General features: G+C 63.5%; 105 protein-coding genes and 1 pseudogene (2 of these 106 cut by a window edge). 47 read left to right on the top strand and 59 right to left on the bottom strand.

The window, feature by feature from the left end; all coding sequences use genetic code 11:
• Window positions 1-673: the 3' portion of a Crp/Fnr family transcriptional regulator gene (locus QX124_RS01130; RefSeq protein ID WP_315756082.1), read on the top strand. Its footprint begins 47 nt before the window's first position; only the last 673 of its 720 coding nucleotides appear in the window; its start codon lies off the left edge, out of view; the stop codon is at window positions 671-673.
• Here the strand turns inward: QX124_RS01130 and QX124_RS01125 are convergent, their stop codons facing one another.
• Complete coding sequence (locus tag QX124_RS01125; RefSeq protein ID WP_409997646.1) at window positions 674-877, bottom strand: DUF1858 domain-containing protein; 204 nt, start codon at window positions 875-877, stop codon at window positions 674-676.
• Window positions 878-949: 72 nt separating this feature from the next.
• Window positions 950-2,302, bottom strand: a complete 1,353-nt coding sequence (gene hemN / locus QX124_RS01120) for an oxygen-independent coproporphyrinogen III oxidase (RefSeq protein ID WP_315736361.1) — start codon at window positions 2,300-2,302, stop codon at window positions 950-952.
• A gap of 215 nt (window positions 2,303-2,517) precedes the next feature.
• Here hemN and QX124_RS01115 point away from each other — a divergent pair, with 215 nt between their 5' ends.
• From QX124_RS01115 to QX124_RS01100, 4 genes are all read left to right on the top strand, one after another.
• Window positions 2,518-2,727: a hypothetical protein gene (locus QX124_RS01115; RefSeq protein ID WP_315736360.1), complete on the top strand. Its 210-nt coding sequence runs from the start codon at window positions 2,518-2,520 to the stop codon at window positions 2,725-2,727.
• Between the two features lie 343 nt (window positions 2,728-3,070).
• Window positions 3,071-4,165 (top strand): copper-containing nitrite reductase, encoded by a 1,095-nt coding sequence (nirK, locus tag QX124_RS01110; protein ID WP_315736359.1) that lies wholly within the window; start codon window positions 3,071-3,073, stop codon window positions 4,163-4,165.
• 52 nt (window positions 4,166-4,217) lie between these two features.
• A complete protein-coding gene (locus QX124_RS01105; protein WP_315795805.1) occupies window positions 4,218-5,099 on the top strand; it encodes a formylglycine-generating enzyme family protein in 882 nt (293 codons plus the stop codon).
• Window positions 5,100-5,298: 199 nt separating this feature from the next.
• Window positions 5,299-7,020: a hypothetical protein gene (locus QX124_RS01100; protein WP_315795803.1), complete on the top strand. Its 1,722-nt coding sequence runs from the start codon at window positions 5,299-5,301 to the stop codon at window positions 7,018-7,020.
• An 8-nt stretch (window positions 7,021-7,028) separates the two neighbouring features.
• Here the strand turns inward: QX124_RS01100 and QX124_RS01095 are convergent, their stop codons facing one another.
• Together QX124_RS01095 and QX124_RS01090 are read right to left on the bottom strand one after the other, a co-directional pair.
• Window positions 7,029-7,679 (bottom strand): CoA transferase subunit B, encoded by a 651-nt coding sequence (locus QX124_RS01095; RefSeq protein ID WP_315736356.1) that lies wholly within the window; start codon window positions 7,677-7,679, stop codon window positions 7,029-7,031.
• The gene (locus QX124_RS01090) at window positions 7,679-8,407 is read right to left on the bottom strand and encodes a CoA transferase subunit A (protein WP_315736355.1); all 729 of its coding nucleotides are present in this window, start codon (window positions 8,405-8,407) and stop codon (window positions 7,679-7,681) included. The genes QX124_RS01095 and QX124_RS01090 overlap by 1 nt, the downstream gene beginning before the upstream one ends.
• Window positions 8,408-8,705: 298 nt before the next feature.
• Here QX124_RS01090 and QX124_RS01085 point away from each other — a divergent pair, with 298 nt between their 5' ends.
• From QX124_RS01085 to QX124_RS01065, 5 genes are all read left to right on the top strand, one after another.
• The gene (locus QX124_RS01085; RefSeq protein WP_409997645.1) at window positions 8,706-10,667 is read left to right on the top strand and encodes an AsmA family protein; all 1,962 of its coding nucleotides are present in this window, start codon (window positions 8,706-8,708) and stop codon (window positions 10,665-10,667) included.
• Between the two features lie 142 nt (window positions 10,668-10,809).
• The gene (locus tag QX124_RS01080; protein WP_315795801.1) at window positions 10,810-12,192 is read left to right on the top strand and encodes an ABC transporter substrate-binding protein; all 1,383 of its coding nucleotides are present in this window, start codon (window positions 10,810-10,812) and stop codon (window positions 12,190-12,192) included.
• A 101-nt stretch (window positions 12,193-12,293) separates the two neighbouring features.
• Window positions 12,294-13,169: a sugar ABC transporter permease gene (locus tag QX124_RS01075; RefSeq protein ID WP_315736354.1), complete on the top strand. Its 876-nt coding sequence runs from the start codon at window positions 12,294-12,296 to the stop codon at window positions 13,167-13,169.
• Entirely contained in the window at window positions 13,166-14,017 is an 852-nt protein-coding gene (locus tag QX124_RS01070) for a carbohydrate ABC transporter permease (protein ID WP_172109925.1), read from the top strand. Before QX124_RS01075 ends, QX124_RS01070 begins: the two co-directional genes overlap by 4 nt.
• 7 nt (window positions 14,018-14,024) lie before the next feature.
• On the top strand, window positions 14,025-15,014 hold the full coding sequence (locus QX124_RS01065) for an alpha/beta hydrolase family protein (RefSeq protein ID WP_315795798.1): 990 nt from the start codon (window positions 14,025-14,027) through the stop codon (window positions 15,012-15,014).
• Between the two features lie 27 nt (window positions 15,015-15,041).
• Here QX124_RS01065 and QX124_RS01060 read toward each other — a convergent pair whose 3' ends face one another.
• The 5 genes from QX124_RS01060 to QX124_RS01040 form a co-directional block, all read right to left on the bottom strand.
• A complete protein-coding gene (locus QX124_RS01060; RefSeq protein WP_315795796.1) occupies window positions 15,042-15,854 on the bottom strand; it encodes an ABC transporter permease in 813 nt (270 codons plus the stop codon).
• Window positions 15,855-16,025: 171 nt separating this feature from the next.
• Window positions 16,026-16,940: an ABC transporter permease gene (locus tag QX124_RS01055; RefSeq protein WP_315795794.1), complete on the bottom strand. Its 915-nt coding sequence runs from the start codon at window positions 16,938-16,940 to the stop codon at window positions 16,026-16,028.
• Window positions 16,937-18,109, bottom strand: coding sequence for an ABC transporter ATP-binding protein (locus QX124_RS01050; protein WP_315795792.1), 1,173 nt, complete (start codon window positions 18,107-18,109; stop codon window positions 16,937-16,939). The genes QX124_RS01055 and QX124_RS01050 overlap by 4 nt, the downstream gene beginning before the upstream one ends.
• A gap of 50 nt (window positions 18,110-18,159) precedes the next feature.
• Window positions 18,160-19,710 carry a glycerol-3-phosphate dehydrogenase gene (locus tag QX124_RS01045; RefSeq protein WP_315777742.1) on the bottom strand — a complete coding sequence of 517 codons (1,551 nt, stop codon included), beginning with the start codon at window positions 19,708-19,710 and terminating at the stop codon, window positions 18,160-18,162.
• A 131-nt stretch (window positions 19,711-19,841) separates the two neighbouring features.
• Window positions 19,842-22,547: an EAL domain-containing protein gene (locus QX124_RS01040; protein WP_315795791.1), complete on the bottom strand. Its 2,706-nt coding sequence runs from the start codon at window positions 22,545-22,547 to the stop codon at window positions 19,842-19,844.
• A 212-nt stretch (window positions 22,548-22,759) separates the two neighbouring features.
• Here QX124_RS01040 and QX124_RS01035 point away from each other — a divergent pair, with 212 nt between their 5' ends.
• Window positions 22,760-23,863: an NAD(P)/FAD-dependent oxidoreductase gene (locus QX124_RS01035; protein ID WP_315795790.1), complete on the top strand. Its 1,104-nt coding sequence runs from the start codon at window positions 22,760-22,762 to the stop codon at window positions 23,861-23,863.
• Window positions 23,864-24,064: 201 nt separating this feature from the next.
• Here QX124_RS01035 and QX124_RS01030 read toward each other — a convergent pair whose 3' ends face one another.
• The gene (locus QX124_RS01030) at window positions 24,065-24,250 is read right to left on the bottom strand and encodes a YdcH family protein (RefSeq protein WP_315736346.1); all 186 of its coding nucleotides are present in this window, start codon (window positions 24,248-24,250) and stop codon (window positions 24,065-24,067) included.
• Window positions 24,251-24,540: 290 nt separating this feature from the next.
• Here QX124_RS01030 and QX124_RS01025 point away from each other — a divergent pair, with 290 nt between their 5' ends.
• The 3 genes from QX124_RS01025 (at window position 24,541) to QX124_RS01015 (ending at window position 25,435) form a co-directional block, all read left to right on the top strand.
• The gene (locus QX124_RS01025; RefSeq protein ID WP_009028242.1) at window positions 24,541-24,747 is read left to right on the top strand and encodes a YdcH family protein; all 207 of its coding nucleotides are present in this window, start codon (window positions 24,541-24,543) and stop codon (window positions 24,745-24,747) included.
• A 142-nt stretch (window positions 24,748-24,889) separates the two neighbouring features.
• Entirely contained in the window at window positions 24,890-25,102 is a 213-nt protein-coding gene (locus tag QX124_RS01020; protein WP_315736345.1) for a hypothetical protein, read from the top strand.
• An 81-nt stretch (window positions 25,103-25,183) separates the two neighbouring features.
• Window positions 25,184-25,435 carry a hypothetical protein gene (locus QX124_RS01015; RefSeq protein ID WP_315736344.1) on the top strand — a complete coding sequence of 84 codons (252 nt, stop codon included), beginning with the start codon at window positions 25,184-25,186 and terminating at the stop codon, window positions 25,433-25,435.
• 78 nt (window positions 25,436-25,513) lie between these two features.
• Here QX124_RS01015 and QX124_RS01010 read toward each other — a convergent pair whose 3' ends face one another.
• Complete coding sequence (locus tag QX124_RS01010; protein ID WP_315795788.1) at window positions 25,514-26,245, bottom strand: GGDEF domain-containing protein; 732 nt, start codon at window positions 26,243-26,245, stop codon at window positions 25,514-25,516.
• Window positions 26,246-26,332: 87 nt separating this feature from the next.
• Between QX124_RS01010 and purE the strand changes: the two genes are divergently transcribed.
• From purE to rpsU, 3 genes are all read left to right on the top strand, one after another.
• Window positions 26,333-26,821: a 5-(carboxyamino)imidazole ribonucleotide mutase gene (gene purE, locus QX124_RS01005; protein ID WP_315756071.1), complete on the top strand. Its 489-nt coding sequence runs from the start codon at window positions 26,333-26,335 to the stop codon at window positions 26,819-26,821.
• Entirely contained in the window at window positions 26,818-27,927 is a 1,110-nt protein-coding gene (locus QX124_RS01000) for a 5-(carboxyamino)imidazole ribonucleotide synthase (protein ID WP_315756070.1), read from the top strand. Before purE ends, QX124_RS01000 begins: the two co-directional genes overlap by 4 nt.
• A 166-nt stretch (window positions 27,928-28,093) precedes the next feature.
• Window positions 28,094-28,396 carry a 30S ribosomal protein S21 gene (gene rpsU, locus QX124_RS00995; protein ID WP_011924350.1) on the top strand — a complete coding sequence of 101 codons (303 nt, stop codon included), beginning with the start codon at window positions 28,094-28,096 and terminating at the stop codon, window positions 28,394-28,396.
• Window positions 28,397-28,619: 223 nt separating this feature from the next.
• Here rpsU and QX124_RS00990 read toward each other — a convergent pair whose 3' ends face one another.
• From QX124_RS00990 to QX124_RS00935, 12 genes are all read right to left on the bottom strand, one after another.
• Complete coding sequence (locus QX124_RS00990) at window positions 28,620-29,528, bottom strand: hypothetical protein (protein ID WP_315795785.1); 909 nt, start codon at window positions 29,526-29,528, stop codon at window positions 28,620-28,622.
• 238 nt (window positions 29,529-29,766) lie between these two features.
• Complete coding sequence (locus QX124_RS00985) at window positions 29,767-30,051, bottom strand: cupin domain-containing protein (protein WP_315717559.1); 285 nt, start codon at window positions 30,049-30,051, stop codon at window positions 29,767-29,769.
• Window positions 30,052-30,066: 15 nt separating this feature from the next.
• Entirely contained in the window at window positions 30,067-31,164 is a 1,098-nt protein-coding gene (locus tag QX124_RS00980) for an ionic transporter y4hA (protein WP_315795783.1), read from the bottom strand.
• A gap of 115 nt (window positions 31,165-31,279) precedes the next feature.
• Window positions 31,280-32,617, bottom strand: coding sequence for a sodium:proton antiporter (locus QX124_RS00975; protein ID WP_315795781.1), 1,338 nt, complete (start codon window positions 32,615-32,617; stop codon window positions 31,280-31,282).
• Window positions 32,618-32,711: 94 nt separating this feature from the next.
• Window positions 32,712-33,512 (bottom strand): alpha/beta hydrolase, encoded by an 801-nt coding sequence (locus QX124_RS00970; protein ID WP_315779296.1) that lies wholly within the window; start codon window positions 33,510-33,512, stop codon window positions 32,712-32,714.
• Between the two features lie 18 nt (window positions 33,513-33,530).
• Window positions 33,531-34,928: an NAD(P)(+) transhydrogenase (Re/Si-specific) subunit beta gene (locus QX124_RS00965; RefSeq protein WP_315736336.1), complete on the bottom strand. Its 1,398-nt coding sequence runs from the start codon at window positions 34,926-34,928 to the stop codon at window positions 33,531-33,533.
• Window positions 34,929-34,973: 45 nt separating this feature from the next.
• On the bottom strand, window positions 34,974-35,291 hold the full coding sequence (locus tag QX124_RS00960; protein WP_284420324.1) for a proton-translocating transhydrogenase family protein: 318 nt from the start codon (window positions 35,289-35,291) through the stop codon (window positions 34,974-34,976).
• Between the two features lie 11 nt (window positions 35,292-35,302).
• On the bottom strand, window positions 35,303-36,430 hold the full coding sequence (locus QX124_RS00955) for a Re/Si-specific NAD(P)(+) transhydrogenase subunit alpha (RefSeq protein ID WP_315795778.1): 1,128 nt from the start codon (window positions 36,428-36,430) through the stop codon (window positions 35,303-35,305).
• A gap of 140 nt (window positions 36,431-36,570) precedes the next feature.
• Window positions 36,571-36,723 carry an aa3-type cytochrome c oxidase subunit IV gene (locus QX124_RS00950; protein WP_315736334.1) on the bottom strand — a complete coding sequence of 51 codons (153 nt, stop codon included), beginning with the start codon at window positions 36,721-36,723 and terminating at the stop codon, window positions 36,571-36,573.
• 105 nt (window positions 36,724-36,828) lie between these two features.
• Window positions 36,829-37,224 carry a type II toxin-antitoxin system death-on-curing family toxin gene (locus tag QX124_RS00945; protein WP_315736333.1) on the bottom strand — a complete coding sequence of 132 codons (396 nt, stop codon included), beginning with the start codon at window positions 37,222-37,224 and terminating at the stop codon, window positions 36,829-36,831.
• Window positions 37,221-37,445, bottom strand: a complete 225-nt coding sequence (locus QX124_RS00940; RefSeq protein ID WP_015664446.1) for a MazE family transcriptional regulator — start codon at window positions 37,443-37,445, stop codon at window positions 37,221-37,223. Before QX124_RS00940 ends, QX124_RS00945 begins: the two co-directional genes overlap by 4 nt.
• 81 nt (window positions 37,446-37,526) lie before the next feature.
• Entirely contained in the window at window positions 37,527-39,506 is a 1,980-nt protein-coding gene (locus QX124_RS00935) for a M3 family oligoendopeptidase (protein WP_315795776.1), read from the bottom strand.
• A gap of 120 nt (window positions 39,507-39,626) precedes the next feature.
• Here QX124_RS00935 and QX124_RS00930 point away from each other — a divergent pair, with 120 nt between their 5' ends.
• The 4 genes from QX124_RS00930 (at window position 39,627) to QX124_RS00915 (ending at window position 45,490) form a co-directional block, all read left to right on the top strand.
• A complete protein-coding gene (locus QX124_RS00930; RefSeq protein WP_315795775.1) occupies window positions 39,627-41,120 on the top strand; it encodes a sigma-54 dependent transcriptional regulator in 1,494 nt (497 codons plus the stop codon).
• A gap of 58 nt (window positions 41,121-41,178) precedes the next feature.
• Window positions 41,179-41,496 (top strand): hypothetical protein, encoded by a 318-nt coding sequence (locus QX124_RS00925; RefSeq protein ID WP_315795774.1) that lies wholly within the window; start codon window positions 41,179-41,181, stop codon window positions 41,494-41,496.
• Window positions 41,497-41,506: 10 nt separating this feature from the next.
• The gene (locus QX124_RS00920; protein ID WP_315796604.1) at window positions 41,507-43,564 is read left to right on the top strand and encodes a murein L,D-transpeptidase; all 2,058 of its coding nucleotides are present in this window, start codon (window positions 41,507-41,509) and stop codon (window positions 43,562-43,564) included.
• A gap of 270 nt (window positions 43,565-43,834) precedes the next feature.
• On the top strand, window positions 43,835-45,490 hold the full coding sequence (locus QX124_RS00915) for a DUF882 domain-containing protein (RefSeq protein ID WP_315795772.1): 1,656 nt from the start codon (window positions 43,835-43,837) through the stop codon (window positions 45,488-45,490).
• Window positions 45,491-45,646: 156 nt separating this feature from the next.
• On the opposite strand, the gene QX124_RS00910 is transcribed toward QX124_RS00915, so the two are convergent.
• Complete coding sequence (locus QX124_RS00910) at window positions 45,647-45,922, bottom strand: DUF2312 domain-containing protein (protein WP_008961835.1); 276 nt, start codon at window positions 45,920-45,922, stop codon at window positions 45,647-45,649.
• A 290-nt stretch (window positions 45,923-46,212) separates the two neighbouring features.
• Entirely contained in the window at window positions 46,213-46,509 is a 297-nt protein-coding gene (locus tag QX124_RS00905; protein ID WP_315736329.1) for a DUF1244 domain-containing protein, read from the bottom strand.
• Window positions 46,510-46,709: 200 nt separating this feature from the next.
• Here QX124_RS00905 and QX124_RS00900 point away from each other — a divergent pair, with 200 nt between their 5' ends.
• Together QX124_RS00900 and pyk are read left to right on the top strand one after the other, a co-directional pair.
• Window positions 46,710-47,306, top strand: coding sequence for a DUF1036 domain-containing protein (locus QX124_RS00900; protein WP_315736328.1), 597 nt, complete (start codon window positions 46,710-46,712; stop codon window positions 47,304-47,306).
• Window positions 47,303-48,739: a pyruvate kinase gene (gene pyk, locus QX124_RS00895; protein ID WP_315736327.1), complete on the top strand. Its 1,437-nt coding sequence runs from the start codon at window positions 47,303-47,305 to the stop codon at window positions 48,737-48,739. Before QX124_RS00900 ends, pyk begins: the two co-directional genes overlap by 4 nt.
• Before the next feature lie 6 nt (window positions 48,740-48,745).
• Here pyk and QX124_RS00890 read toward each other — a convergent pair whose 3' ends face one another.
• The 3 genes from QX124_RS00890 to QX124_RS00880 all read right to left on the bottom strand — a co-directional run bounded on the left by QX124_RS00890 (window position 48,746) and on the right by QX124_RS00880 (window position 52,550).
• Window positions 48,746-50,359, bottom strand: coding sequence for a glycosyltransferase family 87 protein (locus tag QX124_RS00890; protein WP_315795770.1), 1,614 nt, complete (start codon window positions 50,357-50,359; stop codon window positions 48,746-48,748).
• Window positions 50,360-50,490: 131 nt separating this feature from the next.
• Window positions 50,491-51,165, bottom strand: coding sequence for a helix-turn-helix domain-containing protein (locus QX124_RS00885; RefSeq protein WP_315795767.1), 675 nt, complete (start codon window positions 51,163-51,165; stop codon window positions 50,491-50,493).
• 158 nt (window positions 51,166-51,323) lie between these two features.
• Entirely contained in the window at window positions 51,324-52,550 is a 1,227-nt protein-coding gene (locus tag QX124_RS00880; RefSeq protein ID WP_315795765.1) for a glycosyltransferase family 87 protein, read from the bottom strand.
• 178 nt (window positions 52,551-52,728) lie between these two features.
• On the opposite strand from QX124_RS00880, the gene QX124_RS00875 reads away from it, so the two are divergent.
• A complete protein-coding gene (locus QX124_RS00875; protein ID WP_315795763.1) occupies window positions 52,729-53,934 on the top strand; it encodes an alpha/beta hydrolase family protein in 1,206 nt (401 codons plus the stop codon).
• Window positions 53,935-54,150: 216 nt separating this feature from the next.
• Here the strand turns inward: QX124_RS00875 and ftsH are convergent, their stop codons facing one another.
• The 17 genes from ftsH to QX124_RS00790 form a co-directional block, all read right to left on the bottom strand.
• Window positions 54,151-56,067, bottom strand: coding sequence for an ATP-dependent zinc metalloprotease FtsH (ftsH, locus tag QX124_RS00870; protein WP_315736322.1), 1,917 nt, complete (start codon window positions 56,065-56,067; stop codon window positions 54,151-54,153).
• 235 nt (window positions 56,068-56,302) lie between these two features.
• Window positions 56,303-57,376 carry a tRNA lysidine(34) synthetase TilS gene (gene tilS, locus QX124_RS00865; RefSeq protein ID WP_315795761.1) on the bottom strand — a complete coding sequence of 358 codons (1,074 nt, stop codon included), beginning with the start codon at window positions 57,374-57,376 and terminating at the stop codon, window positions 56,303-56,305.
• 62 nt (window positions 57,377-57,438) lie between these two features.
• Window positions 57,439-58,488 (bottom strand): tol-pal system protein YbgF, encoded by a 1,050-nt coding sequence (ybgF, locus tag QX124_RS00860; protein ID WP_315795759.1) that lies wholly within the window; start codon window positions 58,486-58,488, stop codon window positions 57,439-57,441.
• A gap of 202 nt (window positions 58,489-58,690) precedes the next feature.
• Window positions 58,691-59,185 (bottom strand): peptidoglycan-associated lipoprotein Pal, encoded by a 495-nt coding sequence (gene pal, locus QX124_RS00855; RefSeq protein ID WP_315736319.1) that lies wholly within the window; start codon window positions 59,183-59,185, stop codon window positions 58,691-58,693.
• A 279-nt stretch (window positions 59,186-59,464) separates the two neighbouring features.
• Window positions 59,465-60,187, bottom strand: a complete 723-nt coding sequence (locus QX124_RS00850; RefSeq protein ID WP_315736318.1) for an N-acyl amino acid synthase FeeM domain-containing protein — start codon at window positions 60,185-60,187, stop codon at window positions 59,465-59,467.
• A gap of 362 nt (window positions 60,188-60,549) precedes the next feature.
• Window positions 60,550-62,889 (bottom strand): putative bifunctional diguanylate cyclase/phosphodiesterase, encoded by a 2,340-nt coding sequence (locus QX124_RS00845; RefSeq protein WP_315736317.1) that lies wholly within the window; start codon window positions 62,887-62,889, stop codon window positions 60,550-60,552.
• Between the two features lie 248 nt (window positions 62,890-63,137).
• Complete coding sequence (tolB, locus tag QX124_RS00840; protein ID WP_315779397.1) at window positions 63,138-64,418, bottom strand: Tol-Pal system beta propeller repeat protein TolB; 1,281 nt, start codon at window positions 64,416-64,418, stop codon at window positions 63,138-63,140.
• Window positions 64,419-64,486: 68 nt separating this feature from the next.
• Entirely contained in the window at window positions 64,487-65,518 is a 1,032-nt protein-coding gene (locus QX124_RS00835; protein ID WP_315779318.1) for a protein TolA, read from the bottom strand.
• A complete protein-coding gene (locus tag QX124_RS00830; protein WP_315736315.1) occupies window positions 65,515-65,994 on the bottom strand; it encodes a biopolymer transporter ExbD in 480 nt (159 codons plus the stop codon). Before QX124_RS00830 ends, QX124_RS00835 begins: the two co-directional genes overlap by 4 nt.
• 39 nt (window positions 65,995-66,033) lie before the next feature.
• The gene (gene tolQ, locus QX124_RS00825) at window positions 66,034-66,717 is read right to left on the bottom strand and encodes a protein TolQ (RefSeq protein WP_315717584.1); all 684 of its coding nucleotides are present in this window, start codon (window positions 66,715-66,717) and stop codon (window positions 66,034-66,036) included.
• A gap of 457 nt (window positions 66,718-67,174) precedes the next feature.
• Window positions 67,175-67,660, bottom strand: a complete 486-nt coding sequence (locus QX124_RS00820) for a DUF2852 domain-containing protein (protein WP_315736314.1) — start codon at window positions 67,658-67,660, stop codon at window positions 67,175-67,177.
• Between the two features lie 129 nt (window positions 67,661-67,789).
• Window positions 67,790-68,515 carry a TetR/AcrR family transcriptional regulator gene (locus tag QX124_RS00815; protein WP_315779320.1) on the bottom strand — a complete coding sequence of 242 codons (726 nt, stop codon included), beginning with the start codon at window positions 68,513-68,515 and terminating at the stop codon, window positions 67,790-67,792.
• A 258-nt stretch (window positions 68,516-68,773) separates the two neighbouring features.
• Window positions 68,774-69,142 carry a hypothetical protein gene (locus QX124_RS00810; RefSeq protein ID WP_315772332.1) on the bottom strand — a complete coding sequence of 123 codons (369 nt, stop codon included), beginning with the start codon at window positions 69,140-69,142 and terminating at the stop codon, window positions 68,774-68,776.
• A 33-nt stretch (window positions 69,143-69,175) separates the two neighbouring features.
• On the bottom strand, window positions 69,176-69,592 hold the full coding sequence (locus QX124_RS00805; RefSeq protein ID WP_315779322.1) for a YciI family protein: 417 nt from the start codon (window positions 69,590-69,592) through the stop codon (window positions 69,176-69,178).
• Window positions 69,593-69,622: 30 nt separating this feature from the next.
• Window positions 69,623-70,036, bottom strand: coding sequence for a YciI family protein (locus tag QX124_RS00800; RefSeq protein ID WP_315795755.1), 414 nt, complete (start codon window positions 70,034-70,036; stop codon window positions 69,623-69,625).
• Between the two features lie 112 nt (window positions 70,037-70,148).
• Window positions 70,149-70,799: a glutathione S-transferase family protein gene (locus QX124_RS00795; RefSeq protein WP_315779324.1), complete on the bottom strand. Its 651-nt coding sequence runs from the start codon at window positions 70,797-70,799 to the stop codon at window positions 70,149-70,151.
• Between the two features lie 187 nt (window positions 70,800-70,986).
• The gene (locus QX124_RS00790) at window positions 70,987-71,538 is read right to left on the bottom strand and encodes a dihydrofolate reductase family protein (RefSeq protein WP_315779326.1); all 552 of its coding nucleotides are present in this window, start codon (window positions 71,536-71,538) and stop codon (window positions 70,987-70,989) included.
• A 106-nt stretch (window positions 71,539-71,644) separates the two neighbouring features.
• On the opposite strand from QX124_RS00790, the gene QX124_RS00785 reads away from it, so the two are divergent.
• On the top strand, window positions 71,645-72,163 hold the full coding sequence (locus QX124_RS00785) for a helix-turn-helix domain-containing protein (protein ID WP_315772322.1): 519 nt from the start codon (window positions 71,645-71,647) through the stop codon (window positions 72,161-72,163).
• A 46-nt stretch (window positions 72,164-72,209) separates the two neighbouring features.
• On the opposite strand, the gene QX124_RS00780 is transcribed toward QX124_RS00785, so the two are convergent.
• Window positions 72,210-73,418 carry a hypothetical protein gene (locus tag QX124_RS00780; protein WP_315795753.1) on the bottom strand — a complete coding sequence of 403 codons (1,209 nt, stop codon included), beginning with the start codon at window positions 73,416-73,418 and terminating at the stop codon, window positions 72,210-72,212.
• 947 nt (window positions 73,419-74,365) lie between these two features.
• On the opposite strand from QX124_RS00780, the gene QX124_RS00775 reads away from it, so the two are divergent.
• Entirely contained in the window at window positions 74,366-75,166 is an 801-nt protein-coding gene (locus QX124_RS00775; RefSeq protein WP_315756042.1) for an SDR family oxidoreductase, read from the top strand.
• A 3-nt stretch (window positions 75,167-75,169) separates the two neighbouring features.
• Window positions 75,170-75,616: a hypothetical protein gene (locus QX124_RS00770; protein WP_315736304.1), complete on the top strand. Its 447-nt coding sequence runs from the start codon at window positions 75,170-75,172 to the stop codon at window positions 75,614-75,616.
• A gap of 5 nt (window positions 75,617-75,621) precedes the next feature.
• Here the strand turns inward: QX124_RS00770 and QX124_RS00765 are convergent, their stop codons facing one another.
• The 5 genes from QX124_RS00765 to QX124_RS00745 all read right to left on the bottom strand — a co-directional run bounded on the left by QX124_RS00765 (window position 75,622) and on the right by QX124_RS00745 (window position 78,624).
• Window positions 75,622-76,041, bottom strand: coding sequence for a VOC family protein (locus tag QX124_RS00765; protein ID WP_315736303.1), 420 nt, complete (start codon window positions 76,039-76,041; stop codon window positions 75,622-75,624).
• Between the two features lie 30 nt (window positions 76,042-76,071).
• Window positions 76,072-76,443: a DoxX family protein gene (locus QX124_RS00760; RefSeq protein ID WP_315796603.1), complete on the bottom strand. Its 372-nt coding sequence runs from the start codon at window positions 76,441-76,443 to the stop codon at window positions 76,072-76,074.
• Between the two features lie 132 nt (window positions 76,444-76,575).
• Window positions 76,576-77,847 carry an RNA polymerase sigma factor gene (locus QX124_RS00755; protein WP_315777769.1) on the bottom strand — a complete coding sequence of 424 codons (1,272 nt, stop codon included), beginning with the start codon at window positions 77,845-77,847 and terminating at the stop codon, window positions 76,576-76,578.
• Window positions 77,844-78,212, bottom strand: a complete 369-nt coding sequence (locus QX124_RS00750) for a YciI family protein (protein ID WP_315717600.1) — start codon at window positions 78,210-78,212, stop codon at window positions 77,844-77,846. Before QX124_RS00750 ends, QX124_RS00755 begins: the two co-directional genes overlap by 4 nt.
• Before the next feature lie 100 nt (window positions 78,213-78,312).
• Complete coding sequence (locus tag QX124_RS00745; RefSeq protein ID WP_315772317.1) at window positions 78,313-78,624, bottom strand: hypothetical protein; 312 nt, start codon at window positions 78,622-78,624, stop codon at window positions 78,313-78,315.
• Window positions 78,625-78,713: 89 nt separating this feature from the next.
• On the opposite strand from QX124_RS00745, the gene QX124_RS00740 reads away from it, so the two are divergent.
• Window positions 78,714-79,679 (top strand): glyoxylate/hydroxypyruvate reductase A, encoded by a 966-nt coding sequence (locus QX124_RS00740; protein WP_315795751.1) that lies wholly within the window; start codon window positions 78,714-78,716, stop codon window positions 79,677-79,679.
• A 4-nt stretch (window positions 79,680-79,683) separates the two neighbouring features.
• On the opposite strand, the gene QX124_RS00735 is transcribed toward QX124_RS00740, so the two are convergent.
• Window positions 79,684-80,355, bottom strand: a complete 672-nt coding sequence (locus QX124_RS00735) for a TetR/AcrR family transcriptional regulator (protein ID WP_315795750.1) — start codon at window positions 80,353-80,355, stop codon at window positions 79,684-79,686.
• Between the two features lie 90 nt (window positions 80,356-80,445).
• Here QX124_RS00735 and QX124_RS00730 point away from each other — a divergent pair, with 90 nt between their 5' ends.
• From QX124_RS00730 to QX124_RS00720, 3 genes are all read left to right on the top strand, one after another.
• Window positions 80,446-81,090 (top strand): glutathione binding-like protein, encoded by a 645-nt coding sequence (locus QX124_RS00730; protein WP_315736298.1) that lies wholly within the window; start codon window positions 80,446-80,448, stop codon window positions 81,088-81,090.
• A gap of 96 nt (window positions 81,091-81,186) precedes the next feature.
• Window positions 81,187-86,010: a DUF3320 domain-containing protein gene (locus tag QX124_RS00725; RefSeq protein ID WP_315795749.1), complete on the top strand. Its 4,824-nt coding sequence runs from the start codon at window positions 81,187-81,189 to the stop codon at window positions 86,008-86,010.
• A 197-nt stretch (window positions 86,011-86,207) separates the two neighbouring features.
• A complete protein-coding gene (locus QX124_RS00720) occupies window positions 86,208-87,392 on the top strand; it encodes a cytochrome P450 (protein ID WP_315795748.1) in 1,185 nt (394 codons plus the stop codon).
• An 82-nt stretch (window positions 87,393-87,474) separates the two neighbouring features.
• Here QX124_RS00720 and QX124_RS00715 read toward each other — a convergent pair whose 3' ends face one another.
• The 4 genes from QX124_RS00715 to QX124_RS00700 form a co-directional block, all read right to left on the bottom strand.
• Window positions 87,475-88,614, bottom strand: coding sequence for a sensor histidine kinase (locus QX124_RS00715; protein WP_315795746.1), 1,140 nt, complete (start codon window positions 88,612-88,614; stop codon window positions 87,475-87,477).
• A 166-nt stretch (window positions 88,615-88,780) separates the two neighbouring features.
• Entirely contained in the window at window positions 88,781-89,467 is a 687-nt protein-coding gene (locus tag QX124_RS00710; protein WP_315795744.1) for a Crp/Fnr family transcriptional regulator, read from the bottom strand.
• Between the two features lie 305 nt (window positions 89,468-89,772).
• Window positions 89,773-90,120, bottom strand: coding sequence for a cupin domain-containing protein (locus tag QX124_RS00705; RefSeq protein ID WP_315795742.1), 348 nt, complete (start codon window positions 90,118-90,120; stop codon window positions 89,773-89,775).
• A 183-nt stretch (window positions 90,121-90,303) separates the two neighbouring features.
• Window positions 90,304-90,693 (bottom strand): HPF/RaiA family ribosome-associated protein, encoded by a 390-nt coding sequence (locus QX124_RS00700; RefSeq protein ID WP_315795740.1) that lies wholly within the window; start codon window positions 90,691-90,693, stop codon window positions 90,304-90,306.
• Window positions 90,694-91,005: 312 nt separating this feature from the next.
• Here QX124_RS00700 and QX124_RS00695 point away from each other — a divergent pair, with 312 nt between their 5' ends.
• From QX124_RS00695 to QX124_RS00665, 7 genes and pseudogenes are all read left to right on the top strand, one after another.
• On the top strand, window positions 91,006-91,212 hold the full coding sequence (locus QX124_RS00695; RefSeq protein WP_315736291.1) for a hypothetical protein: 207 nt from the start codon (window positions 91,006-91,008) through the stop codon (window positions 91,210-91,212).
• 57 nt (window positions 91,213-91,269) lie between these two features.
• Window positions 91,270-91,776, top strand: a pseudogene (locus tag QX124_RS00690) (cytochrome P450); the annotation flags it as partial.
• Between the two features lie 274 nt (window positions 91,777-92,050).
• Window positions 92,051-93,415, top strand: a complete 1,365-nt coding sequence (locus tag QX124_RS00685) for a DNA cytosine methyltransferase (RefSeq protein WP_315795738.1) — start codon at window positions 92,051-92,053, stop codon at window positions 93,413-93,415.
• A gap of 8 nt (window positions 93,416-93,423) precedes the next feature.
• Complete coding sequence (locus QX124_RS00680; protein ID WP_315795736.1) at window positions 93,424-94,524, top strand: DNA cytosine methyltransferase; 1,101 nt, start codon at window positions 93,424-93,426, stop codon at window positions 94,522-94,524.
• A 14-nt stretch (window positions 94,525-94,538) separates the two neighbouring features.
• Window positions 94,539-95,378, top strand: coding sequence for a hypothetical protein (locus QX124_RS00675; protein ID WP_315795734.1), 840 nt, complete (start codon window positions 94,539-94,541; stop codon window positions 95,376-95,378).
• A gap of 46 nt (window positions 95,379-95,424) precedes the next feature.
• Entirely contained in the window at window positions 95,425-96,339 is a 915-nt protein-coding gene (locus QX124_RS00670) for an AAA family ATPase (protein WP_315795732.1), read from the top strand.
• Complete coding sequence (locus QX124_RS00665; RefSeq protein WP_315795731.1) at window positions 96,336-97,580, top strand: 5-methylcytosine restriction system specificity protein McrC; 1,245 nt, start codon at window positions 96,336-96,338, stop codon at window positions 97,578-97,580. The genes QX124_RS00670 and QX124_RS00665 overlap by 4 nt, the downstream gene beginning before the upstream one ends.
• A gap of 40 nt (window positions 97,581-97,620) precedes the next feature.
• Here the strand turns inward: QX124_RS00665 and QX124_RS31825 are convergent, their stop codons facing one another.
• Window positions 97,621-98,061 carry a very short patch repair endonuclease gene (locus QX124_RS31825; protein WP_409997644.1) on the bottom strand — a complete coding sequence of 147 codons (441 nt, stop codon included), beginning with the start codon at window positions 98,059-98,061 and terminating at the stop codon, window positions 97,621-97,623.
• A 790-nt stretch (window positions 98,062-98,851) separates the two neighbouring features.
• Between QX124_RS31825 and QX124_RS00660 the strand changes: the two genes are divergently transcribed.
• A complete protein-coding gene (locus QX124_RS00660) occupies window positions 98,852-100,270 on the top strand; it encodes a tyrosine-type recombinase/integrase (protein ID WP_315795729.1) in 1,419 nt (472 codons plus the stop codon).
• 427 nt (window positions 100,271-100,697) lie between these two features.
• Here the strand turns inward: QX124_RS00660 and QX124_RS00655 are convergent, their stop codons facing one another.
• On the bottom strand, window positions 100,698-102,404 hold the full coding sequence (locus tag QX124_RS00655) for a DUF262 domain-containing protein (RefSeq protein WP_315795727.1): 1,707 nt from the start codon (window positions 102,402-102,404) through the stop codon (window positions 100,698-100,700).
• A gap of 29 nt (window positions 102,405-102,433) precedes the next feature.
• Window positions 102,434-103,708: a DUF2130 domain-containing protein gene (locus QX124_RS00650; protein WP_315795725.1), complete on the bottom strand. Its 1,275-nt coding sequence runs from the start codon at window positions 103,706-103,708 to the stop codon at window positions 102,434-102,436.
• Window positions 103,709-103,870: 162 nt separating this feature from the next.
• Between QX124_RS00650 and QX124_RS00645 the strand changes: the two genes are divergently transcribed.
• The 8 genes from QX124_RS00645 to QX124_RS31820 all read left to right on the top strand — a co-directional run.
• Window positions 103,871-104,704: a WYL domain-containing protein gene (locus tag QX124_RS00645; RefSeq protein ID WP_315795723.1), complete on the top strand. Its 834-nt coding sequence runs from the start codon at window positions 103,871-103,873 to the stop codon at window positions 104,702-104,704.
• A complete protein-coding gene (locus QX124_RS00640; RefSeq protein WP_315795721.1) occupies window positions 104,701-108,096 on the top strand; it encodes a DEAD/DEAH box helicase family protein in 3,396 nt (1,131 codons plus the stop codon). The genes QX124_RS00645 and QX124_RS00640 overlap by 4 nt, the downstream gene beginning before the upstream one ends.
• A gap of 2 nt (window positions 108,097-108,098) precedes the next feature.
• On the top strand, window positions 108,099-109,619 hold the full coding sequence (locus QX124_RS00635; RefSeq protein ID WP_315795719.1) for a class I SAM-dependent DNA methyltransferase: 1,521 nt from the start codon (window positions 108,099-108,101) through the stop codon (window positions 109,617-109,619).
• Window positions 109,619-110,803, top strand: a complete 1,185-nt coding sequence (locus QX124_RS00630; RefSeq protein WP_315795717.1) for a restriction endonuclease subunit S — start codon at window positions 109,619-109,621, stop codon at window positions 110,801-110,803. Before QX124_RS00635 ends, QX124_RS00630 begins: the two co-directional genes overlap by 1 nt.
• Window positions 110,804-110,812: 9 nt before the next feature.
• Window positions 110,813-112,510 carry an AAA family ATPase gene (locus tag QX124_RS00625; RefSeq protein WP_315796602.1) on the top strand — a complete coding sequence of 566 codons (1,698 nt, stop codon included), beginning with the start codon at window positions 110,813-110,815 and terminating at the stop codon, window positions 112,508-112,510.
• Window positions 112,510-113,433: a hypothetical protein gene (locus QX124_RS00620; protein WP_315795715.1), complete on the top strand. Its 924-nt coding sequence runs from the start codon at window positions 112,510-112,512 to the stop codon at window positions 113,431-113,433. The genes QX124_RS00625 and QX124_RS00620 overlap by 1 nt, the downstream gene beginning before the upstream one ends.
• Before the next feature lie 72 nt (window positions 113,434-113,505).
• Window positions 113,506-113,970, top strand: coding sequence for a hypothetical protein (locus QX124_RS00615; protein ID WP_315795712.1), 465 nt, complete (start codon window positions 113,506-113,508; stop codon window positions 113,968-113,970).
• 72 nt (window positions 113,971-114,042) lie between these two features.
• Window positions 114,043-114,711 carry the 5' portion of an HNH endonuclease gene (locus tag QX124_RS31820; RefSeq protein ID WP_409997643.1) on the top strand. Its footprint extends 210 nt past the window's final position, so the window shows 669 of its 879 coding nt (coding positions 1-669); the start codon lies at window positions 114,043-114,045; its stop codon lies off the right edge, out of view.

Genomic DNA, 114,711 nt, shown 5'->3' with positions numbered 1-114,711 from the left:
GGGGCTGTCCGCGGAGGATCTCACGGACGTGCTGCGGGAAGCCCGCTCCCTTCGCGTCCCCCGCAACGGCGCAGTGTTCGAGCAGGGCGCCGATGCGACCTCGTTCTTCCTGCTGCTCCACGGTCATGTCCGCGCCAGCAAGACGACGCCCACCGGCGACCAGATCGTGGTGCGCTATGTGGTGCCAGGGGACACGTTCGGCGTCGCCCCCGCCATCGGTCTCCAACATTATCCGGCGACAGCGACCGCCGTCGACGACAGCATCGTGCTGGCCTGGCCGTCCGCCTCATGGCCGCGGCTGGTCGCGAAGTTCCCGTCGCTGGCGGCGAACACGCTGCAGACGGTCGGCCAGCGGCTGCAGGAAACCCATGCGCGCGTGATCGAAATGTCGACGCAGCAGGTGGAGCAGCGCATCGCGCATGCCCTACTCCGGCTCGCCAACCAGGCCGGCCGCAAGCTCGATCACGGCGTTCAGATCGACTTCCCGATCAGCCGGCAGGATATCGCCCAGATGACCGGAACGACCCTGCATACGGTAAGCCGCATCCTCTCGGGCTGGGAGCAGCTCGGCCTCGTCGAAAGCGGACGTCAGAAGATCGTGCTGCGCGAGCCGCACAAGATCGTGCTCCTGGCGCAGCAGAACGCCGGTGACGCGGCCGCGTCGCGGACCTGATCACGCGCAGGCACACAGGGCCGCGAGGAACGCGTCGGGATCGACGCCGTGCTCGTGGCAGGCATCCGCGACGTTGTGAAAACAGGCGATCGGGCAACCGACGCAACGCATCTGGAAAGCAAGAAAGACGCGGATCGTCTCCGGCCTTCGCCGCATGACGTCGTCGACCAGTTCATCGAAGGAGATTGGCATGCGCGCCTCCATTCCAGCTCGAATGGTAGCGGGCATGCCCTTGGCAGTCTTTGTCGCGGCACAAGCACCGCGGCAGCTGGCCGGTCAGACCGCCCGGCTGTGCAGCTGCTTCGACGCGTCGAGATGCGCATCGAACGCCGCAGCGACGCTGCGCACCAGGAACCGGGAATGCTCGGTCACCGCGAGCGCACCGCCGTTGAGCTCGACCACACCGTCGGAGATCAGCGATTGCAGCCGCGGCGCCGATCTCAGCATGTCGTCGGTGTCCGTGCCATGGCGGGTGCAGATGACGTCGAGGTCCACGCCGTAGTCGCACATGATGCGCTCGATGATGTCGGCCCGTAGGCGGTCGTCATCCGTCAGTCCATAGCCTTTCACGGTCGCGAGGCTGCCGGACGCGATCTTCTGCTCATAGGCCCGGACCTGCGGCGCGTTCTGGACATAACCTTGCGGCAGTTGCCCGATCGCCGAGGCGCCGAACCCGAGCAGCAGATCGTTGGCATCGGTCGTGTAGCCCTGGAAATTGCGATGCAGCCGGCCTTCGCGGAACGCGATGGTCATCGGGTCGGTGGGCAAGGCGAAATGATCGAGCCCGATCTGGACGTAGCCTGCGTTCTTCAGCGCATCAGCGATCGCACAGGCCTGATCGTAGCGTTCCAGACTGTCCGGCAGCGCCGAGTCCTGAATCTTGCGTTGGTGCGTCTTGAACGATGGCACATGAGCGTAGCCGAACACGGAGAGCCGGTCGGGGCGCAGGTCGATGGCGCGCCGGACGGTGTCGAGACAGGACGCCACGCTCTGATGCGGCAGCCCGTAGATCAGGTCGAAATTGATGCCGGCAACGCCGGCCTGGCGCAATCCATTCGTGGCCGCCGCAGTCTGCTCGAAGCTCTGTACCCGGTTGATGGCCTGCTGCACCCGCGGATCGAAGCTCTGCACGCCCAGGCTGGCGCGATTGACCCCGCTCACCCCCAGCGCGGCGATCATCTCCGGCGTCAGCGTGCGGGGATCTATCTCGATGGCGATCTCCGCCGATGGCAGCACGAAAAATGAATGACGCAGCGATCCGACGAGATCCACAAAGGACTCCGGCGCCATGATGGTGGGCGTGCCGCCGCCGAAATGAATGTGCCCGACCTGCAGCCGCCGGCCAATCTGGCGCGCCACCATGTCGATCTCGCAGCGCAGTGCCGATTCGTAGACCGCAATCGGCTCGTCGCGCTTGGCGACCATGGTGTTGCAGCCGCAATACCAGCACATCGAGCGGCAGAAGGGCACATGCAGGTAAAGTGATGCCGTCGCGCTCGCCGGTATCGCGCGCAGCCATTCTGCGTAGGTGGACGGGCCGACCGCGGCGGAGAAATGAGGCGCCGTGGGATAGCTGGTGTAGCGCGGAAGGCGCTCCTGTCCGTAGCATGCCGCAAGATCTGGTCTCATGTCCTGCCTGTCACCTGAGCGTGTCGACCTGGGGTTCGGAGGTCCTTGACATAAGGCAAGAGGGGCGGCCTTGAGCTTTCTCAAGGCGCAGCCGGCAGATGCCCCGTTGGATAACCAGTAGAACGCCGGTTATCGCCCCGGACTTTGCGCTTCCTCAAAGTGGCCGGCTCATTTCACATCATCAGTGATTCATTGACGATTCGAGGAAAACCGCAATGGAAGCTCTGCAACTGCTGATCCGTTCATTTGCTCTCCTCGCCGGCATCCGCGGCCATATCCCCCAGTCCGACGGATTCGAATCGTTCCGCGACGAGTCGGGGCCGACAGGCCTGCTCGGCAATATCGCCATGTTCATGACCACGATGTTTTGCCTCGCGGCGGCAGTGGCCTTCGCCGCGTTGCTGGCGGTGCGCTGGCTGAGCTGACGAGTTTGGTAGCCCATCGTCGACCGGGGCAATGCCTTGAACCTCGCATCCTAGTGCTCGCAACTGTCCTGCCATCTCGGCAAACGGATGGATCATTTCTCCGCGCGTAGTTGCGCGAGGACAGTCCAGCCCCCTTTTGCTCCGCCCCCGTCCGGACTCCCCAAGAACTACTCGCCGATGCAACTCATTCGCGCGCTGCGCTGGCGCAGCCGCGCCAATTTCGCTCCGAACCCGCCATCGCATTCCGCAAATGCGAAGTTGCTTGTTGCAGCACAAACAAGCCGGGTTCCAACGAGAGCATGATGATTGCGGCACTACAACAGATCCAATGAAGGAGCGATCCATGTTGACCCGCCGCACCGCCATGTTCAGTGCAGCCATCGCCGCGATGATGCTTGCGGCTCCCGCGATGGCCGAGGACCTCAAGCTGCCGCGCCAGAAGGTCGATCTGGTGGCTCCGCCGTTCGTGCATGCGCACGAGCAGGCGACGAAGCAGGGGCCCAAGATCATGGAGTTCAAGCTCGTGGTCCAGGAGAAGAAGATGGTGATCGACGAGAAGGGCACCACCTTCCAGGCCATGACGTTCAACGGCTCGATGCCGGGCCCGCTGATGGTGGTCCATGAGGGTGACTATGTCGAGGTGACCCTGGTCAATCCCGCGACCAACAGCATGCCGCATAACATCGATTTCCACTCCGCGACCGGAGCGCTGGGTGGCGGCGCGCTGACCCTGGTCAATCCCGGCGAGCAGGTCGTGCTGCGCTGGAAGGCGACGCGGACCGGCGTGTTCGTCTATCATTGCGCCCCAGGCGGACCGATGATCCCCTGGCATGTCGTCTCGGGCATGAACGGCGCCGTGATGGTGCTGCCGCGCGACGGCCTCAATGACGGCCGCGGACACGCGTTGCGCTACGATCGCGTCTACTACATCGGCGAGCAGGACCTCTACGTCCCGCGCGACGACAAGGGCAACTTCAAATCCTATGACTCGCCCGGCGAGGCATATAGCGACACCGAGGAGGTCATGCGCAAGCTCACGCCGACCCATGTGGTGTTCAACGGCAAGGCCGGCGCGCTCACCGGAAAGAATGCGCTCACGGCCAATGTCGGCGAGAACGTGCTGATCGTGCACTCGCAGGCGAACCGCGACAGTCGTCCGCATCTGATCGGCGGCCACGGTGATTATGTCTGGGAGACCGGCAAGTTCTCCAACGCGCCGGAGACCGGGCTCGAGACCTGGTTCATCCGCGGCGGCTCCGCCGGTGCCGCGCTCTACAAATTCCTGCAGCCCGGCATCTACGCCTACGTCACCCACAACCTGATCGAGGCGGCCAATCTCGGCGCAACGGCCCATTTCAAGGTCGAAGGCAAGTGGAATGACGACCTGATGATGCAGGTGAAGGCCCCGGCCGACATTCCGACCGGCACGACGAACTGATCGGCCCAGGGGGCCGGCATGTCCGGCCCCCCACTCTTCTCAGTGTGCTGCCATGCTGCTCGCTTTCAAGATCAAGCTCACCCTCGCCTGCGTCGTCGGATTGGCTGGCCCGACCACAATGGCCCCGATCCTTGCAGGGCTGCCAGACCGCGCCGCCGGTCTCGACGGCCCCGCCCTCACCGAGATCGCACCTGGGACGATCAGCTACCGCGACTCCGGCGACCATCTCCGCAACGGCCGCCAAGCCGAAGCTCCCATCGTGACGGTCCGCTTTGATCATCCGCTGACCATGATGACGAACCAGGTCAGTGCCGCCGACTACCACGCCTGCGTCGAAGCCCATGCATGCCGCGCGCTCGATCGCGACGTCCTCATCGCCATCGATCGTCCGGCGGTACAGGTAAGCTGGCACGACGCCGTTGCCTACGCCGAGTGGCTCTCGCACAAGACCGGCGATAGCTATCGGCTGCCGACCGATACCGAGTGGGCCTATGCGGCCGGGAGCCGATTCAAGGACGATGGCATCTCGATCGACAACGCCGATCCCTCGCGGCGCTGGATCGCCCGCTACGAACGGGAAGCCGCCCTGCAAGACGATCCCAAGACGCGCGGCTTCGGCGGCTTCGGCATCAACGAGCACGGCATTGCCGACCTCGCGGGCAATGTCTGGGAATGGACCTCGACCTGCTTCACACGCAAGCTGCAGGATAGTGCCGGTCGCGTCATCAAGACCGTCAGCAATTGCGGCGTCCGTCTGGCCGAAGGCGCGCATCGAGCCTACGTGACCGACTTCATCCGCGATGCGCGCGCCGGCGGCTGCGCCTCCGGCACGCCACCTGCCAATCTCGGTTTCCGGCTTGTCCGCGATCAACCCTCATGGAGCCGCAGCATGACGCGACGCCTCGGCCGGCTACTCGGCGCCATCCGCGCCTGACATGCTCGGCCTCCATAAGTCCGCTCGAAAAGTGCACTCGAAGCACGCTTGCCTGCAACCTACGCCGGCGCCGGATCGACGGTGCCCTGACACTGGCACAAATGACAGTCACGTAAAACAACTTTCGGTTGCGAAATCTGAGTTGCAAACGTTAGACAATTGCCGTTGAGCGACGCGATGAGCGGACCAGGAGGCGAGTGTGATTTCTCGACATCCGCCGGTCTTCTTCACGTCCGACCTGCATGGTTACGGGATCGGCAACACCAGCTGGTTCGACGACGATTCGCCGAGCGCACTGGCTGGACGCTGCCTCATCGACGCGCTCGAATATCTGCGGACGTCGCCCAAATTCGCCGCCAAGGACTGGCACGTGGTGAATGCGGGCGCGGCGCGTCTCGTGCACCAATGTCTCACGGACGGCGCGCTGGCGCGCAGCGATATTCTCGATCGCGTGGCTCCCGCCATCGAACGGGTTTGCGCACGGATCGTCGCGAGCCGCCAATATCGCATTCCGTTCTATGGCGACGACTTCTGGGACTGGGCCAGTGTGGTCGACGGTTTGTGCGAGGTACAGCAGGTTTCGGTGACCGCGGCCCAGGTCGCAAGACGCGAGCTCGACCAGTTTCGTAGGACCGTCCACATCCGCATGCCGAGCGGTCTCTCGGTCGGCGACCTCGAGCACGAATGGTTCGGACCGGCGATCGCAACACGCGCCTATCGTCTGCTGGATTCCCGCGCATCGGGAATAGATCCCGACCTGCGCAACGAGTTGCAGGCGCAATCGCTCGAACGCATCGAGCGCGGCAGGTATCGCGGACGGCAGGTGACGCCGTGGCAATTGAGCTGGCACTACGGTCAGGTCGTCGGCGAATTCCAGCGCGCCGCAAGCGAGCAGGCGGCCGAGCTGGCTGATTTTGCCTGGCTCGCCGTTCCCCTCGAACTCAGCAAGCGCGCCCAAGTTCTCGCGCGCATCCTGCAAGGCGCCTGCGCGGTGAAGGACCGCAGGACCGTCCTGCAGGCCTTCGAAGAGCTCTATCGCTGCGAGACACCCGGCCGGCCGCTCGGCCAGGGCGTGATCGGCGCCGACATCGAGGCCTCCCTGGACGTGCTCGAAGCGCTGTGGCAGCAGCTCGACGGTCGTGAGAAGGCCAGCATCAACGCGATGCTCGACGCGCTGCGATTTCTCCATGCCAAAGCCAACACGATCGGTTTCGTGGTCGAAACGCCGGAGGATATCGAAGCCCTGGTCCAGGCGATGGGCCCGGGCACGCTGATCGAACAGCGCAACGCGGCGCGCGCCATCATCAGGCATTCCTGCTTCCATGCAGTCGTGTGCCTCGGGCGATCGATCGCCGAGGTGGCGAGCGCGGCCGCAGTGGCGATCGAAGAGCATGGGGCGCAGTGGCTGATCATGCCGGGACGGGCCGACGCCCTGGGAGCGAATCTCCCGCAAGTGGCCCGCGGCCCGCGATTCGTCGGCGCCGGCCCCGGCGATCTCGTCATCGCCACCTCGGTCGCGCCATTCCGGATTCAGATCAAGCTGCGCGACGCGCTCAGCATGGCCGAGCCGCCCTCGGTCGATGACAGCGGAATGATCATTCCGGCCGATCCCGAGCTTTGCCGCCTCGCGCACGAGGCCGCAAATGGCATGCTGGACGACATCGACGTGTTCTTCGAAGGAATGACAGTGACGTGCGATGGCGACGGCACCGACGCCGAAATCTCGGCGGCGTTTCCAGGCGCGCTTGCGACGGATGACACGGCCTATGCGATGGGACTGATCTGCCTCGGCCGCAGTGTGCCGTGCCTGATCATTCAGGGGTTGGCGGAGACGGCGCCGCCCGCTGCTGCGAGCCGGGCGCGGCATGCGGCATGCCGGCTCGCCGTCAAGGTCGCGGAGATGCTCTGCCGGCGCTGGTAGTCGCGCCCTCAGGCATTCTTGAGCGCGACCCGGAACTCGGCTTCGGTCTTGGCCTTGACCTCGTCGAGCGTCACGCCATCGGCGAGCTCGATCAGGGCCATGCCGTCATTGCCATGCTTGTCGATCGTGAACACCGCCAGATCGGTCACCACCATGTCCACGACGCGCTCGCCGGTCAGCGGCAGCGTGCACTGCTTGAGCAGCTTCGGACCGTCCTTGGCGCTATGCTCCATGACCACGACGACGCGCTTGACGCCGGCGACGAGATCCATCGCGCCGCCCATGCCCTTGACCATCTTGCCAGGGATCATCCAGTTGGCGAGGTCACCGTTCTGGGCGACTTGCATGGCGCCGAGGATCGACAGGTCGATGTGGCCGCCGCGGACCATGGCGAAGGAATCGGCTGACGAGAAATAGCTGGTGATCGGCAGCTCGGTGACGGTCTGCTTGCCGGCATTGATGAGGTCGGGATCCTCCTCGCCCTCATAGGGGAACGGACCCATGCCGAGCATGCCGTTCTCGCTCTGCAGCGCCACGTCGACGCCCGGCGGGATGTAGTTCGAGACGAGCGTCGGAATGCCGATGCCGAGATTGACGTAGTAGCCGTCCCGCAGCTCCTTGGCGGCGCGCGCCGCCATCTGCTCTCGCGTCCAGGCCATCAGACTTCCTCCCCGGCTGCAGCGGCGGCTTCACGTTTGCGCACGGTACGCTGCTCGATGCGCTTCAGTTCGGTTCCGACCTGGATGATGCGTTTGACGAAGATGCCGGGCGTATGGATGTGGTCGGGATCGATCTGGCCGGCCGGCAGCAGGTGCTCGACCTCCGCGACCGTCACCTTGGCCGCAGTTGCCATCATCGGATTGAAGTTGCGCGCAGTCTTGCGGTAGACGAGGTTACCGGCGGTGTCGCCCTTCCAGGCGTGCACGATCGCCAGATCGGCAAACAGGCCGCGCTCCATCAGATATTTCTCGCCGTCGAACTCCCGCACCTCCTTGCCCTCCGCGACCAGCGTGCCGACGCCGGTCTTGGTGAAGAAGGCCGGGATGCCGGCGCCGCCGGCGCGGATGCGCTCGGCCAGGGTGCCCTGCGGGCAGAATTCGAGCTCCAGCTCGCCGGCCAGATATTGCTGGGCAAACAGCTTATTCTCGCCGACATAGGACGAGATCATCTTCTTGATCTGCCGCGTCTCCAGCAGCCGGCTGAGGCCGATGCCGTCGACCCCGGCATTGTTGGAGATGACGGTGAGGTCCTTCACCCCGGACTCGCGAATGGCGTCGGACAGGGTTTCTGCGATGCCACAAAGACCAAACCCACCCGACATGATGGTCATGCCGTCCTTGAGGAGGCCAGCAAGGGCGGATTTGGCGTCCGGATAGACCTTGTTCATACGGGAATGACCTGCTGCAGAGCGGCGATCGCGCGGATATCGACCGGATTATTAGGCGAAATCTTCGCAATGCGTCAATGATGCCTTCCCAACGCGCACATCCTGCTTTAGCTGTCGCACCAGCCTGCGCCTCCGAGGCGATCCGGAGTCCGGGATATCAGGGCTCCGCCGCAATCCGGCCACACCGGCGGCATGGCCTTGAAAGCGTCAAGAAAGCGCATCAAGTTGTTGATGTTGGCAGGGGTTTTCGGCGCACCCTGCCCATCCCGAGTAACCAGCGATCCGACGATCCCAGGACATGTCCGTGACCATGGCCCAAGGAATGAGGCGCCTCGGCACACCGATCGCGGTGCTGCTGGGCATCGCGTTCGTGGGCCTGCTGGCGAGCTCCTGGCTGGTCAATCGCGAGGCATTGCGGCAGGCGGTGGAGAGCCAGATCCGCGCCGTGACCGGGCTCGAGCTCGTTGTCAAGGGACATATCGACGTCTCCTTGTTTCCGGGCAGCTATGTCTCGTTCCACGATGTCGGTCTGAAGGGCAGCGGCACCGAGGATCCGGCTCTGCGCGTCGACGTGCTGACCGCCAATCTGCAATTGCTGCCGCTGCTGTTGCAGCGGTTCGAAATCGCCGACGTCATGATGCTGCGGCCGCAGATCAACGTCAGCCGCGAGGCCGACGGCAACAGCAACTGGACCCCCTTCATCGAGACCATCGCGCGCACGATGCGCCCGGGGCCCGACAGCCAGATGTCGTTCTCCGAGATCCGCATCCAGGACGGCATCCTGGTCTACGAGGACACCGGCCATCATGCTTCCGAGCGGCTCGACGATATCGACCTGTCGCTCGCCTGGCCGTCGATCTCGCGCTCGTTCGCGGCGACCGGACAGTTCGATTGGCGCGGTCAGCGCATCGAGGGCTCCATCAGCGTCAGCGACTTCCTGGCTGCGTTGTCGGGAGACCGGTCCGGCTTGAAGATGCGGCTCGCCAGCCCGCCGCTGAAGGTCGCCTTTGACGGCACGGTCGCGAATCGCACCAGCGCGCTGATGGAAGGTACGCTGACGGTGGACAGCCCGTCGCTCCGCGACGCGCTGCGCTGGACCGGGCAGACGCCGCTCGGCGGCGGCGGCTTCGGGCGCTTCGCCTTGCGTGCGCGCGCCAACGTGGTCGGCGCCTCGATCGCCCTCACCAATGTCAATGTCGAGCTCGACGGCAACACCGCCGAGGGCGTCATGACCTACGCCAATAACGGCCGGCAGACGCTGCAGGCGACGCTGGCGGCCGACGCGCTCGACTTCACCCCCTACATTTCGACGATCCGGCTGCTGGCCAATGGGGCCCGCGACTGGAATCGGCAGCTCTTCGACCTCAAGGCCTTGTCCACCACCGACCTCGACATGCGGCTATCGGCCGCAAAGGTCACGGTCGGCTCCTCGAAAATCGGACGCACAGCGTTCGGCGCCAACCTGCGCAACGGCGTGCTCGCCCTCTCGGTCGGCGAGGCGCAGATGTATGGCGGCATCGTGCGCGGCTCGTTTGGGATCGCCCGTGCCGACACCATGGCCGACGTGAAGGCCGAGCTGCAATTCAACGACGTCGATCTGCAGGCCTGCGCCAACGAGATGTTCGGCGTGTCGTCGCTGTCGGGACGCGGCAATCTCAACGTCTCGCTGACGGCTTCGGGCTCGAGCCCGTTCGGGCTCGCCCAGTCGCTCGATGGCAGCGCCAACCTGCAGGGCCGCGAGGGCGCGATCTCCGGCTTCAACGTCGAGCAGCTCCTGAGGCGCCTCGAGCGCAGCCCGCTGTCGCGCGGCGGCAATTTCCGCTCCGGTTCGACGCCTTACGACTCGCTGACGATCGCGGTCAAATTCTCCGAGGGCATCGCGACCGCCGAGGACATCCGCGTCGAGAGCCCGACCGCGCGCATCACCATGACCGGCACGGCCTCGGTGCCGACGCGGGAATACGATTTCAAGGGCGTCGCGAGCCTGCTGTCGTCAGGCAATGGCAGCAACGGCTTCGAGCTGCCTTTCGTCGTCCAGGGCCCCTGGGAAGATCCGCTGATCTTTCCCGATCCGGAAAGCCTGATCCGCCGCGCCCCGGCCGCCGCCCCGCTACTCGATGCGGTCAAGGACCGCAAGACGAGGGATGCGGTGCGCTCGGTGCTGGAACGATTCACCGGCGGCGGATTGCGCCCGGCCCAGCCGGACAACGTGCCGCAGGCTGACGCTCCGACAGGCGACACTCCCACCAAGCAGAACTGACCAACGCGGCTTGCTTCGCGTGCCGATACACGGCCGCCGCCACGACCTATGTCTGATATATTACTTCTGGATCACGTCGGGTCCCTGGGCTAGTGTCCCGCCACAACCGATCAAGCAAGATCGGCGGATCAGGGAGAGACACGTGAAATCCAGGGGAATGGGTGCGCTTTCAATCGCAGTCGCAGCCGCCGGGCTTTTTTGCGCTGCAGCACCAGCCATCGCTCAGGACACCATCACGATCTGGTGGAGCAAGGGCTTCTACAAGTCCGAGGACGATGCGCTGCTCAACGTCGTCAAGAAGTTCGAGGCCAAGACCGGCATCAAGGTCGAGCTGTCGCAATACGCGATCCAGGACATGATTCCGAAGACGGTCGCCGCGCTCGATTCGGGCACCGTGCCCGACGTGGCCTACGCCGACACCTACGACGTTCAGGCCCAGGGCAAGTGGGCCTACGAAGGCAAGCTCGAGGATCTCACCGACATCCTGGAGCCGATGAAGTCGGCGTTCGCTCCGAACACGCTCGAGACCGCCTACCTCTACAACAACGTCACCAAGAAGAAGGCCTATTACGGCTTCCCGCTGAAGCAGCAGAGCATGCACGTCCAGATCTGGGGCGACCTGCTGAGCAAGGCCGGCTTCAAGCAGAGCGACATCCCCACCAAGTGGGAAGACTACTGGACGTTCTGGTGCGACAAGGTGCAGTCGGCGGTCCGCAAGGCCACCGGCCAGCGCATGTATGGCGTCGGTCAGCCGATGGGCGTGGAATCCACCGACTCGTTCCAGTCGTTCTACACCTTCATGGACGCCTACAACGTCAAGCTGGTCGACGACGACGGCAAGCTGCTGGTCGACGACCCCAAGGTGCGCGACGGCCTCGTCAAGGCGATGAAGGATTATACCGACACCTACATCAAGGGCTGCACGCCGCCCTCGTCCACGACCTGGAAGGATCCGGACAACAACGTCGCGTTCCACAACAAGACGATCGTGATGACCCACAATTTCACGATCTCGATCGCGGCCAAGTGGTTCGAGGACTCCACCAACCCGGCGCTGACGCCCGAGCAGCGCGCGGCCGGCAAGAAGGCCTATGAGGAGGACATCATCACCGCGTCCTTCCCCAACAAGCCGGACGGCACGCCGATCAAGTACCGCTCCGACGTCAAGACCGGCCTGATCTTCGCCAATGCTCCTCACAAGGCGCAGGCCAAGGAATTCATCAAGTTCCTGATGCAGGAGGAGAACCTCGGCCCCTACATCGAGGGCGCGCTGGGCCGCTGGTTCCCCGTGACGACCGCAGGCCAGAAGAGCCCGTTCTGGCAGGCCGACCGCCATCGCAAGGCCGTGTACACCCAGTTCACCGGCGGCACCACGCCGTTCGACTTCACCAAGAACTACAAGTTCACGATCCTCAACAATGAGAACGTCTGGGCCAAGGCGATGAACCGCGTGGTCAGCGAGAAGGTGCCGGTCGAAAAGGCCGTCGACGAGCTGATCGCGCGGCTGAAGGAGGTCGCCGGCTAGTCTCTCGCCTCGCGAGGCACTAGCTTGAGCTCCTGACAACGACAACAAGTGCCGGCCGCAGTGTATGCGGCCGGTTCGGTAATAGGCGGGAACAGACGACCATGGCGATCACGCTCTCAGCTTCCGATTCCGCGCTCGCGGAAGCGCCGCGCCCGGTGCTGCTGACACCGTCACAGGTATGGGGCATCGTCATGCTTGCCCCCTACTTGCTCGTCTTCCTTGCCTTCGTCGTCTATCCCGTCGGCTACGGCCTGTGGCTCGCCCGCGAGCCGGCCAGCTACGTCGCGCTGTACAACGACCCCATCTTCGCGCGCGCCGCCGTCAACACGCTGATCTTCCTCCTGGTCGGCATCAATCTGAAGATGGTGATCGCGCTGTTCCTGTCCGGCTTCTTCGTGCAGCAGCGCGGCTGGATCAAATGGCTGTCGGTCATCTTCATCCTGCCCTGGGCGGTGCCTTCGATCCCGACCATCCTGTCGGTGCGCTTCATGCTCAATCCCGAATGGGGCGTGGTGAACCAGCTGATCTTCAAGTTCACCGGCGAAGATGGCCCGAACTGGCTGAACGACCCGACGGTCGCGCTGTCGATGGCGATCGGCATGCACATCTGGAAGTCGCTGCCGTTCTGGACCTTGATCCTGATGACCGGGCGGCTGGCGATCTCGCACGACCTGTTCGAGGCGGCCGAGGTCGACGGCGCCACCTGGTGGCAGAAGTTCCGCTACATCACCTGGCCGTCGATGCAGACGCTCTACATCACCTGCACGCTGCTCTCGATGATCTGGACGCTCGGAGACTTCAACAGCGTCTATCTCCTGACCGGCGGCGGTCCGGCCGATCTCACCCACGTGCTGGCGACGCTCGGCATCCGCTATCTCCGGCTCGATCAGCTCAGCCTCGCCATGGCCTCGATCGTCTGCGCGATGCCGCTGGTGCTGCCCCTGGTCTATTTCATGATGAAGCGGTTGTCGCGATGAAGCTCCCCACCCTCCGCGAAGTCGGCACCGAGGCCCGGCTGCTGCTGATCGGCATTCCCGTCTTCATCTGGACGATGATCCCGATCTACCACATGTTCCTGTTCGCGATCTCGCCGAAGGAGGACGCGTTCTCGGGCAAGCTGTGGCCGGACCATCCGACGCTGCACAATTTCTCGATCGTGTTCCATCAGCAGCATTACTTCCTGCGCGATTTCTGGGTCCAGTTCGGCAACTCGGTCGTGATCGCCATGGCCGTGGGCGCGCTGACACTGATCATTGCGACCTGTGCGGCCTATGCCATCTCGCGCCTGCGCGTGCCTGGCAGCCGGGTGGTGATGAACCTCGCGCTGTTCACCTATTTCATCCCCGCCGCGTTCCTCGCGGTACCGATGTATCGCACCATGGGCAAATACGGCCTGCTCAACAACGACTGGTCGCTGATCCTGGCGATGGTGACGATTGCCTCGCCCTACGCGATCTGGGTGCTGAAGCAGGCCTCCGACAAGCTGCCGGTCGAGCTGGACGAGGCTGCCGTCATGGACGGCGCCAGCCCGCTGCAGATCTTCCGCCTCGTCTATGTACCGCTGATGATGCCGTCGCTGGTCGCGATCGGAACGTATGCGGTGCTGCTGGCCTGGAACGAATACCTCTACGCGTTCCTGCTGCTTTCGAACGACAAGGATATCACGCTGCCCGTGGCGCTCGGCAACTTCCTGGCCGCCGACGATTCGCCGTGGGAGCTCCTGATGACCACCGGCTTCATCTACGCGTTGCCGCCCGCGGCGGTCTATTACGCCTTCAAGCGCTACATGGTGGGCGGCCTCACCGCCGGCGCCGTGAAGTCGTGACGGAGCGATGAGGGTCGGATTTCGTCAGGGACGGTTCGAGGACGCTTCGCGGCCGAACTGGGATGGCGACGGGCCGCGCCCGATCGACTGGTTCGCTTGGTATCCAGCCGCCAACGGCGCCGTGGAAACGGCGCTCGCTATCGCACCATGGCCGCAGGGCTGGTTCAAAGCGGGACCAGCGGCTTTGAATGCGCCGCTCGCTGCAAGCGCGGGCGCCTGTCCTCTCGTCGTGTACTCTCACGGCACCGGCTGCAACGGCCTGCAGTCCGAATGGCTGGCGCGCGAGCTGGCAAGCCGCGGCTTTGTCGCGGTCGCCGTCAATCATCATGGCAACAGCAATGCCGAGCCGTACCGAGCAGCGGGCTTCCTCTGCTCATGGGAACGCCCACGCGACGTGTCCTTGCTGATCGACCACATCGTGGCTCATCCCGATTTCGAAGGCCGCATCAACCTCGACCGCATCTACGCCGTCGGCTATTCGCTCGGCGGCGTCACGGCCACCGCCCTGATCGGCGCAATCATGATCCGCTCGCCGTTCGAGCCAGGCGCCAATCACGGCCGCGGCCCTCGCGAGTTTCCCGATCTCGTCGATCATCTGCCGCGGCTGATGGAGAAGAGCCCAATCTTCCGCGACTCCTGGGCGCGCATGTCCACATCCCATCGCGATCCCCGCATCAAGGCGGCGCTGCTACTGGCGCCGGGGCGCTCGGTGCAGGGCTTCTCCGAGGACAGCATCGCCGCGATCAACGTCCCGACGCGCATCATGGTCGGCGGCGCCGATGCGCTGCTGCCGGCCTCACGCTGGCTGCATGAGCGACTGAGCGGCAGCGCATTCGAGATCGTCGCCGACGACGCCGGGCACTACGTCTTCCTGCCGGAGAGTACCGAGCTCGGCAGACAGAGCGATCCGGCTTGCTGCGTCGACCCGGCATCGGTCGACCGCGGCACGATCCATCGCGCGGTCGTCACCGCCGCCTTGCGTCTGTTCTCGCGTTGATCAATGCTGTCTCAGCATTCTCCGTCATTATAGCGGAGCTGCGCTCTCGCCGCGATCACTCGACAGCTTCGAGGCCAGCGACGCGATGATGATCACCACGGCAATCAGCCCGATCACCAGCGTGCAGATCGCATTGATCTCCGGCTTCACCCCGAGCCGAACCTCGGAATAGATCCGGATCGGCAGCGTCGCCGAGCCTGGGCCGGTGGTGAAGCTCGCGATCACGAGATCGTCGAGCGACAGCGTGAAGGCCAGCATCCAGCCCGCGACCACCGCAGGCGCGATCAGCGGCAATGTCACCATCACGAACGCGCGTAGCGGATCGCAGCCGAGGTCCATCGCGGCTTCCTCCAGGCTGCGGTCGAGCGAGACCAGCCGCGACTGCACGACCACCGCGACGAAGCACATCGTGAGGGTCGTGTGGGCGACCGTCACCGTCCAGAAGCCGCGCTCGGCCTCCAGCGCCACGAACAGCAGCAGCAGCGACAGGCCGGTGATCACCTCGGGCATCACCAGCGGCGCATACAACATGCCGGAGAACAGCATGCGGCCGCGAAATCCCTGGCCACGCGACAGCGCCACCGCAGCCAGCGTGCCGAGCACCGTCGCCGCGGTGGCCGAGGTGGCGCCGACGCGCAGGCTCATCCAGGCCGCATCGATCATGGCGCGATCGCTGAAGAACTCGTGATACCAGCGCAGCGACCAGCCGCCCCACACAGTGACCAGGCGCGAGGCGTTGAACGAGTAGATCACCAGGATCAGGATCGGGAGGTAAAGAAAGGCGAGCCCAAGCGTCAGCGACGCGACGTTGAAGCGCGACAGGCGGGAGGGATTAGGCACGATCTCCTCCTCCCTCAATCCCAGTGAAACCTTCTCCGTTCCCTCCCCCCTTGTGGGGGAGGGTCAGGAAGGGGGGCACCCAGCAAAGACCGCCAATGCGGACCCCCACCCCCAACCCCTCTCCGCAAGGGGGAGGGGGGCGAGAGAGCGTGCCTTGCTGTACGCCATCCATCACCTGCTCTCCTCCAACTGCCGGCGCTGCAGCCGGTCGTAGAGCAGAAGCGGAAGCAGCAGCACGACCAAGAGGACCACGGCGATGCTGGAGGCCACCGGCCAATCCTTGTTGGTGAAGAATTCGAGCCAGAGCGTCTGGCCGATCATCAGCGATTTCGACCCGGCGAGCAGATCGGGAATGACGAACTCGCCGACCACCGGGATGAAGCACAGCAACGCGCCCGCGCCGACGCCGGGCAGCGACAGCGGAAACGTCACCAGCCAGAAGATCTCGCGCGGCGAGGCGCCTAGATCGGCGGCGGCTTCTTCCAAGGCCGGCTCCAGCTTGGTCAGCGTCGCGAACAGCGGCAGGATCATGAACGGCAGATAGGAATAGACGATGCCGACATACATCGCGCTGTCGGTCGACAGCCACACCGCCGGCGTGGACACCAGATGCAGCGCGAGCAGGATCTGGTTCAGGAGGCCGTCATGCTGCAGGATGTTGACCCAGGCGTAGATGCGGATCAGGAACGAGGTCCAGAACGGCACGATCACCAGCATCATCGCGATGCCCTGCCAGCGCCTGGGGAGCCGCGCCATGCCAAAGGCGATGGGGTAGCCGATCAAGAGCAGGATCGCGGTCGACGTCGCCGCGACGACGACGCTGCGCAGATAGGATGAAAGATACAGATCGTCAGACAGCAGCAGACGGAAATTGTCGAGCGACAGCGCCGCAAATGCATCCCGGAGCGACGACAAACCATCAGCCAGCGAGAACACCGGCGTATAGGGGGGCTGCGCGATCGCAGTCTGCGACAGGCTGATCTTGGCGACGAAGGCGAACGGCACCAGGAAGAACAGCACCATCCAGATGTAAGGCGCGATCGCCGCAAAGCGGGCCGGGCGCGAGAAGATGCGGCGCGCGCTCATCGCTCCAGCACCAGGCAATCGTCGGGCGTGAACCAGGCGACCACGCGCTGGTTCAGGCCATAGCCGTCGGCATCGAGCCGGGCGGTGTTGGCCTGCGCAGCGTGAAGCACGGCGCCGCCGTCGAGCTTGATCTTGTAGACGGTCCTGCCACCGAGATAGCTCGCATCGGTGATGGCGCCCTCGACACAATTGATCGCAGCAGCATCGCCGGCCGGTCGACGGAGCGCGAGGCGGATCTTCTCCGGACGGATCGCGACCGCGACCTTGCTCTCGCTGATCGGAGCCATCGGCTGCGCCACGACCAGCTCACCCGCAGTGTGGGTCACGACCCTGAGCCGGAGCGGCTCCCGCGCGGTCACCTCGCCCTCGAACAGATTGATGTCGCCGACGAACTCCGCGACCCACCGCGACGCGGGCTCCTCATACAGACGTCGGGGGACCGCGACCTGCTCGAGCCTTCCCGCGTTCATCACCCCGATCCGGCTCGCCACCGTCATCGCCTCCTCCTGGTCGTGGGTGACGATGATGAAGGTCATGCCGAGCTTGCGCTGCAGCTCCATCAGCTCGACCTGCGTGCTCTCGCGCAGCTTCTTGTCGAGCGCAGCCATCGGCTCGTCGAGCAGCAGCACCTGCGGCCGGCGCGCCAGTGAGCGCGCCAGGGCGACGCGCTGCTTCTGCCCGCCCGAGAGCTGATCCGGCTTGCGCTTCTCCAGCCCTTCGAGCCGCACCAGCGCCACCATCTCGGCAACGCGCGTGGCGATCTCGGCGCGCGGCATGCCGGCGCGCTTCAGGCCGAAGGCGATGTTGTCGCGCACGTTCAGATGCGGGAACAGCGCGTAGTTCTGGAACATCATGTTGACGGGCCGCTGATGCGGCAGCACCTGCGCGATGTCCTCGCCCGAAAGCAGGATGCGCCCTTCATCCGGCGTCTCGAAGCCGGCCAGCATGCGCAGCAAGGTCGTCTTGCCGCAGCCGCTGGGGCCGAGCAGCGCGAAGAACTCGCCGGCGCGGATGTCGAGCGAGACGCCGTCGACGGCGCGGAAGCTGCCGAATGTCTTGACGAGGTTCTCGATCCGCAGGATCGGCGGCTGAGCATCGGGACGCGGTTCCGGCGCTGGTGATGCTGCCGGCTCTCCGGCAGGCGCTGGGTTTGCGATGTCGTCAGCCATGTCCCGATCAAATCACCCTGCCCGGCCACAACGGCCGACCGGTCGGCAAGCTAGCCGCCCACGGATTGCAGCTCAACCGCGCGGGCCGGACTATCCCCGCTCGCGTCAACGGCCTGCGGCGTGCCCCGGCCACAGGCCGCAGTGGTCATGAACGCAGCGAGCGCATCGCGTTCGGCAGCGGGAAGCGTCAGACCCAGCTTGGTCCGCCGCCACAGCACGTCGTCGGGAAACCGCGCCCATTCGCGCGCCATGAGGTAGCGGACCTCCGCCTCGGTCAGCTGCGGCCCGAACGCCTGCCCGAGATCGGCCCGGCACCTCGCCTCGCCAAGGATCTCCGCCAGCCGGGTGCCGTAGGCGCCGAGCAGCCGCCGGGCCTCGGCTTCGCTGAGAAAGCGCCAGCGCTCCCGTGCGTCATCGACGAGATCCTCGAACCGGTCCCAGGCGAAGTCGCCACCCGGAAGCGGCGCTCTCGCAGTCCAGCGTGGCGACATCGGATAAAAGCGCGCGAGGCGGGAGACCGCCTGCTCGGCCCGGTGCCGGGCTGTCGTGACGTCGCCGCCGCACATGGTCAGGAGCGGCGCCTTGGCGCGGCCAGCATCGAGGCTCACGACCGTTTCCAGCCGCCCGCTGTCGGCGGCGCGCAGCACCATCATGTTGGCGCCGGCCACGCTCCGGACCACGTCCGCAGGCTGGATGTCCGAGCGGAAATAGCGGTTCGCCGCCTTGCAGAGATAGGCCACGTCTGCCGCCGGCACCGCCACCACGGCTGGGTCACCCTTGAAGCCGTGGACCACCGTGCCGATCAGGGTGAAATCCTGCTCGTAGGGCTGGGCAAAGATCAGCCGTCCATCCGAATTCTGAAACACGTAGACCGCTTCGACATCGAACAGCCGCGGCACGATGATCTGGCTGACCTGCCGCGCGGTGACCCGCGGCGGCGGCTGACGCAGCACGGTCTCCGCCGTCGAGACGCTCCACGCGCCGGTGGCGTTGGCGAGCGCGCGCGAGGTGACGATGCGTCGATGGCCGCGGTCGATGATGGCGAGACGCCATATATGGTCGCGGTCGGCCCGCACGCAGCGGGCGCCGGTGCGGATCGACGCGCCGCGCTCGGCAGCGTCCATCGCGGTCAGGACCACCAGGCGGGAATCGTCGACCACGCAATCGGAATAGTCGAATGCCGTCCCGATCGGACGCTTCAGGGCATCTCCGATCGGATGATGCGTGACGTCGAGCGCCGACGCTGACGGCAGCCGGTTGCGCGCAGCGAGGCGGTCGTAGAGCCAGAGTCCTGCGCGCAGTTGCCATGGCGGCCGCTCATTGGCGTGAGCTGGAATAGCAAAGCGGATCGGTCGGACCAGATGCGGCGCGACCGTGAGCCAGACGTCGCGCTCGGCGAGCGCGCGGCGCACGCGCAGAAAGCTGCGGCGCTCCAGCGCTGCGAGATCCCCATGCACCAGCCGCGACGTGGCCGACGAGGCGCCGCCGCCGAGATCGCCCTGCTCGACAAGGAGCACGCGCAGACCGCGGCCAGCCGCATCACGCGCCAGGCTGACGCCGTTCAGACCTCCGCCGATGATCGCAAGATCGTAGTCCGCCATACGCAAGGTCTTCGAGCGTGCCAGGACGAACGATCGTAGACCGGCGGAGATGATTCTCGTAGCGGCTTAGCTGTCATGCGCGCGGATAAATTCGCGCTGTTGCGCAACGGCCTCTGACCACGAGTGCCCGGTCAGCCGGTCTTGCGAACGGACGCGTCGTCGTCGTCGTGAGCGCGACCGACGATGCCGTCGTATTTGCCGATCGGCAGGGGCTTGCCGAGCAGATAGCCCTGAACCGAGTCGCAGCCCTGCTCGGCGAGGAAGCCGAGCTGCTCGGGCGTCTCGACGCCTTCCGCCACGATCGACATGTTCATGCCGTGACCCAGACCGATGACCGCACGAATGATCGCCGCCGATTGCGGGTTGCGGCCGATATTCATGACGAAGGCGCGGTCGATCTTGATCTTGTCGAACGGGAAGGCCTGCAGGTAGCTCAGCGACGAGTAGCCGCTGCCGAAATCGTCCATCGAGACGCGAACGCCGAGCGCCTTCAGCCGGCGCAGCAGCGCGACACCACGATCGAAATCCTCGATCAGCACACCCTCGGTGATTTCGAGCTCGAGCCTGCCGGGCGCGAGCCCCGTCTCGAGCAGGATCGAATGGACCAGTGCGACAAGGTCGCCATGAACGAACTGGGCCGGAGACAGGTTGACCGCGACCTGCAGCGGCTTCGGCCACGACGCCGCCTCGCGGCAGGCCTCGCGCAGGATCCACTCGCCCATCTCGACGATGAGGCCGCTCTCTTCCGCGAGCGGAATGAAGTCGCTCGGCGGCACGAAGCCGCGGACCGGGTGCTGCCAGCGCGCCAGCGCCTCGAAGCCGATGATCTCGCTGGCGTCGACCGTGCGGCCGGAGGCGGCCTGCGGCTGGAAGTACAGCGAAAGTTCGCCATGCTTGATCGCGACAGACAGCTCCTGATGCAGAACGCGGCGGTCGCGAATCTGCTGATCCATTTCGGGCTCGTAGAAGGTGATGCTGCCGCGCGATTTGGCCTTGGCGCGGAACAGAGCGGCACCCGCATTGGCGAGCAGCGACGCCGGATCCGAACCATTGTGCGGGAACACCGAGATGCCCGTCGTCAGCGCTGTGCGAATCGACTTGCCGTCGATCTGGAAGTCCACCGCGATCGCCGCCGCCAACTGCTCGGCCAGCGCCCTGCCCATCTCCGGTTGCTTGCCGTCGATGATCAGCCCGAACTCATCGCCGGAGAGACGCGCGACCACCCCGCCCCGGGCAACGGCATGGACGCGGCGGGCGACCTCGATCAACAGCTTGTCGCCGATGGCGTGGCCGAAGACGTCGTTGACGTCCTTCAGGCCCTTGAGATCGACGTTCAGGACCGCGAACTCCTCATCCGTGTCCGCGCAGGCCTCGATCATCTGGCTCAAGGCCTGCAGGAACGCGGCGCGGTTAGGCAGATCGGTCAGGCCGTCGTGATAGGCCATGTGCGCCATCCGCGATTCGGTCTGGCGCCGGTCGGTGACGTCCTCATAGGTCTTGATCAGATATTGCGGCTCGCCGGTCTCGCCCAGCACGGTTGCCCGTCGGGTCAGGAACAGCCGCAGACCGTCTTTGGTCGAGATCGGATGTTCCTCGGTCAGAAGGCTGCGCTTCTTGATAGCGGCTTCGTCGCGCGCCATGATCAGTCTGGCCTCGCGCGGATTGAAAATGTCGGCGGCGGTCAGGCCCGTGGCATCCTCGCGCTTGCGGTTGAGGATGATCTCGGCGCTGCGGTTGGCGAGCAGATAGCGGCCGTCGCTGACGCTCTCGACGATGAGCGAGACCGGAATGTTGTCGACGACCAGCTCCAGGAACTTCTTGCTGTTCTCCAGCTCGCGGCTCAGCGATCGCCGCTCCGTGGCATCGTCGAACAGCGCGATGAGGAACTGCGGCTCGTTCTTGTCGTTGCGTGCAACGACCCGATGGGCTTCGAGGATGCGCTTGTCGTTGCCGCGTTGAACGACCAGCTCGCTGCAATAGGTGGTGCCGGGCGCCAGCATCGCTTCGCGGTCGGCAGCCGCGATGTCGGCCGCGGTCGCGTCGCCGAAGAGGTCGCTTGGGCGCCGTCCGATGATCTGATCCCGCGGCATCCGAGAGAACTGCTCGAATGCTCGGTTGGCGAAGATGTAGCGGCCGTCGTCGATGTTCTTGACGGCGACGCAGACGGGAACCTGATCGACCACCGATTCCAGGAACTGCTTGGTCGAGGCGAGCTCGCGCTCCAGCCGGCGCTGCACCGTGCAGTCTTCGTGGATGCCGATCGATCCGCCGGTCGGAAGACGGAATATCTGGGCTCGCACCACACGTCCGCCGGGCAGCTCGGTCAGGCACCCGTCCGGCTCCCGCGCCTGGCGCGCATAGTCTTCGACCGTCAGATTGAGCAGGCCGCGCTGCCGCCGCAACTCGACCAGATCCCGGCCGGTGCAACCGGGCGGAATGTCGGCCCGGCTCATGCCGTAGATTTCGAGGAAGCGATGGTTGTAGAAGACGACGCGGTTGGCGGCGTCCGTCAGCATCAATCCCTGGCTCAGATTGTTGAGCGCGGAACTGATGAAAACATTACGCCGCAGTTGTGCCCGCTTGGCGCGCCGCAAGGCCGAATGGATCCAGATCACGACCGAGGCGAGGAAGGCGCAGACGACGACCCCGGCGATCAACACTTCCCAGAGCACGTCCGGCTCGATGGTGCCCAGGTAGCCGGAGGGCGAGAAATCGGACGACGCAGCCCAGGCGCGCGTCGGCGCAGCCGCCCACGCTGCCATGGCGGCCATCGAGGCCGCAACGACGCACGCAGAAAACGCGTTTCGGTCGCTCGCCTGCCAATTCTTGCCAGCCATCAATCACCCGCGGTATTCGGCGACAGTATCTGGCTTCACCTATTGGGATCGGGTAAACGGGTTCGGCAAACTTCGAAAAAGACGAAGCAAATTTGGTCAATGGCCTCCCTATGATGAACGGTTTGCTAACGGCGTGCGCACTCGGGACCGAGGCTCAACCCACCAAGGGTTGCAGAAAGCCATGACTTCCCCGAATCGTCTCAGGACCGTGCATGGATAGAGTGGATTGCGTCGTCGTGGGCGCCGGCGTCGTCGGACTTGCCGTCGCACGACAGCTGGCCCGCGCCGGACGCGAGGTCATCGTTCTCGAGGCGGCCGAGGGCATCGGCACCGTCACTTCGTCTCGCAACAGCGAAGTGATCCACGCCGGCATCTACTACAAGGCCGGGAGCCTGATGGCCCGCTTCTGCGTGGCCGGCAAGCGCATGCTTTACCGCTATTGCGACGAGCATGGCGTGCCCTACCGCAATTGCGGCAAACTGATCGTTGCAACCAATCCGGCCGAGACCGAGAAGCTGCAGGGCATCCGCGCGCACGCCGAAGCCAACGGCGTCGAAGGAATGCGGCTGCTATCTGGATCCGAAGCGCTGGCGCTGGAGCCGGCCCTGGCCTGCGAGGCGGCCCTGCTGTCGCCGTCGACCGGCATCCTCGACAGCCATGCCTTCATGCTGTCGCTGCGCGGCGAGATCGAGGACGCCGGCGGCGCCTTCGCCTTCCACACGCCGCTGCTGCGGGCCAAGGCAGCCGGAGAATCGATCGAGGTCGACGCGGGCGGCGCGCAGCCGATGACGCTGAGCTGCCGGCTGTTGGTGAACGCTGCAGGCCTCGACGCGCCCCCGGTGGCCCGGCGGATCGACGGCATGCCGTCGCCGCTGGTGCCGACGACCTATCTCGCCAAGGGCAACTATTTCAGCTGCAGCGCCCGGGCACCGTTCAGCCGGCTCATCTACCCCGTGCCGGAACCGGGCGGGCTTGGCGTTCACCTTACGCTCGACATGGCAGGCCAGGCCAGATTCGGCCCCGACGTCGAGTGGATCGACCGCATCGACTACACGGTCGATCCGGCGCGCGCCGAGCGCTTCTACCCGGCGATCCGCAAATACTGGCCGTCGCTGCCGGATGGGGCGCTGATGCCGAGCTATTCCGGCATCAGGCCGAAGATCGTACCGCCGGCCGTGGCGTCGCAGGATTTCGTCATTCAGGGCCCGCGCGATCACGGCGTGCCCGGACTCATCAATCTGTTCGGAATCGAATCGCCTGGATTGACGTCATCGCTCGCGATCGCGGCTCACGTCGGCGATCTCGCCTCGAGCTGAAGACCCTCGATATCGCGATGAACAGCCTGTCGCGATAGACACGCTGGGAGACAACGCAGGCAGATGCGTTCGCGTCGTCGCGCATCGAAACTAAGTCGTGTATCGTAACTAATTCGATTGAAGTTGCGTCTGGGATGGACTCTTCGCCATCCCAGGCGCACGGTCTTGCGATCAGATGATACGGCGGATGATGGTCACATGTCAGTGAAGTGTTTCGCTGGTTACCTGTCTCAAGCGCTCGATCTCATCCTTCACCATCAGTTTGCGTCGCTTCAGTTCGGCAATTCGCAGGTCGTCCGTCGATGGATGCAGGAGAGCTTGATGCAATTCGTTTTCAAGAACTTTATGCTTACGCTCCAGTTCAACGAGATGCGCCTGAATAGCCATTCGAAACCTCCTCGGTAGGTGAACCTGAGATTCGACCAGGGCTAATGAGTGTACACTAGTCGCTTGACCTGTCGATGGGGCCAAAAGACCGCACATGCAAATTTGAGCGCCGTGTGTAACGAAGCGTGAGCTGATCCGGGCGAATCTAACGCCGGCGCCAACCTGAAATTCACGGGACAGCTGCACGGATCTTGAGGGGTGCGACTTGCTTATCAGCTTCGCAAGCGCAATATTTGCGCCCGCCTTCGCAAGGCTTTCCACTTCCTTCCGCTTTTTTGCTATCATAGATCATGGCTGACCAAGACGAGCGCGAACTGCAGGCCGAACTCGCGCGCCTGCAGCAGGAGCACCGCGACCTCGACGCGGCGATCGACGCTTTGCATCAATCGCCCGCCCCCGATTTGTTGCGGCTGCAACGACTGAAGAAGCGGAAGCTTCTGCTACGCGATCGAATCGCCTTCATCGAAGACCAGATCACGCCCGACATCATCGCCTGAGGCGAAGCGTCAGCACGGCTGACCGTATGCACCCAGGCAAGACAGCGATGCAGGATTTGCCGAAGCGCCTTGACAAAAGGAACAAAAAGGGAACAATTAGGCCATCCCTCGTAGTCCCCGGACAACAACAAGGATGGTTGTGATGCCCGCCTCCTTCTCCCCACAGGATCGCCTCTACGAACAGGCATGTGACCAAGCCATCGCGATGTGCGACGGCAATCTGCGCTCCACGATCAAGGCGCTGATCATGGCGAACGAGTATCTCGAGCTGGAGCTGCAGGAGCTGCGGGCCGCGATCTCCTGCGGCTGCATGCCCAACACCGCCTCGGACGCCGCGCAGAGCGATGCGGCCTGAGCCCGACGGCCTTTGAGGCTCTCCAGGCGATGACCCATGCACTCGCTCGGAGCTTCGGCGAGAGGTCAGGAGGAGCGTGCAATGCCCGATATCACCTACTACGTCGCGATGCCGTTCAGGCGGGACGAGGGTGGCATGCTGGTCGCGGGAACGGCTGAGGAATGCCAGAGCTCGTCGGCCGCGCTGCGTCGCGCGGAGGCCATGTCGCGCTTATCAGACAATATCGGCGCCATTGCCTTCAGCCGCAGCGGCGATCCATTGAAGGGGGAATTCAGCGACGCCCGGCTGCTGCACAAGTTCGGCGAGTTGCCTGACGATCTCGGCGAGCTGTGAGCGCCGTGTTCCGCCAGCTCGGTCATCGGCGCGGATGGCCGGCGAGCGTCACCGCTTGTCGCCCGGCAGGGTCGTTCGTTACGCGGGGCTCTCGTACCTTCGCTGGGCCTTGCGCATGTACATCGCGCGGTCGGCTTCCTCCAACGCACGTACTGGGTTGACGCGCTTGTCGAGAAGGGCAACCCCGGCCGACGCGCCGGCACACACGGTCTGATCGCCGAAGGTGAAGGTCAGGCTGTCGATGGCCTGCTCCAGCTCCGCCGCCTTGGCATGCGCCTCCGTCGCGCTGAGGTGCCAGAGCAGCACGCCGAACTCGTCGCCGCCGAGCCGACCGATCACGTCGGAGGATCGGACCCGCTCGCCGAGGACACGCGCAACCGCCTTCAGGACCTCGTCACCGGCCGCATGGCCGAAGGTGTCATTGATGGGTTTCAACCGATCGACGTCGAGCACGACCAGGGCACCGGTCGCATCGTAGCGCTTGATGAACGCGATGGAGCGATGGAGCTCGCGGGCGAAGCCGCGACGATTGAAGATGTCGAGCAGGAAATCGCGCTCGGCGGAGGCCGTGAGCTCGGCGATCCGCGCCTGCGCTGCCCTCAGCTCGGCCTTCAGGCGTCGGATCGTCTGCCGCGTGCCCGCCGGTGCGGAACCAGGTTCAGGTGAGCGCGCGCCCCGAAGAACCCGATGACGGTACCGGGTTCTTCGCTTCCCGGCCCGCCACGCGGCCGCCATGCGCTTCTTTTTCATCGGACACCTGCCGCGCCGTCGTTTGGGCTTGCCGGGCTTAACCAAGACAGGATAGTCCATTCGGGCCTCCATGCCATGGCTTGCCGCTGTCGGGACCGATCCTATACTCCGGCCCATGCTGATGGATTCCCGAGAAGATTTGAGGTTATGACCGCCCCGATCGCCATTATCATGGGAAGCCAGTCGGACTGGGATACCATGCGCCATGCCGCCGACACACTCGGAGCGTTGGGCGTGAGCTACGACGCCCGTATCATCTCGGCGCACCGCACCCCGGACCGACTGTATGCCTTTGCCAAGGGCGCCAAGGCGGCCGGCTACAAGGTCGTCATCGCCGGTGCAGGCGGCGCCGCCCATCTGCCGGGCATGACGGCCTCGCTGACAGAGCTCCCCGTGTTCGGCGTTCCCGTCGAGTCGAAGGCGCTGTCGGGGGTCGATTCGCTGTATTCCATCGTCCAGATGCCGGCCGGAATTCCGGTGGGAACGCTCGCCATCGGCAAATCCGGCGCCATTAACGCAGCGCTGCTGGCGGCGAGCGTGCTCGCTCTCTCCGATCCTGCACTCGCCGGCCGTCTGTCGGCCTGGCGCCAGGCGCAGACTAATGCGATCGCCGAACGTCCGGAGGGCACGGCGTGACCGACTCCAATCGGGTGAAGCTCAAGCCCGGCGACACCATCGGTATTCTCGGCGGCGGCCAGCTCGGCCGCATGCTGGCGCTTGCTGCGGCGCGGCTCGGGCTGCGCTGCCAGGTGTTCTCGCCGGACCCGGACTCCCCCGCCTTCGACGTGGTGCTGAACGCAACCTGCGCCGAATATGCCGACGTCGAGGCGCTCGAGCTGTTCGCCAATGACGTCGACGTCGTCACCTACGAGTTCGAAAACGTCCCCTCGGCCGCGGCCATGGTGCTGGCGGCGAGGCGCCCGGTGCTGCCGCGCCGCTCGGCGCTCGAGACGACCCAGGATCGCCTCACCGAGAAAGATTTCGTCACCTCGCTGGGCATCAGCACCGCGACCTACGCCGACGTGTCCTCGGTCGCCACCTTGCGCGAAGCCGCGTTCCGGATCGGCTTGCCGGCCGTGCTGAAGACACGTCGGTTCGGCTATGACGGCAAGGGCCAGATCAAGATCCGCCCGGGTGACGATCTCGAGCGGATCTGGGCCGAACTCGGCACCAAGTCGGCGATCCTTGAGGCGTTCGTTCCGTTCGAGCGCGAGATATCGGTCGTGGCGGCCCGAGCGGCCGATGGACAGGTCGAGTGCTTCGACGTCACCGAGAACGAGCATCGCGATCACATCCTGAAGGTGTCGCGGGCGCCGGCGCGCATCCCGGATGCGCTCGCCGACGAGGCCAGGGACATTGCGAGCCGGATCGCCACCGCCCTCGATTACGTCGGGGTGCTGGCCGTGGAGATGTTCGTGGTATCGGATGGTCCTACTCCAGGCGTCCTGGTCAACGAAATTGCCCCGCGGGTGCATAATTCCGGCCACTGGACCCTCGATGGCGCCTCGATTTCCCAGTTCGAACAGCACATCCGGGCGATCGCCGGTTGGCCGCTTGGCAAGCCGCTGCGCCACGGCCACGTCACGATGACGAACCTGATCGGGGACGAGATCGACAGCTACGAGCAGTGGCTCACGGTTCCCGGCGCGACCGTGCATCTCTACGGCAAGGGCGCCGCTCGTCCGGGCCGCAAAATGGGGCATGTGACCCAGGTCTCGCCACTGCCGCCGAGGCAGGGCTGAAATAAACCGCTCCGGCGAGGTTAAACTTGCGGTCAAGAGCCCGTCAGCGGGTGGACAGCGACGGTGTCCTCTGATACACGGGCGCGCTCAAGGTTAAGGGCGCGGGCATTCGCCAGCCCTGGCTTCACCAGATTTCAAACCGATAGACTGAGAAAGAGGATGCCGCGTGCAGGTTCTCGTTCGCGATAACAATGTCGATCAAGCCCTCAAGGCGCTCAAGAAGAAGATGCAGCGTGAGGGCATTTTCCGCGAGATGAAGCTTCGCGGCCATTACGAGAAGCCGTCCGAGAAGAAAGCCCGCGAGAAGGCCGAAGCCGTGCGCCGTGCGCGCAAGCTGGCCCGCAAGAAGTTGCAGCGCGAAGGCCTGCTGCCGATGAAGCCGAAGCCGGTGTTCGGCGCTGGCCCCGGCGGTGACCGTGGTGCTGGTCGTGGTCCGGGCGCAGGTGCCCGTCCCGGCGCGCCGCGCTGATCTGGCCACTTCAATCTGACGTCGTCTGAAGCGCGGGCCTTTGGCTCGCGTTTTTGTTTTGGGCGCTCCTTCTTGATTGTGCGCCTCTGGCCATCCGGCGACCAGATTGAATCCGGGTTGCTGCGCCCGCCCTCGCATCGCTGCAGAGCTCGCCACTCCAAAGAAAAAGCGGCAGACCGGCCAGGCCCACCGCCTCGATCACGTCCGCGAACGATTCGACCGGCTATTTCGGCAGCACTGAGTGGAACACCGATTTCGCCGCCGACATCATGTCCTGCGCCACGCTGGACATCTGGTCCTTGATCGATGGATCAGTCTTGTCGGCGCGCAGATCGAGCGGACGCAACTGCTGGACAGGGATCTCCGCCGGCGGGGTCGGGCGCCCGTCCGGCTGCAATGATCCCGTGTAGGTCTGGCTCGAGGCCGACGGCAAGGCAAAGCCCTGCTCGGCCGGTGGCGCAGAGACCGTCACGGGAGGCGGCAACGGACGGACCGGCGACACCTGTGGCGCGACGGTCGCGATGCGCGGGGTCTCGCCAGCGCCCCGGGCTGCGTCGCTCGACGGCTTCTCGACAGCCACCTTGCCGGCACCTTCGCTCGCGCGCAACCGCTCGATCGCCGCGCGGGCGAGATCAGCAGCATCCCGGCGATCGTCCTGCTGGGCCGCTGGGGCCTCGGCCGGAGTACCGCGCGCAATCAGCTTTTCCCGCGGCGACCCGGGATGGCGCGCGGCCTGCACCTCGGTCGGGAGGCTCGCTGTTTCGGTCGGCTTCACTTCGACGGCCTTCTCCGCAGCCTTGTCGGCGAGCGACTTCTCCGAGACCCCCTTGGCCTTGATGCCAGGAGCGGGAATGCTGGAGACCTCCGTCGACGTTTCCGCCGGCTTGGCGTCGGACCTGGGATCGGCCTTCGCTTCCAGCTTGGCGGGGTCGATCCCCTTGCCCGTGGATTTCGGAGCGTCGCTCTTTGAGCCGGTGAGCTTGGCGTAGGCAGCCGACGCCACCGCCGCCACGGTCGATGGCGGCGAGTCGGGCTTGGTATTGATGTAGTGGTTGACGATGTAGGCCCCGATGATGGTGGCAACCACCGACGGGACGATCTCCATGGCGAACTTTGTGAGATATTTCAGCATGCTGACCACTCCCGCGCGGTATTTGCGGGAACTTTGAGGCACAATTAAGGGACCATCCCAGTACCTTCCGGAGCCCGCAACCTGCGATCCCTGCAGGCGCAACCGCCGAAAAGTCGTTCTCCTGAAGCCCTTTGAGACCGAAGCCGTGCTGCAATCCAAGATCGTATGGGCGCTGCCAACTGCTTCCGGATCGCCGGCTCAAGATACCACAATCAGCGGCATCCCGGTAAACAAATGGTTACGGCTTCAATTCAACTTCGAGGAAAACGATCTCGGAACCAGTCTCATTCAGTACATCGTGTTCGACACCGGCTTTGCGGAAATAGGATTTGCCGACCGCGAGCTGCGCCTTCGAGCGCTCGCCGGACGGCGCCACGATCGTCATCTCGCCCGCGGTGACCGGCACGATCACGTAATCCATCTCATGAACGTGGCGCCCCGTGGCACTGCCGGGCAATAGCCGCCACTCCGTGACGCGGACTTCGGGCGTATCGACCTGGACGTCGGACTGGGCGCTGAGCATGGGGGATCTCTTGAATCAGGGGACGAAGAGCAGGAACAGGAATATCGCGAACACCACCATGTGCACCAGCCCGAACAGGATGTTCGTCCGTCCCGTGCCGAAGGTCAGCATGCTTAGGACGAAGGTCAGGACCAGCAGCACTATTCCCTGCGGGTCCAGCCCGAGGACGAGCTGCTTGTCGAGCTCATGGGCGGCGACCGCCACTGCCGGGATGGTCAGCCCTATGGTGGCGAGCGAGGAGCCAAGCGCGAGATTGATGCTCTTCTGAAGGTCGTTGGCGCGGGCGGCCGAGAGGGCGGCGATACTCTCCGGCAGCAGGATCAACAGCGCCACGAGCACGCCTGCGACCGCCTGCGGCGCACCCGTTGCGGCAACGCCGGCGTCGACCACCAGCGAGAACTTCTTGGCAAGCAGGACCACAGCGAGCAGTGCGACCAGCAGCAGCCCGACACTGAGCAACAGCTTCGCACGCGGCAGCCGGACATCGTCATCGGCGAACCGAGCCGAGCCGCCGACGAAATAATCCCGATGGCGGGTGGTCTGCGTATACAGGAACACCGCGTAGAGCAGGATCGTCACGACGCTGACGAAGGCGATCTGCACGGCAGAATACACCGGACCAGGCGACGTCAAGGTATAATTCGGCAGCACCAGTGTGATGGTTGCCATCGTGAACAGTACGCTGAGATACAGATTGGCACCGGAGACCAGCACGTCCTGCTCGCGATAGCGCAGGCCGCCGATGAAGATGCAGATGCCGGCCAGGCCGTTGCACACGATCATGACGACCGCGAACACGGTGTCGCGGGCCAGCGCGGGCGCAGCCTTGTCGCCGAGCATGATGGTGGCGATCAGCGCCACCTCGATCACCGTCACCGCCAGGGTCAGGAGCAGCGTGCCGAACGGCTCGCCGATCTCATGCGCGATCACCTCGGCATGGTGCACGGCCGCGAACACCGTGCCGAACAGGATCACCAGCAGCACCGCGGCGAAGACCACGCCGGCGGCCGAAGGCGTGAAGTCATAATGCGTCGCCGTGACGATCGCGACGAGCGCGACCGCCAGGCCGGGAAAGATCACCGATGATGCGGGCGTTGCGCCCTTCACGCTCATGATTCGCGTCCTTCGATCCGTTCTGTCCGACTATGCGCGACAGCGAGGCGATCGTCACGCGGTCCGGCCGTGACAGGGTCAACCAGGACGGTCTCTGAAAGTGCCGTCGATCAGGTCAATGCGGGCTGAGCAGCGGATGGATCGGAAGCACGGTCAGCAGCACGAACAGCGGAACGAGGACGGCAGCTGCCTGCAGCATGTAGCCGAAGAAACTCGGCATCTTGATGCCGCGCTCATTGGCGATCGCTGCGACCATGAAGTTCGGCGCGTTTCCAATGTAGGTCAGCGCACCCATGTAGACGGCGCCCATCGAGATCGCCGCCAGCGTGCCCGAGAGTTCGCCCATCAGCACCTTGGGATCGCCGCCCGCCAATTCGAAGAACAAGAGATAGGTCGGGGCATTGTCGAGGAAGGCCGACATCAGCCCGGTGAACCAGAAATAGGCGACCTCTCTCGGCGCGCCGGCGGGTGTCGTCACGGCATCCAAGAGCCAGCCGAACGAGCCACTGCGACCCGCGTTCAGCATGGCGATGACCGGGACGATCGCGGTGAAGATCGCCGCGAACAGCTTGGCGACCTCTCGGATCGGCTCCCAGTTGAACCCGTTCGCCTCGCGGTGCTCGTCCGGCGTGAGCCAGAGCGACAGGCCGGCGATCGCCACGAGGATGGCATCGCGCACGAGGTTCTGAAGCTCGACATGCGTGCCGAAGACGTCGAAGGAGATGCCTGGCTTCCAGGTCGCCGAGAGCAGCGTATTGGCAACGATCGCGGCGATCAGAACGACATTGATGAGGCCGCGAATGCGCACCGGCTCCTTCGTTACGAACGCTTGCGACGCAAGCTTCTCCGCGCGGAAGCGCCACCAGTCGATAGCGGCAAAGACGATGAGCAGCAATCCGGCGACGATCGCGGTCTGCAGCCAGAGGTGTTGCGTCGTCCAGAAGAAATCGACGCCGCGCAGAAAGCCGACGAACAGCGGCGGATCGCCCAGAGGGCTGAGCGCGCCACCGACATTGGCAGCCAGGATGATGAAGAAGACCAGCACGTGCACGTTGTGCGGCCGCGTCAGATTGGCGCGGATCAGCGGACGTACCAGGATCATCGCGGCACCCGTCGTGCCGACCACGCTCGCGATGATCGTGCCGAGTGCCAGGATGGCCGTATTGGTCGCCGGCGTACCTCTGATGTCGCCGGTCACCAGGATGCCGCCGGCGACGGTGTAGAGCGCAAACAGCAGCACGATGAAGCTGAGATACTCCGCGAGCAGCGCGTGGATGAAGGACGCGAGCGAGGCCGCCAGTCCCGCCTGCCAGGTCAGCGCCGCCAGCGTCACCACGGCCCATGCCAAGGCGATCTTGCCGTAATGGTGATGCCAGAGGCGGGCAAACAGCAGCGGGCCGAGCGCGATCGATAGCAGCAATCCCGCAAACGGCAGCGCGAACGGCCAAGTCATCGCAGCGCCATCGAGGCCGGCGGCGGCATACGCGGGGATCGGCGGACCTGCGACGATCGCGACTACAAGCAGAGCCGGCCACCGACCGAGGACATTACGGGCTGTCGATGAAACTCTTGGCCGTACCTGTCGCACCATAGAAATCCAGATCATTATGTCCGCCGTCGGGAAACCGTACGAAGCGCTTGGGGTCATGCGCAAGCGCGAACAATCGTTCCCCGAAGCGGATCGGAATCCCCGGATCTTTGGCGCCATGCATGATCAGCAGCGGCACATGCACCTTGGCGATGCGCTGATCGGATTGGAAGCGGTCGCGCATCAGCAGGCTGACGGGAACCACTTTGAGCATGTCGGAGGCGACGTCGACCGTGGACGTATAGGGCGCCTCCAGGATCAGCCTGGCCATGGGACGCTCAGCGGCGATCGCGGCGGCCACGCCGCTGCCCAGTGAAAAGCCCCAAGCCACGATGCGCTCCGCCGCGTAGCGCTCGCGCGTGAAGGCATAGGCGGCTGCGGCATCCTGAAGCAGCCCCTGCTCACTGGGGTTGCCGCTCGAGCCTGCATAACCGCGATAGGACAGCGCGACGAGGCCGGTCCCGTCGGAGGTCAGCGCCTTGAAGCGCGAGACCACGCCGGCGAGGAAGTCGCCATTGCCTGGGAAATACAGCACGACCTTGCGGCCGGGCTGCGCCGGCACATGCCAGGCGATGACCTTCTCGCCGTCGGCCGAGGTCAGCACGTGCTCTTCAGCCTGCGGAAATCCGGCCGCGTCCGGCGCGGTGCGACCGACCGGCGGGATCGGAAACAGCATCGCGCGCTGGCGCATGAACAGCACAGCAAGCACGGTGGCGTAGATCGCCACCACGACGATCAGGAGCCATTTCAGGACCGCCATGGCTCCCAATAATGCCAGCTACATGCCCTTGACGATGTTCTCGGTCATCTTCTTGGCGTCGCCGAGCAGCATCATCGTGTTGTCGCGATAGAACAGCGGATTGTCGATGCCGGCGTAGCCCGAGGCGAGCGAGCGCTTGATGAACATCACGGTGCCGGCCTTCCAGACCTGCAGCACCGGCATGCCGTAGATCGGCGAGGACTTGTCCTCTTCAGCCGCCGGGTTGGTGACGTCGTTGGCGCCGATCACGAAGGCGACGTCGGCCTGGGCGAACTCGGAGTTGATGTCCTCGAGCTCGAACACCTCGTCGTAGGGGACGTTGGCCTCGGCGAGCAGCACGTTCATGTGGCCGGGCATGCGGCCCGCGACCGGATGAATGGCGTACTTCACCTCGACGCCTTCCTTCTTCAGCGTGTCGGCCATCTCGCGCAGCGCGTGCTGGGCCTGGGCCACCGCCATACCGTAGCCGGGCACGATGATCACCTTCGAGGCGTTCTTCATGATGAAGGCCGCGTCGTCGGCCGAGCCGAGCTTGGCCGGCTTCTGCTCACCGGTACCACCGCCGGCCGCTGCGGTCTCGCCGCCGAAGCCGCCGAGGATGACCGAGATGAAGGAGCGGTTCATCGCATGGCACATGATGTAGGACAGGATCGCACCGGACGAGCCGACCAGCGCGCCGGTGATGATCAGCGCCGAATTGCCGAGCGTGAAGCCGATACCCGCCGCGGCCCAGCCCGAATAGGAGTTCAGCATCGAGATCACGACCGGCATGTCGGCGCCGCCGATCGGGATGATCATGAGCACGCCGAGCGCCAGCGCCAGCAGCGTCACCATCAGGAAGTCGAACCCGCCGCCCGTCATCACCAGACGGACCACGAAGAAGACGAGCGCAACGGCGAGCGCAATGTTGATGATGTGGCGCGCCGGCAGGATGATCGGCGCGCCGCTCATCCGTGCCGAGAGCTTCAGGAAGGCGATGACCGAGCCGGTGAAGGTCAGCGCGCCGATGGCGACGCCGAGCGACATTTCGACCAGGCTCTGCGGATGGATGTTGCCGGGCGTGCCGATGTCGAAGGCTTCCGGCGCGAAGAACGCGCCGGCGGCGACCAGCACCGCGGCCATGCCGACCAGCGAATGGAACGCCGCTACGAGCTCGGGCATCGACGTCATCGGCACACGGCGCGCGATCACCGCACCGATGCCGCCGCCGATCGCAACGCCGAGGATCACGAGGATCCAGGCGATCGCATCTGCCGGTGGATGCCCGGCCAGCGTGGTCGCGACCGCAATCGCCATGCCGGCCATGCCGAAGAAATTGCCTTGCCGGCTGGAGGCCGGACTCGACAGCCCGCGAAGAGACAGGATGAACAGCACACCTGCCACGAGATAAAGGAGTGCCGACAGATTGGCGTTCATTGCAGATGCCCCGTTGTGCCTGTCATCCCGCGTCGTGCGGCGTTGTTACTTGGACTTCTTCTTGTACATCGCCAGCATGCGCTGGGTGACGAGGAAGCCGCCGAAGATGTTCACGCAGGCGAAGATCAGCGCGATGAAGCCGAACGCCCGCGCCAGACCGCTGCCGCTCGACAGCATGGGAACGCCGACCGCCAGCAGCGCGCCGACCACGATCACCGAGGAGATCGCATTGGTCACCGACATCAGCGGCGTGTGCAGGGCCGGCGTCACCGACCACACCACGAAGTAGCCGACGAACACCGCCAGCACGAAGATCGACAGCCGGAAGACGAAGGGGTCGACGGCTTGGACGACATGTTCCATGGCTCTGCTCCTTAGGGCTTCGGCTGGAAGTTCGGGTGGACGATGGCGCCATCCTTTGTCAACGCCGTGGCCTTGACCAGTTCGTCGTCCCAGTTGACCGCCAGTGTCTTTTCCTTCTTGTCGATCATCGTCTCGATGAAGGAAAACAGGTTGCGGGCGTACAGACCGGAGGCGGAAGCTGCGACCCGGCCGGCGAGATTGGGGTAGCCGATGATCTTGACGCCGTCGATCTCGACGGTCTCGCCCAGCTTGACGCCCTCGACATTGCCGCCGCGCTCGACCGCGAGGTCGACCAGCACCGAGCCCGGGCGCATCGACTTCACCATCTCCATGGTGACGAGGCGCGGCGCCGGACGGCCGGGAATCAGCGCCGTGGTGATGATGACGTCCTGCTTCTTGATGTGTTCCGCCGTCAGCGCCGCCTGCTTGGCCTGGTACTCCTTGGACATCTCCTTGGCGTAGCCGCCGGCCGTCTGGGCGTTCTTGAACTCCTCGTCCTCGACCGCCAGGAACTTGGCGCCGAGGCTCTCCACCTGCTCCTTGGTGGCCGGCCGCACGTCGGTCGCAGAGACCATGGCGCCGAGCCGGCGCGCGGTCGCGATCGCCTGCAGGCCGGCGACGCCGACGCCCATCACGAACACCTTGGTCGCCGGCACGGTGCCGGCCGCGGTCATCATCATCGGGAAGGCGCGGCCGAAGGCCCCGGCGCCCTCGATCACGGCGCGGTAGCCGGCAAGGTTGGCCTGGCTCGACAGCACGTCCATCACCTGGGCGCGGGTGATGCGCGGCATCAGCTCCATCGCGAAGGAGGCAATGCCGGCATCGGCCATGGCCTTGAGCGCCGCGTCATTGCCGTAGGGATCCATGATCGCGAACACCAAGGCGCCGCGCCGGTAGTTGGCGAGTTCGGAGGCTTCCGGCCGCTTCACCTTGATGATGATGTCGGCATCCTTGAGCGCGTCCGCGCTCACGGTTGCGCCCGCCGCCGTGAATTCCGAGTCCGGCAGGCCGGATTTGATGCCGGCGCCGGGCTCGACCGCGATCTCGGCACCCAACGCCTTGAACTTCTTCACCGTGTCGGGAGAGGCGGCAACCCGCGGCTCCAACGGGTCGATTTCCTTGGCGACGGCAATCTTCATGAGGCCTCCGGCGCGAATGCGCGCGCGAGCTTTAAGAGGGCGGGACGTCCATGGGCTACAGCATGACGCCAAGTTAGCACTTGGCTTCGGCAGTCAGCTGAAGGCCCGCCGGCGGGGATGCCGGCGGGCCGAGAGCGACATTAAGCGAGGAAAATAGCCATCAAGATGACGATGAGAGCGACGCTGATCGTGCCGTACTTCACCAGCTTGATGAAGCCCTCGTAGGTGGCCTCATGCGCCACATAGTCGTTGCCGTCAGCCGTCGAGTAGGCGATCTCGCCATGGTTTGCCATCGGGGTCCCCCAGAGAAATATGCTTTGTTAAGGTCGCATACCCCAAAGCCGATGCAAGGGCAACGGCTGGCATGCAAGGCAGTTTTATCGCGTTTTCCGATCGCCCTATTGGCGAGGCCAATTGTCACGGATCCAGCGCGTCAGGCTGGCCTCGCTGACCTCGCCGGCAGCGAGGGCGAGGATCATGGCGGTGGCCTGAGCCGGCTCGGGCGCGAACGCGATTTCGTTTCTCCGCAGAAACGTCATCATCGCCATGAAGGCGATCCGCCTATTGCCGTCTACGAAAGCGTGGTTCTTGGCCAGTCCGAATGCATAGGCTGCGGCAAGCTCGGGAAGCGTCGCCTGCTCATAGCTCCATTTGTTAATGGGCCGCTCCAGGGCCGAGCGGAGCATGCCCTCGTCGCGCGGCCCGGGCGCGCCGCCGAAGCGGCGCAACTGTCGGGCGTGGATCGCGACGGCCTGCTCGTAGGTGATCCAAAGCGGCCCCTGCTGCTCGCTCATTTGGCGAGCGCGGCCAGGGTGTCGCGATACTCATCCATGATCTCGTCCGCGATCTCCATCGTCCGCTCGAAATCCGGATCATAGGGCAGCGCCTGGAAGCCGCCGCCGGGCAATTCGACGATGTGCAGTTGCTGACCGCGTTTGAGATCGAGCCGCTGCATCAGTTCGCGCGGCAACAGCAGGCCGTCGGAATTGCCGATCTTCTTGATTTCGATCTTCATAGCAGGCCGCTCCGAAAAAGAGGCGCGTTATACAAATGTATAACGCGCCTCTTCAATCCGTTCAACAAATGTTTTACGCCCCTACCCCATCGCCTCCAGCTCGTCGATCATGCCGGCGATGACTGAGAGACCGCCGTCCCAGAATTTGGGGTCCTTGGCGTCCAGGCCGAACGGCTTGAGCAGTTCGGAATAATGCTTGGTGCCGCCGGCCGCGAGCATCGCCAGATAGCGCTCGGCAAACCCCTCGGCGGCGTGCTCGTAGACCGCATAGAGCGAGTTCACGAGGCAGTCGCCGAACGCATAGGCGTAGACGTAGAACGGCGAATGGATGAAGTGCGGGATGTACATCCAGAAGTTTTCGTAGCCCGGCTTGATCTCGATCGCCTCGCCGAGACTCTCGGTCTGCACCGACAGCCAGAGCTGCCCGAGTCGCTCGGCGGTCAGCTCGCCGTTCTTGCGCTCGGTATGCACCGCGCGCTCGAACGAATAGAACGCGATCTGCCGCACCACGGTGTTGATCATGTCCTCGACCTTGCCGGCGAGCAGCGCCTGGCGCTGCCTGGCGTCCCTTGTCTCGGATAGCAGCCGCTTGAACGTCAGCATCTCGCCGAACACGCTCGCGGTCTCCGCCAAGGTCAGCGGCGTCGGCGCCATCAGCGCGCCTTGCCTCGCCGCCAGCACCTGGTGCACGCCGTGGCCGAGCTCATGCGCGAGCGTCATCACGTCGCGCGGCTTGCCCTGGTAGTTCATCAGCACATAGGGATGCGCCGAGGGCGTGGTCGGATGCGAGAACGCGCCCGGCGCCTTGCCCGGCCGCACCGGCGCGTCGATCCAGCTCTGGTCGAAGAAGCGCTGGGCGATGTCCGCCATCTCGGGCGAGAAGCCGCGATACGCCGTCAACACCATGCTCTTCGCCTCCGGCCAGGCGATGGTGGCATTGGCCGCGAAGGGCAGCGGCGCATTGCGGTCCCAATGCGCGAGCTTCTTCTTTTTGAACCAGCGCGCCTTGAGCTGGTAGTAGCGATGCGACAGCTTCGGATAGGACGCGCGTACCGACGCTACCAGCGCATCGACCACCTCGCGCTCGACGCGATTGTTCAAGTGGCGGGAGTCGGCGACATCCTGGAAACCGCGCCAGCGGTCCGAGATGTCCTTGTCCTTGGCGAGCGTGTTGGTGATCAGCGCGAAGGTGCGCTCATTGGCCTTGAAGGTTTTTGCCAGCGCCTCGGCGGCCGCCTTGCGCTTGGCGCCGTCACGGTCCTGCAGGAAATTCAGCGTCGGCTCGATCGCGAGCTCCTTACCTCCGACCTGAAACCGCAGGCCAGCGATGGTCTGGTCGAACAACCTGTTCCAGGCCGAGTATCCGGTCTGCGACTTTTCGTGGAACAGCTGCTCGACGCGATCCTCGAGCTGATACGGCTTGTCCTTGCGCAGGTCCTCGATCCACGGCCGGTAATGGCCGAGCGCGGGCGTCTCCATCGCGCGCTCGATCACGGCGTCGTCGATGCGGTTGAGCTCGAGCGGGAAGAACAGCAGATGCGTCGACGCCGCCGTCAGCCGCTCCGAGATGTCGCCGTAGAATTTGGAGATCGCCGGATCGACGCTGTCGCCGGCATGCGCAAGACCGGCGAACGAACCGAGCCTCCCGGCGAGATCGTCGATCGCCTCGTAGCGCCGCACGGCTTCTGCGAGCCATTCGCCGCCATCCTCGCGCGCGACATGCTCGGCGAGCTTGCCCTTGTAGTCGGTCTCAAACGCGACGCATTCGGAATCCATCTTCGCGAGATCGTGAGCGATCTCAGGGGCGTCGATGCCCATATAAAGGTCGCCGAGATTCCATTCGGGCAGCACGCCGATGCCGGCCTTTGCCGCGACGACCTTCTTTGCCGGTTTGGCCGATGATTTGGCCGTCGCACCGCGCGCAGCCTTGACCTCTACCGGCTTCGGCTTTGACGCGGGCTTCTTGGCCGGCTTGGCCTTGTTGGATTTGGTCTTGGCGGATTTGGTCTGGGGGGCGGATCTGGTCGGCTTGCGAAGGGCAGAAGAAGCGCGCGAGGTCATCGGATGGGTAACCTGTTGTTCGAACGTGTATCCCGATCAGCGAGGTTTAAGGTTGCGTTAATCGGCGTCGGCGAGAGTGCCCCGATTCGAGACAGATAGTCGTAGCGTGCAAGGAAAGCCATGGCTGCCAGCATTTTGATTGCCGATGATGATCCGGTCCAGCGCCGGCTGGTGGAGAACATGGTGCAGAAATGCGGCTACGAGGCGGTCGTCGTCGAGACCGGCGATGCCGTCATCGAGAAACTGACGAATCCTGATGCCGGCCCCATCGACGCCATCGTGCTCGATCTCGTGATGCCCGGCCTCGACGGCATGGGTGTCCTCTCCAAGATGCGCGAGATGGGGATCTCGATACCCGTGATCGTGCAGACCGCGCATGGCGGCATCGACAACGTCGTCTCCGCAATGCGCGCCGGCGCGCAGGACTTCGTCGTCAAGCCGGTCGGCATCGAGCGGCTCCAGGTCTCGTTGCGTAATGCGCTCAATACCTCGGCCTTGAAGGGCGAGTTGCAGCGCATCCGGCACAGCCGCGAAGGGCGCCTGACCTTCGCCGACATCATCACCCGCGCGGAGGCGATGGCGCCGATCCTGCGCATCGCCGAAAAGGCCGCGGCCTCGTCGATCCCGGTGCTGATCGAAGGCGAATCAGGCGTCGGCAAGGAGCTGTTCGCCCGCGCCATCCACGGCACCAGCGAGCGCAAGACGAAACCGTTCGTTGCCGTCAATTGCGGCGCGATCCCGGACAATCTGGTGGAATCGATCCTGTTCGGTCACGAGAAGGGCGCATTCACCGGCGCGACCGAGCGTCACATGGGCAAGTTCGTCGAAGCCCATGGCGGCACGCTGTTCCTCGATGAGGTCTCGGAGCTGCCGCTCACCGCCCAGGTCAAGCTGCTGCGCGCCCTGCAGGAGGGCGCCGTGGAAGCCGTCGGCGGCCGCAAGCCGGTCAAGGTCGACGTCCGCATCATCTCGGCGACCAATCGCAGGCTACTCGACCGCGTCAAGGAAGGCCACTTCCGCGAGGATCTGTTCTACCGGCTGCACGTGCTGCCGCTCACCGTTCCGCCGCTGCGCACCCGCCGCGAGGACATCCCGCATCTGTTGCGGCATTTCCTCGCGCGGTTCGCGGCCGAGGAGAACCGCGCCATTTCGGGCATCACCGGTGAGGCCGTCGCCTATCTGACCAAGCTCGACTGGCCCGGCAACATCCGCCAGTTGGAAAACGCGGTCTACCGCGCCGTCGTCATGGGCGAGAGTGACCAACTCGGCGTGGCCGATTTTCCACTGATTCCCACCCACGCACCGCCGGTGGAGCCTGCGCCGGCCCTCACCGTGGAGCGGCCTGTTCCGGCGCTGCCTGCGATGGTGCCGGGAAGTGAAGTCCCCATTGCCCCTCTGCCCTCGCACGGGTTCCTGCCGCTGCTCACCGCAAGCGGCGAGGTGCGGCCGCTCGAGGAGATGGAGCATGAGATCATCCGTTTCGCCATCGCCCATTACCGCGGCCAGATGTCGGAGGTGGCGCGCCGCCTCAAAATCGGACGCTCGACGCTCTACCGCAAGCTCGACGAAGCCAATGACGAGACCCCCACGACGGAAAGCCCGCCGCTCGGCTGAGCCGCTCGGATCCGCACCATGGTTGCGCTTGGCTGTCGTCCGAAAAAGGCCGCAAGTCTTGGCAACACTGGAACATCTGAACCGTTGCCTTGCGGTGACAGACAAAGGAAATAACGCGTGGCACAAGCGCACGATCGGTTTGGCCGGGGTTTCCCAAGAGTCAGTTTGTCGTGAGTTGTCCCGTGTGGCGCTGGCCGCAGAAATGGGGCTTGAGTATCGTTTGGGCGTGAATCATTGCGTGCAGATGCGAACCATCCTCACAGGCGGTACCCGCGCCGAAGCTGGCGGATCGACCTTGTTACCCCTGTTCCAGCCGGGACAGATCATCCGAGGGATTGATGATGCGAGATTGTGTGACCACCCGTGGCGGATATGACCGCGTGCTCATGGCTGTCGCGGCGACCTTCCTCGCGGTGTCCTCGACCTCTGCTTTCGCCCAGAGCGGTCCGCCCCGCAACGGCGCGGCCGAGCTCGCCATCGATGCGGCGATCCCGTTCCCCGAGCCGGCCAACGTGCCGCCGCCGACCGCCAGTGACTTCAAACTCGACACCACCGCCACCGTGTCGCCCGACCAGGCCAAGTCGCCCGAGACGACGACCAAGCCGCTCGACTCTGCCGCGGCGCCTGCGGCCGATCCCGCCAAGACCGTCGCCACGCCGCCGGCAGCGGCCCCTGCGACCGCGACAGTCCCAGACCCGGTCAAGGCCGCCAGCACCGTTCCCGCCGCCGACCAGCCCGTTGCCGACCGTCTGCGCGACCTGATGGCGAGCAAGGCGACAAGGTATTTCGACCGCAAGGCCGAACGCGCCGCCGTCGAGAAATTCTACACCGGCCGCGACTACGCGCCGATCTGGACCCAGGGCGGCAATCTGACAGCCGCCGCGAAGGGCGTCATCGCCCGTCTCAGGGATGCAGCAGCCGATGGCCTCAATCCCGGCGACTATCCGGTGCCGGATTTCGCAGCCGCAGCCTCCGCACCGGACGCGCTGGCGGAGGCGGATCTCAGACTCACCGAGAGCATGATGGACTACGCGCGCCAGGCGCAGAGCGGCCGCATGCACTGGTCGCAGGTCTCAGCGGATATCCAATATCCCGAGCATCCGGTCGATCCGAACGAGGTGCTGGCCAACGTCACCGGCGCAAAGGATGCCTCCGCGGCGCTGGAGAGCTACAACCCGCCGCACAAGCTCTACAAGCTGCTGAAGGCCAAGCTCGCCGAGCTGCGCGGCGTCAGCGACGGCGCGCCTGTTATCATCGACGACGGCCAGCCGCTGAAATACATTCCTGCCCGCGGCAAGAATGCGCCGGAGGCCGAGGCGCAGATGTCCGACCCGCGCGTGCCCAAGCTGCGCGCCAAGCTCGGCATCACCGAGAACGCCGACGACATCCGCTATGACGCCAAGGTCGCCGCCGCCGTCCGCAAGTTCCAGGAAAGCGTCGACCTCAAGCCGACCGGGGTGCTCGACGACCGCACCGTGAAGGCGCTCAACACGCCCAAGCGCGACAAGCAGATCGATACGGTCCTCGTCAACATGGAGCGCTGGCGCTGGCTGCCGCGCGACCTCGGCGCGCCCGCGATCGGCGACGCTTATGTGATCCTCAACATCCCCGACTACACGCTGAAAGTGATGCAGCACGGCGCGCAGGTGTGGACCACCCGCGTGGTGACCGGCAAGCCGGGGCAGCATGCGACGCCGTTGCTCAGCGAGACGATGAAGTTCATCACGGTCAATCCGACCTGGAACGTGCCGCCGTCGATCATCTACAACGAGTATCTGCCGGCGTTGCAGCAGGATCCGACCGTGCTCGACCGCATGGGCCTGCGGCTGGAGCGCGCGCGCGACGGCTCGATCCACATCTCGCAGCCGCCGGGCGAGGCCAACGCGCTCGGCCGCATCCGCTTCAACTTCCCGAACAAGTTCCTGGTCTATCAGCACGACACGCCGGACAAGAACCTGTTCGCCCGTGACGAGCGCGCCTTCAGCCATGGCTGCATGCGCGTGCAGTATCCGGATCAGTACGCGTCGGTCCTGCTCAACATCACCATGCCGAACGAGCGCTACACGCCGGAGCGCATCCGCAGCATGTACGGCCGCAGCGAGATCGACTTGAAATTCCCGACGCCGATCCCGGTCAACATCACCTACCAAACCGCCTTCGTCGACGAAGCCGGCAAGCTGCAATTCCGCAAGGACATCTACGGCCGCGACGCGACCATGATCTCGATCCTGAAGAACAACCGCGGCAAGGATCTCGAGAACGTCGTCGCCCACGCCCAACCGAGCTACGCGCGTCCGAAGGGGCCGCTGCCGAACTCGGTCAACATCAGCGACAACAGCTTCTCCTCCGGCCCGAACTTCTTCGAGCGCCTGTTCGGCGGCGGTGGCCTGCCGACGCCGCCGGCGCCGGTCGGCCGCCCTGCCCGGCGGGTCTTCACCCGCTGATCAGGCCGCCGATCACGGTCAAAATTTCCATCTTGAGATCAAAGGCCTCGCCGATCGGCGGGGCCTTTGCTTTAGGTTAACCACAATGATCAACCAAGATTCGATGGCTCTTTTTCGCCACACTCAAGAGTATATGTTAAGGGTAATTGGGGGGCGGGTCGGTCAGTATCCCTTAACCATCCCGCCTTAGGTAAGCGTTTCCTCTCTCTTCCGCCGGACGGGCCGCAAGAGGGTCATCGAGTAAACGCTCGTCGACGGGGTGGCTGCATCTTGCTGTCTGTTTTCGCGCGCCAATCTGTTTCGCTCACGAGGGCGGGTTGGAAGGCTGGATGCCAATGCGGGCTGGCGGCGCTGCTGCTGCTCATCGGCGCCGGCTCGGTGCATGACGCGGCGGCGCTGAATGAAACCCACACCCTCTCCTTCCACCACACCCATTCCGGCGAGGACCTGACGGTCACCTTCAAGCGCGAGGGCCGCTATGACGAAGACGCGCTGAAGAAGCTCAATCACTTCCTCCGCGACTGGCGTACCCAGGACGAGACGGTCATGGACCGCCGCCTGTTCGATATCCTCTGGGAGGTCTATCGCGACGTCGACGCCAAGCAGCCGATCCAGATCATCTCGTCGTACCGGTCGCCCGCCACCAACTCGATGCTGCGCCGTCGCTCGGCGCATTCCGGGGTGGCGCGGCACAGCCAGCACATGCTGGGCCACGCGATGGATTTCTACATTCCCAACGTGCCGCTGGAGCAGATCCGCTTCGCCGGCCTGCGCCTGCAGCGCGGCGGCGTCGGCTTCTACCCGACTTCCGGCTCGCCCTTCGTGCACCTCGACACCGGCAACATCCGGCACTGGCCGCGGATGACGGCTGACCAGCTCGCCCGCGTGTTCCCGGACGGCAAGACCGTTCACGTGCCGAGCAACGGCGTTCCGCTCAAGGGCTATGAGCTGGCCAAGGCCGAGATCGAGAAACGCGGCAACGGCGATGACGCGTCGTCCAGCCGCCCCAACCTGTTTGCACGGCTGTTCCGCGGTCGTCCGAGCGAGGATGACGAGGAGTCTGGCGAGAGCGAGAGCAAGGCCGACGCCAAGCCGGTCCAGACCGCGGCACTCGCCGCGAAGCCGGCTGACAAGAGCTCCGACAAGGACGGCCGGACCGTCGAGCGATCGGTGGACAGCAAAGCCGCCACCACGCGCGGCAAGATCGCCAATGCCCTGCAATTGGCCTCCGCGGATGCGCAATCTGCCGCTCAGCCCGCGGCGACCAAGCCCGAGACGAAGTCCGAAACGACAAGCGCCGTCGGCAGCAAATCCAGGGACGGCGCGCCGCAGAGCGTCGCCGACATCATCAATTCGCGCGGCTTCTGGGGTGACAATCCCGGCACGCCGAAGCAGGCCACGCCCGAGCAGGTTGCCGCGATCACGGCGCGCCGTGCGCTGTCATCGATCGATCAGCAGCAGACCGCGAGCCTGATGCAGGCCATGGCCTTCGCACCCCCGGCCTCCTCTCCGCTCGATCGCGCCAATGTCGCCTCCACCGCCCCCATCCCGGTGCGAAACTCCCGACCGGCGACCCGCAGCGTCGCGCCGGTGCCTGAGGCCGCCCCGGCGGCCACGAAGAACGGCCAAGGTCAGGACGGCGCCATCACGATGGCGACGCGAATCTCGGCGGCCAAGGGTCCCGATTCGACCTGGATGCGGGCCATCATGCTGACGCCGAGCGCGTCGTCATCGATGTCCGTGACGAAAATGGGCGACGTGGACCTCACCGTGATGCGCAGCTATTTCGTCAAGCCGCAGGTCGCGCTGGCGATGAGCTTCACCGCCGAGCCGACGCCGGGACTAAGCTACGATCAGTTCACAGGGCCGGCGATCGTCAAGCTCGAAACCAAATCCTTCGCCATGCGCGCGGCAGCCTTGCGCTGACGCCGCGACAGCCGGTTCGTCGTTCTCCTCGGCATTGACGAGCTGGAGTGCAGCGTCGATGGCCGCATGCCGCCGGCGCGCCGAGGCGAACCGGGAGAAAGCGAATGCCCCGTCAGGGGCAGCCGAGGTCTGCTCCAGGTGAGCGAGGCCGGCTGCTCAGATCATTCCGAGCGCCTGCATATAGGTCTCGAGGATGCTTTCCTCTTCCTGGCGCTCGTTCGGGTCCTGCTTGCGCAGCCGGATGATCGTGCGCAGCGCCTTGACGTCGAAGCCATTGCCCTTGCTCTCGGCGTAGACGTCCTTGATGTCTTCGGAGATCGCCTTCTTCTCCTCCTCGAGACGCTCGATCCGCTCGATGATCGACTTGAGCTGGTCTACGGCAAAGCGGGTCGCGGGCGAGTCGTCGTCCTTCGCGGCGGCGGAGGTGGCCATCTGATACTCCTGAGTGGAACTCGTGTGTCCAAGGAAGGCGCCAAAGGGCGCTACATGTTCGCCGCGACCCTCAAATCTGGCGTGCCCCGCGTCAAGGCGACATCGCCCTCATCCACAGAGCGGCCCACATCTTGTTGGCCTGCGCAGCGTGAAGCCCACGCAAGCCGGCCGCGCCACTTGTGTTTCGTCACCATCCTGCGCAGGACCCGATTCGCCTTCGAAGCCCCTGCCAAGTCTGGGCTCGCGCGCGAACGGCAGTAAAGCGCGTCTCCTGCGCGCTCGTTTAGGAATCAGTGGCCCGGATGCGCCTTCTTGAAGGCTTCGCGCTGCTCGGCGCTGGCCTCGCGCTGGTACTTCGCCTTCCATTCCTCGTAAGGCATGCCATAGACCGCCTCGCGGCTCTCGTCCTTGGTCATTGGCGCCCCCTGGGCGTCGGCGGCGTCCTTCAGCCAGTTGGAGAGGCAGTTGCGGCAGAACCCCGCCAGATTCATCAGATCGATGTTCTGAACGTCGGTTCTGGTCCGCAGATGCTCGACGAGCCGGCGAAAGGCGGCGGCTTCGAGTTCGGTCCGGGTGGTGCTGTCCATCGTCATCTCTTTGTTCCCTGTTCCGCGCCATGACGGATGTCTGCTATATAATGAGGCTTCGTCGCAGATTTGGCCATATCGCAGCGCCGTCAGGAGGAGCGAGGCGCTGGATCGCAGCGGCTTCGCACGAGATCGTCATGGCGTTGACAGCCGCAGCCAAGCCCAGCGACATCGTTCAACGGTTGATATAGCGTCGCGCAATGATCCCCAAAATCTCCTCTCTCCTGCATCGCAATCCCTTCCGCCCTGGCTACGGACTGCTTTCGCTGCTTGGGCTGGCCGCGCTCTGTCTGTCGTCCACTCCGGCGGCCGCCGATTTCCGGCTCTGCAACAACACCTCCAGCCGGGTCGGGATCGCCCTCGGCTACAAGGACGCCGAAGGCTGGACCACGGAAGGCTGGTGGAACGTGTCGTCACGCAGCTGCGAGACCCTTCTCAAGGGCACGCTGGTGGCGCGCTATTATTACATCTACGCGCTCGACTATGACCGCGGCGGTGAATGGTCGGGACAGGCCTTCATGTGCTCGCGCGACAAGGAATTCACCATCAAGGGCACCGACAATTGCCTGGCGCGTGGCTTCGACCGCACCGGCTTCTTCGAGGTCGACACCGGCGACCAGCGCGCCTGGACGGTGCAGCTCACGGAGGCCAATGAGCAGCCGGCGCAGCAGCGCGTGCCCGGAATTCCCGGCACGTTGGGACCCGGAGGCAACGTTCCAGGTCTGCCCAATGGGCCGCAGGGTGCGCCGCCGGCAGCCGCACCGGCCCTGCCGCCAGGGCAAGCACCCAAGCCATGAGGCGGCTGCGACGCATCAAGATCCTCGCGACGCTCGGCCCCGCCTCCTCGGACAGCGCGATGATTCGCAAGCTGTTCGAGGCCGGGGCCGACATATTCAGGATCAACATGAGCCACACCCCGCACGACAAGCTGCGGGAGCTGGTGACCACGATCCGCAGCGTCGAAGCGAGCTACGGCCGCCCGATCGGCATTCTGGTCGATCTTCAGGGTCCGAAGCTCAGGCTCGGCACCTTCGCCGACGGCCCGGTTCAGCTCAACAACGGCCAGAGCTTCGTGCTCGATTCCGACAAGACACCGGGCGATGCGACGCGGGTCCATCTGCCGCATCCGGAAATCCTGGCCGCCCTGCAGCCGGGACATGCGCTGCTGCTGGATGACGGCAAGGTGCGGCTGATCGCCGAGGAGACCTCGCCAACCCGCGCCGTCACCCGGGTCGTGATCGGCGGCAAGATGTCCGACCGCAAGGGCGTGAGCCTACCGGACACCGACCTGCCGGTCTCGGCGATGACGCCGAAGGACCGGGCCGACCTCGATGCAGCCTTGAACATCGGCATCGACTGGATCGCGCTGTCCTTCGTGCAGCGCGCCGACGACGTGCTGGAAGCCAAGAAGATCATCCGCGGCCGCGCGGCCGTGATGTCGAAGATCGAGAAGCCGCAGGCGATCGACCGGCTCAACGACATCGTCGACGTCTCCGATGCTTTGATGGTGGCGCGCGGCGACCTTGGCGTCGAGCTGCCGCTGGAGCGCGTGCCCGGCCTGCAGAAGCAGATGACGCGGCTGGCGCGCCGCGCCGGCAAGCCGGTGGTGGTCGCGACACAGATGCTGGAATCGATGATCCAGTCGCCGGTGCCGACGCGCGCCGAGGTCTCCGACGTCGCCACTGCGGTCTATGAAGGCGCCGACGCGATCATGCTGTCGGCCGAGTCGGCCGCCGGCAAATACCCGGTCGAGGCGGTCTCGACCATGAACCGCATTGGCGAGGAGGTCGAGCGCGACGTGGTCTATCGCTCGGTGATCGCGGCGCAGCGTCCCGAGCCGGAATCGACCGCGGGCGATGCGATCGCCGAAGCCGCACGGCGGATCGCCGAAAATCTCGATCTTCCTACGATCATCTGCTGGACCTCGTCCGGCTCCACCGCGATCCGCGTCGCGCGCGAGCGGCCGAAGCCGCCGGTGGTCGCGATCACCCCGAACCTGGCAACCGGACGCCGCCTGTCGGTCGTGTGGGGCGTGCACTGCGTGGTGGCCGAGGACGCGCGCGACCAGGACGACATGGTCGAGCGCGCCGGCTCGATTGCCTTCCGCGACGGCTTCGTCCGCGCCGGACAGCGCGTCATCATCGTCGCCGGCGTGCCGCTCGGCACACCCGGCACCACGAACATGGTGCGCATCGCCTATGTCGGGCCGTCGAGCGACGCCCATATCTGAGACGACCTATTGGGTCCTATCGATCGCGCCCAGTCCGGCCGTGGACGGGGGCTTGGCCCGCGCGATCACCGGACAGGCCTCGATGGCAATGCCGGCGGCGCCGGGGATGCTCTCGCAGCCACGCGACGCATCGATCTGGAGATCATAGTCCGCAAGCACCTCGAGCCGCGGCGGGTTGTCGGCCGGGCTCTTGGAGAAATACAGCGCCCACACGCCTCCCGGCAGCGGATTGGCCAGGCCGTTGCGAACCCGGCGGTCCAGCACGCCGCCGGACACGATCGGCACCACGAGCTCGGACAACTGATAGACGCGCGAGCCCTGTGGCAGGAACGACGTGACGTAGCCGAGCGGCTTCTGCAGCAGCAGGAACGTCGCGGAACGCTGCAGGTCCGCCGCGAGCTGCGGCCGGTAGGGATCGGACCATGGCCTCCGCATCCAGTCGGTCGGCTGCGACGCCAGCGCGATGCCGAGCGCGGCCATCACCGTGACGGCTTGCGTCATCCGCCGCGATGGTGACGCGACCGGCCCAGCGTCTGCACGCCAAGCACCGACCAGGCGGATGAGCAGCAGCACGATCAGCGGCGCCGACAACAGCTCGAGCGGCATCAAATAGCGCTGGATCGAGAAGGCCAGCATCCACAGGACGTAGCTGAGCCAGAAGAAGATCAGGAGGCGCCGGTCGCGCAGCGGCAGCACCTCGCGCCGCTGCCACAGGCCGGTGACGATCAGCGCGATGAGCAGCACGATCACGACGGCGAAACGCGGATCGCGGAACGGCCATTCCGACGAGGGATGCTTGCCGATCACCCAGTAGAACGGATAGGCGAGCGCATCGAGCAGTCCCTGCGGCATGAAGCGCGTATCGACGATCGAGGCCTGCGGCGCTTCGGGCGAGCGGAAGATCGTGTTGTAGAATGGAAACAGCGGGCTGCCGTAGTCGCGCGCCATCTTCAATGCCCACGGCCCCGCGGTCACGACCACGCCGGCCGAACTGCCCGCGCCGAATGCGACGATCGCGCGCCACGGCCGCGCCACCAGGAGCAGCGAGACGCCGGCTCCGACCAGAAACGTCGCATTGGTGAGCTTCAGTCCCGTGGCCGCGCCGATCAGCAGGCCAGCGGCGACGAAACGTCGGCCGCGCTCATCGTCCTCCCCGAAGATCAGCGCGATGCCGGCGAGGATCGGAATGGTCGTGAGAATGTCGGCGAAGCTGGTGCCGACCTCGGACAGCGCCATCGGACTGAGGGCGGCGATGATGAGCGCGGCGCTGAGCGTGAACGCGTCAGACGCGCGCCGGAGCAGCACGCGCGCAACCCAATAGACCAGCGCGAGATTGAGGCCGTGCAGCGCGCCCAGCGCGACGCCCCACCACGGCGCATCGAGCCCGTGGCGGACCGCGTAAGGCAGCAGGTAGATCAGCGGATTGAGGAAGCTCTGAAAGCCGCCAGGCGCGACGTCGATGTCGAAGCGGCCATGCAGCAGCGCGAAGCCGGCATAGTCGTGATAGTTCTGCCAGTCCCAGTTGATGTCCTCGCCGGCGAGATATGCATAGACAGCGCCGGCGGCGGCCGATCCGGCGATGACGAGGCGCGTCGCCAGAGGGTTGCGTGCAATCGACATCGTCTGAGGAGGCACCTGGAGTGGGGCAAGGCGGTGCTCTCGCGGCACGCCAGCCTCACCATCGCCGCGACGGGTGAATCCTTGCTTAAGCGCGGCCTTGCGTCCCAAGGGTAAGGCATGGGCGGCGCGGACTACGCGCCGACCAGGCTCCTGACCGGCAGCACGGCCTGCACGACGAGACCGCGCGCACGCGCATCCATGACGCCGACCGCGCGCAGCGCCAGCAGGGTGACCGCCTGAACGGTGTCGCGGAGCTTGGCAGGGTCGTCGGGATTCTCGGTCGCCAGCGGCCCCACCAGCGCCTCGTGCAGCGCGCCGAGCAGCGCGGTCGCGGCCAACTGTGTGTCCTGCGCCGGAAGATGGCCGGCACGGACGGCCGCGTCGATCCGCGAGGCGATCTCGCCGACGATCTCGCGGCGGCTCGCGATCCGTGACGCCGTCACGTCGACGTCGACCGGCTCGGCCAGGATGCCCCAGGCGAGCTTGCGCTGCGACAGGATGTGCACTGCGACCGTGGACACCGCGGCAGCCAGCGCCGAGGATGGACCGGGCGCGGCATCGGCGGCGCGCCGGACGGCGGTCAGCTCATCGCGCGAGACTTCCGCGATCAGCTCCGAGATCAGATCCGCCTTGGAGGGAAAGTAGCGATAGACGGTGCCGGCTGCGACATTGGCCCGGATCGCCACCGGGGCGATCTGGACGGCAGACATGCCGCCTTCCGCGGCGGTTTCGCGGGCGGCAGCCAGGATCGCGCTGCGGCGAGCCGCGAGCCGCTTCACGACCTGATGGGTTCGCCGATAGACCATGGCGTTTCTCGTCCCGGACGCGCTCGTCCAGGGCACCCGGCGAACGCTGGTTCAGTGTTTTTGGAGGATCGACCTCACAAATGGCTGGGAAGAACTGAACACCTGTTCACGAAGGAAGACAAGGGAAATCATGACCCTGCCCGGCCCCAACCGGTGTGTCAGGCGCTCGCGAGCGCCGCCGCGGCGGGCGCCGGCTGCCGACGCCACCACGAGCCGGCGCGCGCCAGCACCAGGCCGGCCAGGATCAGATTGGCCGCAAGCCCGAGCGGAATCCCGGACAGCATGAACGTGATCTGAAGCGCCGCGATGCCGCCGAGCGCGGGCAGCTCGTAGCGGCGAAAGCCGTCGGCGAGGCCGATCCGCACCAGCCATGCCACCGCGATGGCCTGAACCATCATGTCGTACATGAACAAATAGGGCGTCGTCAGCAGCAGCCCGACGGCCAGCGCCGCCGCCTTCAGCGCGTAGCGCACCGGGCTGCGCCACAGCGTCACCAGCACGACCGCAACGGCTGCGGTCAGCACCCATTGGAAGGTCCAGCCGAGCGCTTCCGAGCCGCCGAAATAGCGCACGAGCGAAAACAGGCTCTGCAGCTTCCACCAGGTCGCCTTGCCCTCGGTCAGGAACGCCTGCGAGAACATCGGTAGCCAATGCAAGAAGGCCTGCCAGCTCTCCGGCCCGAAGGCGAGCCATGACAGCAGCGCCAGAACGATGGCGGTGACGCTCGCAGAGACGAAGGCTGTCCAGCGCTGGGTGGCGATCAGCACGATCGGGAAGAGCAGGCCATATTGCGGCTTGTAGGTCAGGAGCCCGAGACAGATCCCCGCCAGCACCGGCCGCACCGGCAGCAGATAGAGCGTGCCGCCGACGAGCGCGGCAGTGAGGCATCCGTTCTGCCCGACCAGCGCGTTCGAGAACAGGGCCGGAAAGCCGGCTGCGAGCAGCAGGCCGAAGCCGCGGCCGACGATCGCGCGCATCGCGAGCGCATAGGGAACGAAGCTGGCATAGACCCAGCCGACGAAGGCGAGCGTGTAGGGAAACTGCGCCAGGAACGCTGCGACGAACAGGAACGGCGGCGGATAGTGCCAGGCAAAGTAGCCCGGGAAATCCTGCCGCAGCAGGTCGAGCTCGACCTGGCGCTGCACGTCCCAGTCCCAGGCCAGCGCCGGATGTCCCTGCAGCGCCAGCTTGCCGGCCGCCCAGACATTAACGAAATCGGTGGGAATGCCGAGACCCGCCTGGTCCCAGATCCAGGTGCCCGACCACAGCCCGGCCGGGAAGAACGAGGCGTTGATGCAGGCGAGCGCGAAGCAGGCCGCGAACAGGCCGAGCGGAACGTCACGACGCTGCGATGGGATCGCGGCGGCATCAGGATTGTCAGCCATCTGGACCTCGCCCCGCGCCTGCATGGGCGCCTCCCGATCGAGACATAGGCGGGGACGCTTGAAGAAGGCTTAAGCGTGGGCGACGGCGCGCGACCGCCGGCGCCGCACCGATTGTTTACGCGCGATCTGTATCGCAGGGGTCCGAATGCAACCAACGGCGGCAGGCCGGGGAGATCCCATGTTCGTTTATCGCGCTCTCATCGCGCTGCTCGTTTGCGCCCCTTGGCCGGCCGCAAGCCGCGCCCAGGACAAGGGTCCGGTCCGCGTCTCCTCCGACGTGAGCTATGAGTATCTGGCCCGCTGGGACGTCGCCCGGCTGAACACCATCCTCACCGTCGACACGCCGAAATTCGCGGGCGTTTCGGTGACCTACACCCCGGCCCGCAACGCCGTGCGACTCTATCGCGTCACCTATGCGTCCGTCGTCCCCGAGCGCGGCAACAAGCCGATCACGGCGAGCGGCCTGCTCGCGGTGCCCGAGACCGGCGAGACCAGCCTGCCGATGGTGTCCTATCAGCACGGCACGGTGTACGGAAAGCAGGAGGTGCCGTCGTTTCCGGAGCAGTCGCCCGAGACGCAGCTGATGATCGCGCAGTTCGCAGGACAAGGCTATCTGCTGATCGGCGCCGACTATTTCGGAATGGGCATCTCGACCGAGCCGGAAGGCTACATGGTGAAGGCCAGTCATCAGCAGGCCACCTACGACATGTTGCGGGCGAGCCGCGCCGTGCTCGACCAGATGAAGCTGACGAGCGCCAGGCTCGACATCGCCGGCTGGTCGCAAGGCGGCTTCGTGACCATGGCCTTTCTGGAGAAGCTCGAAAGCGCCGGCGTGCCGGTGACGGCGGCGGCGACCGCGAGCGCCCCTGTCGACGTGTCCGTGGCGCTCAACGGCTTCCTCAGCTTCCCGCGCAAGAACGACGCCGCCTGGGTCAATTCGCTGTTCATCCTGTCGGCCTTCGCATTCGAGAACTATTACAGCGTACCGGGACTGGCGCGCTCGGTGATCAGCGACACCTATTACGACGTCGCCCGCAAGGCCTATGAGCGCGAGCCCTTCAACGTCGCCGACGTCCCGATCGATCTGCACGAGCTGCTCAAGCCCGACTATTTCGATGCGCAGTATTTCGCGGCGTCGGCCTACGGCCGCCTGGTCGCGCAGACGCAAGCCTATCGCTGGATCATCAAGACGCCGGTGCGCAACTATTACGGTGAGACCGACGAGGCGATCTCGACCGGTCTCGGCCGCCTGGCGATGACCTACCAGCAGGCGATCGGCGCCGGCAACAGCAAGGTCGAGGCGGTGTCGACGGGACCGACCAGCCATCGCGGCACGTTCGCGACCGCCGTCCCGCAGTGGAAGGCCTGGTTCGACAAGCCGTGATGCGCGCGGCGCCGCTGGATGCGGTCCGCGGCGCGGCACCCCGTCAACGAAAGACGTGACAAACAGAACGCGCGCCCACCGCGCGCGAATCGGACTGCCGCCGGCACGACTCCAAACAAACGAAAAGCCCGGCTGTAAGCCGGGCCTGTCGTCTCTCTCGATCTTCCGGATCAGATAGGCTGACCCGTCGGAAGTCCGTTGCATATCAACCCTGGCTCACGCCTGGGGCTGCGGCTCCAGGCCTGGATCGGGCCGCGGCCGCGGCTTGCCGGCCGGCGGCACGGCCGACGCGCGCGGCGTCGACGGCTCGATCGCCGATTCGCGGTTCGGCTTCTTGCCCTTCAGGAGGTCGTTGATCTCCTCGCCGGTCAGCGTCTCGTATTCGAGCAGCGCCTGGGCGATCGCTTCCCAGTCATCGCGCTTCTCGGTGATGATGCGGCGCGCCTCCTGCTCGCCGGCCTCGATCAGGCCGCGAATTTCGGAGTCGATCAGGCGGGCGGTATCGTCGGAGATGTTGGTCGAGCGCGCCACCGAATGACCCAGGAAGACCTCCTGCTCATTGCTCTGGTAGCGCACGCGGCCGAGCTTGTCCGACATGCCCCATTCCATGACCATAGCGCGGGCGAGGTTGGTGGCCTGCTGGATGTCGCCGGTGGCGCCATTGGTCACCTTCTCCGCACCGAACTTCTGCACCTCGGCCTCGCGGCCGCCGAACATCATCGCGAGCTTCGAGACGCACCACTCACGCGTATGCGAGTGACGGTCGGCCTCGGGCAGCGACTGCACCATGCCGAGCGCGCGGCCGCGCGGAATGATGGTGGCCTTGTGGATCGGGTCGTGGCTCGGGACGTTGAGGCCGACGATCGCATGTCCCGCCTCGTGATAGGCGGTCAGCATCTTCTCTTCCTCGGTCATCACCATCGAGCGGCGCTCGGCGCCCATCAGCACCTTGTCCTTGGCCTCCTCGAACTCGGACTGCGTCACCATCCGCTTGTTGCGGCGAGCGGCGGTCAGGGCGGCCTCGTTGACGAGGTTCATCAGGTCGGCGCCGGAGAAGCCGGGCGTGCCGCGGGCGATGGTCTTGAGGTTGACGTCCGGCGCCAGCGGCACCTTGCGGACATGAACCTTGAGGATCTGCTCGCGGCCGATGATGTCCGGGTTCGAGACCACGACCTGGCGGTCGAAGCGGCCAGGACGCATCAGGGCAGGATCGAGCACGTCGGGCCGGTTGGTGGCCGCGATCAGGATCACGCCCTCATTGGCCTCAAAGCCGTCCATCTCGACCAGCAACTGATTGAGGGTCTGCTCGCGCTCGTCATTGCCGCCGCCGAGGCCGGCGCCGCGATGGCGACCGACGGCGTCGATTTCGTCGATGAAGATGATGCAGGGCGCGTTCTTCTTGGCCTGCTCGAACATGTCGCGGACGCGGCTGGCGCCGACGCCGACGAACATCTCGACGAAGTCAGAACCCGAAATGGTGAAGAACGGCACGTTGGCTTCGCCGGCCACCGCACGCGCGATCAGCGTCTTGCCGGTGCCGGGAGGGCCGACCAGCAGCACGCCGCGCGGAATGCGGCCGCCGAGCCGCTGGAATTTGCCGGGATCGCGCAGGAATTCGACGATCTCCTGCAGGTCCTGCTTGGCCTCGTCGACGCCGGCGACGTCCTCGAACGTCACCCGGCCGTGCGCCTCGGTCAGCATCTTGGCGCGCGACTTGCCGAAGCCCATCGCCTTGCCGGCGCCGCCCTGCATCTGCCGGGAGAGGAAGATCCAGACGCCGATCAGCGCGATGAAGGGCAGCCACGACACCAGCAGCGACACGAACCACGGCACGTTGTCGCCGGGCGGCTTGGCCTGGATGTTGACCTTGGCGTCGTACAGGCGCTTCACGAGGTTCGGATCGCTCGGCGCGTAGGTCTGGAACGACGAGCCGTTCTTGAAGGTGCCGTGAATCTCCGGCCCCTGGATCACGACGTCGCGCACATTGCCCTGATCGACCTCGGTCAACAACTGCGAGAAGTTGATGTCGGTCGACGACGCGCGTTGCCCCGGGTTCTGGAAGAGTGTGAACAGCGCCAACAGCAACAGGACAATAATGACCCAAAGGGCGAAATTGCGCAGATTGGCGTTCATCGATTTTCCTTCGTGGTCGCGCGGATCGCGGCCGTTCGTCCTCGGACTCATCCCTGGGTAGCCACGAGGGAATCCCCCGGTCGACCGTCTCGTAATCTAGGTACCACTCGCGGCAATGCCAAGGGAACTAGAAAGGACTATTTATCGCATCCTAGCCCGATTCCCGCTCAAAAAATGGCGCGGGAAACCGCTGCCAGGGCCGGTGGTTAAGGGTCCGCGAAAGCGACGAGCCGCTTCAAGTCGCGCCCGACCGCCGCGGCGGCGCGGGCGTGATGCGGATCGCGCCTCGCGTCATGCTTACCAGTGCACCAGCCAGGGTCTGTTTTAGCCAGCCCGGAGCAGACGTACCACCATCTGAGTTCCCCGCAAGAGTCCGGTCCAGTCGCGCCAGCAGCGCCTCGGCCTTGCCGAGTTCCACGGGACCTTCAGTGCCAATGCGATTGATGGCGCGCATCAGCAGCCTCAGTTTGATTTCTGCCGGGAGTGCGACAAAGGCGCGCGCCTCGAAGGTCTCGCCGTGATCCGCCTGTCCGGGCCCGGTGCCGGCCGCTCGCAATGCGAGATAGCGTTCGGCGCCATCCGCCATCAATTCGATCGCGGCATTGGCCCGTCCGAGCCGGTCGGCCAGCGTCGCCAGCGTCCGGGCATCACCGCCCTCGGCGGCCAGAGCCGGCATCAGAGCGCGCAGCCGCGGCCGGGTGAAGGCGAAATCTTGATTGGTCGGATCATCTGCGAAGGGGATCCCGGCCGAGCGCAGCGTCGCCACCAGCCTGACCTTGGCAACGTCGAGCAGAGGCCGCGCCAGCAACAGCCCTTCACGCTCGCTGAGCGGTGCCATCGCCGCGAGCCCCGCAATGCCGCTGCCACGCAAGAGCCGCATCAGCACGGTCTCGGCCTGGTCGTCACGGGTGTGGGCGGTGACGACGTGTCCGGCGCCCGCCTGCCGCGCCGCGCGCGCCAGCAGGCGGTATCTTGCCAGGCGCGCCGCTTCGGGAATCCCGGTGTCCGGCTTCTCATCGTTCCAGCGCAAGGTCCGATGTGGAATTGCGAGCCGCCGCGCGGTCTCCTTCACCATGCGGGCTTCACGGGCGGAGTCGCGCCGCAGAGCATGGTCGACCGTCACAGCTACAAGGCGCGGCCCCTGCGCAAGCCCCGCGCGCCACCGCGCCGCGAGCCACATCAGAGCCATCGAATCCGGACCGCCCGATACGGCGAGCACCAGCACGGGCGCCGCCGAAAGCGGCGCGAACAGGCGCTCCGCTTCGGCGGCGGAGATCGCAAGATCATCTTCGGAACCGGCCTTCGACATGGCGCCGCAGCCTACCCGCACCGTCAGTCGTAGGCGAGAGGCCTACCCTCGCCCGGGGGCGTTCAGCACTTCACCCGCTTCTGCTCGCGATCGACCGTCGCCTTCACGCCCGCCGACGCGCGCGGATATTTGCGCGTCACTTCGCCGAACGCGGCGCAGGCCGCCTCCTTCTCCTTCAGCGCGGCCAGCGACTGGCCGAGCCGGAGCAGCGCATCCGCCGCCTTGCCCGACTTCTCGTATTTCGTCGTCACGGCGAGGAAGACCTCGGCGGCATCGCGATATTGCTGACGCTGGTAGAAGCTCTCGCCGAGCCAATATTGCGCGTCGCCGACCATCGGATCGTTCGGATATTTCTGGGTGAAGTTGCGCATCGTCTGCTCGGCCAGCGCGTAGTCGCGGCGCTGCATGTAGCCGATGCCGAGGTCGTATTCGTCGCGCGGCGTCTGCCGCGGCGGCGCGGTCTCCAGTCCACCTGCGCCCGGAGCGGCGGCCGGGGGCGCGCCCTGGGGATAGCGGCCGCCCGCGGCATTCGCGAGATTCGAGGGATCGCCGACGGGCCGACCAGCAGGCTGGCCGCCACCCGGCTGGATCGGCAACTGGCCGCCGCCGAGCGCTTGCGGGGCGCCGGGAGCCGTCGGATTCTGGCTCGGATCGAACGCATCGCCGCGGCGGCCCCGGCCAGGGGCCGCGGGCTCCTGGACGATTTGCACCGGCGCGCCGGCCTGCGGCTGCGCATAGCCCGGCTGCTGCTGGGGAGAGGCCTGTTGCGGCTGGCCGTACTGCTGCTGGCCATATTGCTGCTGCCCGTAGGCCGGCTGTGGAGGCTGGCCGTAGGCGGAATTGGCCTGCGCCGGCGCGGCCGCGCTCGGCTGCGCCGCGGGGGCGCCGCCGGGCGCTGCGCTCTGCAGTTGCCGCAGCCGCTCCTCGAGCTGGCGATTGCGATATTGCAGCTCCTCGTTCTGACCGGTCAGTTGCCGGAGCTGGTTTTCGAGCCGCTGGATCCGGATCTCGGGATCATCGTCGGTCTGGGCGAGCGCCCGCGACGAAAATGCCTGGCACGAGAAAACGACGAGCGCTGCGAGGATCGCAGCGGCGCTCCGTGGAAGAAACATGAATGACATGCTGCCCTGACGACCGGATCGGCGAGACATTGAAAACAGGCCTGTGAGCGAGGCTGTAAAGCAGAAATGCGATAGAGACAAATGACGTTCAAGCGAAGACAAGACCAAGCCCGGACAAGACCCGCCGATCACAAACAATGAAGCCGGCGTCGATGGACGACGCCGGCTTCATCAGCAACGGATTCGTTCAGCTTTATGAACTGGCGTTCAGGACCGTCACCGCACGGCGGTTCTGCGACCAGCACGAGATATCGTTACAAACCGCCACCGGCCGCTCCTTGCCGTAGGAGATCGTGCGCATGCGGCCCTGGTCGATGCCGCGCGACACCAGGAAGTTGCGGACCGACTGCGCGCGCCGCGCGCCCAGCGCGATGTTGTACTCGCGGGTGCCGCGCTCGTCGGCATGGCCCTCGATCGTGAAGGAGTAGCGCGGATAGCTCTGCAGCCACTGCGCCTGCTTCTCCAAGGTCGCGATCGCCTGCGGCGTGAGATCGGTCTGATCGCTCTCGAAGAAGACGCGATCGCCGACATTCACGACGAAGTCCTGCTGGCTGCCTGGAGTCGCAGCGCTGGCCATCGCCCCGTCGGCCCCGGTGAGATTCTTGTTGGCGCAGGCGCCCATCGACAGCGCCACGGCCAGCACGGCGGCCAACTTCAATCCCTGGAGGATACGCATCTGATATTTCATTCCCGGAGCCTCCACGCTCACGTTCTTAGACTGCCATCCGGTCTACAGGGCGATGGTTAAGCGAACGTTCCGTCAACCTTGATGGGGTCTTGCCGAACCCCGTCAAATGCTAACGAAACCCGAAAAGCGACCGCGATGGTTAATGGGTTGTAAATGTGGCGCCAGGGTGAAGGCAAGCGGCGCGACGCCTGCAGCAGGGCGCTTTTTCGCTGAATTTTGCATCAGGGCCACGGTGTGAACCGGCCAGACGGCCGAACTGGCCCCGATATCGGCCGATGATCAGCCGGCCTTCGCGACCGCCTGAATCCTGAACGAATCAGTGAAGGCGTCCGGCGCGGGACGATCGAACAGCATCCGCCGTTCGAACGCGCTCGAGCGCATGAACGGAAAGCGCTGGAACACGCGATCGCGGATCGAAGGGTAATGCGCGGCCACCAGGCCGACCGGCTTGGTGAGGCCGGAGTAGAGCCGCGGCTCACCCCATGGTTCCTGCAGGAACACCTTCTTGTAGAAGGCGCGATGCTCGGGGCGGACGTTGGCGAGACCGATGTCCGCATTGAAGTGGGCGCAGGCGACGTAGCCGAGCCGGACCGTCACATAGGGAAGCGCCGGAAACAGCCGCGCCTTCTCATGGTCGGCGACGAACCGTGTCGGGTCGATGATGACCTTCCCGCGATCAAGTTCGGGATGCAGCAAGTCGGCGAACATGTCCGAGGACAACGATCGGCGCCATTGCGAGTTCACGACGCTGATGCGGATCGAGCTGTAGAGCTCGCCATTGACGTAGACGCCGAAGATGAAGCTGTTGGGAAGATCGTCATATTCGTCGGTGACGCGTTCGCTGGGCGACGGGAGGATGGCGCCTTCACGCAGATAGGCGCGGTAGCGCAGCCGATAGATCTCGTCCTTGTCCTCAACAGTCAGCGCCAGTCGATAGTCCACGTTCTCCAGCACATCCGACTTCTGTTCAGCAACGGCACTTACTCTAGCCGCCGACTTCATCCGCAACCCCTTCTCACACAACTCCTACGAGCAGTATGAGCTTAACAGCGGGTTAATGCCGACGCAAAGCTTTCGGCGGTACAAAGTTAACAGCTCGTAGAATCCCGGAGGCGCAACCGTGACTTACGGGATTGGACGCTGCACCGGACGGATTGCTTCGGATCACTTGCGTGTCAAATCGAAACGGATTCGCTTGGTAGACGCGTGCAATGTTTCCGAATGATGCGACGTGGGGTTGTCACATCGCCAATCACATGCGAGCCACGCTCGTAGAGAGGACCGGCGGGATGCTACGCACAGAGCTCGCCTCCAGCGCCGGTCGATCTTCGCGGCACGTCCGCATCAAGGCGGAGGCCGGGCGATCAAGCGATCGAACGTGTCCCGCCGGCCGCCGCGATCGCCCCGTCGCTCGAACGGCGCCCATGCGAGGCATTCAGGAGCTGTCGGATGCGGATTGCGGGGACGGGCCGGCTGAACAGATAGCCCTGCGCCTCGGTGACCGTGCCGTCGGCGCTGACCAGTTCGAGCTGCTCGTTGGTCTCGATGCCCTCCACCACCACCGACATGCCGAGATCGGCGGACAATCTTGCGACACCGCGCAACAGGGTCAGCGGCCGATCGCTGTCGATGCCTTCGAGGAAAGAGCGATCGATCTTGACCTTCTCCAACGGGAAGTTGTGCAAATAGCTGAGGCTCGAATAGCCGGTGCCGAAATCGTCGAGCGAAATACGAACCCCGAGCATGTGCAGTTGCGACAGCACATCGTGCGTGAGCTGGGTGTTGCGCAACAGCGAGGATTCGGTGATCTCGATCTCGAGCCGATGTGGCGGCAGCCCGGACACTTCGAGCGCGTAGCGGACCTCACTGAGCACATCGCGCTGATGGAACTGCTGCGGCGAGAAGTTGACGGCGACGCTGACCGCATCCGGCCATTTCATGCATTCGAGGCAGGCCTTGCGCAGGATCCAGCGGCCGAGATCGACGATCAGGCCCATGTCCTCGGCGACGGGAATAATGTCGACCGGCGAGACCGTGCCGCGCACCGGGTGGTTCCAGCGCAGCAGCGCCTCGCAGGTCGAGATCTTGCCGGACTTCAGATTGACCAGCGGCTGATAGAACAGCTCGAACTCCTCGTTCGCCAGCGCCTTGCGCAGATCGAGCTCGAGGATGCGACGCGCCTCGACCGTCTGGGCGAGTTCGTCGCGGAAGAAGCAGAAGGTGCCCCGTCCCTCGGCCTTGGCGCGGTACAGCGCCATGTCGGCGTTCTTCAATAGCGTGTCGGCGCTGATCCCCGGCCCAGTCATGGCGATGCCGACGCTGGCGCCGATCTCGACCAGGTGATTGTCGATCTTGTAGCGCTCGCTGAGCTGATCGACGATCCGGCGCGCCAGCATGGCCGCGTCATCGTTGGAGCGGATGTTGCGCTGGAACACCACGAACTCGTCGCCGCCGAAGCGCGCGACGAAGTCTTCCGGACGCAGCATGTCGCGCAGCCGCTCGGAGACCGCGCAGAGCAGTTGATCGCCGCAGGGGTGGCCGAGCGTGTCGTTGACCTGCTTGAAGCGGTCGAGATCGACGAACAGCAGCGCGGACAATTCGCCGTGCCGCTGCGGAATCCTGAGCAGCCGTTCGATCTCGTCGCGGAAGCTGACGCGGTTCGGCAAGGTCGTGAGCTCGTCATAGCGCGCCAGATGCGAGATGCGCGCCTCCGCATGCCGGCGCTCGGTGATGTCCTCGAGCAGGACCACTGCGCCGCCGTCGGCCATCGGCTGGAAGGTCCAGGACAGCGACCGATCGCGCGCGACGTCGGGATCGCTGGTAATGACGTTATGGGTCTTGGTGTGCTCGATCTCGGCCAGGATCAACCGGCCGCTCGAAGCGGAGATCGAGCCTGCGATCACGCAGGCGTTGATGATGTCGGCCGCCTTGCCGCCACGCTGCAGGATGTCATCCGGCAGGCTCATCATGTGGCCGAAGCGGTGGTTCATCACGGCCAGACGCCCGTCGGAGCGGAACATGCACAGGCCGTGCGGCATGTTGTTCAGGGCCGTATCGAACTGCTTGGCCAGCGCAGCCTCGCTTTCGCGCGCCACGAAGGCCTGAACGAAGATCCTCTGCAGATTGGTCGAGATATGTTTCAGCGACACGAAGAACAGGACGCAGAACGCCGCCATGCCCAGGTAATAAGGGCTGCCGTGGATCGCGAGAGCCACTGCAAGCGGTCCGCAGGCGAGCAGGATCTGGACATGGAATATCCAAGGCCGCCCGTAGGTCCGGCCGGCGCCCGCCGACATGTAGCAGAGCGTCACCGTGATCGCGATCAGGTGCACCACCGGGTCGCTGTTGTCGACAAGGGCGACTACGCACCACACGCCGAGCACCAGCGCATAGATCATGGCGCCGATCTGGTAGCGAACCTCCCAGCGCTCGACCGCCTCCTGCGTGAGGCGACCGTTGTCGCAGAGGCTCCGATAGTAGCGCATGTCGAGCGAACGGAACGCCCCTGCGATGATCAGCATCGCGGCACACGGCCACAGATTGACGTCGCCGCTCTTGATCGCGGTCATGACGGCGGCGACGGCGGCGCAGAGTGCGCCGGCGAACATCGGGCCGGGATCCTGGAAGAGGGAGTCGACGAGAGCCGCCTGGATCGCAGGCGACAACTTTCGATCGTCTTCTCCATTCTGAGTGGCAAGCTGCATTCGTGCGCACGCGTCCTGTTCGGTGCACAAACATTACCGCTCGCAGGTGAAGTCTTTCTGAGGGAACATCGTTAGCGGAGCGTTTCCGCGCTCGCGAAATGCACGAATTCGCTCGAAAATTCAGAGAACTAGGCAAACACTACCCGGCTACTACAACTAATAGTTCCACCTTTCCACAGAACACGCCTCGCGCGACTCGAAAAATCGCGTCCACCACGACGTGAGCGGGCCCAGAGCCTCGCTCACCGTCACGACAACAGCGGCGACCAGGCCGGATCCGAGGCGAAGCCCGGCGTCGGCACCTTCTGCTCGAAGCGGCCGGAGACGTCGATCGAGTACAGCGACGGACCGGCGGTGCCGCCGGGGTCACGGAAGAACATCAGCACGCGGCCGTTGGGCGAGAAGGTCGGCCCTTCGTTGTGGAAGCCGGCGGTGAGGATGCGCTCGCCCGAGCCGTCCGTCTTCATGATGCCGATCGCGAACTGGCCGCCGCCCTGCTTGGTGAAGGCGATGAAGTCGCCGCGCGGCGACCACACCGGCGTCGAGTAGCTGCCCTCGCCGAACGAGATGCGCTGCGCTGCCCCGCCACTGGAGGACATCACGTAGATCTGCGGCTTGCCGCCGCGATCGGACTCGAAGCAGATCTGGCTGCCGTCCGGCGAGTAGCACGGCGAGGTATCGATCGCCGGCGTGTCGGTGAGCCGCGTGGTCGTGCGCGAGCGCAGGTCCATCACGAACAGGTTGGAGTTGCCGCCCTGCTGCAGGCTCAGGATGATGCGCTGGCCGTCCGGCGAGAAGCGCGGCGAGAACGACATGCCGGGGAAGTTGCCGACGATCTCGCGCTGGCCGGTCTCGATGTTGAACAGATAGACCTTCGGGTCGCCCTGCCCGAACTCCATGTAGGTGATTTCCTGGCTCGACGGCGAGAACCGCGGCGTCAGCACGAGGTCGGCGCCGCGGGTGAGATAGCGGACGTTGGCGCCGTCCTGGTCCATCAGCGCGAGCCGCTTGACGCGGCGATCCGACGGGCCGCTCTCGTCGACGAACACGACGCGGCTGTCGAAATAGCCCTTCTCGCCGGTCATCTGCGTGTAGATCTGGTCCGAGATGATATGCGCGATGCGCCGCCAATATTCCGGCGCCGTCACATATTGCTGGCCGGTGAGCTGCTGGCCCGAGTTCGGGTCCCACAGCCGAAACTCCGCCTTCAGGCGCCCGTCCGGCTGCCGCGTCGCGCGGCCCGTCACCAGCCCGCGCAGGTCGAGCGGACGCCAGCTCGCGAATTGCGGCGGCGCCTCGAAATTGCTGATGCGCTCGGGAAACGCAGCCGGGTCGACCGGCACGAACAGCCCGCTGCGCTTCAGATTGTTGGTGATCACCTGCGCAATGCCATTGCCGACATCGGCATCCCCTGCCCCGCCGGGCACGAAGGGCGGAACGGCGATCGGGATCGGCTTGAACTCGCCGCTCGGGATGATCTCCAGGCGTTTTTGCTGGGCGAGCGCGGGCCCAGCGCCCAGCGTCGCCATCGCGGCGCCTCCGGTCAGCAACAGCTGGCGCCGCGTGAAAAATCCGGTCGTGCGCGTTGGAGGTGTCGTCAAGTTCGGCCTCGCATCGAATTCATCATTTTGAGATTGAATGTCGTCGGTACGAGCTTCCACTCATTGTACCGGTTCTTCGGCAGGAACGAATAAGGCTGGCAATTCTCCACCGCGCGCTTGGCATTCTCCGCCATGGCTACGCTGACCCGCGACGGTCCTCGCGTCCCAACGACGGCCGGCACGGCGGCCAGCGATCCATCCGGACGCAGCTGGATGTCGATATCGACCTCGATCTTGTCCTCATCGACGCCGGTATAGGGAAGATTGAAGCAGCGACCGACCGCCTGCTGGAATGCGATCTGCCAGCTCGCGACGTTGCTCTCAGCCGTTCCCTGCGTTGCGCCCAGCGCGGCATTGGCGTTGAGCTCCGCCCCCGTGGCAGCCTGCCGCGTCGGGTCCTTCTGATTGATCAGGCTCGCGATCTTCTCGGAGTCGTATTTGCGCTCGCTCTTGTGCTTGGGCGGCTCCGGCGGCGCGGCGGCGGCCTGCGGCTTCGGCGGCTGCTTCGCCTTGTCCTTGTTGAGCACGCTGGCGATCTGGTCCGGATTGAACGGATCGGGCTTCTTCTCTTCCGGCTTCGGCTTCTCGGCCGGCGCGGGCTTCGGCGGCTCCGGCTTCTTTTCGGCCACCGGCTTCGGCGTATCCGGCTGCTTCTCGACCGGCTTCGGCGGGTCGGGCTTCTTCTCGACCGGCTTCTCCGGCTTGGGCTGCGGCGTCGGCGCGGCGTCGGTCTCGGTGACCTGCTTGGTGTCGACCTTGCCGACGATGTCCTCGGTCGGCTTCTTCTCGCCGATCTTGTCGGCCAGCAGCTTCTGGGATTCCTTCTTGCCCGTCAGCGCGCCGGCCTTGGCCTTGGACGAGTTGTCCTCCGAGATCACGTCGACGGGCACCAGGTCCTCCGCCGGCACCACCATCGAGCGCGCGGAGAAGCTGAACAGACCCCAGCACAGCACGAGCACGTGCAGGGCGACGGACAGCACCGTCCCCTTGCGCGTGCGAACGAACCGGATGAGGTCTGCTGACGTCATGAGCCCTGATCCGGCAGCACGACGATGCTGGCGCGATAGCCGGCGTCGCGCGCCAGGCCCAGCACCTTCATCATGTCGGAGTAGCAGGCGTCGCGGTCGCCGCGGATCTTGACGACGTTGTCGGCGCCACCGGCGCCCGCCTCCTTCATCGCCTTGATCTTCGGCCCAAGCTCGTTGATCGCGATCGGCGAGTCGCCGAGATACACGTCCACCTTCGACGCGCAGCCGCCGCCGGTCTTCTTGACGGTGACCTCGAGCGGCGGCTTGGCGTCGGCCGTCGAGGCCGAGCCGCCTTGCGCCTGGGGCAGGTCGACCTGGATGTTGACGGTGAGCAGCGGCGCCGCGACCATGAAGATGATCAGCAGCACCAGCATGACGTCGACCATCGGCGTGACGTTGATCTCCGCCATCACGGCCGCCTTGCGCCGACCGCGGCGACCACCGCCGCCGGACGCGCTGCCCATGCTCATGCCCATGCTGTGGTACTCACGATCCGAATGCCACTATACCTGCCCTCATCCCCGCTCGTCGATCTGACGGGACAAGATGGCTGAAAATTCATCTGCGAAGCCTTCCAGCCGCTGCGCCTGCCGGTTCACCTCCGAAGAGAACTTGTTGTAGAAAATCGTCGCCGGGATGGCCGCGATCAGGCCGATGGCGGTGGCGAACAGCGCCTCCGCGATGCCCGGCGCGACCACCGCCAGCGAGGTGTTCTTCGAGGCTGCGATCGCCTGGAAGCTGGTCATGATGCCCCAGACCGTGCCGAACAGGCCGACGAACGGGCCGGCGGAGCCGACCGTGGCGAGCACCAGGAGACGGCGTTCCAGCCGCTCGACCTCGCGCGCGATCGACACGTTCATCACCTTCTCGATGCGCATCTGCAGCCCGGCGAAGGAGCGCGCATGGCCCTCGAACGAGCGTTTCCATTCCCGCATCGCCGCCACGAAACACGCCGCCATCGACTGCGTCGGCTTCGCCGACAGCACCCGATACAATTCCTCGATCGATTCCCCGGACCAGAAGGCCTGCTCGAACCGATCCATCGAGCGGCGGGTCCGCGAGAACAGGAACATCTTGTCGATCGCAATCGCCCAGACCCAGATCGAGCAGGAGATCAGGCCGAGCATGATGATCCGAACCACCCAGCCGGCATTGCCGAACAGATCGATCAGGGACAGGCCGCCGCTATCGACAGACATCTGCAGTATCCTCTCAACCAATCATCCCGGGACGCCCGGGACCATGCAGCCGCCGTTCCATGCCGGATGCCGTCGCGGCGGAAAGCGCCTGCGCGAGAAAACCCTGAACTGATCGCTTTAAGAGGCCCGCCGAAGCCATAAGCGGCCTGCTTCCTCTGCCAACGTGTCAAAACAAGGGCTCTTGGCGCGCGTAAGCGCCCCTTAACCAAACCCCCTCCGGGGTTAAGGCGGGGTTACCGCGGAGTATTGCCGAGGTCAAAGGTCCAGCCGGACCAGCCAGATAGAGCCTTTGTGATCAGCAGCTTGACCATTTTGGCCGCCAGCGGGCAGCGGCCAGCCGCCGCAGGCGGGCGGTATCGGAGAACGCAAAACGCCCGCCGGCGGGGGAAACCGCAAGCGGGCGTCTTATGCCGTCAGGGCGGGGGCTGAAAGCCCTGCGCCGTCAGGTGAGAGGCGATCAGCTCTGCGGCTGGTCGTTCGGCGGGGTCGGACGCGGCTTGTGCTGGGCCATGAACGCGTCGAACTCCTCCTTGTCCTTGGCGTGGCGCAGCCGGGTCAGGAAGTCGCGGAACTCCTGCTGCTCCTCCTCGAGCCGCCGCAGGGTCTCCATGCGGTACTCATCGAAGGCGCGGTTGCCGCTCGAAGCCGGCTGCGAGAACCCGAAGCCGAAGCCGCGGCGCTCCATCTTGTCGCGCATGCGGTCCATCTTCCACTGCATCCGCTCCATCTTGTTCGACCAGCGATCACCGCCGTTCCAGCACGCCATCTTTCTGCTCCCGAGTGTAAAAAAGAGAAGGGCAAGTCCGATCGGCCACCAGATGATGAAGCCGAGCACGGTCACGGCGATCCAGCCGGGATGCCAGGGCGACTCCATCATGCGGGGCCGGTACCTCTGCTCCTCCTCCGAACCGCGCCATCGATTGACATCTGCGGTGTAGGCCATCTCCCTCTCCATTCGCGGCGCCATGCCGTGTGAATGTAAATAACATTTACATAGCTAGCTCAACCCGGGATTTTGTCAAGGCGACCGCCTGACGCGTCGCTCGAATTATTTTTCGGCGTTCCTTGAACCTTATTTCGGGCGGCCCCAGGGCCCTGCCGGCTTGTCATCGTCCGGCAGCGGCGGCGGCTCGGCAGCGGAGGACGGCGCAGGCCGGCGGTCGGTCGGGAAGCCGAGCCCGCGCAGATAGATCAACACCTCGGCCTCCAGCAGCTCCTCGGGCGACATCGGCAGCTTGCGCCGGGCGGCATCGCCGCGCGCGAACAGCGAGGCGATGCCATGCGCCATCGACCAGATGTGCAGCGCCATCATCAGGGCCGGCGGCCGCGGCACCCCGGGCGGCGCCAGCGCCGCCAGCCGCTCCGCCGCAGCACGGATGACGCCGAAAGCGCGCTCCCCCGCCGCCAGCAGACCCGCGGTGGAGTCGGCCGGCACACCGGATTCGAACATCGCCGAATAGAACGCAGGCTCCGAACGGGCAAATGCGAGATACGCCTTGCCGACGCGCTCGAACGCCGTGACGGTGTCGGGCCGGCCGTCGTCCCACGCCGCCGAGAGCTGCGCCTCGAACTGCTCGAAGCCGCGCTGGGCGATGCTCGACAGCAGTTCGTCGCGGTCGCGGAAGTGGCGATAGGGCGCGGCCGGGCTGACGCCGGCCATGCGGGCCGCATCGGCAAAGGTGAAGCCGGCAGCCCCCTTCTGCGCGATCAGGTCGAGCGCCGCCTGCAGCAGCGCCTCCTTGAGGTTACCGTGATGATAGCCGCGCTCGGCGCGGCGCTCTTCCTTGCGCCAGCTCATGTAAAAGGCTTTTACATGAGCCGGGTCAAAGGAAGCCAGCGACTTTTGGGCGGGGTCAGCCGCCGATGTGCGCGGGGGGCCGTCCCGTCGTCCCGTTAAGCCCCCAGCGAAACAGGCGCCACCCTCGCCTGGAGGGTCGCGCAAGGGGCAGGCTGGCACCGAAGTCGCCGCGAGATCAGCGCGCCCGGCACAAACGCCGGGCGCCGCAGCAAGCGCGATGTTCACCTCAGCCGACGTTCCGCCCTGCAGGCCGCTCAACTAACCGCCCGGAATCGGCAGCACCGGCATGATCTCGACCCGCTCGCCCGGGAAGATCGCAAAATGCGGATGGTTGACGAACATCTTCGCGGCATCCTCGTGCGACGCGGCGCGGACCACGGTGAACGCGCCCATCTCGTTGGCGATGTCGTTGACGCCGCCCTTGTCGACCCGCTTGGTCTTGCCGAGCGGCCCGCCCATCGCGACGATCGCGTCCTTGTATTGATCCGCCCAGGCATGCCAGGCCGCCATGCCCTGCTGCCCCCTGGCATTGCGCTCCGTTTCGGACAGCGCCTCCCAGGCTTTCCAGGCCGGACTGGTCTTGCTGCCGAGAAAGACGGCGAGATAGGTGTTGCTGTTGTCGCTCATTGCACTTCCCTCTCCTGCTGTGAAACGGATCGATCAGACACGGCCGGCATGCGGCAGCTCGGCGAAGCCGGCCGCGGCCTGCTGCACCTCCTCGGAAAAGTCGGCCATCTCCTGGACCTGGCGAATCTCGATGATCTCGTTGTCCGAGGCCGGGCACTGCTTGGCCCAGGCGATCGCCTCGTCGCGCGAGGCGACCTCGATCATCCAATAGCCGCCGAGCACCTCCTTGGCCTCCGCGAACGGGCCGTCGGTCACCACAGGCGTGCCGCCCGCGAACGAGACCCGCGCCCCCATCGACAGCGGATGCAAGCCCTCCAGCGTGATCAGCACGCCGGCGTCCTTCAGGGCCTCGTTGTAGCGCATCATCGCTTTGACGCGCTCGGGATCGAGCTGCACGTCCGGCGGCGCGCTCTCATAGCCGAGCGGGATCATCAGCATCATGAATCGCATGGCGTTCCTCCTCTCCTGATCAGGGTCGGTTCAGCTCTTGGCGGCCTGCGCACGCAGCCGTTCGATCCGCTCACGCAATTCGGGCGTGAACGTCTCGCCGAAATCCTCCGCGGCATAGACCTGGCGGATCTCGATCTGGCCGCTCGGGAACGGCGCCCGCTTCATATGCTCGATCACCTCGTCGAGCGAGCCGGCCTTGAGCATCCAGAAGCCCGCCGCGAGATCGCGGGAGAGATCGAACGGACCGCGCGCGACGCTCGGCGTCCCGTTCGAGAAGTCGATGCGCGCCCCCTTTGCGGTCGGATGCAGGCCCTCACCCGCCTCCATCATGCCGGCCTTGACCAGTCCCTCGTTGAACCGGCCCATCGCCGCGAACTCCTCGGTCGTCGGCAGGATTCCGGCTTCGGTGTCCCTGGTCGCCTTCACGATCACCATGAACCGCATGGCGCCTCTCCCCTGATGCTGTCCGGCAGGACTGCCCTGCCCTCATCAGCAAGACGATCCGGCCCTGGTGCCGCCGACACGCTCCCGCAATTATTTTGGCCGGGTTCCCGATTCAGCCCGGCTCCTGCGGGAACATGTGGAAATAAGGCTCGGCCTCTGCGAGCACCCGCGCCACGGATGGCCTCGCCTTGAGCCGGTCGAGATGGGCTGTGACCCGGGGGAGCCCATCACCAAGCGGCTCCACTCTGTCGGCGTAGAACAGCGCCGGCACGGCCGCGCAATCCGCCAAGGTGAACGGGTCTCCCATCGCCCAGCCACGCGGCGGCAGCTTGGTCTCGAGCATGGCGTAGGACGTGCGCAGCCGGCTTCGAGCGTCGGCGACGCCGAGCGGATCGCGGGCATCGGCCGGCCGCAGCCGGTCGAACACGACGGTCTGCGTCGGCATGTGCAGATAGAGGTCGAGAAAGCGATCGCGCAGACGTGTCCGCAAAGCGAGATCGGGATCATCGGGAATGAAGCGCGTCCTGCCCGCATAGTGCTGGTCGAGATATTCGATGATGATGCTCGATTCCGGAATCGTGCGCTGCTCGTCGCGCAGCACGGGAAATTTACCGACCGGCCAAAGCTTCAAGAACGCCGCGCGCTCATCCGCGTCACCGAGATTGATCAGCTTCGGCGTGAACGAAACGTCGTTCTCATACAGCGCGATCAGCACCTTCCAGCAGAACGACGACAGCGGATGATAGTAGAGGGTCAGCGACATCCTACGCTCCTGATGAGTTGAGTGAGAACAAGTTGTTTGGTCCCGAACGCGCGGCCGCAGGGATGGTGCGCTCCCTCGCCCCGTTCTTCACGGGGAGAGGGTTGAGGTGAGGGGCTAGACGCACCGGCGGTGTGGTTTATAGACCTGCACTCCCCCGGGACACGGAGCGCGCCCGCGAGAGCTGGACTCACACGTCCCGAACGGGGGCATAGCGCGCGATGACAACGCCGTTGGACAGCGCCCGGCTGTCGATCAGGCGGAGCTTCACGGCCTGACCCGGCTTGAACAGCGGCCGTCCGGCGCCGAGCACGCGCGGATTGATCGCGATACGAAACTCATCGATCAGATCGTGCGCGACGAGCGTCGACGCGAGGTCCGCGCTGCCGAACAGGAACAGGTCTTTGGCATTCTCCTGCTTGAGCTTGTCGACCTCGGCCGCGAGCTCCGGACCCAGCAGATGCGCGTTTGACCATGCCAGGCGAGACAGCGTGCGGGAGGCAACATATTTGGGGATGCTGTTCATGACGTCGGCGATCACGCCCTTCTCGGTCGGCCAATAGCCGGCCATCAGATCGTAGGTCACCCTGCCGAACAGCAATCCGCCCGCCTCGTGCAGTTGCGTCTCGGAGATCTGCTCCAGCTCCGGGCCCCACACATCCTCGTGCCAGGAGATGTCGCCGTTCGGGCCCGCAACCATGCCGTCCAGCGTCATCATGTTCCACATCACCAGTCTCGCCATCGACTGCCTCTCCCTGACCGCTTTCATTTTGCAAGCAGTTGGAGAATGCCCAGACCGGTGCAATATTGCAAGCGGTTTATGCGCGATCCCTGCTCACGAGACTTCGATGTCCGACCCTCAGCGCTCCGGCTGCCCGATCAACCTGTCGCTCGAAGTGGTGGGAGACAAATGGAGCCTCTTGATCATCCGCGACATGATGTTCGGAAATCGCCGGCACTATCGCGAGCTGCTCGGCGGCTCGGAGGAAGGCATCTCCTCGAACATTCTCGCCGACCGGCTGAAGACGCTGCTCGCGGCCGGCATCATCAGCCGTGAGGACGATCCGAGCCACAAGCAGAAGGGCATCTATTCCCTGACCGAGCAGGGCATCGAGCTGTTGCCGATCCTCGCGCAGATGGCGGGCTGGGGTTACAAATATCTCCCCGTCTCGGAGGAGCTCGGCATCCGCGCCAAGCTGTTGATGGAAGGCGGCCCGAAAATGTGGGCCGAATTCATGGACGAGCTGCGCGAGACCCATCTCGGCGCGAAACGGCGCAGGAAGGCTGGCCCGAGCGTCGGCGAGCGGCTGCAGGCGGCTTACCAGAAGGTCGTCGCTGCCAAGAAGGCCGAGGCAGGAGGCAGGTGATCGTGCGCCTCGCAACGCGCACGGATCGTGCGCGCCGCTTCCCGCATCAGAACCGTGTGTTGTCGGCCCTGTAGCGCGATGATTTGCGCGGGGCGCGTTCGGGGGCCTGCTCGAGCTGCGCGATCGGGCGGCGATAGGTCTCCGCGCGACGCAGCCAGCCCGCCTCCCACACGCGGTTCGAGGGCAGATTGCGAACCCGCTGCTGCAGCACGACCTGCACCGCGTCGGAATATTCGGCGAGCACAGCCTTGGACTCGGTGGTAGTGCCGTTCATCTTGAGCAGTACCTGCTTGAGACCCCAGCCCTGGCGCTGGCCCGTCTCCTTGTCCACCGCCGTCTCGGACGGATTGGTGCCCTCGCCCTTGAAGTTGATGTAGTCGATCAGCGGATAGAGATCGTTGGAGGCGCGCACGACCCGCGAATACTGCGCGACGATGTGCTCGCGTTCGGCGCTGTCGGGCGTGTTGGCGAGGATCTTGTCCATCGCGCCTTGCGCACGCGCCACCAGGAACTGCGTCTGCTCCGCAATCGTGTCGAGCAGGAACTGCCGCAATTGCCGCATTTGCGGCGAGTTGAAATTCCGCTTGAAGTCGGCCCGGCTGGTCCACGGGCATGCCGGAATCGGCGTCTTGTCGAGCCATGCAGGCAACGGCGTCCTGCCCTTGCGCAGAAATGCGATCAGCCCCGGAAAACCCTCTTCATAAGGCGGCTTCGCGGTGGACGGGTACCAGATGAAATGCCCGATTCCCAGCGAGGCGAATTCTTCACCCGCATTCCACGACGTGATCGCGTCGCGCCGTCCCCCGGCCTCGTTGAGCCAGATCTTGCGGCCGATCATCTGCGCAACGTCGGCCGGGAGCGCGCGTTGAGGCACCGACAGATTCTTCGTCGTCTTGGTGTCGCTCCGCGGGTCGGCCTTACGCTCGGCCGCGACCGGCTTCGCGGGCTCGGTCGATGGCACGGCCACCTTCGGAGCCGGCGTCGGCACGTCCGACGGCCGCCCCACCGTCTCGGGCTCCGCCGTCTGCGGCTGCTGCGGCGGCGCGACATCGTGCGCAGCCTGCTCGGTCTCTGCCGGTTTCGCAGCAACGCTGCCATCCGCTCCGGCGGCGCCGGCCGCAGCGAGCCCGAGGACAATGCACGACAACAGCAACGCGCCGCACGCGCGCCTCAGATCATTCGGCCCGCGCGACGAAGCGTGCAGCTCCGTGGTTCTGACGAGAGTGATTCGCCGGCTGATGAATTGATCGCCCATGTCGATTCTACCGAGACTCTTAAACTCTACGCTACCGGTTCAGATTCGTCCCAGACACGTCCGAGAACGCCCCGACGACGGGCAAATCAGCCGACGGCGGGACTGTCCAATTCCACGGGGAAATGCGCCTTTGGAGGCTGCGGCGCGGCCGCGAAACCGCCGGCGCCGCGGAGCTTTTTCGTGAAGACTTTCAAGTCGATCACCCTTACCCTTGTCCAGTCCTTCCCGTAAGAATGTTCCTCTTTCTCCTTTCCAGAATTCATGCTCTTTTAGCCACGTCCTGTTCCCGATCGAGAGGGACGTTTCGCGGTCGTCACGAACGTGGGGAGCAGGACGCGGTGGAAGCGTCGATGTTGCAGCGTGGAGCATGATTCGGAACCGGAGGATGTTGACGCGCATTGCGCCACAGCTTTCCGACAAGATCATGCTCATATGAGGACACGCAGACGAACAACGCGGCGCGTACGGCGAAATCGTGTGGTCCCGGCATCCCGATGCTGATGCCGTGTCCGATGCGTGAGCGCATTGTGGCGGAAACGGGGGCAAGACAGCCGCTCCCCGGGGAGCGTGTCATAGGCCGTCAGACCATCGCGCAGGGAGGGCCGGGATGTCTCAGCCGAACCTGGGGTTCCGGCCCCGTGCATTTTTCCCGCACGGGGGCCGATGGGGCGCCAAGCTCCCGGTCTTCCCTGCTCCCTCCGATCGAGCGGGAGGCCAAGGCGAGCATGACTCGGATGCTTCCCCACCGCGAGGACGCGAGCTGATGCGACCGCTACCACCGCTGGCTGTTTGACAACGCCCACGAACTTCGCTGGCTATGCGCATCGCGCGGAGCTGGATTGAACGTACACTGACAGATGTGACGGCCTTCACAGCTGATCCGCGCAGCGCATGTTAGGACTCAACGAAGAGAAAAGCCGGGCCGCCGGCCCGAGGAGTCGACCGCCGTGACGGAAACATCGACGACGACGCAGACCGACAAAGTCGCCCTGATCACCGGGGCGGCGCGCGGCATCGGGCTGGCGACAGCAAAGAGATTTCTGCACGAGGGCTGGCGTGTGGCCCTGCTCGACATCGAGAAGAAGCTGCTCGACGACGCCACGGCCGCACTCGAATCTCCCGATCGAACGCTCGCCCTGCATTGCGACGTCGCGGAAGCCGAGATGGTCGCCGATGCGTTGGCGCGCCTCGCCGACCGGTTCGGCCGTCTCGATGCGCTGGTCAACAATGCCGGTGTCGCACGCTTCGCTCCGATCATGGAAACCAGCGAAGCCGACTGGCAGCGCATCCTCGACGTCAATCTGACCGGGCCGTTTCTGTGCACGCGGGCCGCGGTCCCGCTGATGCGCGAGCGCGGCGGCACCATCGTCAACATCACCTCGATTTCCGCCGTCCGCGCCTCCACGCTGCGCTCCGCCTACGGCACCAGCAAGGCGGCGCTGGCGCATCTGACCAAGCAGCTCGCGGTCGAGCTCGCATCCGCCGGCATCCGCGTCAACGCGGTGGCGCCGGGCCCGGTGGAGACCGCGATGGCCAAGGACGTGCACACGCCGGAGATCCGCGCCGACTATCACGATGCCATTCCGCTCAACCGTTACGGCCTCGAGGACGAGCTCGCCGAGGCCATCTTGTTTCTCAGCTCCGAACGCTCCAGCTATATCACCGGACAGATCCTGGCCGTCGATGGCGGCTTCGACGCCGCGGGAATCGGATTGCCGACCTTGCGCGGCCAACGCAGGAACACGTGAACGATGCCGAGCCGGATGCGCATCATCCTGACCTTGCTGCTCGCGGTCGTCCTGTGGGGAATCGCGACGATGCTGGCGCGCGCCGACGTCCGCATCATCTCCTCACCCGGCGGCGAGGTGGGGCCGTTCATCGATCTGTTCGAGAAGGTTCGCGCCTCCGGCGAGCGTGTCATCATCGACGGTCCCTGCCTGTCGGCCTGCACGCTGGTGCTCAGCGTCGTGCCCGAGGACCGCATCTGCGTGACGCGGCGAGCCACCCTCGGCTTCCACGCCGCACGCTCGGTCGACCGGCGCGGCCGCGCTTATGCGGAACCCGAGGCTTCCAAGCTGGTGCTGCAGACCTATCCCACGCCGGTGCGCGGCTGGATCGAGCGCCGCGGCGGCCTGACGTCGCGGCTTCTGTTGTTGCGCGGGCGCGAGCTCAAGGCGATGTACGCCTCGTGCCGCTAGCGGCGTCACGCCTCGTAGCCATCCGCCGGGGAATTGATCATCCACGGAATGCCGAAGCGATCGACGCCCATGCCGAAGCCCTTCGACCAGAAGGTCTTGCCGAACGGCATGGTGACGGCACCGCCTTCGAGCAGGGCGTGGAACTTACGCTCCGCCTCGGCCGGGTCTGCGATCTGGAGCGAGACCGAGATTCCGTGTGGCTTGCCTTGATAATATTCGGGCGGCGAATCCGAGGCCATCAGGACGCCGCCGCCGATCGAGAAGCGGACATGCATGATCCTGTCCTTGTGCTCCGGTGCAGAAGGCATCTCCGGCGGCGCCTCGCCATAACGCATCATCATGTCGACCTTGGCGCCGAGCACCTCGCCGTAGTGCTTGAGAGCCTGCGCGCAATCGCCATTGAACGTCAGATAGGGACAGATCATCGTCATCCTCCTTGGTTGAAAGATCATTTGTCAGCGCGGCAGCGGCAGAAGCGCGCGCAGGCGGCGGTCGCGCAGCCACAAGCCGCCCCACAGCAGGAGTCCGAGATAGAGGCCGAACAGGACGTGGCTGAACAGCGGACTGCCGATGCGGACATGCGAGGCGATGGCGCCGCCGAGATAGCCGGTGAGCAGGATCGCGCCGACGAACGATGTCGGCGGCAGGATATAGAGCACGGTGCAGAGAATCGTGATGAGGCCGAGCGCCCGCGCCATGGCGTCGCCTGCTCCATAGCCCATCTGATCCAGCGTCTGGGTGACGACGGGCAGAGGGATGAGCTTGACCGCGCCGTCGAACAGCAGGAACAGCGTCACCAGACCGCTCAGGATGCGGCCGCTCCACAATTCGGCGCGCGAGACCGGCTCTTCCATCGTCGTCATCTGCAGCTCCTCTCCGTGATGCTGCTCCCAGGACGAATGAAGGATCGTGCCGCCGACAGCCCGGTGCAGAATTTTAGACCGAATCTCGGCAGTATTTCACTGGCCGACCCGAGCCTGAGCCGTCGCGCTGTCGCGCATCAGGCGATCGAGCTGCATGCGGATATGCGCGGCCTCCGCCGAGCTGTGCGCCAGCGCGATGGCGCGGTCGAAGGCGGTCCGCGCCTCGTCATTGCGCCCGAGCTGCATCAGCAGCGCGCCGCGCACGCCGAAGAAATAGAAATAATTGGCAAGCCGCCCTTCGAGCGGCGCAATCAAATCGAGCGCCGCCTCGGCCCCGCGCACCTTGGAGACGGCGACGGCGCGATTGAGCGTCACCACCGGCGAGGGCTGCACCACTTCCAGCGCGCCATAGAGAAGATCGATCTGCGTCCAGTCGGTGTCCTCCGGGCGCGCGGCGCGCGAATGCAGCGCCGCGATCGCCGCCTGGATCTGGTACGGGCCGCTGTGGCGGTGGCGGATCGCCTTGTCGATCAGGGCCACGCCTTCCGCGATCATCGGCTGGTTCCACAGCGAGCGATCCTGTTCGTCGAGAAGGATCAGCGTCCCCTCCGCATCGAAGCGGGCGGCGCTGCGCGCGTGTTGCAGCAGCAGCAGCGCCGTCAGCCCCATGATTTCGGGCTCGCTCGGAAACAGCCGCAGCAGCAGCCGCGCCAGCCGGATGGCCTCCTCGGACAGCGGCTGGCGCAGCGCCGCGGTCTCGCCGCTGGCCGAATAGCCCTCGTTGAAGATCAGGTAGATCATGGCCGCGACCGCGGTCAGGCGCTCGGCGCGCTCGATCGCGCCCGGCGTCTCGAACGGCACGTCCGCCTGCGCGACGCGCGCCTTGGCGCGGGTGATGCGCTGCTCCATCGCCGCCTCGCTGACCAGGAAGGCGCGGGCGATCTGCTTCACCGTCAGGCCGGACACCACCCGCAGCGCCAGCGCGATCTGCTGCGTCGCCGGCAGGTCCTTGTGACAGCAGATGAACAGCAGGCGGAGGATGTCGTCGCGGTAGTGCGAGCCGTCGAGCCGCTCGGCGAGCGCGCTCTCGGCGTCGTCGAGATCGGAGATCGCCTCGTCATCCGGCAGCGGCTGCTCGCGGCGGACCCGGCGGACATCGTCGATGGCCGCGTTGCGTCCGACCATGATCAGCCAGGCCGCCGGATCGCGCGGCGGACCGTTCTGCGGCCAGCTCTTCAGGGCGCGCAGGCAGGCGTTCTGGAACGCCTCCTCCGCCGTGTCGAGGTCGCGGAAATAGCGCAGCAGCGCGCCGACGGCCTGGGGTCGTGCTGATGTCAGGGCCGCATCGATCCAGGCCGTATCGGTCATGCCAGCGCTCCACCCGGCCTGAACGTGCCGACGGGACGGATCTCGTAGGAGCCGCCGGGATTGGCCTCGCCGAGCTCGCGCGCGACCTCCAGCGCCTCATCGAGATTGGCGCAGTCGACGAGATAGAAGCCGAGCAGTTGCTCCTTGGTCTCGGCATAGGGGCCGTCGATGACGAGCGGCGGATCCTCCTTCCGGAGCGTCGTCGCAGCCGTGGTCGGCAGCAGCCGCGCCACCGGCCCGAGCCGCCCCTGCTTGGCGAGCTTCTCCTGGATGACGGCAAGCTTGGCCATGACCGCGGCATCCTGGTCCTTGCTCCAGGCGCAGACGACATCCTCGTCGTGATAGCAGAGCAGCGCGTACAACATCGGCAGGCATCTCCCTTCGTCTTCAAGACGGTGGAGTATGCCTCCGGCCGACAGTCCCACGAAGTATTTTCGCGGGGTTCCGCCTACAGGAACAAGCCGCCTACCAGGAGATGCCGTACTTGGCCGCGATGTTGCGCGCCCGGGTCTCCTGCGCGCTCTCGCGCGGCTGCCTGGCGCGCGCGGCCTGCCGCTGCGAGTTGGCCGGGCCCTGCCCTTGCCCTGCGGCGCTCGGTCCACCTTGGCTGCCCGCGTTCGGGGACATACCGTCCTGCGTCTGGCCGCCGGCCTGCGGCTGACTGCCCTTGCCGATCGAGATGCCGTTGGCCGACAGGATCGACCCGACATCGATGGTCTGGGCCTGGACCGAGGCAGACGCGACGACGAAAGCAGTGGCGAGAAGCAATTTGCGCATGACGATTGTCTCCATGTTGATGGGCGGAGATTGGCGTGCCCGCGCGATCTGGTATGTGGAACACGTCACATAAGCTCGAGGACCCTCCGATGACCAAAGGCGCGCTGGCGCTCCTGATCCATGGCGGCACCGACAACTGGTCGCCACAGCGCTGGAAGGCGCGTTTCGACGATGTCTGCGGCGACCGCCCTGTGGTGCTGCTGCCCGATCCCGGGCTCGATCCAGCCGAGGTGCATTACGCCGCGGTCTGGAAGCCGGTCCCCGGCGAGCTCGCCGGCTTTCCGAACCTGCGCGTGATCTTCAACCTCGGCGCCGGCGTCGACGCGCTGATGGCGGACAAGACGCTGCCCAGCGTGCCCCTGGTCCGCGTCGCGGTCGACGATCTCACCGCGCGAATGACCGAATATGTCGTGCTGCACGTGCTGATGCATCATCGCCAGGAGCTGTATCTGCGCGAGTCGCAGCGCGTGAAGCGCTGGGCGCCGAAATACCAGTGGCCGGCGGCCGCGATCGGCGTCGGCATTCTCGGACTGGGCACGCTCGGGATCGACGCAGCCGAGGTGCTCAAGCGATTGGGCTTCCAGGTCGCCGGCTGGAGCCGCAGCGTCAAGCAGGCCGACGGCATCGAATGCTTCCATGGCGCGGCGCAGCTCGACGCGTTCCTGGCGCGGACCGACATCCTGGTGTCGCTGCTGCCGCTGACGCCGGATACGCGCGGCATTCTCGACCGCAAGATGTTCGCCAAGCTCAGGCGCTCATCGCCGCTCGGCGCCCCCGTCATGATCAATGCCGGGCGCGGCGGCCTGCAGAACGAGGCCGACATCCTCGCCTGCCTCGACGACGGCACGCTTGGTTCGGTCTCGCTCGACGTGTTCGGCCAGGAGCCGCTGCCTGCCGACAGCCCGTTCTGGACCCACCCGAAGGTGGTGCTGACGCCGCACAATGCAGCCGACACCGACGCCGACGCGATCTCGCGCTACGTCGCCGAGCAGATCGCGACCTTCGAGGCCGGCGGGGCGCTGCGCAACCTGGTCGATCGCGTCAGGGGATATTGAAACGCTATCCTTTGCCGACCATCACATCGATTGCGCCGGCGACGATCGCCTCCAGCTCCTGACGCGGCGCCCGCGCGCGAGCGCGGACCGCGATCGAGTGGATCGTCGCCGACGCCAGCCGCGCCAGCACGGCGGGGTCGGCGTCCGCAGGCAGCTCGCCCTTCTCCTTGGCGCGGCGGAAGCAGCGCGCAAACGCCATGTCGAGCTCGGTCAGGGCGTTCTGCACCATGGCGCGGATGTCGGGATCGGCGACCGCTTCCGAGCCCGCCGTCATCACCGTGAAGCAGCCGCGCGGCCCCTCCTCGCCCGAGAGATAGATGTCGAGTGCGGCGGCGAAGATCTTGTGCAGCTGCTCGCGCACCGGCCAGTCGTGACGGAAGATCTCGCCCATCACCGCGCGGGCATTGTCGCGATAGCGCTGATAGCTCTTGATGTAGAGCTCGCGCTTGTCGCCGAACGCGCCATAGAGGCTCGGCCGGTTCATGCCGGTGGCGGCGCTGAGATCGTCGAGCGAGGTCGCGGCGAATCCGGTCGACCGGAACAGGTCGAGCGCCTTGCCGAGCGCGACATCCGGCTCATACGCCCGCGGCCTCCCGCGCCGCTTCGGCTCGACCGGGGCGGCAGCCATTTTCTGGGGAAGGTCGCCCTGCGGCGGCCCTTTCTTTTTTTGTACCATTTCGCAACAAATTCCTTGACCGGCCTTATATTATGCGAGACAGTATAAAAATCAATCAACGCTCCGGTCCGGAGCCCGAGGGAGACGTCCATGGACCTGTATTTCTCGCCGCTCGCCTGCTCGCTCGCCACCCGCATCGCGCTGTATGAAGCTGGCGCTGCGGCGAATTATCTCGAGGTCGACCCGAAGACGAAGATCGTCCTCAACGACGGCTCCGATTTCCGCGCCGTCAATCCGCTCGGGCTCGTCCCGACGCTCCGCACCGATGACGGCGACCTGCTGACCGAGAATGCCGCGATCCTGCAATATGTCGCCGATCGCTTCCCCGAGGCGAAGCTCGGCACCGGCCCCGGCATGGACCGCAGCCGGCTGCATCAATGGCTCTGCTTCATCGGCACCGAGCTGCACAAGGGATTGTTCATCCCGATCCTCGACAAGACCGCGCCCGAGGAGATGAAGGCCCATGTCCTGAAGAAGAACCTGTCGCGGCTCGATCATCTCGAGAACCACCTGCGGGATCGCGACTATCTGCTCGATCATTTCACGGTCGCCGACGCGTATCTCGTCACCGTGATCAACTGGACCATGGCAACGCCGCCGGTCCAGCTCGCGAAATGGCCGGCCGTGAAGGCGTACTACGAGCGCCTGCGCGTGCGGCCGTCGATCGCCCGTGCCATCGCCGAGGAGTTCGAGCTCTACAAGGCGGAACTGGCGCGGCATAAGGCGGCGGCGTAGGCCGCATACGAGTTTCATCTCCCTCTCATGGGGAGATGAAATTCTGCGAGGAGATTAAACATTGCTCAATGAGCACATCTCCATCGTGCCGAACGCTTGACCGCGATGACTTCGGGTTGCAATCCTCGAATCGCAGGAGGATTGCACGTGGCAACCACATCCGTACGAGACCGATTGCTGGCGGACCGGCGCGCGCTGCTCGATCTGGGCACGCGCAACCGGCTCGTGCACATCCCGCTCAAGACCAAGACCATCCGCACCATCGACATCGTCGGCGCGCGCTCTGCTGCGCTCTTCGAGCTTCTCGGCGAAGGCAAACGCTTCACGTTCCTTCCGACGAAGGCTGAGACTGCGGAGACGGACGGCAGCACCCTGCCCTTGAGCGAGCCGGCGCCGCGATCCGACACGCCGACCACCAAGGGGGACCAGGGAGGTGATGATTCGGAGTCGCAGTCGCGGCAGCCGGACACCCGGCTCAAGACCCGGCTGTCATCGGAGGCGCTGCAGAAGCGCCTGCTGGATATCTGGTACGACGCACGAACGCTCGAGGAAGAACAGGGCGTCAATATCCTTTATCTCGCCTTCGGGCTGCTGAAATGGTTCGAGGACGACAAATCCGACGTCGAGCGTTTCGCGCCGCTCGTCCTGCTGCCCGTTCGCCTCGAACGCAGCAGCGCCGCCGATCGCTTTCACCTGGTCTCGCGCGCTGAGCCGCCGTCGCCGAACCTCTCGCTCCAGGCCAAGCTCGACGCCGAGTTCGGACTCAAGATCGAGGATTTTGGCGACGAGGACGACGTCGACATCGCGACCTATCTCGCCGGCGTCGCGGAGACGGTCGCCAACAAGCAGAGGTGGGAGGTCAGGGCGGACGCGATCGTCCTCGGCTTCTTCTCGTTCTCCAAGTTCCTGATGTATCGCGATCTGGACCCTGACAACTGGCCCGCAGATGGCAGCCTTGATCGTCATCCCCTGATCTCAGCGCTGCTTCAGGACGGCTTCGAGGGCGCGGAGCCGATCGTGGCCGACGACGGCAAGATCGATTCCGTCATCCAGCCGGTGGCGATGAACCATGTCGTCGATGCCGATTCATCGCAGGCCGTGGTGATCGAGGAAGTGGTCCGTGGACGCGACCTCGTCGTCAAGGGACCGCCTGGGACCGGCAAATCGCAGACCATCACCAACATCATCGCGTCGGCGGCCGCCGAGGGGAAAACGGTGCTGTTCGTGGCCGAGAAGATGGCGGCGCTCGAGGTCGTGCACCGACGGCTGAAGCATGTCGGTCTCGGCGCGCTCGCGCTGGAGCTGCACTCCAACAAGGCCAACAAGCGCGTTCTGCTCGAAGAGCTGAAACGCTGCAAATCGGCTGAGGTCCCGGTCCCGCGCGGCGAAGCCACCCTGGTCCAGCGCCTGACCGACAGCCGTGACGGCCTCAACCGGCATGCGGACATGATGCACCAGCCGCACCAGCCGAGCGAGCTGACGCCATTCAGGCTGCTCGGTCACCTCGTGCGCTGCGGGGACATCTCCGCGCAGCCGCCCTACCCGTTGCAGGGCGCCCCCTCCTGGTCTCCCCTGGATCTGGAGCGGCGGCGTGAGCTGATCGCCGAACTCGCCGAACGAATCGCGGCCGACGGCGCGCCGCACCTGCATCCCTGGCGCGGCGTCGGCCGCGACGCGCTCGATCCAACCGAAATGACCGAGCTGCGGAGATCGCTGGGCGACATTTCGAACGTCGTCAGCAGCGTATCATCAGGCGCGGCCCGCCTCGGCACGCTGCTCGATCTCCCGCCGCCGGCCACCTTGGCCGATGCCGCGGGGATACTCGCCTTTGCGGAGGCCGCGGCCGCGATGCCGGAGTGCGATCGGACTGCCTTCCGCGAGGCCGTCTGGAGCCAGGCCGGACTCATCACGGACATCGTCGACAAGGGACTGCGCTACGCGAAATTGAGGACGGCCTTCGAGAGCGCCTTCGTCGAGGCCGCCTGGGATGCACCGATCGCCGATTGCCGCAAGGTCATCGCCGAGAAGGGCCGCTCCTGGCTGCGCCTGCTCAGCCCGCGTTATCGCCAACAGGTGGCGCTGCTGGCGTCGTACCTGAAGGTGCCGATGCCGAAAACGCTCGAGCAGCGGCTTCTGCTGATCGACGGCCTCATCGCGGCGCAAGCCGCTCGCCGGTCCTTCGAGGAGGTCGAAGCCGCCGGCAGCACCGCCTTCGGGACCGCGTGGCAGAAGGAACGGTCTGATTGGGATGCGCTTTCCAAATTGGCGACCTGGTGGACTGCATTCCCCAAACCGTTTGCAGGCGATGAAACGCGCCAGCGGCTGACGCAGCTGACGCTGTCGGCCGATGATCGGCGATCGATCGAACAGCTCAACCACGGCCTCGCAAGTCTGATGTCCGGCCTCCGCGGGCTGATCGACTCTCTCCAGTTGGAGCCCGCCCGCATCCCACTCGACGCCGGCGACCAGATCCGGCTGGACGAGCTGTCGCAGACTTTGTCGGAGTGGCAGAACGCGACCGAGCGCCTCACCCGCTGGATCGCGTTCATGGGCCGGGTCCGCCTTGCGCGCGCGCAAGGTCTCGCCGCGCTGGTTGATCGCGCGCTCGACGGCTCCTTGCCGGGCGAAGCGCTCGAAGCCGCTTTCGACCGATCCTACTACGATGCCATGCGCAGCGTGCTCTTCGCTGACCATCCTGAACTGAAACGTTTCGACGGCGAATCGCACGATCGGCTGGTCGACGGCTTCCGCAAGCTCGACGTCGCGCGGATGCAACTGGCCCGCGATCAGATCGCCCACGAGCATGCCGCGGCGCTGCCGCGCAACGCCGGCGGCATCGGGCCGCTCGGCGTGCTGAACGGCGAGCTTGCCAAGAAGCGCAACCATCTGCCGATCCGTCAACTCCTGGAGCGCGCCGGCCCGGTCGTCCAGCAGATCAAGCCGATCTTCCTGATGAGTCCGCTGTCGGTGGCGCAGTTCCTGAAGCCCGGCGCGATCGCCTTTGATCTGCTGGTCGTCGACGAGGCCTCGCAGATCGAGCCGGTCGATGCGCTCGGCGCCGTCGCGCGCTGCCGGCAGATGGTGGTGGTCGGCGACGAGCGGCAACTGCCGCCGACGCGCTTCTTCGCGAAGCTGACAGGCAATGATGACGAGGACAACGACGACGAGGATCAGCCGACATTCCAGGTCAAGGATGCGGAAAGCATTCTCGACCTCTGCCTTGCCAAGGGCCTCTCGCATCGGATGCTGAACTGGCACTATCGCAGCAAGCATCAGTCGCTGATCGCCGTGTCCAACAAGCAGTTCTACGACAACCGGCTGTTCATCGTGCCGAGCCCGTACGACGCCGTCGCGGGAATGGGGTTGAAGTTCAACTACAACCCCGATGCACACTACGAACGTGGAAGCAGCCGGACCAACCCCAGGGAAGCGCGGCTCGTCGCCGAGGCCGTCATGCGCCATGCGCGCGAGACGCCGGACCGAAGCCTTGGCGTCGCGACCTTCTCGGTGGCGCAGCGCCAGGCGATCCAGGATCAGCTCGAAATCTTGCGTAAAGAGACCCCGGAAACGGAGACGTTCTTCGTCCGCGGTGCCAGCGAGCCGTTCTTCGTGAAGAACCTCGAGAACATCCAGGGCGACGAACGCGACGTCATCTTCATCTCCATAGGCTATGGGAGAACGAAGGAAGGCTTCGTCTCGATGAGCTTCGGTCCCCTCAACTCCGACGGAGGCGAGCGCCGGCTGAACGTGCTGATCTCGCGCGCCAAGCTCCGTTGCGAGGTCTTCTCCTCGATCACCGGCGACGACATCGACCTGTCGCGCGCCAAGGGCCGCGGCATCGCGGCGCTGAAGACGTTCCTGACCTTCGCGCAGACGGGGCAGCTCGGCATCGCGCAGGAGACCGGGCGCGATCCCGACTCGGTGTTCGAGGAGCAGGTCGCCGACAGGCTCCGGGCGCTTGGTCACGACGTGAAGACCCAGATCGGCACCGCCGGATTCTTCGTCGATCTCGCTATCGTCGACCCCGACAAGCCCGGCCGCTTCCTGCTGGGGATCGAATGCGACGGCGCCCAGTACCATGCGTCTCGTTCGGCGCGGGACCGCGACCGCCTGCGACAGAACGTGCTGGAAGCGCATGGCTGGGTGCTGCATCGCATCTGGTCGACGGACTGGTTTCTCCGACCCAAGGAGGAAACCGAGAAGGTCCTCCGCGCGATCGACGCTGCGAAGGCGCATTGGCGGGACATCGACCAAGGGACTGCTCGAGCTGAACCCGAGCCTCCGGCAAACCCCGATGTGCCGGCGCCGGAGCAGACCGAGCAGCGCCCTCTGGAGATCCTCGCGCAGGCACCAACGGTGGCCTCCTATGAAGAGGCAAAGCTGCGCGTCCGTCGGGAGATCGAGCCGCACGAGACGCCGCTCGCCGACATGACGCGGCACGTCGTCGAGATCGTCGCCATCGAAGGGCCGGTGCATGAATCGGAAATCATCGTCCGGATCAGATCGGCCTGGGGCCTTGCCCGCGCCGGCAATCGCATCCGCGATGCCGTGCGAACGGCGCTGAAATCGGCAGTCGCGAAGGGACAGATCGCTGGAGGCCCGTTCTACGCCGTGCCGGGCCAGGCGATCGTCGTTCGAAGCCGCGAGGACGTGCAATCGCAGTCTTTGCGCAAGCCCGAGATGCTGCCGCCGGAGGAGATCAAGGCGGCCATCGTGCAGGTCGTGGAGCAAAACTACGGCGCCGAGGAAGACCAGTTGATCCAGGCGGTCGCCCGGCTGTTCGGCTTCGGTTCGACCAGCGCCCAGTTGCGCGAGGCGTTGCAGGGCTGCCTCAAGGATCTTCTCGCCGCAGGAAACCTGCGCCGCGAGGGAGAGCTGCTGATCAAGCCGCAGGAGGTCTCGCCGGCTGCGCAGGACTGACCGGCTGAATTGGTGCTAGGAACTCACAGCCCGAACGCCGCTTGCCAGCCGCCGAAATCGGCGACTGGCGAGGTCAGAGCTCGTTCAGAACAGACGCTCGTCCCGGCCAAGGCATCGGACCAGGATTGCACGGGTCCGTCCCCGCCACTATCCTTGAGGCGAGACACGCGCTGGCCCGCATCCAATAGGAGCGCCCCATGCCGACCGCGACCCTGGCTCCCCTGGACGAGACCATCACGATCGCGGAGCTGACGCGCGATCCCTATCCGATCTACCAGCGCCTGAGACGCGAAGCCCCCGTGTTGCGGGTCAAATCCGTGGGCCGCACGTTCCTCACCAAAGCGGTTGATACCAAATATGTGAAGGACAATGCGGCGCTGTTCTCGTCCAACGATCCGAACACGCCGATGAAGCGCGCCTTCCTCGCGCATACCTTGATGCGCAAGGATCACGACGAGCACCGGACCGAGCGCATGGCGATGATGCCCGCCTTGATGCCGAAGACGATCGAAGCCGTCTGGGAGCCGCTCTACACCAAATTCGCCGCTGATTATCTCGACCGGCTGCCGCGCGGCGAGGTCGTCGATCTCTTCCCCGCCCTCGCAGGCCCCTTGGCCGCGCGCATTCTCGCTGAAGTGATGGGCATTCCCGACGCCGGCGATGCCGACATGCAGCGCTGGTCGCAGGCCCTGATCGACGGCGCCGGCAATTTCGGCTGGACGCCGGGGCCGTTCGACGCGTCTGATATCGCCAACGCGGAGATGGACCGCTGCATCCGCGCCAACATGGAGCGCGTGCGCGCCGAGCCGGATTCCTCCGCGCTCTCCTTCATGGTCAACGCGAAGAACCCGATTCCCGAGAGCCAGATCATCGCCAACATCAAGATCGCGATCGGCGGCGGCATCAACGAGCCGCGCGACGCGCTGCTGACGATCCTCTACGGCCTGCTGACCAATCCGGAGCAGCTCGCCGCCGTCCGCGCTCAGGACAAATGGCGCTCCGCGTTCGAGGAAGGCGTGCGCTGGGTGGCGCCGATCCAGGCGAGCTCACGTCTCGTGATGGAAGACACCGAGATTCGCGGCTGCCTGATCCCGAAGGGCGACACCGTGATGACGATCCAGGCCTCCGCCAACCGCGACGAGGACCTGTTCGACGATGGCGAGACCTACAACGCGCTGCGCGACCCCAATCCCCACCAGGCCTTCGGCAACGGCCCGCATCATTGCGCCGGCGCCCACCTCTCCCGCCGCACCGTCGGCGCCATCCTGCTGCCGATGCTGTTCGAGCGCTTCCCCGACATGACGCTGCCCGATCCCGCGAGCGTGCGCTGGCACGGCTTCGGCTTCCGCGGCCCGCTCAATCTGCCGGTTCGGCTGCAGTAGGACCGGCCCGCGGGGCCTGCGGATGGAGCGGCGTCGCGCGAGGAGACGAGTTCGGGCGATGCTGGACTGATCGGCGACGACGTCACGATCGGCTGACGGTCCGCGATCCGGCCGTGGATCCTGCCCTGGATTCGGCCCTGGATCGGATCGCGGGAGCGGACGGCACGCTTGCTCCGGTCAAGTCGTCGCGTGTCGCCACGGCGGCGTGACGCACCGAGACGGTCGTGCCGGGCCGGCCGGCCACGGTCGTGACCTCGGCACCGAGCTGCTTCGCCAGGGCCATGATGATGCCGGTGCCGAGGCCCCCCTTCGGCCGGCCGCTCACCTGCAATTTCCCCGTTCCATTGTCCGAGACGGACAGGGTCCAGCCGGCTCCGGAGGACTCGTAGATCACGGTGATCAGCCCATTCGCGGTGTCCTCGGGAAAGGCATGCTTGAGGGAGTTGATGACGAGCTCGGTGACGATCAGCCCGAGACTTTCGGCTTCGCTCGTCGTCGCCTGGCCGTCACCGCGGGTTTCGATCCTGGTCCGCTGCTGGTCGGCGATCATCGATTGCGAGATCGCCTGGCAGAGCCTCGCGAAATGCGGTCCGAGCGCGATCACGCCGCTGCGCGCGGAGGTGTGGAGACTCTGCTGGATGTTCGCGAACGAGATGACCCGGTCGCGGGCGTCGTCCAGGTGGCGTCGCGCCTCCTCGGAGCCGACGGACCGTGCCTTCAACGAGATGATGCTGGCGATGATCGCCAGGCTGTTGCCGACGCGGTGCTGAAACTCCTCGAGCAGCATGTCCTTCTGACGCAGCAGCTCCTCGTTCCGGCGCGCCATCGCGCGCTCGCTGGTGACGTCCTCGAGGCCGAGCAGGATGGTCGTATGGGACCCGACCGTGTAGGACACCTGCCGGGCGTTCAGCCGCATCGCCCGGGGTCCGACGGCGGGGAAAACGTGCTCCACCTCGAAATCATGCAGCGCGCCGGTGTTGGAGAAGATCTGGCTCAGCCACGACTTCAGCGCCGGAATATTCCAGGCGCCGTCATCCAGCTCATAGAATAGTTGTCCCAGCACATCCTCGGGCGCCGCGGAGAAGGTGAGATAGAACGAACGGCTGGCGGCAATCACGCGGAGATCGTGGTCGAGGACGAGCAGCGGCTCCCGGACCGTGTCCACAATGGCTTCGGCAAGTGCGCACGCGTCAGACGCGTCGGAAAACTGCTGCTTGAACATGTGGTCCCCTCCCTACGCAACACTTCACCCCGTCACGAACGCTTCGCGCGTCCCGCCTTCAAGCGGCGAAACGAAACGCGGAGCCCGGCGGCGAGTTAGGGGCAGCTAGCGACGCGGACAGAGCCGTCTGTGCAAGACAGACCACCCGCGCGCTGCACACCCGCAGCTAGTTCTGCTGCTCCGCCTGCAGGTTGTCGTTCAGGACGGCTTGCAGCAGCGCCGGATAGACGACGATCTCGCCGTCATATTCGATCAGGCCCGCTCTTCTGAACTTGTTCATGAAATGACTGACGCGCGACCGCGTCGTGCCGATCATTTCGGCCAGCGTTTCCTGGCTGATTCTTGGAATGACCGGCAGCGGCGTTTCGTCACGGCCGTAATTGGCCATCGTCAGAAGCAGCCGCGCCAGCCGCTTTTCGCTGCTATGGAAGAGCTGGTCGATCAGGTCCGCTTCGAACCGGTCGATCCGCGCCAGCAGAAACGCGATGAACATCTCCGCAAGCTCAGGGTAGAGGCGAAGCGCTGCGATCATCGTCTTCTTGGCGATGGCGGTGACCACGCAATCCTGCAGGGCGAATGCCGAGCCGGTATGCACCGCCTGCCGCGTCAGACAGCCTTCGCCAAGAAACTGCCCGGCATCGACGATGCCGATGACCGCTTCCTTGCCGACGTCGTTGACGACGGTCAGCTTGATCTTTCCCTGTTGGAGAAAGAACAGGGCGTCGGCCGGATCGCCCTGGGCGAACACGCTTCCCCCCTTGGGAACCTTCAGGACCTTCTGGCCCGGGCAAACCTTGTCGAGAAAGGCCTTCGGATCAAATCTGGCGAGGTTCGAACTCGGCACAGCCCCCATCCCGCTCGATGGACATGTTGATGGACATGCCTAACTTTTACGGTGGAAACCGCCTCCCGCTTTGCGCTAGATCAATCTGCTTATCATCCTCCGATTGAGCTCACGGCGAGGCCGGGGCGCCGCGAGCGCCCTTCTGCAATCGATGCGAGACCTTCCATGCGATGTCGCCACTCACATGATGGAGGATGCTCACGGCGGAGCCGCCTCGAACAAGAGACCGACGTGCACCAGACCCCGTGCGTTCGATCATCTCCTCAGCGCGAGTCGGCCGAGCGAATGAGGCCTCACCGCATCCTCGCGGTCGTTCATCCGTGGTGATCGACCACCTGTTTGGGTTGCACGGACCAGGCCGCGGGCGCGTCGTCGCGGTCGGCTGCGGCCGCAGCCGCCGTCGCCTGCACCTTGCCGGGCGTGTGATGGGCCGGCGCATAGATCGCATGGACCTGCATCGGCGTCGGGCCGATGTTGGTGATGTTGTGCCAGGTCCCGGCCGGAACGAGCACGCACCAGCCGTTCGACACCGTCTGGTCGAACGTCAGCCTGTCCTTCGCGGGCCCCATCTGCACCCGGCCGCGGCCGGCATCGAGCCGCAGGAACTGATCGGTTTCCGGATGCGCCTCCAGGCCGATGTCGCCGCCGACCGGAATCGACATCAGCGTCACCTGCAGATTAGCGCCCGCTCCAGGCGACCGACCGATAATTGGCATTGTCCCGGGTCGCCCGCGCGATGTCGAACGCCTGCGGCTGCGGCCCGATGTCGGTGATCTCATCAGCAAGCACATCCATCACGGATCTCCCAACCGGCGGCCTTGCCGGCAAACCGTCCCGCCACGGGTCTAGCGATGATCGCGAAGCTGATCGGACACCGCCTCCTTGCCGAAGGCGTGGTCGAGCGCGCGCTCCAGCTTGTGGACCGCGCCACGCACGGCCTGCTCCATGAAGCTGTCCTGATGCGCCGCGACGATCGGCTCGCCGCCGTCACGGTGCACCTCGATCTTGCAGCTCTTGTCATCGTGACTGGGCTTGTGGCTCACCGCGTCGCTGAGCTGCACGTCGATCCGCCTGACCTGATCCTCATAGCGATGGAGCACCGCATGAAGCGACGCCTTCACGTCCTGCGACAACTGCTCACCGCCCTCGACGTTTCCATCGGTCCTGACATCGATCAACATCCGTGTCTCCATCAGGTGAAGCGTCAAACGTCGCAGGATGGAATTCGCGATCATGATCGGCTCCCCGGCATGGTCGTCATCCAGGCTTCGACGTCGCCGCACGGCACGCGACGCCATGACACGTCATTCGCGGGCGGCGGCCACGACTGGACGCCCCGTGATACAGCGGGTCTGAAGCGACGCTTGATCCGCCTCGGGCCTTTCAGGCGCGGCGAAGCGGCCGTTCAAGCGCGTCTCCCAATGTCTCCCGCGACCAGACTGCCAGAGGCGAACGCGAGCGGCTGATCAATATTGCTCAGTCAACCCCGGAGAATCAGGCGCAACCTGCGGCGACCCAACTTTCGAGTCTGCACCGGAGATGGGATGATGGATTGTCCGATCACATTTCGCTGCCCCCAGACCGGGTCCGAGGTCGATGCCATCCTGCACCAGCCGAAAGACGACTGTCGGTTCGAGACCGTGACCTTCGAGACCGTGAGCTGCCCGGCCTGCACGAGATTTCACTTCATCCACGCCATGACCGGCGCGCTCATTCCTCCGACGCTGCTCGGCCCGGCGAATTGGACGCCGTAGCGGCGGGCTCGAAAGGCGAACGTCCCGTCTCGCACGTTCCTGTGCCAAGGCCGTTGCGGCGGCATCAACGAGCCGCGCGACGCGCTGCTGACGATCCTCTACGGCCTCCGGACCAATCCGGAGCAGTTCGAAGCCGTGCGCGCTCAGGACAGATGGCGCTCCGCCTTCGAGGAAGGCGTGCGCTGGGTGGCGCCGATCCAGGCGAGCTCACGCCTCGTGATGGAGGACACCGAGATCCGCGGCTGCCTGATCCCGAAGGGCGACACCGTGATGACCATCCAGGCCTCCGCCAACCGCGACGAGGAGCTGTTCACCGACGGCGAGACCTACAACGCGCTGCGCGACCCCAATCCCCACCAGGCCTTCGGCAACGGCCCCCACCACTGCGCCGGCGCCCACCTCTCCCGCCGCACCGTCGGCGCCATCCTGCTGCCGATGCTGTTCGAGCGGTTTCCGAAGATGGAGCTGGTGGATGCGGCAAGCGTGCGGTGGCACGGGTTCGGGTTTAGGGGACCGCTCAATTTGCCGGTTCGCAGTAGGTCATTAAGTGCACTGTCACCGTAATTCCACCGTAATTCCAATTTTGTAGCGGATTTTGTACCCGTGAAGCAATTGTAAGGACGCCTTTCCACGGCCTTTTGCCTTCAGGGGCCTGGGAATTGACGAATGCCTCTGGACAGAACCGCAAATTTGGTTCTTATTTCGTTCCAGGGCTGAAGGGTAAGGGGCGGTCCCGGCCGAGACCATATTCCAACTGAAAACTGTCTCGTAGGCGATGCCGTGCTCATTTTGCGAGCCTCGGACAGTGATTCGCGTCTCAAGGGTTCAGAACAGTACGATGAGCGGCTTAAGAAAAACCACCGGTTCCACTAAATTAGGGACAGCGGCGGGGTCACAGCTCGTCAAGTCGCAGCTCGCCCACCTGACCAAGTTTGCGAGCGACCGATTAAAGGTCCGCAAGGCAGCATCCGAACTTGCGTTGGAGCTGGACACCGCTTGGAAGGGCAACCTATCTCATCCCACTGGGCCAATTGACGTCGTTGATATGTTTGCCGGTTGCGGCGGCATGTCGGCCGGCTTTCTCGCGGCGAATTCAGTGATCCCCGCCTATCGGTTGGCCATGGCAGTCGATATCGATGAATTGGCTATGCAGACCTACGAGGCCAATCTCGGCCTAAAGCCCTGCGCAGTTGATCTGCATAGGTTCGCAAAAAGGCAGACAGGGATTGTCAAGCAAGTCCATGAGGCTCGTCTCTCGAAAGCCAACCCGTTGGTTTTGATAGGGTGCGCGCCGTGCCAAGGCTTCTCGTCTCACCGGAACGCGCACGGCCATTCAGATTCAAGGAATTCGCTTTTCGTCACGTTTGCGCGCATTGCCGCCGCCATCGGGCCCGATGCGATCATTGTGGAGAACGTGCCAGAGGTCATTACTGATCAATACTGGCCAGTGATGGTCGAGGCTCGACGAATTCTGAATCGCGCCGGATATCAAACGGTGCTCACGGCGCATGACATGTCCGAATTTGGGGTGCCACAACAACGGTACCGTGCCGTGATGATTGCGATGCGACGCCCGTTTAGAATGCCTCGCGGCTTCCTTGGTGGCGAGGAGCGCCGGACAGTGCGTCAGGCGATTGGCGCGCTTCCTGAAATCGCCGCTGGCGAAGTCTGCTCGACGGACCCGATGCACTTCACTGCGGGTCATAGGCCGTCCACGATCCAAACGATTATGGCAGTCCCCCTGGATGGTGGCCGTCGCCCGCCGAACGTGGGGCCGGAATGCCTGAGGCGTGCCGCAGACCGACAGGGCCGGTCAGCTTATGATGATGTTTACGGACGCCTCTGGTGGGATAAGCCTTCCATCACAATCACGGGCCACGCCCGAAATCCTGCAAGTGGCCGATATGTCCATCCGACCCAGCACCGCGGCCTTTCGGTGCGAGAAGCAGCGCTTTTACAGGGCTTTCCATCTCGATGGCTTTTTAGCGGTGGCCTTGGTCCAGCATTCATGCAGGTCGGGAATGCCGTTCCTCCGGCCTTTGCGGCGTTTCTAGCGGTTCACATGATCGGTGAGATGATGGGGCCAGCTGTTGAAAAATTGGACACTGAGGTGGACATAACCCAGTCCGTAGGGCCATCCTTTTCACGACTCATCCCAGCGCTCAAAGCTGGACACAGACATTTGCACCCGCCGGCCCTCTAGAGAAACTCGTGAAGCCAACAGCACTAGATTTATTTTGTGGCGCCGGTGGCCTGACACGAGGCTTGATGGAAGCCGGCTTCAAAATCTTGGGAGCGATAGATTCCTGGGAGCCGGCAATCTCCAGTTATCGTGCAAACTTCGTGGATCATCCCTCATGGCTAAGAGATGTCGCCTCGCTCGATGCGGCGAGCTTTAACGAGCTGGGAATTCCAAGCGGGATTGATTTGGTCGCTGGCGGACCGCCCTGTCAGGGGTTCTCGGTTCAACGCATAGGAAACGACGAGGACGAGCGAAACGACTTAGTCCTGTGTTTTGGCCGCGCCGTTATCGCATTGAAGGCACGAGCTTTCATAATGGAGAATGTGCGGGGCCTTCTCGGCGCTAGAGGCAAAACGACCGTAAGGCGCTTCTTAGCGGAAATGGAACGAGCAGGATATTCAGTTCAGCATCGCGTTCTAGAAGCTGCAGACTTTGGCGTGCCGCAGGCTAGGCAGAGAGTTTTCTTCGTCGGGTTACGCGGGGGTGAATCCGGCGCGTTCGAATTCCCCTATCCTACTGTAGCTCAGCACAAGACGGTCGCGGAAGCCTTAGCAGATCTAAAATCACCGCCAGAGGATTTGCGACCTGTCCCGGGAGACCCTCTTCACCGCCGGACGAAGCTGTCAAAGCTGAATTTGTTGCGTTTGAAACATGTACCACCTGGTGGCGGCTTCGAGGACATTCCCGTTGAGCTAAGGGTCAATTGTCACAAGGCCGGCGCGGGGCGCATTGGGCATAGAGCTGTTTACGGAAGACTGCATCCGGATCGGCCCTCAGCGACCATTACTGCCCGCTTCGACAGTTTCACACGCGGCCGTTTTGCGCACCCCTTCGAAGATCGCAACATAACCCTAAGGGAGGGTGCGCGGCTTCAGGGCTTCTCAGACGAGCACATCTTCCTTGGAACACAAGAAGACGTCGCAGCTCAAATTGGCAATGCCATTCCGCCACCACTCGCCACCGCTGTTGCCGCAGCAGTTGCCAAATCTCTCGCCGGCGATAACTCATCCTCCCGCTGGCACTTGCGCAACCATCAGCCAGAACTTCCATTGTTCGCCCTGTCAAACTAGCGAGCGAGGCGACAATGCCCGCAACGGTATGGTCAACTTCGTTCCATTCCAGCTTTTCGGTAGTGCCCGCCGGCAAGCTGACCGACAAAGCCGTTGATTTGTTTCTCAACGGTGAAGGTCAAACAGACCAGCAGTTGCTTGCTCAGTGGCCATATGATGAAGCACGAGGCGCGCAAGGCGGCACGCCTGACCCGAAGCGCTATCGTGACATGCGACAACTACTGCAGACCATTGGTCTTGTTTACGATGAGGTGATCGAAGGTAAGACCGTTGTGCATGTTACCGAGCTTGGGAAAGCTTTGGCAAGATGGCGTCCAAGTCTCCTTTCTGAGAATGTTCGGATTATAGCGCGCCATGGCAGTCTGGCGTTAGCTGCTTGTCAGCTGCGAAATCCAACGCGGAACGGAATGGAGTACGACCCGATCATGAAGGTCTTTCCTTTCCAGTTCATCTGGAAGGCAATGCTCGCCTTGGATAATCGCATAACCTCAGACGAACTGAACCGCGAAATCTATCGCACGAAGGACGAGGCCGATTTAGCTCAGGCTATCCAGCGGATTCGGCAAGCCCGACTCGCGAACGATCTAGGACTCCTAAGCCCTGAAGTGATCTCAGGAGATAGAAAGAACGATAGAGTCCTTGTTTGGGTGGGCTGGGCATCTTTTGGGTGGTCTCTCATCACGGACAAGCGCAACAGTGCCGATGGTCAGAGCTATACAATCAAGGACCGGTGGGCACTGCGCACTTTGCAGGCCGCAGCCCAGGTAAAGCATCGTCACCGCGATTTTCAGAGCGTGCCTGAATATGTCGAATACTTATCTCGTTGCGCGGCCATCCCAATGAATCACCTGTAGCGTCGTTAAAACTCCTGTAGACTTCCGAACGATTCGGAGATGGAAGATGGCAGGACCAGCAACCGAAGCGCGGGTAAAAGAAGTCGTCGACGCGTGCGCAAGATATGGCGGCTCGTCAATAATTGCGCTGGCGGGAGCCCCGGCAACCGGCAAGAGTCACATCGCGATCATAGCCGCGCAGCGACACGCTGGTGAGCCAACGCGTGTTAAGGAAATACAATTTCATCAATCCTTCACGTACGAGGAATTCATTGAAGGGCTTCGGATCGATTCGACTGGAGCGGTCCAACCGACCCCCGGCGTTTTTCTCGATTGGAATGAGGATGCTTCTGCCGACCCCGTGGCCGATCATCGGTACGTCCTACTGATCGAGGAGTTAACAAGGGCGAATCTCTCAACGGTACTGGGTGAGCTACTCACTTATGTCGAGCACAGAGACAGGGATTTCGAGACCCTATTCAGCCGTACAAAGGCCAGGATTGCAAAAAATCTCACTATCCTCGCGACGTTTAACCCGGTGGATAGATCTGCATTGTCGATTGATGACGCCCTGCTTCGTCGACTTCGCATTATCGACTTTCTACCCGATGATGATCAGCTGGCAGAGATGCTCGGACAAGAGGGGAGAAAGGTCCCACTCCACGTTATCGAAAAGCTAAAGTTGGTTTTCGATCGATGCCGACAGCAACACGGCCCTGACTACGAAACTCTCATGCCCTTCGGCCACGGCATTTTCAGCGAGGTCTACTCCGAAGCAGACTTGTACGCGCTGTGGCACCAGAGGATAAAACGAATTTTACGGCGGCCTCTCCTGGACCCACACCCCTTCACAGACACCATCGAAGAAGCATTCCCTTGGCGGGACGCCCCGCAATTCAGGCTGCCCGTGCCTTCTACCGCGGAAGGAGAGGCCACGACAGCAGAACAAGCTTCCTCGACTCCGACCACGAGTAGTCAATGACGAAGGTTGCTGTCCGCGAGAGGGGTATCGCGATTGTCAAGGGCGCCTTCTGGAAGGATATCTTTCTTAGTCCAGAGTTTCAGGATCTAGCGGATCGAAAAATACTTTGGGCGAGATTCGGCAAGCATGAAAGTTGGACCATCGGCGCAGGAGGCTATGTCGGCCGCGCGCTGTTTGGAGAAGTTGAGCTTGAAATTCGCGAGAAGGTCGCCGGGGCCTTCGTGGCAATGGCTCAGGTTCTAACTCCCCGTGCGTTTATCCTTGCTCGCGCACAATCTCCCCTCATTTTTGACGAGGTACCCCACACGGTTTTAGTTCGAATGTTCCTCGCCGCTACCCGCACCTATCTCTCAGGCGCGAAACAGGTTGAGTACCAAAATTTCGAAGAAACCGGCGCGTATGCTGCTGGGCGTCTCAATGTTCCGCGTACGGCAGCTCTGCGAGCGCGCGGCACCAGACATAAAGTTGCGTTTCGACGTACACTGCTATCGGACGATATTCCACTTAACCGAGCTATCTATCTTGCGCTTGCTAATGTTATCGCAGGGTTCGGTTCTGGGCCGCTTCGGGAGTTGGTGACGAATGCCCTGACGTTGCGCGCGGGATTCGCCGAGAGTAGCCACTCAAAGACGCCCTTAAATCGTGTAGAGGCCATTGCGGTAGCTCTTGACGAAGCAGCTCAACCAGACAGGAGGCGGGAGGTTTCGGAAGTAGCAGCCCTTGCAGCTGCTGTACTGCAAGCAGCCACCTTATCGGAGGATAGACCGCATCAGGGCGCGGCGCCGCGCTCGTGGTTTTTAAATTTGGAAAACCTCTTTGAGCGAGTCGTTCGAGAATGCGTTGCAAGACTGCTCATCGGGAAGGCTCACGTTAGCGGCCCGATAGAGCGCCCTCCTCTTTTTCCAAACATATCGAATCGATTTCGGGCCAATCCTGACATCGTTGTGCGTTGTGCTGGAGAAACGTGGATCCTTGACGCAAAATACAAGGATCTGGATGGTTGGCCGTCAACGAGCGACGTTCACGAACTCCTGGCCCATTCCGCATCGTTTAACGCGGCGAAGGCGGCACTGGTTTATCCCTCTGGTACTAGTTTTTTCGTAAGGTCGTTGGGTAAAGCGAAGACCGGCTGCGAAGTGTGGGTTTTCGCTGTCCCCTTCGCTGAGCTGTCGTATGCAATTAGCCAAGCTCTCCAACAGCTCGGTCTGCCAGTGGCGCCACCACTCCCAGCGGCGGCTTAGATTGTTCCGATAGCCTCTACCAACCTTGCAGCTGCAAATGCTACTGTTTGGCGTCAGCGGCGCGCTCTAATGCCCGTCGAAGTCTTTGCTCAGCAATGTTCGGAGTTCGTAGGCTGTGCTCCCAAACGCGAACCACATTCCAACCCATTGCGCGGAGTTGCGAGTCAGCAGCCTTATCTCGTTTCCGGTTTCGCTCAACCTTCTGTTTCCAAAATTCGGCATTGTGCTTTGGCGCGCGGTAGCATTTTGGGCAACCATGCCAAAAACAGCCATCAAGGAAGACGGCGACCTTCGCTTTCGGAAACGCTAAGTCGGGAGTTCCAGGCAAACGCAAGTGGCGACGCCAGCCTGTCAGGCGCGCTGCACGCAGCCTGCGCACCATATCGAGCTCAGTAGAACGATTTCCCTTACTCCGAACACGCGCCATGTTGGCGCTCCTCTTCGGATCGACCGGTGCCGGCGAAGGATTCCGTTTCGTCATAGCATTTTTACCGCTGCACATGACACGAGGCGTGAGGTGGTCGGCGACTGGCGAAAGCCTCGACCACTATCTTACTATGGCATCCAATAGAGCCATGCAAAATCGATTCGCTGAGATTCCAGAATACGTTTGGTATAAAACCTAAATGCAAGCATAGGTGTTGGTCGTTACTCACTGAAAAAGCAGCAGCAAGTTTGGAGCTGCCCGTCGTGCCAGTTTGCCGCATTCCGTCGGGCAAATCCGGCCTTGTGTCGTCGGGCAAATCAGATCGATCCTCTTCGCCGTCTCGCGCTCACTGAAGGGGCGTTTCGCGATCGTCACGGACCGTGGAGCGGGAGATGCGGTGGCCGCCCGGGGTCGCAGTGCGCGTTTCGCGTGCGGACGAACGACCTCAAGCGGACGGTCAAGCCGTGTGGTCCCGACACCCCGACGCTGGTGTCTTGGTCGGCGACATCCCGATGACGGGGGCAAGCAAGCCCGGTCCCCTGGGAGAGCACGGAGCAGCCGTTCAACCCATCGCGCAGGGAAGGCCGGTTGTTCGGCCAATCCTGTGGTGACTGCCGCCTGCTTTTCTTTCTGCAGGCGGGCCATGGGTGCGGCCTGCACCCGGCCTTCCCTGCGCCCTTCTCTATGAGGGGCGTGCCGATGAGCAAAGCTCGGACGCGACAGCGCGCCGCGAGGCTGCGGAGCCGCGCTTACAGGTCAGACATGAAGGGTTGAGCGCCGGAAATGGCGCTCCCTAGGGGAATCGAACCCCTGTTTCAGCCTTGAGAGAATTGCATCTCGCACATTGGCGAACAGCGGCGAACGCCAAGAAACTCAACAATTTCAATTGCTTAATTCGTTCTCGTTCGGTACTATACGCCTCAATTCTCGACCGCCTTTTGAAGAAAACTTGAAGAAACGGAGCACGTGGTTGGCACGCGCAGCACGCCACTCGTCACTCGAAACACGAACAGCTCGCGCGCGTTTGCCAGTGCGCCGCACCCCCTACTTCGCGAAGATCGCAAAAGGGCTACGGCTCGGCTATTACCGCGGAGCGGTTTCGGGGTCATGGGTCGCAAGCCTTTATCGCGGCGCGAAAGGCTATGACACCAAGGCAATCGGTGCGGCCGACGACACCACGGACGCCGATGGCGCGACGGTTTTTGACTATTGGCAAGCGCAAGTCCAAGCTCGGAACTGGGCCGAGCTGCAGCGCCTCCTCGCGGCAGGGGTCGTCCGGACCGGTCCTTACACGGTTGCGGATGCCGTCAAGGATTATCTCGCCGAGATCGCCGCCGAGAAAAAACCGGCGGCCGTTCAGGGTGCCAAATACGTCCTCAATGCTTGGATCTTGCCTGATCTCGGATCTCTCGAGGTCAACAAGCTCACCACGGAACGGCTGGTTCGTTGGCGCAACAAGATCGCCACCGAACCAAAACGAGTGCGGACAAAGCGAACCGCTACCGAACCGGCCACGCGCGAAACCCCTGACGATGATGATGCACGACGCGCGCGAAAGGCAACTGCCAACCGCATCCTCACGATGTTAAAGGCGGCGCTGAACCGAGCCTTCTTCGCAGATCGCGTGTCATCTGACAGCGCTTGGCGAAAGGTAAAGCCGTTCAAGCGGGTCGATGAAGCGGTGGTCCGCTATCTCAGCATCGCCGAAATCCGCCAACTTGTGAGCGCCTGTACAGAGGACTTTCGAAAGCTGACCGAAGCGGCCTTGTACACGGGCTGTCGATACGCGGAGCTGGCGCGTTTGAAGTTCGAAGACTACAACGACGACAGCGGCACATTGTCCGTTCGTCTGAGCAAGGGCAAGAACAGGCACGTTGTGCTGACGGAAGAAGGAAAATCTGCCTTTCGACAATGGACAAAGGCCCTCCACCCCGGCGAGCTGATCTTCCTGAGAAGTGACGGCAAAGTCTGGGGAACCTCGCACCAGCAACGGCCGCTCGATGAGGCAAGCCAGCGAGCTGCGATCACGCCCCCGGTAAATTTTCATATCTTGCGGCACACTCACGCGTCATATCTTGCCATGGCAGGCGTGCCGATGGCCGTCATCGCTCAACAACTCGGCCATGCCGATACGAGGATGACGGAGAAGCACTACGCTCACCTTGCCCCAAGCTACGTGGCGCAAACCATTCGGGAGAACTTCCCAGTTCTTGAACTTGGGAGTTCAAGGCAAGTGATCCCACTGCACAAGCGCAGGGCCTAATTCAAGCTTGGTGAGCACTCGCGATAGATGCCTGAGGCGGACGTCAAGCTCATGCTCGCGATGGTCGGCAGCGCGGTCTGCTTGGCTGCCTATCAAGCAGCCGCGGCCAAATGGCTGCGGCAGGCAGATCGAGCTCTCGAACGCGAACTCTCAGCCAGGAATGTCAGCCAGAGATGAAAGAAAGAAGGCGGGAAACTGGCCGGAGTGGTAGTATTTGGACCGAACACCCCTGCGTTCCGGCACCATCCGGTCTTCCCATCATGTTCAGGATGACATTTGGCCCACTCCCGTCCATCGGGCGAAGCGAGCGTTGTCCACGGACAGCGCTGAAGGGTGGATCATTTGCGGTGGGATTCCGTCTTTGCTTCCGCCCCCCTGTCATGCAAGCCCCCAAATACCATTTGTGAACTGACCCTTGAGCGACAACTTATCCGGACAGAAACTCGTTTAGCCGTTCGGCAATCTTAAGCCGTCGCGCGGCAAGAAAATTCTTGTATCCAGCGATTTCTAATAGCCTGGCGTCGGTTGGAATAGCCTGCGAATCGAACAGCGCGGTACCGTGCTGTTGAATCAAGGGAACAAGGTATTGCGCAGGCGGCTTGTCGCTAATGGCCCGATTGGTCTTCCCTCCTATAAAGGCAAGGTTTGCAATATCGTCAGCTTCGCGGGTGGCGTGAATCCCTTTGAGCTGCTTCTTCGGAAAGATGTGATGGAATTGCAGTTGATGCTGCGCTCCGGTGTGATCGAGCGAGATTGCAAGATTCGAACGCCAGTCCTTCGCCCCTTTTGATCGGAATGCGAGAAACATCGTTTTAAACAGCGCGCTTCGTTGGTTGCGGCCCTCGAGTTCTTCCGGAGCGATATCGAGACGGCCGACCTGCTGCTTGAGACGCTCGATGAGTTCCGGCCCCTTGCCGCCATTGCGAATCGTCGCAAGGTCTTGATCGAGGATTGTTTCGCTCGACCCACGAGAATAGCGCCCCTTCGCATTCGCTAACAGAACCCAGCGGCGCAGTTCCTTTTCGTCGGCGCTGCTAATCTTGTAGTCCGCCTTGAGTCCAAAATACGCAAGCGTGATGAGAATGAAGGGTGATGAAAGCAAGGCCGGGGAATCGATCCCAGCGTTGCTCTTAAGGAAATTGATAGCGAATTGCATCCCTTCTCGCGCTTCTTTCCATCCAGCTTGCAGCTTTTCAAGATCGAGCTTGCCCACGGTCAAGAAGCGTGATTGGCCAGTGGCGAAAGTCACCAGATTTTTGAGATGCAAACCAAGATCGACATCGAATCCAAGCTTGGCACACTGCTCCTGAAAATCGAGGAAGGTTTGCAGCGAGTGCTGCCACTTTGCAGTAATCTGGGCTAGCGCCAAGTCGGAGCTTCGCAACTTAGCGCCGAGCGAGTTCACGCGCACGAATATCTCGGTTACTTCGTCGTAGGAGAGCGCGCGTTCCAGAACATCCATCCGGTACATGTACTTGCGGATTCCACGCAGGCGGGCGAGCCGCTGGCTGTACTTCTCATACCGGGGATCGTCGAAGCTCACGACGCCCGCAGCCTTGAGAAACTGTGCGTCCGAATCCGCCTTGAAAACGTCGGACACCTTAACCCATTGCGGAAGCTGGGCGAGTTTCTTTGTGCTGACAACGAATGTCATCTTATTGAACCGCTCTTGCAGTTCGTCCTCTGTGCTGTCGGTATCATCTTCGGTGATCGGCGCGCTGTCGTCGCCGTCATCATCGTCGCCGTTTTCTTCGACTTCGGTAATGAAGGCCAGTCCTTCCGGGTGTTCGAGATTGAACAGCAGGTCTATCGGTTTCTTGCGTCCGCGCACGGTGACCGGCTGGCCGCGAATGACGGCAGAAAGCGAGGTCAGGCGCTGTTGACCGTCAAGCAGCAACCGCACGCTCTGATAGGGATTTCCGACTTGCGATACTGCGAATTTGCGGAGCGGCACTTCCTCGTCAGTTTCCCACAGCAAGATCGCCCCAGATGGGTAGCCTCGGTACAACGAGTCCATTAGGTCTCGCACGCGAGGTGAGCGCCAGACGTATTGGCGCTGCATTTCTGGCAAGCGAAGCTCGCCGCGCTCGATCATCCCGACCAATTCTTCAACGGAAGCTTCTGCTTTAGCCATTACCACGCCCTCAAGATTCTTTTAATTCTCTATTCGATTGCCTCGATCTGACTTTCGATCAAAGGGAGTTCGAGCCCATCGATCTCTTGAAGTGCCTTACCTGCAATCCCTTGCAGATCACCATACATGCCAACGGTGGATTCAATGACCCCCCGGATTTGGGCTTCGCGCTTTGACCATAGACGCGTCATCGCCTTTCTTTCCTTGTCGAGGTCATCCTTCATATCGGAAAACTTCTCGACAATAGCCTCAATGCGGTGCCTGAATTTAGGACCTGTCAAATATTGATAGATCAATTCCATTTTGGTGCTCTGGCCGTTGTTGGCCTGCCTCGCTGCACCAATCTCGATGAGCGATTGGCGCAAGGCTAGAGCCAACGGCAGGACATAACGGAAATCAGTAACCCAGACGCCATCAACATAGCCAAATGTTTCCACACTTCTTGGCAATGCAGTCGATACCAAGATAGCCAATTCAGCACCGGCGGCGCGTTGATCCGCGCGCAACTTGGAAAGCCAGCCATCTGCCCAATTCTTGGTTCTTTTGGTTTCCCACAGCATGGCTCCGCATGTTTGTCCAATCGGCGTGGCGACCCGCTGCACGACATCACCACCAAACTCTCCTTTTGCGACCGACTCAATCGTATCGTGCGGGAAATTCGCGCGCAGAATCGATTCCAATTCAAGCTCAAGAACCTCGCCTTGCAGTTGCTGCGATCCTTGCTCAGCCTTGCGCTTGAGGTCTTCGATCTGTCGTTGTAGCGACGAGATTAAGTTATCTTTTTCGGCGACCTTCAACCGCTCGCCTTCCTCGGCTTCTGCCTTTGCCTTCTGTCTAATCTCGGCGATGGAGGCATCTACTCGTTTTTCAATTGTGAGGTCGAGTTCGCGCTTGGCTTCGTCAATCTCGCGCTGCTTGCGCATCACCTCCGCCTGAAGCTTTTGAGCCTCCTTCAGTTTCTCATCGCGTTGTGCGAGGAGCGCTTGCAGATCACCGACTTCTTTCTGCTTTAACTGCAGGTCGTCAGCCGCCGCAGCCTTCGCCTTGAGCGCCTCTTCCGCAGCAATGGCTTGACGCCCTTCCCTGAGCTTCGCCGCGACCAATTGATCGACTGCCTGGCGAGCTTTCTCAACGGCAGCCAATTGCTCCTTGATGCCAGCCTCGCGCCGCAGCACTTCAGCGTCCTTACGGGCGATTCTTGCCTCATACTCTTCTCGCGTTGCGCGAATCAGAGGTGCCGCGAGAGATTCAGTCAGCCTGATCTCGGTGGAACAAGACGGGCATGCAATTACCGGTTCAGTCATATCTGGCCCCCCTCTGGCCCACCTGGCCGGCTCGCGGATGCAAAGCTCTTGACAACGCGAGATGAGGATACTAACTATACGGATATAGTTTCACTGTCAATATAGAAACTATACTCGTTTTGGGAGCTAATTCAGGCTATGCGCTGGGGAGTCGAAAAGCGCTTGGAATTCATTGAGTTTCGCCTCTTTTGGGAAGGCGGAATCAATCGCGCCGATATTATGGAGCAGTTTGGCGTGTCAGTGCCCCAAGCGTCCAAGGACCTCAGTCTTTACGAGGAGAAAGCGCCGGGGAATCTTCACTACGACAAGCAGCAAAAGCGGTATTTCGCTTCTCCCACCTTCAGGCCGTTTTTTTTGAAGCCCGAGGCAGACCGCTATCTGATGCAACTAGGGTCCGTGTCGAACCATGTGATTTCTGCAGACGAAACATGGCTCTCCAATATGCCAGAGACCGACGCGATGCCGGCTCCGTACAGGCGCGTCGATGTGAACGTCCTTCGCGCACTGTTGGCAGCCGTGAGGAAGAGCCGTGCAACTGAGATTCTCTATCAATCAATGAACCCGACACGGCCTGAGCCAACGTGGCGATGGATAACGCCTCACGCCTTCGGTCATGACGGCCTGCGTTGGCATGTTCGTGCCTATTGCCACATCGATTCAAAGTTCAAGGACTTCGTTCTGTCCCGATGCCTTGATATTCGCGGTGATGGTGAGGCTGGCGCTGCGGCCGAGGACGATGCTTTCTGGAATGAAACCTTTCCCGTCGTATTGTCTCCAAATCCGGCGCTCAGTGACAGTCAGCAATCTATTGTGGCGCAGGACTATGCCATGACCCGCGGCAGCGTGTCGGTCCCGGTGCGCAAAGCCCTTCTCTACTACTTTCAGAAACGGCTACGACTTGATGGGGCGGGCACCTTGGATAGACCACAAGAAACTCCGGTTGTTATTTCGAACCGCGAGGAATTTGCCCATGCCTTGGCGGAGGCGATGGCATGAAATCCGCGAACTTTGAAATTCTTCGCCCCCGGTGGCCCGAGCTCGCAGAGCTTGGCGGCTTTGCCGAAGCCTACGCGCATGCTGATCCGGCGAGCGCCATGGTAAAGCTGCGCCTGTTCGCGGAGAACCTAACAAAAGACATCTATCGCGACTTGCGGCTTCCCAAGCCCGACCAGCCGACGTTTGTCGATCTGCTCAAGAACGCTGCCTTTGCATCAGTTACGCCCAAAGTCGTTCTCGACAAGCTTCACGCCCTTCGCATCCACGGCAATAAGGCTGCTCATGGTGACGAGGCCAGGACGCCGAACGTGCTGTGGCTACTCAAGGAAGCGCACGATCTAGCTCGCTGGCTCCTTGTCCAGTATGGGAAGGCCAAGGCCAGCGACATTCCAGTCTTTAAGCAGCCGCAAGAACCCCAGGCGGCCGAGACGCGTGAGCGCCGCCAGGTGCTAGAGAGGCTCGCCGCGCAAGAAGCACAGATGGAAGTCTTGCTGCGTGAACTCGACTTGGCGCGGCAGGCGGTCACGGTCGCGGAAAAGAAAGCTGCGGAGCTGGAGGCGATTTCGGCGGAGGCGCAAGCGGCGGCTGACGCACTCGCCTTCGACGAAGCCACAACGCGCACGCGACTGATCGACAGCATGCTCGCGAGTGTCGGCTGGAACGTCGGGCCCGGACTGACCAGCACTGAGCAGGTCGGCAAGGAGGTCGAAGTCAAGCATCAGCCAACCGACTCCGGTATCGGCTTTGCCGACTATGTGCTCTGGGACGATAACGGCAACCCGCTCGCGGTCATCGAGGCAAAAAAGACTTCCGTCGAGCCCGAGCGTGGCCGCCACCAGGCGAAGCTCTACGCCGACGGCCTCGAAAAGGCTTTTAGCCATCGCCCAGTCATTTTCTACACGAATGGGTTTGACATTTGGATTTGGGATGATGCGCAGGGCTTCCCGCCGCGTCGTCTATTCGGATTCTACTCGAAGGACAGTCTGCAACATCTCGCCAACTACCAGCGCAAGGAACGCAAGCCTCTCGACACGGTCGAGCTCAACGAGCAAATCGTTGATCGCCTCTATCAGTTCGAGGCTATCAAGCGGGTGGCTGAGCGCTTTGAAGACAAGCACCGCAAGGCACTCATCGTGCAGGCAACGGGCACAGGTAAGACCCGCGTTGCAATCGCCCTCACCGATTTGCTGATCCGCGCAGGATGGGTCAAGCGCGTGCTGTTCCTTTGCGACCGGCGTGAGCTGCGTAAACAGGCCAAGAATGCCTTCAACGACTTTCTACCGGAGCCCATCCGGATCGTCACGTCGCGCGTGCGCTCCAACGCGAGCGAGCGCATCTTCCTGGCTACGTACCCGGCGATGCAAAAGGTCTTTCAATCATTTGACCCTGGATTTTTTGATCTCATCATCGCGGACGAATCCCACCGCTCGATATATAACGTTTACGGCGACATCTTCCGCCATTTCGACTGCCATCAGATCGGCCTGACCGCAACCCCCGTCGATTTCCTTACTAAAAGCACCTTCCGGCTCTTTGATTGCGAGGGCCAGTTGCCGACAGCGAATTACGATCTCGAACAGGCGGTCCAAGACGGCTATTTGACTCCCTTCGAGGTGTTTGAGCACACGACGCAGTTCCTGCGCGAGGGCATTAGGCTCGATATCTTGACCCGGGAACAGATCGAGGAGCTTGAGGAGCAGGGTGAAGACCCTGCCCAGTATGATTTTTCATCTGAGCAGGTCGATAAGGTTATTTACAATAAGGATACGAACCGCGCGATCCTGCGCAATCTAATGGAAAATGGTCTTCGCGATGCTACCGGCCAGTTGCCCGGCAAAAGCATCATTTTCGCTCGCAACCATGAGCATGCAATCTTGCTCGCCCAACTCTTTGACGAGATGTACCCTCAATATGGCGGCAAGTTCTGTCAGGTCATCGACAACTACGATCCGCGCGCAGAGCAGCTCATCGACGACTTCAAGGGCGAAGGTACGAACAACGAGCTGACTATCGCGATTTCCGTGGACATGTTGGATACCGGAATCGACATTCCGGAGATCCTCAATCTTGTCTTTGCGAAGCCGGTCAAATCGCCTGTCAAGTTCTGGCAGATGGTCGGGCGCGGAACGCGGCTGTGCAAGGACCTGTTCGGCACCGGTCAGCACAAGACGATCTTTCGCATATTCGATCACTGGGGGAATTTCGAGCGGTTCGAAGCGGGTTATCGCCCGGCTGAGCCTACTCAAAGCAAATCGCTCCTTCAGCTCGTCTTTGAGGAACGTCTGCTGCTCGCCCAAACCGCGCTCCAGAAAAGCGAGATTTCGGTCTTTGACATCGCCATCGATCTGATCGCCACCGACATCGAGGCGCTTCCCGAGGAATCAATCGCAGTGCGCGAAAAATGGAAGGACAAGCGAGCGCTCGCGCAGCCGGCCACATTGAAGACCTTTGCGCCGACGACCGTAGAAAGGCTGCGCCACGATATCGCGCCGCTGATGCAGTGGCGCAACATACGCGGCCGGGCGGATGCCTACGCGCTCGATCTGTTGATCGCCCGTATCCAGAACGCAGTCCTACGCAAATCACCGCAGGTTGCAGACCTGAAGATCGACCTGATGGACCGCCTTGCCGCATTGCAGATGCATCTCAATCCCGTGCGCGAGAAGGCCGAGGTCATCAAGCGTGTGAAGTCGGATGAATTCTGGAACGGCATCACCGTCCAGACCCTTGAGGAGGTGCGCGGGCCGCTCCGCGAGATCATGCACCATCGCCAGCGCGGAGGCGGCCAACTGCTCCCGCCAAAGATCATCGATGTCACTGAGGCAGCGTCGTCGATTCAGATCAGTCGCCGCTCGGCTAGTCTGAAGGCGGTGGACATGAGGGCTTATCACCAGATCGTCGAGGCAGAGCTGAAGAGGCATTTCGACACGAATTCAACGTTGAAGAAGATTCGCGCCGGCGAGCCAGTTTCGGAGACTGACCTCAACGCGCTCGTATCGCTCATCCTCACACAGAGCCCGAACGCGAGCCGTGATGTCCTGGCCGAATTTTTCAGCGCCACGGCGGAGCCCCTTCAATTTGCAATCCGCTCGATCATCGGGATGGACGCCAGTGCAATCCAAGCCAAGTTTGCCGAATTCGCGCGTAAGCACCCGACGTTGACCGCAAAGCAAACGCGCTTTCTCGCACTTCTTCAAAACCATATCGCTCGCTTCGGATCAATCACGATTGAGAAGCTCTACGAAGCCCCCTTCACGGTCGTCGATGCGGACGGTCTCGATGGCGTGTTCGAGGACGAGGCTGAAGTCAGCGACCTCCTCAACGTCATCCGGGCGTTTGGCCCGCCAGCCGGAGATGCAGCGGCAACCAACCCTAACGAAAGGTCCGAGTAAGCATGGTCACGGGTGAACTCAAAAGGCGCGTTGACGCGCTCTGGCTCGAATTTTGGCAGGGCGGCATTACTAACCCGCTAACGGTGATCGAGCAGATCACCTTCTTGATGTATGCGCGTCTGCTTGATATCAACGAGACGCGCGATGAAAACCGCGAGAAGCGAACGGGCAGATCGTTCCAACGCCGTTTCAAGGATGAAGAGCAAAGCCTGCGTTGGTCGCATTTCCGGCATCTGGGAGCCGAGAAGATGCTGCCCGTTGTGCGCGACCAGGTGTTCCCGCACTTTAAGACGACGGCCGCCAGCGGCACGGCATTCGCCGAGTTCATGAAGGACGCGCAGTTGATGATCCAGAAGCCGAGCCTTCTGGTCAAAGCCGTCAACATGATACACGAATTGCCTCTGACCGAGGGCGACACTAAGGGCGACCTGTATGAGTATCTCCTCAGCAAGCTGACTACGGCGGGCATCAACGGACAGTTTCGGACACCTCGCCACATCATCCGCCTAATGGTGGACATGTTGGAGCCGAAGCCGACTGAACTCGTCGGCGATCCCGCCTGCGGCACGGGCGGTTTCCTGGTCAGCGTGATGCAGTACCTGCTGGAGGCCTACACCTCGCCGCAAGGCCTTATCGAGGAAACTGATCCGGAGACGGGCGCGGTCGAGAAAATCCACACTGGTGATCTGCTCGAAGAGCACCGCGAGCACATCCGTAGTCGTATGTTTCATGGCTTTGATTTTGACGCAACGATGCTGCGCATCGCCGCCATGAACCTGATGCTGCACGGAGTTGACGATCCCGATATCCATTATCAAGACACGCTCAGCACGGGCTTCACCGATCGATTTCCGAAGGCAGCAACGGAGGGGTTCGACCTGATCCTCGCCAATCCGCCTTTCAAGGGCAGTCTTGATTTCGAGGATGTGCACTCCTCGCTATTGCGCCAGGTGAAGACGAAAAAGACTGAACTCCTGTTCGTCGCTCTAATCCTCCGCATGCTCAAGGATGGCGGCCGATCTGCCACGATCGTACCCGAAGGCGTTCTGTTCGGGTCGTCAACAGCTCACATGGCGCTGCGCAAGCTTCTGATAGACCAGAATCAGTTGGAGGCCGTGATTTCACTCCCGAGTGGAGTATTCAAGCCTTATGCCGGCGTGTCCACCGCGATTTTGGTATTCACCAAAGGTGGGCGCACAGATGACGTGTTTTTCTATGATATCGAGGCAGATGGCTTCTCGCTGGATGACAAGCGAGATCCGGTGGGGGCCAATGACCTGCCTGGATGTTTAGCGGCTTGGCGCAGCCGCAATCCCAACCGAGACGCAGATCGCACGGAGAAGGCCTTCTTTGTTCCTGCGCAAGAAATCCGTGCGACTAACTATGATCTGTCACTCAGCAGATACAAAGAGCGGGTGCTCGAAGTGCAGGCGTATGATGCGCCGAGGCTGATTCTGGAACGCATGAAAAAGCTCAATAGTGACATCGCGTCTGACCTGCTTGAGCTCGAAAGCCTACTCTAATGATTTTTCACGACTGCAAAATAGGCGATGTTTTTGATATCGTAAGGGGCGGCTCTCCCCGCCCAATCGATAAATTCATCACCGATGACCCTAACGGCTTCAATTGGATCATGATCGGAGACGCGGTCGAAGGTTCAAAATATATCCGCTCGACCAAGAAGAAAGTTCTCCCGTCAGCGCTTGCAAAAACACGTGTCGTCCAACCGGGTGACTTCCTACTGACCAACTCAATGAGTTTTGGCAGGCCTTACATCACGCAGGTAAAAGGCTGTATTCACGACGGCTGGCTCGCCTTGACGCCTAAAGATCCCCAGAGAACCGATCCGGACTTCTTTTACTATCTCTTGGGGTCGCCGTTGCTGAGGGAAGCGTTCGAAAAGCGGGCCGCGGGTGCGGTCGTCAAGAACCTCAATATCAATTTGGTTCGCGACATCGACATTCGAATCCCAGCCACCTTGGCCGAACAAAGCCGGATCGCGGCGATTCTTGATAGGGCCGACGGCATCCGCCGCAAACGCGAACAGGCCCTCACTCTGGCGGATGATTTCCTCGGATCGGTCTTTCTAGAGATGTTTGGAGATCCGTGCACGAATCCCAAGGGGCTTCCGACGAAGCCTCTAGCCGAGTGCTCGAAGTTCGTCTCAGGCGGCACACCGAGCAAAGCAAACGCCGCATTTTGGTCGGGCCAGTTTCCGTGGGTCTCACCGAAGGATATGAAAGTTGATACTATCGTGGACGCCGAGGATCATCTCTCGGAAACGGTCTTCGAGCAGACGAGCCTGAAGAAGATCGGGGCCAGAACGCCGCTCATTGTCGTGAGAGGCATGATACTTGTTCATACAGTTCCGATGGCAATTACCGCCCGTGAAGTGGCAATAAATCAAGACATGAAGGCCATCAATTTTGACCAAGGTATTGACCCGCTATTCGGCTTCTGGTGCCTAAAGGTTCAACATGAGGCAATCCTCGCTCGGGTTGAAACGGCGGCTCATGGCACCAAACGGCTAAACACCGATCGTTTGGGTGAGGTGCCCATCACGATTCCCGATGACGACGCTCAGCAGGATTTTTTGGCAGTCGTAAAGAAGTTTAATGCTGCCCGCGCCGCCATGACTGACGCTTCGCTAGAGGCTGCGATCATGTTCTCTGCGCTCTCTCAACGCGCATTTAGCGGTGAATTGTGAGGTGTGGCGATGCGCTTGTGTCGGATCGAGATCGAGAACTTCAAAGGCATTCGCGAACGCGAGCTCATCGAGCTGAGGCCCATCACCCTGCTTTTTGGACCGAACAGCGTCGGCAAGAGCACCATATTGCAAGCTTTGCATTATGTGCGGGAGATATTAGAGCGCGGCAACATTGATCCAGATGTCACGATTGCGGGGGGTCTCATAGATCTCGGCGGGTTTGCGACGCTCGTACATAATCACGAATTGCATCGCGCCGTCCGCCTCAAGGTTGCGATGGACTTGACGGATGAACAAGGGGCAGAGGAGCTAGCTCTCAATTCCGGCCTGTCGCTAGGAAAACCGGAATTCTCCGAACTTCCTGTTCGCTATCTAGTCGGCGAGAGCCAAGAATATCGCGACTATGCAATTGTTCAGGAGCTCGCGCTTGAGATCGAGATTCGCTGGAGCGAGCAGGACAGAACCCCCTATGTCGCACGGTTCGCCGTTGAACTCGACGGTGAGCCGTTTGCCGCGATCATAACACCGCCGCAGGCGGGCCGAGCTCAACTTACCGACTTCCATTTCGAGCATTCCTTGCTGAGGCGCGCTCTTCGGCCCGATGAGCGTGACGAGGAAGGCGGCAGTGAGCTGGCCGCCTCGTCTCCCCTTGAGGATGAGATATTTAGCCTTGCACGCGAAGCGGCAGCCGACCGCTCGACGCCGGACACACCTGACGACAAACTGCGCATAGCCGTGGAAACGGCCGGTGGCGCTCTGCCGAATCTCGATCGCGATCTCGTGCTCGCCATACGCGATCCTGATGTCAGGAAGGCAGAGCTCGAAGAGCGCACGCCGCGAGTGAACGGGTTGCGCGCCTTGCTTTCGGAAATGGTGCTCGGGCCCGCCCGCATCATTCGCGATTACCTCGGACAGATGACCTACATCGGGCCGCTGCGCGAAATCCCGACGCGCGGCTACCGACCGCAAGTGACGCCGGATGAGGCGCGGTGGGCGCAAGGACTTGCTGCTTGGGATTTACTTTATGCTGATCGAAAAGGCGACCTGATGGGGGAAGTGAATCGATGGCTGTCGGGCGAAACGCTGCTGCGCACCGGGTATCGTCTTGAGCGCGTCGAGTTCAAGGAAGTGCCGGTGCCTGGCGTCTTTCATCAGATATTTGAACGCGGCCTCAACGACGATGATATTGGCGATCTGCAAGAACTCTATCAGAGCCTACCAACTAGGACCGAGATAGCGCTCCGCGATTTCCAGAAAGGGATTTTGGTTGCGCCCAATGATGTTGGAGTTGGAATATCGCAGATGGTGCCAGTCGTGGTGGCGGCGCTACGCAAGAACGAGGACGTTCTAGCTATTGAACAACCGGAACTGCATATTCATCCGGCCATACAGGTGGGACTTGGTGACCTATTCATACGTGCCATACAACCCGACTTAGACAGCCTGCCCTTCGGCGGCAAGACTCTGCTTATTGAGACTCACAGCGAGCACATTTTGCTGCGGCTGCTACGTCGCATCAGGGAGAAAACTCATGATGAGCTACCGCCTACTGTAGCGGGACTTACGGCTGAGGAGCTATCGATCATCTATGTCGAGAGCGACGGACAGGGCGTTCGCTTCCGGCCGCTGCGTGTGGATGCCGAAGGAGAATTTCTCGATCAGTGGCCTAGCGGCTTTTTCGAGGAGCGGGCTGGAGAACTTTTTTGATGTTTTACGAATACGCGGTCGAACCCCAAGCAATCGCTGCTAGTTGGGCAAACTTCCGTTACATCATTGAAAAATTCGGTTTCGATCAGGGACGCTTGATCGCGGAGTTTCCGAAGCGATGGTTACGCGAGGTCTATGATGCAACCATCAGCCTGCCACCCGTGCAGAGAAAGCGCGTAGAGGAAGCCCTCAACCAGGCAAGAAAAAACAAACTCATTCGAACGGGCCGTCCCTATAATGAGAGCGTCGGCGATTGGCTCCAGAACGCTGTCGTGGAGCATCAACGCGTTCCCTTCAGGGCAATCATAGCCAACGCAAATCCTACCAATAACAGGGTTGTCCTGGCAGCCGCAGAGTTAGACGAATCTCACCCGCTAATGAATGTCCCGCACGACCAGGCCGTGCATAGAGATGCGAAATCCCTCGCGGCCGCGATGAAAGAGATATTGGAATTTAGTTCTCGTGTCGTGTTCATCGATCCATTTTTTGACCCATTCGATTCAAGATACCGGGCCACATTTCGTGAGTGTCTCGACATTGTCCGCTCGTTCAATCCCAACGCTGTTTGCGAGATACACTACCGATACCACAACGCTAAGCCTGCCAATGACGCAATTGAACGCGAAGCGCCTCACCTATTTCCCGGTACCTTTCCCAACGATTTGAGGGTGATCATCTTCTGCTGGCGGGAGAAGGCAGGGGGCGAAGACTTTCATGACCGGTACTTATTGACCGAAAGAGGCGGCATAGCGGTTGGAGCCGGCTTTTCGGCTGAAGGAGCTCACCAAACGACCGACATGCGTCTCATGAGCTATGAGCTTTCCCAGGAAAAGCTTAAAGCCTTCGCCCGAGGAACAACCTGTTACGAGCTGGTAGAACCAGTGATAAGAGTTGCTGGCAACGGTCAAGTCGAACGCATCTAGATGGGCAGACTGCAGTTCAAACAGTCCAACTGGTTTAGCTGCTCGGTTGAATGTCCGTAACGGAGGGCGCAAATGAAATCGGACGACCCGGAGCTCGAAAAGCGCCGTCAGGAGATGATTGACCGCGCACAAAAGATGGATGCGCTCACCCTCTCAATTCTGAAGACTCACCTACTCGCCGAAAAATGCATGGAGGATTACATACTCGCCAGTGGTTTCAAAAGGCGATGGCTCAACAAGCGTTTCTCCGACAAGATGAAAAAATGCAAGACCCTTGCGAAGGAAGAGGCCAAAGACCCGTTGTGGGATGTCCTGGAAGCAGCGAATGATCTGCGCAACACCGTCGCCCACACGCTGGAGATCGAGAAGATAAAGGACAAGATGGCGGCGCTGAAAGACAAGTATTTCGCTTGCCTCACCGAGAAGCAGGTCCATGGCCTGAAGGATCAGCCGGACGATTTCGTAGCCATGTCAGCCTGCTCTACGTGCGCAGGCTTCATCGCTACACTTCAATCCCGTGTTCCCCCGCCCGCCTAAGTCGAAGCGTTCCGCTCAGGCGCGATTCGAACGACCATTCTTTGCTTCATTGACAACTTTGTGAATACCCCCATGAAAACGAAACGGCGACATGATCGAAGGTGGCTGCTTGCAACTGCGAAAACCGTTGCCGAGCAGCTTAAGATGCAGAGTAAAGGAACCCGGCTTCGGATCCGTATCCCGCGCGGCACCTCTGGTACCAATACGGACGGTTGGAGTGCGGTCGTAGGCAATCTCGGTAGAGATCAACCGAAGTTAGAGATATGGCTAGACCGCTTTTCTGGATACCCCGACCGCAAACTATTTGCGTGCTTTCGTTCCGAGTCGCGGCAACAAATAATAGCAATCACCAAGCGCGTCTCACGAAAATTATGGCCAGTTCGCACAGTTACACCCGAAGATACAGAGAGAGCGGCGCACCTATTTCTTGCTGAGAGAATGCGGCGCTCAGAGTTTGGCACGCCATTTCTGGAGAAATATGAAGGAGGACGCACCTTTTACGGAATCTATGATCCGACGCGAGAGACCAGTGAGAGCGTGAATCTTCATTTTTGCGCGCGTGCTGTTTCTTTTTTCGAAGACGTGGCTCGGACGTTGCCGCATGCAAAAAGCATGGATGGGGAGCCTGACACCTACCCGCATTATGAGAATCGAAAGCGCGTCGCGTCCCACCTAAAACGAGAACGAAGTCGCTATTTAGCCACCGAGTGTAAGATTCGCGACAGCTATCGGTGCCGAGTA

The sequence above is a fragment of the Bradyrhizobium sp. SZCCHNRI3043 genome (assembly GCF_032377735.1).
Taxonomy (GTDB): Bacteria; Pseudomonadota; Alphaproteobacteria; order Rhizobiales; family Xanthobacteraceae; genus Bradyrhizobium.
Note: the sequence above shows the minus strand (reverse complement) of the source record. Positions and strands in the feature narration are given on the sequence as shown.

Excerpts from the sequence above, each read along its gene's own strand:
- QX124_RS01125 (WP_409997646.1), bottom strand. The coding sequence starts at position 877 with ATGGAGGCGCGCATGCCAATCTCCTTCGATGAACTGGTCGACGACGTC.
- hemN (WP_315736361.1), bottom strand. The coding sequence starts at position 2,302 with ATGAGACCAGATCTTGCGGCATGCTACGGACAGGAGCGCCTTCCGCGC.
- QX124_RS01115 (WP_315736360.1), top strand. The coding sequence starts at position 2,518 with ATGGAAGCTCTGCAACTGCTGATCCGTTCATTTGCTCTCCTCGCCGGC.
- nirK (WP_315736359.1), top strand. The coding sequence starts at position 3,071 with ATGTTGACCCGCCGCACCGCCATGTTCAGTGCAGCCATCGCCGCGATG.
- QX124_RS01105 (WP_315795805.1), top strand. The coding sequence starts at position 4,218 with ATGCTGCTCGCTTTCAAGATCAAGCTCACCCTCGCCTGCGTCGTCGGA.
- QX124_RS01095 (WP_315736356.1), bottom strand. The coding sequence starts at position 7,679 with ATGGCCTGGACGCGAGAGCAGATGGCGGCGCGCGCCGCCAAGGAGCTG.
- QX124_RS01090 (WP_315736355.1), bottom strand. The coding sequence starts at position 8,407 with ATGAACAAGGTCTATCCGGACGCCAAATCCGCCCTTGCTGGCCTCCTC.
- QX124_RS01085 (WP_409997645.1), top strand. The coding sequence starts at position 8,706 with ATGTCCGTGACCATGGCCCAAGGAATGAGGCGCCTCGGCACACCGATC.
- QX124_RS01075 (WP_315736354.1), top strand. The coding sequence starts at position 12,294 with ATGGCGATCACGCTCTCAGCTTCCGATTCCGCGCTCGCGGAAGCGCCG.
- QX124_RS01070 (WP_172109925.1), top strand. The coding sequence starts at position 13,166 with ATGAAGCTCCCCACCCTCCGCGAAGTCGGCACCGAGGCCCGGCTGCTG.
- QX124_RS01065 (WP_315795798.1), top strand. The coding sequence starts at position 14,025 with ATGAGGGTCGGATTTCGTCAGGGACGGTTCGAGGACGCTTCGCGGCCG.
- QX124_RS01055 (WP_315795794.1), bottom strand. The coding sequence starts at position 16,940 with ATGAGCGCGCGCCGCATCTTCTCGCGCCCGGCCCGCTTTGCGGCGATC.
- QX124_RS01050 (WP_315795792.1), bottom strand. The coding sequence starts at position 18,109 with ATGGCTGACGACATCGCAAACCCAGCGCCTGCCGGAGAGCCGGCAGCA.
- QX124_RS01045 (WP_315777742.1), bottom strand. The coding sequence starts at position 19,710 with ATGGCGGACTACGATCTTGCGATCATCGGCGGAGGTCTGAACGGCGTC.
- QX124_RS01040 (WP_315795791.1), bottom strand. The coding sequence starts at position 22,547 with ATGGCTGGCAAGAATTGGCAGGCGAGCGACCGAAACGCGTTTTCTGCG.
- QX124_RS01035 (WP_315795790.1), top strand. The coding sequence starts at position 22,760 with ATGGATAGAGTGGATTGCGTCGTCGTGGGCGCCGGCGTCGTCGGACTT.
- QX124_RS01030 (WP_315736346.1), bottom strand. The coding sequence starts at position 24,250 with ATGGCTATTCAGGCGCATCTCGTTGAACTGGAGCGTAAGCATAAAGTT.
- QX124_RS01025 (WP_009028242.1), top strand. The coding sequence starts at position 24,541 with ATGGCTGACCAAGACGAGCGCGAACTGCAGGCCGAACTCGCGCGCCTG.
- QX124_RS01020 (WP_315736345.1), top strand. The coding sequence starts at position 24,890 with ATGCCCGCCTCCTTCTCCCCACAGGATCGCCTCTACGAACAGGCATGT.
- QX124_RS01015 (WP_315736344.1), top strand. The coding sequence starts at position 25,184 with ATGCCCGATATCACCTACTACGTCGCGATGCCGTTCAGGCGGGACGAG.
- QX124_RS01010 (WP_315795788.1), bottom strand. The coding sequence starts at position 26,245 with ATGGACTATCCTGTCTTGGTTAAGCCCGGCAAGCCCAAACGACGGCGC.
- purE (WP_315756071.1), top strand. The coding sequence starts at position 26,333 with ATGACCGCCCCGATCGCCATTATCATGGGAAGCCAGTCGGACTGGGAT.
- QX124_RS00990 (WP_315795785.1), bottom strand. The coding sequence starts at position 29,528 with ATGCTGAAATATCTCACAAAGTTCGCCATGGAGATCGTCCCGTCGGTG.
- QX124_RS00985 (WP_315717559.1), bottom strand. The coding sequence starts at position 30,051 with ATGCTCAGCGCCCAGTCCGACGTCCAGGTCGATACGCCCGAAGTCCGC.
- QX124_RS00980 (WP_315795783.1), bottom strand. The coding sequence starts at position 31,164 with ATGAGCGTGAAGGGCGCAACGCCCGCATCATCGGTGATCTTTCCCGGC.
- QX124_RS00975 (WP_315795781.1), bottom strand. The coding sequence starts at position 32,617 with ATGACTTGGCCGTTCGCGCTGCCGTTTGCGGGATTGCTGCTATCGATC.
- QX124_RS00970 (WP_315779296.1), bottom strand. The coding sequence starts at position 33,512 with ATGGCGGTCCTGAAATGGCTCCTGATCGTCGTGGTGGCGATCTACGCC.
- QX124_RS00965 (WP_315736336.1), bottom strand. The coding sequence starts at position 34,928 with ATGAACGCCAATCTGTCGGCACTCCTTTATCTCGTGGCAGGTGTGCTG.
- QX124_RS00960 (WP_284420324.1), bottom strand. The coding sequence starts at position 35,291 with ATGGAACATGTCGTCCAAGCCGTCGACCCCTTCGTCTTCCGGCTGTCG.
- QX124_RS00955 (WP_315795778.1), bottom strand. The coding sequence starts at position 36,430 with ATGAAGATTGCCGTCGCCAAGGAAATCGACCCGTTGGAGCCGCGGGTT.
- QX124_RS00950 (WP_315736334.1), bottom strand. The coding sequence starts at position 36,723 with ATGGCAAACCATGGCGAGATCGCCTACTCGACGGCTGACGGCAACGAC.
- QX124_RS00945 (WP_315736333.1), bottom strand. The coding sequence starts at position 37,224 with ATGAGCGAGCAGCAGGGGCCGCTTTGGATCACCTACGAGCAGGCCGTC.
- QX124_RS00940 (WP_015664446.1), bottom strand. The coding sequence starts at position 37,445 with ATGAAGATCGAAATCAAGAAGATCGGCAATTCCGACGGCCTGCTGTTG.
- QX124_RS00935 (WP_315795776.1), bottom strand. The coding sequence starts at position 39,506 with ATGACCTCGCGCGCTTCTTCTGCCCTTCGCAAGCCGACCAGATCCGCC.
- QX124_RS00930 (WP_315795775.1), top strand. The coding sequence starts at position 39,627 with ATGGCTGCCAGCATTTTGATTGCCGATGATGATCCGGTCCAGCGCCGG.
- QX124_RS00920 (WP_315796604.1), top strand. The coding sequence starts at position 41,507 with ATGGCTGTCGCGGCGACCTTCCTCGCGGTGTCCTCGACCTCTGCTTTC.
- QX124_RS00910 (WP_008961835.1), bottom strand. The coding sequence starts at position 45,922 with ATGGCCACCTCCGCCGCCGCGAAGGACGACGACTCGCCCGCGACCCGC.
- QX124_RS00905 (WP_315736329.1), bottom strand. The coding sequence starts at position 46,509 with ATGGACAGCACCACCCGGACCGAACTCGAAGCCGCCGCCTTTCGCCGG.
- QX124_RS00900 (WP_315736328.1), top strand. The coding sequence starts at position 46,710 with ATGATCCCCAAAATCTCCTCTCTCCTGCATCGCAATCCCTTCCGCCCT.
- pyk (WP_315736327.1), top strand. The coding sequence starts at position 47,303 with ATGAGGCGGCTGCGACGCATCAAGATCCTCGCGACGCTCGGCCCCGCC.
- QX124_RS00890 (WP_315795770.1), bottom strand. The coding sequence starts at position 50,359 with ATGTCGATTGCACGCAACCCTCTGGCGACGCGCCTCGTCATCGCCGGA.
- QX124_RS00885 (WP_315795767.1), bottom strand. The coding sequence starts at position 51,165 with ATGGTCTATCGGCGAACCCATCAGGTCGTGAAGCGGCTCGCGGCTCGC.
- QX124_RS00880 (WP_315795765.1), bottom strand. The coding sequence starts at position 52,550 with ATGGCTGACAATCCTGATGCCGCCGCGATCCCATCGCAGCGTCGTGAC.
- QX124_RS00875 (WP_315795763.1), top strand. The coding sequence starts at position 52,729 with ATGTTCGTTTATCGCGCTCTCATCGCGCTGCTCGTTTGCGCCCCTTGG.
- ftsH (WP_315736322.1), bottom strand. The coding sequence starts at position 56,067 with ATGAACGCCAATCTGCGCAATTTCGCCCTTTGGGTCATTATTGTCCTG.
- tilS (WP_315795761.1), bottom strand. The coding sequence starts at position 57,376 with ATGTCGAAGGCCGGTTCCGAAGATGATCTTGCGATCTCCGCCGCCGAA.
- ybgF (WP_315795759.1), bottom strand. The coding sequence starts at position 58,488 with ATGTTTCTTCCACGGAGCGCCGCTGCGATCCTCGCAGCGCTCGTCGTT.
- pal (WP_315736319.1), bottom strand. The coding sequence starts at position 59,185 with ATGAAATATCAGATGCGTATCCTCCAGGGATTGAAGTTGGCCGCCGTG.
- QX124_RS00850 (WP_315736318.1), bottom strand. The coding sequence starts at position 60,187 with ATGAAGTCGGCGGCTAGAGTAAGTGCCGTTGCTGAACAGAAGTCGGAT.
- QX124_RS00845 (WP_315736317.1), bottom strand. The coding sequence starts at position 62,889 with ATGCAGCTTGCCACTCAGAATGGAGAAGACGATCGAAAGTTGTCGCCT.
- tolB (WP_315779397.1), bottom strand. The coding sequence starts at position 64,418 with ATGGCGACGCTGGGCGCTGGGCCCGCGCTCGCCCAGCAAAAACGCCTG.
- QX124_RS00835 (WP_315779318.1), bottom strand. The coding sequence starts at position 65,518 with ATGACGTCAGCAGACCTCATCCGGTTCGTTCGCACGCGCAAGGGGACG.
- QX124_RS00830 (WP_315736315.1), bottom strand. The coding sequence starts at position 65,994 with ATGGGCATGAGCATGGGCAGCGCGTCCGGCGGCGGTGGTCGCCGCGGT.
- tolQ (WP_315717584.1), bottom strand. The coding sequence starts at position 66,717 with ATGTCTGTCGATAGCGGCGGCCTGTCCCTGATCGATCTGTTCGGCAAT.
- QX124_RS00820 (WP_315736314.1), bottom strand. The coding sequence starts at position 67,660 with ATGGCCTACACCGCAGATGTCAATCGATGGCGCGGTTCGGAGGAGGAG.
- QX124_RS00815 (WP_315779320.1), bottom strand. The coding sequence starts at position 68,515 with ATGAGCTGGCGCAAGGAAGAGCGCCGCGCCGAGCGCGGCTATCATCAC.
- QX124_RS00810 (WP_315772332.1), bottom strand. The coding sequence starts at position 69,142 with ATGAGCGACAACAGCAACACCTATCTCGCCGTCTTTCTCGGCAGCAAG.
- QX124_RS00805 (WP_315779322.1), bottom strand. The coding sequence starts at position 69,592 with ATGCGATTCATGATGCTGATGATCCCGCTCGGCTATGAGAGCGCGCCG.
- QX124_RS00800 (WP_315795755.1), bottom strand. The coding sequence starts at position 70,036 with ATGCGGTTCATGGTGATCGTGAAGGCGACCAGGGACACCGAAGCCGGA.
- QX124_RS00795 (WP_315779324.1), bottom strand. The coding sequence starts at position 70,799 with ATGTCGCTGACCCTCTACTATCATCCGCTGTCGTCGTTCTGCTGGAAG.
- QX124_RS00790 (WP_315779326.1), bottom strand. The coding sequence starts at position 71,538 with ATGGCGAGACTGGTGATGTGGAACATGATGACGCTGGACGGCATGGTT.
- QX124_RS00785 (WP_315772322.1), top strand. The coding sequence starts at position 71,645 with ATGTCCGACCCTCAGCGCTCCGGCTGCCCGATCAACCTGTCGCTCGAA.
- QX124_RS00780 (WP_315795753.1), bottom strand. The coding sequence starts at position 73,418 with ATGGGCGATCAATTCATCAGCCGGCGAATCACTCTCGTCAGAACCACG.
- QX124_RS00770 (WP_315736304.1), top strand. The coding sequence starts at position 75,170 with ATGCCGAGCCGGATGCGCATCATCCTGACCTTGCTGCTCGCGGTCGTC.
- QX124_RS00765 (WP_315736303.1), bottom strand. The coding sequence starts at position 76,041 with ATGATCTGTCCCTATCTGACGTTCAATGGCGATTGCGCGCAGGCTCTC.
- QX124_RS00755 (WP_315777769.1), bottom strand. The coding sequence starts at position 77,847 with ATGACCGATACGGCCTGGATCGATGCGGCCCTGACATCAGCACGACCC.
- QX124_RS00750 (WP_315717600.1), bottom strand. The coding sequence starts at position 78,212 with ATGTTGTACGCGCTGCTCTGCTATCACGACGAGGATGTCGTCTGCGCC.
- QX124_RS00745 (WP_315772317.1), bottom strand. The coding sequence starts at position 78,624 with ATGCGCAAATTGCTTCTCGCCACTGCTTTCGTCGTCGCGTCTGCCTCG.
- QX124_RS00740 (WP_315795751.1), top strand. The coding sequence starts at position 78,714 with ATGACCAAAGGCGCGCTGGCGCTCCTGATCCATGGCGGCACCGACAAC.
- QX124_RS00735 (WP_315795750.1), bottom strand. The coding sequence starts at position 80,355 with ATGGTACAAAAAAAGAAAGGGCCGCCGCAGGGCGACCTTCCCCAGAAA.
- QX124_RS00730 (WP_315736298.1), top strand. The coding sequence starts at position 80,446 with ATGGACCTGTATTTCTCGCCGCTCGCCTGCTCGCTCGCCACCCGCATC.
- QX124_RS00720 (WP_315795748.1), top strand. The coding sequence starts at position 86,208 with ATGCCGACCGCGACCCTGGCTCCCCTGGACGAGACCATCACGATCGCG.
- QX124_RS00715 (WP_315795746.1), bottom strand. The coding sequence starts at position 88,614 with ATGTTCAAGCAGCAGTTTTCCGACGCGTCTGACGCGTGCGCACTTGCC.
- QX124_RS00710 (WP_315795744.1), bottom strand. The coding sequence starts at position 89,467 with ATGGGGGCTGTGCCGAGTTCGAACCTCGCCAGATTTGATCCGAAGGCC.
- QX124_RS00705 (WP_315795742.1), bottom strand. The coding sequence starts at position 90,120 with ATGTCGATTCCGGTCGGCGGCGACATCGGCCTGGAGGCGCATCCGGAA.
- QX124_RS00700 (WP_315795740.1), bottom strand. The coding sequence starts at position 90,693 with ATGATCGCGAATTCCATCCTGCGACGTTTGACGCTTCACCTGATGGAG.
- QX124_RS00695 (WP_315736291.1), top strand. The coding sequence starts at position 91,006 with ATGGATTGTCCGATCACATTTCGCTGCCCCCAGACCGGGTCCGAGGTC.
- QX124_RS00685 (WP_315795738.1), top strand. The coding sequence starts at position 92,051 with ATGAGCGGCTTAAGAAAAACCACCGGTTCCACTAAATTAGGGACAGCG.
- QX124_RS00675 (WP_315795734.1), top strand. The coding sequence starts at position 94,539 with ATGCCCGCAACGGTATGGTCAACTTCGTTCCATTCCAGCTTTTCGGTA.
- QX124_RS00670 (WP_315795732.1), top strand. The coding sequence starts at position 95,425 with ATGGCAGGACCAGCAACCGAAGCGCGGGTAAAAGAAGTCGTCGACGCG.
- QX124_RS00665 (WP_315795731.1), top strand. The coding sequence starts at position 96,336 with ATGACGAAGGTTGCTGTCCGCGAGAGGGGTATCGCGATTGTCAAGGGC.
- QX124_RS31825 (WP_409997644.1), bottom strand. The coding sequence starts at position 98,061 with ATGACGAAACGGAATCCTTCGCCGGCACCGGTCGATCCGAAGAGGAGC.
- QX124_RS00655 (WP_315795727.1), bottom strand. The coding sequence starts at position 102,404 with ATGGCTAAAGCAGAAGCTTCCGTTGAAGAATTGGTCGGGATGATCGAG.
- QX124_RS00650 (WP_315795725.1), bottom strand. The coding sequence starts at position 103,708 with ATGACTGAACCGGTAATTGCATGCCCGTCTTGTTCCACCGAGATCAGG.
- QX124_RS00640 (WP_315795721.1), top strand. The coding sequence starts at position 104,701 with ATGAAATCCGCGAACTTTGAAATTCTTCGCCCCCGGTGGCCCGAGCTC.
- QX124_RS00635 (WP_315795719.1), top strand. The coding sequence starts at position 108,099 with ATGGTCACGGGTGAACTCAAAAGGCGCGTTGACGCGCTCTGGCTCGAA.
- QX124_RS00630 (WP_315795717.1), top strand. The coding sequence starts at position 109,619 with ATGATTTTTCACGACTGCAAAATAGGCGATGTTTTTGATATCGTAAGG.
- QX124_RS00625 (WP_315796602.1), top strand. The coding sequence starts at position 110,813 with ATGCGCTTGTGTCGGATCGAGATCGAGAACTTCAAAGGCATTCGCGAA.
- QX124_RS00620 (WP_315795715.1), top strand. The coding sequence starts at position 112,510 with ATGTTTTACGAATACGCGGTCGAACCCCAAGCAATCGCTGCTAGTTGG.
- QX124_RS00615 (WP_315795712.1), top strand. The coding sequence starts at position 113,506 with ATGAAATCGGACGACCCGGAGCTCGAAAAGCGCCGTCAGGAGATGATT.